The sequence below is a fragment of the Klebsiella quasivariicola genome, from assembly GCF_002269255.1.
GTDB classification, from domain to species: Bacteria; Pseudomonadota; Gammaproteobacteria; order Enterobacterales; family Enterobacteriaceae; genus Klebsiella; species Klebsiella quasivariicola.
Genome location: NZ_CP022823.1, coordinates 1147178 through 1262520 on the forward strand (window position 1 = coordinate 1147178; position 115343 = coordinate 1262520).

The 115343-nt window shown below is 58.6% G+C and carries 106 protein-coding genes, 5 tRNA genes and 3 pseudogenes (2 of these 114 running past the window's edge); 53 read left to right on the plus strand and 61 right to left on the minus strand.

Translation table 11 applies throughout. From position 1 onward, the window contains the following. The 4 genes in view from B8P98_RS05770 to B8P98_RS05785 are tightly spaced (at most 50 nt apart) and all read right to left on the minus strand, a layout consistent with a single transcriptional unit that may run on beyond the window. Positions 1-560, minus strand: the 5' portion of a protein-coding gene (locus B8P98_RS05770) for an ROK family protein (protein ID WP_009308485.1). It extends 355 nt beyond the left edge of the window; 560 of the gene's 915 nt are visible here — the first part of the coding sequence; its start codon is at positions 558-560; the stop codon falls past the left edge of the window. A 50-nt stretch (positions 561-610) separates the two neighbouring features. Next, positions 611-925: a PTS lactose/cellobiose transporter subunit IIA gene (locus tag B8P98_RS05775; RefSeq protein ID WP_002914983.1), complete on the minus strand. Its 315-nt coding sequence runs from the start codon at positions 923-925 to the stop codon at positions 611-613. Between the two features lie 23 nt (positions 926-948). Beyond that, positions 949-2271, minus strand: a complete 1323-nt coding sequence (locus tag B8P98_RS05780) for a PTS sugar transporter subunit IIC (protein ID WP_025712798.1) — start codon at positions 2269-2271, stop codon at positions 949-951. A gap of 9 nt (positions 2272-2280) precedes the next feature. Continuing rightward, positions 2281-2595, minus strand: coding sequence for a PTS sugar transporter subunit IIB (locus B8P98_RS05785; protein WP_025712797.1), 315 nt, complete (start codon positions 2593-2595; stop codon positions 2281-2283). Positions 2596-2772: 177 nt separating this feature from the next. On the opposite strand from B8P98_RS05785, the gene B8P98_RS05790 reads away from it, so the two are divergent. From B8P98_RS05790 to B8P98_RS05810, 4 genes are all read left to right on the plus strand, one after another. Further along, positions 2773-4044, plus strand: coding sequence for a PTS sugar transporter subunit IIC (locus tag B8P98_RS05790; RefSeq protein ID WP_025712796.1), 1272 nt, complete (start codon positions 2773-2775; stop codon positions 4042-4044). Between the two features lie 262 nt (positions 4045-4306). After that, positions 4307-5644, plus strand: a complete 1338-nt coding sequence (locus B8P98_RS05800) for a maltoporin (RefSeq protein ID WP_025712795.1) — start codon at positions 4307-4309, stop codon at positions 5642-5644. 12 nt (positions 5645-5656) lie between these two features. Then, positions 5657-7849, plus strand: a complete 2193-nt coding sequence (locus B8P98_RS05805; RefSeq protein ID WP_025712794.1) for a CBM35 domain-containing protein — start codon at positions 5657-5659, stop codon at positions 7847-7849. Between the two features lie 50 nt (positions 7850-7899). Continuing rightward, the gene (locus B8P98_RS05810) at positions 7900-9300 is read left to right on the plus strand and encodes a glycoside hydrolase family 1 protein (protein WP_025712793.1); all 1401 of its coding nucleotides are present in this window, start codon (positions 7900-7902) and stop codon (positions 9298-9300) included. A gap of 53 nt (positions 9301-9353) precedes the next feature. Here B8P98_RS05810 and flhA read toward each other — a convergent pair whose 3' ends face one another. The 6 genes from flhA to hypA form a co-directional block, all read right to left on the minus strand. After that, entirely contained in the window at positions 9354-11426 is a 2073-nt protein-coding gene (gene flhA / locus B8P98_RS05815; RefSeq protein ID WP_025712792.1) for a formate hydrogenlyase transcriptional activator FlhA, read from the minus strand. A gap of 186 nt (positions 11427-11612) precedes the next feature. Beyond that, positions 11613-12623, minus strand: coding sequence for a hydrogenase expression/formation protein HypE (gene hypE / locus B8P98_RS05820; protein ID WP_025712791.1), 1011 nt, complete (start codon positions 12621-12623; stop codon positions 11613-11615). Continuing rightward, on the minus strand, positions 12620-13741 hold the full coding sequence (gene hypD / locus B8P98_RS05825) for a hydrogenase formation protein HypD (protein WP_095032815.1): 1122 nt from the start codon (positions 13739-13741) through the stop codon (positions 12620-12622). The genes hypE and hypD overlap by 4 nt, the downstream gene beginning before the upstream one ends. After that, entirely contained in the window at positions 13741-14013 is a 273-nt protein-coding gene (locus tag B8P98_RS05830) for a HypC/HybG/HupF family hydrogenase formation chaperone (RefSeq protein WP_025712789.1), read from the minus strand. The genes hypD and B8P98_RS05830 overlap by 1 nt, the downstream gene beginning before the upstream one ends. After that, positions 14004-14876 (minus strand): hydrogenase nickel incorporation protein HypB, encoded by an 873-nt coding sequence (gene hypB, locus B8P98_RS05835; RefSeq protein WP_025712788.1) that lies wholly within the window; start codon positions 14874-14876, stop codon positions 14004-14006. The genes B8P98_RS05830 and hypB overlap by 10 nt, the downstream gene beginning before the upstream one ends. Before the next feature lie 3 nt (positions 14877-14879). Further along, entirely contained in the window at positions 14880-15224 is a 345-nt protein-coding gene (gene hypA, locus B8P98_RS05840; protein WP_004205644.1) for a hydrogenase maturation nickel metallochaperone HypA, read from the minus strand. A 210-nt stretch (positions 15225-15434) separates the two neighbouring features. On the opposite strand from hypA, the gene hycA reads away from it, so the two are divergent. From hycA to hycI, 9 genes are all read left to right on the plus strand, one after another. Then, positions 15435-15884 carry a formate hydrogenlyase regulator HycA gene (gene hycA, locus B8P98_RS05845; RefSeq protein ID WP_025712787.1) on the plus strand — a complete coding sequence of 150 codons (450 nt, stop codon included), beginning with the start codon at positions 15435-15437 and terminating at the stop codon, positions 15882-15884. Positions 15885-15966: 82 nt separating this feature from the next. Beyond that, positions 15967-16575, plus strand: a complete 609-nt coding sequence (locus B8P98_RS05855) for a 4Fe-4S dicluster domain-containing protein (RefSeq protein ID WP_012540764.1) — start codon at positions 15967-15969, stop codon at positions 16573-16575. Then, positions 16572-18398 (plus strand): formate hydrogenlyase subunit 3, encoded by a 1827-nt coding sequence (gene hycC, locus B8P98_RS05860; RefSeq protein ID WP_095032816.1) that lies wholly within the window; start codon positions 16572-16574, stop codon positions 18396-18398. Before B8P98_RS05855 ends, hycC begins: the two co-directional genes overlap by 4 nt. A 2-nt stretch (positions 18399-18400) precedes the next feature. After that, positions 18401-19324 (plus strand): respiratory chain complex I subunit 1 family protein, encoded by a 924-nt coding sequence (locus B8P98_RS05865; protein ID WP_087804562.1) that lies wholly within the window; start codon positions 18401-18403, stop codon positions 19322-19324. A 16-nt stretch (positions 19325-19340) separates the two neighbouring features. Further along, on the plus strand, positions 19341-21050 hold the full coding sequence (gene hycE, locus B8P98_RS05870; RefSeq protein ID WP_004151044.1) for a formate hydrogenlyase subunit HycE: 1710 nt from the start codon (positions 19341-19343) through the stop codon (positions 21048-21050). A 232-nt stretch (positions 21051-21282) separates the two neighbouring features. Further along, on the plus strand, positions 21283-21825 hold the full coding sequence (locus B8P98_RS05875) for a formate hydrogenlyase complex iron-sulfur subunit (RefSeq protein WP_025712784.1): 543 nt from the start codon (positions 21283-21285) through the stop codon (positions 21823-21825). Next, positions 21825-22592, plus strand: coding sequence for an NADH-quinone oxidoreductase subunit B family protein (locus tag B8P98_RS05880; protein ID WP_002914891.1), 768 nt, complete (start codon positions 21825-21827; stop codon positions 22590-22592). The genes B8P98_RS05875 and B8P98_RS05880 overlap by 1 nt, the downstream gene beginning before the upstream one ends. After that, positions 22589-22999, plus strand: coding sequence for a formate hydrogenlyase maturation HycH family protein (locus tag B8P98_RS05885; protein WP_008806180.1), 411 nt, complete (start codon positions 22589-22591; stop codon positions 22997-22999). The genes B8P98_RS05880 and B8P98_RS05885 overlap by 4 nt, the downstream gene beginning before the upstream one ends. Beyond that, positions 22992-23462 (plus strand): hydrogenase maturation peptidase HycI, encoded by a 471-nt coding sequence (gene hycI / locus B8P98_RS05890; RefSeq protein ID WP_080924992.1) that lies wholly within the window; start codon positions 22992-22994, stop codon positions 23460-23462. The genes B8P98_RS05885 and hycI overlap by 8 nt, the downstream gene beginning before the upstream one ends. On the opposite strand, the gene B8P98_RS05895 is transcribed toward hycI, so the two are convergent. From B8P98_RS05895 to ascF, 3 genes are all read right to left on the minus strand, one after another. Further along, the gene (locus tag B8P98_RS05895) at positions 23459-23767 is read right to left on the minus strand and encodes a SymE family type I addiction module toxin (RefSeq protein WP_025712782.1); all 309 of its coding nucleotides are present in this window, start codon (positions 23765-23767) and stop codon (positions 23459-23461) included. The two genes, hycI and B8P98_RS05895, sit on opposite strands and share 4 nt — an antisense overlap. A gap of 180 nt (positions 23768-23947) precedes the next feature. After that, on the minus strand, positions 23948-25372 hold the full coding sequence (locus tag B8P98_RS05900; protein WP_025712781.1) for a 6-phospho-beta-glucosidase: 1425 nt from the start codon (positions 25370-25372) through the stop codon (positions 23948-23950). Positions 25373-25398: 26 nt separating this feature from the next. After that, positions 25399-26841 carry a PTS cellobiose/arbutin/salicin transporter subunit IIBC gene (ascF, locus tag B8P98_RS05905; protein WP_025712780.1) on the minus strand — a complete coding sequence of 481 codons (1443 nt, stop codon included), beginning with the start codon at positions 26839-26841 and terminating at the stop codon, positions 25399-25401. 266 nt (positions 26842-27107) lie between these two features. Here ascF and B8P98_RS05910 point away from each other — a divergent pair, with 266 nt between their 5' ends. From B8P98_RS05910 to B8P98_RS05925, 4 genes are all read left to right on the plus strand, one after another. Further along, a complete protein-coding gene (locus B8P98_RS05910; RefSeq protein WP_025712779.1) occupies positions 27108-28121 on the plus strand; it encodes a LacI family DNA-binding transcriptional regulator in 1014 nt (337 codons plus the stop codon). 136 nt (positions 28122-28257) lie between these two features. Beyond that, the gene (hydN, locus tag B8P98_RS05915; protein WP_025712778.1) at positions 28258-28785 is read left to right on the plus strand and encodes an electron transport protein HydN; all 528 of its coding nucleotides are present in this window, start codon (positions 28258-28260) and stop codon (positions 28783-28785) included. 8 nt (positions 28786-28793) lie between these two features. Further along, positions 28794-31028 carry a carbamoyltransferase HypF gene (hypF, locus tag B8P98_RS05920; protein ID WP_025712777.1) on the plus strand — a complete coding sequence of 745 codons (2235 nt, stop codon included), beginning with the start codon at positions 28794-28796 and terminating at the stop codon, positions 31026-31028. After that, positions 31025-32038: a HoxN/HupN/NixA family nickel/cobalt transporter gene (locus B8P98_RS05925; RefSeq protein WP_025712776.1), complete on the plus strand. Its 1014-nt coding sequence runs from the start codon at positions 31025-31027 to the stop codon at positions 32036-32038. Before hypF ends, B8P98_RS05925 begins: the two co-directional genes overlap by 4 nt. Before the next feature lie 96 nt (positions 32039-32134). Here the strand turns inward: B8P98_RS05925 and norW are convergent, their stop codons facing one another. Together norW and norV are read right to left on the minus strand one after the other, a co-directional pair. Beyond that, complete coding sequence (gene norW, locus B8P98_RS05930; RefSeq protein ID WP_025712775.1) at positions 32135-33268, minus strand: NADH:flavorubredoxin reductase NorW; 1134 nt, start codon at positions 33266-33268, stop codon at positions 32135-32137. Next, the gene (norV, locus tag B8P98_RS05935; RefSeq protein WP_095032817.1) at positions 33265-34713 is read right to left on the minus strand and encodes an anaerobic nitric oxide reductase flavorubredoxin; all 1449 of its coding nucleotides are present in this window, start codon (positions 34711-34713) and stop codon (positions 33265-33267) included. The genes norW and norV overlap by 4 nt, the downstream gene beginning before the upstream one ends. 187 nt (positions 34714-34900) lie before the next feature. Here norV and norR point away from each other — a divergent pair, with 187 nt between their 5' ends. Next, positions 34901-36451 (plus strand): nitric oxide reductase transcriptional regulator NorR, encoded by a 1551-nt coding sequence (gene norR, locus B8P98_RS05945; protein WP_095032818.1) that lies wholly within the window; start codon positions 34901-34903, stop codon positions 36449-36451. On the opposite strand, the gene gutQ is transcribed toward norR, so the two are convergent. The 7 genes from gutQ to srlA form a co-directional block, all read right to left on the minus strand. Beyond that, positions 36414-37379 (minus strand): arabinose-5-phosphate isomerase GutQ, encoded by a 966-nt coding sequence (gutQ, locus tag B8P98_RS05950; protein ID WP_020078109.1) that lies wholly within the window; start codon positions 37377-37379, stop codon positions 36414-36416. The two genes, norR and gutQ, sit on opposite strands and share 38 nt — an antisense overlap. Then, positions 37372-38145, minus strand: coding sequence for a glucitol operon DNA-binding transcriptional repressor SrlR (gene srlR, locus B8P98_RS05955; RefSeq protein WP_095032819.1), 774 nt, complete (start codon positions 38143-38145; stop codon positions 37372-37374). The genes gutQ and srlR overlap by 8 nt, the downstream gene beginning before the upstream one ends. A gap of 66 nt (positions 38146-38211) precedes the next feature. Next, positions 38212-38571 carry a transcriptional regulator GutM gene (gutM, locus tag B8P98_RS05960; RefSeq protein WP_025712770.1) on the minus strand — a complete coding sequence of 120 codons (360 nt, stop codon included), beginning with the start codon at positions 38569-38571 and terminating at the stop codon, positions 38212-38214. Positions 38572-38693: 122 nt separating this feature from the next. Continuing rightward, positions 38694-39473 (minus strand): sorbitol-6-phosphate dehydrogenase, encoded by a 780-nt coding sequence (srlD, locus tag B8P98_RS05965; RefSeq protein ID WP_095032820.1) that lies wholly within the window; start codon positions 39471-39473, stop codon positions 38694-38696. A gap of 12 nt (positions 39474-39485) precedes the next feature. Beyond that, entirely contained in the window at positions 39486-39848 is a 363-nt protein-coding gene (gene srlB, locus B8P98_RS05970; RefSeq protein WP_095032821.1) for a PTS glucitol/sorbitol transporter subunit IIA, read from the minus strand. A gap of 13 nt (positions 39849-39861) precedes the next feature. Further along, the gene (gene srlE / locus B8P98_RS05975) at positions 39862-40833 is read right to left on the minus strand and encodes a PTS glucitol/sorbitol transporter subunit IIB (RefSeq protein WP_087806346.1); all 972 of its coding nucleotides are present in this window, start codon (positions 40831-40833) and stop codon (positions 39862-39864) included. Continuing rightward, positions 40830-41393 carry a PTS glucitol/sorbitol transporter subunit IIC gene (srlA, locus tag B8P98_RS05980; RefSeq protein WP_002914812.1) on the minus strand — a complete coding sequence of 188 codons (564 nt, stop codon included), beginning with the start codon at positions 41391-41393 and terminating at the stop codon, positions 40830-40832. The genes srlE and srlA overlap by 4 nt, the downstream gene beginning before the upstream one ends. A 276-nt stretch (positions 41394-41669) precedes the next feature. On the opposite strand from srlA, the gene mltB reads away from it, so the two are divergent. From mltB to B8P98_RS06105, 21 genes are all read left to right on the plus strand, one after another. Further along, positions 41670-42749, plus strand: a complete 1080-nt coding sequence (gene mltB, locus B8P98_RS05985) for a lytic murein transglycosylase B (protein WP_080925063.1) — start codon at positions 41670-41672, stop codon at positions 42747-42749. 276 nt (positions 42750-43025) lie between these two features. Next, positions 43026-44048, plus strand: a complete 1023-nt coding sequence (locus B8P98_RS05995) for an IS110 family RNA-guided transposase (protein ID WP_095032646.1) — start codon at positions 43026-43028, stop codon at positions 44046-44048. A 700-nt stretch (positions 44049-44748) separates the two neighbouring features. Next, positions 44749-45459: a metal ABC transporter ATP-binding protein gene (locus tag B8P98_RS06005; protein WP_165931771.1), complete on the plus strand. Its 711-nt coding sequence runs from the start codon at positions 44749-44751 to the stop codon at positions 45457-45459. After that, complete coding sequence (locus tag B8P98_RS06010; protein WP_025712763.1) at positions 45456-46319, plus strand: metal ABC transporter permease; 864 nt, start codon at positions 45456-45458, stop codon at positions 46317-46319. The genes B8P98_RS06005 and B8P98_RS06010 overlap by 4 nt, the downstream gene beginning before the upstream one ends. A gap of 7 nt (positions 46320-46326) precedes the next feature. Next, positions 46327-47205, plus strand: a complete 879-nt coding sequence (locus B8P98_RS06015) for a metal ABC transporter substrate-binding protein (protein WP_095032822.1) — start codon at positions 46327-46329, stop codon at positions 47203-47205. Between the two features lie 139 nt (positions 47206-47344). Next, positions 47345-47842, plus strand: coding sequence for a nicotinamide-nucleotide amidase (gene pncC, locus B8P98_RS06020; RefSeq protein WP_025712761.1), 498 nt, complete (start codon positions 47345-47347; stop codon positions 47840-47842). A gap of 90 nt (positions 47843-47932) precedes the next feature. Beyond that, positions 47933-48991, plus strand: coding sequence for a recombinase RecA (gene recA, locus B8P98_RS06025; RefSeq protein WP_025712760.1), 1059 nt, complete (start codon positions 47933-47935; stop codon positions 48989-48991). Positions 48992-49058: 67 nt separating this feature from the next. Further along, positions 49059-49559 (plus strand): recombination regulator RecX, encoded by a 501-nt coding sequence (recX, locus tag B8P98_RS06030; protein WP_025712759.1) that lies wholly within the window; start codon positions 49059-49061, stop codon positions 49557-49559. A gap of 251 nt (positions 49560-49810) precedes the next feature. Further along, positions 49811-52438, plus strand: coding sequence for an alanine--tRNA ligase (alaS, locus tag B8P98_RS06040; RefSeq protein WP_080897697.1), 2628 nt, complete (start codon positions 49811-49813; stop codon positions 52436-52438). Positions 52439-52800: 362 nt separating this feature from the next. Beyond that, positions 52801-52986 (plus strand): carbon storage regulator CsrA, encoded by a 186-nt coding sequence (gene csrA, locus B8P98_RS06050; RefSeq protein WP_000906486.1) that lies wholly within the window; start codon positions 52801-52803, stop codon positions 52984-52986. Positions 52987-53312: 326 nt separating this feature from the next. Next, positions 53313-53405 (plus strand) — tRNA-Ser (locus tag B8P98_RS06055). Between the two features lie 4 nt (positions 53406-53409). Continuing rightward, positions 53410-53486, plus strand: a tRNA-Arg gene (locus B8P98_RS06060). A gap of 150 nt (positions 53487-53636) precedes the next feature. Then, positions 53637-53713 (plus strand) — tRNA-Arg (locus B8P98_RS06065). Positions 53714-53774: 61 nt separating this feature from the next. After that, a tRNA-Arg gene (locus B8P98_RS06070) sits at positions 53775-53851 on the plus strand. Between the two features lie 228 nt (positions 53852-54079). Next, positions 54080-54156, plus strand: a tRNA-Arg gene (locus B8P98_RS06075). Between the two features lie 354 nt (positions 54157-54510). Next, positions 54511-54825 (plus strand): BON domain-containing protein, encoded by a 315-nt coding sequence (locus B8P98_RS06080; protein WP_004205689.1) that lies wholly within the window; start codon positions 54511-54513, stop codon positions 54823-54825. A gap of 125 nt (positions 54826-54950) precedes the next feature. After that, positions 54951-55517, plus strand: coding sequence for a fructose-1-phosphate/6-phosphogluconate phosphatase (yqaB, locus tag B8P98_RS06085; protein WP_025712757.1), 567 nt, complete (start codon positions 54951-54953; stop codon positions 55515-55517). Next, a complete protein-coding gene (locus B8P98_RS06090; protein WP_025712756.1) occupies positions 55514-55942 on the plus strand; it encodes a YqaA family protein in 429 nt (142 codons plus the stop codon). Before yqaB ends, B8P98_RS06090 begins: the two co-directional genes overlap by 4 nt. Before the next feature lie 66 nt (positions 55943-56008). Beyond that, on the plus strand, positions 56009-57565 hold the full coding sequence (gene gshA, locus B8P98_RS06095; protein WP_025712755.1) for a glutamate--cysteine ligase: 1557 nt from the start codon (positions 56009-56011) through the stop codon (positions 57563-57565). 164 nt (positions 57566-57729) lie between these two features. After that, entirely contained in the window at positions 57730-58245 is a 516-nt protein-coding gene (luxS, locus tag B8P98_RS06100) for an S-ribosylhomocysteine lyase (RefSeq protein ID WP_002914351.1), read from the plus strand. A gap of 52 nt (positions 58246-58297) precedes the next feature. Beyond that, on the plus strand, positions 58298-59065 hold the full coding sequence (locus B8P98_RS06105; protein WP_095033611.1) for an AraC family transcriptional regulator: 768 nt from the start codon (positions 58298-58300) through the stop codon (positions 59063-59065). Here the strand turns inward: B8P98_RS06105 and leuA are convergent. From leuA to B8P98_RS06175, 14 genes are all read right to left on the minus strand, one after another. Continuing rightward, the gene (leuA, locus tag B8P98_RS06110) at positions 59044-60720 is read right to left on the minus strand and encodes a 2-isopropylmalate synthase (RefSeq protein WP_025712753.1); all 1677 of its coding nucleotides are present in this window, start codon (positions 60718-60720) and stop codon (positions 59044-59046) included. The two genes, B8P98_RS06105 and leuA, sit on opposite strands and share 22 nt — an antisense overlap. Positions 60721-60856: 136 nt before the next feature. Next, a complete protein-coding gene (gene emrB, locus B8P98_RS06115) occupies positions 60857-62395 on the minus strand; it encodes a multidrug efflux MFS transporter permease subunit EmrB (protein WP_080897699.1) in 1539 nt (512 codons plus the stop codon). Positions 62396-62410: 15 nt separating this feature from the next. Next, a complete protein-coding gene (gene emrA, locus B8P98_RS06120; protein WP_025712751.1) occupies positions 62411-63583 on the minus strand; it encodes a multidrug efflux MFS transporter periplasmic adaptor subunit EmrA in 1173 nt (390 codons plus the stop codon). 125 nt (positions 63584-63708) lie between these two features. After that, positions 63709-64239, minus strand: coding sequence for a transcriptional repressor MprA (mprA, locus tag B8P98_RS06125; protein WP_002914337.1), 531 nt, complete (start codon positions 64237-64239; stop codon positions 63709-63711). Positions 64240-64329: 90 nt separating this feature from the next. Then, entirely contained in the window at positions 64330-64665 is a 336-nt protein-coding gene (gene ygaH / locus B8P98_RS06130) for an L-valine transporter subunit YgaH (protein WP_080897700.1), read from the minus strand. Further along, entirely contained in the window at positions 64655-65401 is a 747-nt protein-coding gene (locus B8P98_RS06135) for an AzlC family ABC transporter permease (protein ID WP_080897701.1), read from the minus strand. Before B8P98_RS06135 ends, ygaH begins: the two co-directional genes overlap by 11 nt. A gap of 195 nt (positions 65402-65596) precedes the next feature. Beyond that, entirely contained in the window at positions 65597-66595 is a 999-nt protein-coding gene (gene proX, locus B8P98_RS06140; RefSeq protein WP_025712748.1) for a glycine betaine/L-proline ABC transporter substrate-binding protein ProX, read from the minus strand. Between the two features lie 77 nt (positions 66596-66672). Next, positions 66673-67740 (minus strand): glycine betaine/L-proline ABC transporter permease ProW, encoded by a 1068-nt coding sequence (gene proW / locus B8P98_RS06145; protein ID WP_080897702.1) that lies wholly within the window; start codon positions 67738-67740, stop codon positions 66673-66675. Further along, positions 67733-68935, minus strand: coding sequence for a glycine betaine/L-proline ABC transporter ATP-binding protein ProV (gene proV, locus B8P98_RS06150; protein WP_080897703.1), 1203 nt, complete (start codon positions 68933-68935; stop codon positions 67733-67735). Before proV ends, proW begins: the two co-directional genes overlap by 8 nt. 356 nt (positions 68936-69291) lie before the next feature. Then, a complete protein-coding gene (nrdF, locus tag B8P98_RS06155) occupies positions 69292-70254 on the minus strand; it encodes a class 1b ribonucleoside-diphosphate reductase subunit beta (protein WP_080897704.1) in 963 nt (320 codons plus the stop codon). A 10-nt stretch (positions 70255-70264) separates the two neighbouring features. Further along, positions 70265-72406 (minus strand): class 1b ribonucleoside-diphosphate reductase subunit alpha, encoded by a 2142-nt coding sequence (nrdE, locus tag B8P98_RS06160; RefSeq protein WP_080897705.1) that lies wholly within the window; start codon positions 72404-72406, stop codon positions 70265-70267. Beyond that, positions 72379-72789, minus strand: a complete 411-nt coding sequence (nrdI, locus tag B8P98_RS06165) for a class Ib ribonucleoside-diphosphate reductase assembly flavoprotein NrdI (protein WP_080897706.1) — start codon at positions 72787-72789, stop codon at positions 72379-72381. The genes nrdE and nrdI overlap by 28 nt, the downstream gene beginning before the upstream one ends. Continuing rightward, positions 72786-73031, minus strand: coding sequence for a glutaredoxin-like protein NrdH (gene nrdH, locus B8P98_RS06170; RefSeq protein WP_080897707.1), 246 nt, complete (start codon positions 73029-73031; stop codon positions 72786-72788). The genes nrdI and nrdH overlap by 4 nt, the downstream gene beginning before the upstream one ends. A gap of 182 nt (positions 73032-73213) precedes the next feature. After that, on the minus strand, positions 73214-73645 hold the full coding sequence (locus B8P98_RS06175; protein WP_080897708.1) for a carboxymuconolactone decarboxylase family protein: 432 nt from the start codon (positions 73643-73645) through the stop codon (positions 73214-73216). Between the two features lie 88 nt (positions 73646-73733). Here B8P98_RS06175 and pdxR point away from each other — a divergent pair, with 88 nt between their 5' ends. After that, on the plus strand, positions 73734-75095 hold the full coding sequence (pdxR, locus tag B8P98_RS06180) for a MocR-like pyridoxine biosynthesis transcription factor PdxR (RefSeq protein WP_080897709.1): 1362 nt from the start codon (positions 73734-73736) through the stop codon (positions 75093-75095). A gap of 119 nt (positions 75096-75214) precedes the next feature. On the opposite strand, the gene B8P98_RS06185 is transcribed toward pdxR, so the two are convergent. Then, positions 75215-75562, minus strand: coding sequence for a DUF883 domain-containing protein (locus B8P98_RS06185; RefSeq protein ID WP_002914293.1), 348 nt, complete (start codon positions 75560-75562; stop codon positions 75215-75217). A gap of 149 nt (positions 75563-75711) precedes the next feature. Between B8P98_RS06185 and B8P98_RS06190 the strand changes: the two genes are divergently transcribed. Then, on the plus strand, positions 75712-76074 hold the full coding sequence (locus B8P98_RS06190; RefSeq protein WP_002914291.1) for a DUF2002 family protein: 363 nt from the start codon (positions 75712-75714) through the stop codon (positions 76072-76074). A gap of 78 nt (positions 76075-76152) precedes the next feature. Here the strand turns inward: B8P98_RS06190 and alaE are convergent, their stop codons facing one another. Beyond that, the gene (alaE, locus tag B8P98_RS06195; RefSeq protein ID WP_025714848.1) at positions 76153-76602 is read right to left on the minus strand and encodes an L-alanine exporter AlaE; all 450 of its coding nucleotides are present in this window, start codon (positions 76600-76602) and stop codon (positions 76153-76155) included. Between the two features lie 727 nt (positions 76603-77329). On the opposite strand from alaE, the gene stpA reads away from it, so the two are divergent. Beyond that, on the plus strand, positions 77330-77731 hold the full coding sequence (gene stpA, locus B8P98_RS06210; protein WP_042930104.1) for a DNA-binding protein StpA: 402 nt from the start codon (positions 77330-77332) through the stop codon (positions 77729-77731). Positions 77732-77807: 76 nt separating this feature from the next. On the opposite strand, the gene B8P98_RS06215 is transcribed toward stpA, so the two are convergent. Next, complete coding sequence (locus B8P98_RS06215) at positions 77808-77987, minus strand: YodC family protein (protein ID WP_025714850.1); 180 nt, start codon at positions 77985-77987, stop codon at positions 77808-77810. 202 nt (positions 77988-78189) lie between these two features. Between B8P98_RS06215 and lpxO the strand changes: the two genes are divergently transcribed. Continuing rightward, entirely contained in the window at positions 78190-79092 is a 903-nt protein-coding gene (lpxO, locus tag B8P98_RS06220) for a lipid A hydroxylase LpxO (protein ID WP_025714851.1), read from the plus strand. Here lpxO and B8P98_RS06225 read toward each other — a convergent pair. The 3 genes and pseudogenes from B8P98_RS06225 to B8P98_RS06235 all read right to left on the minus strand — a co-directional run bounded on the left by B8P98_RS06225 (position 79073) and on the right by B8P98_RS06235 (position 80607). Continuing rightward, a pseudogene (locus tag B8P98_RS06225) lies at positions 79073-79619 on the minus strand (rhodanese family protein). The gene lpxO and the pseudogene B8P98_RS06225 overlap by 20 nt on opposite strands. A 7-nt stretch (positions 79620-79626) precedes the next feature. Continuing rightward, positions 79627-79926: an ArsR/SmtB family transcription factor gene (locus tag B8P98_RS06230; RefSeq protein WP_002914277.1), complete on the minus strand. Its 300-nt coding sequence runs from the start codon at positions 79924-79926 to the stop codon at positions 79627-79629. A 75-nt stretch (positions 79927-80001) separates the two neighbouring features. Next, positions 80002-80607 (minus strand): FMN-dependent NADH-azoreductase, encoded by a 606-nt coding sequence (locus B8P98_RS06235; protein WP_025714853.1) that lies wholly within the window; start codon positions 80605-80607, stop codon positions 80002-80004. Positions 80608-80710: 103 nt separating this feature from the next. Between B8P98_RS06235 and B8P98_RS06240 the strand changes: the two genes are divergently transcribed. Both B8P98_RS06240 and B8P98_RS06245 read left to right on the plus strand, forming a co-directional pair. Next, positions 80711-81628 carry a LysR family transcriptional regulator gene (locus tag B8P98_RS06240; protein WP_025714854.1) on the plus strand — a complete coding sequence of 306 codons (918 nt, stop codon included), beginning with the start codon at positions 80711-80713 and terminating at the stop codon, positions 81626-81628. A gap of 59 nt (positions 81629-81687) precedes the next feature. Then, positions 81688-82284: an undecaprenyl-diphosphatase gene (locus tag B8P98_RS06245; protein WP_025714855.1), complete on the plus strand. Its 597-nt coding sequence runs from the start codon at positions 81688-81690 to the stop codon at positions 82282-82284. A 2-nt stretch (positions 82285-82286) separates the two neighbouring features. Here B8P98_RS06245 and B8P98_RS06250 read toward each other — a convergent pair whose 3' ends face one another. Then, complete coding sequence (locus B8P98_RS06250; RefSeq protein WP_080897711.1) at positions 82287-84074, minus strand: sigma-54-dependent Fis family transcriptional regulator; 1788 nt, start codon at positions 84072-84074, stop codon at positions 82287-82289. Between the two features lie 263 nt (positions 84075-84337). Here B8P98_RS06250 and exaC point away from each other — a divergent pair, with 263 nt between their 5' ends. The 5 genes from exaC to B8P98_RS06275 all read left to right on the plus strand — a co-directional run bounded on the left by exaC (position 84338) and on the right by B8P98_RS06275 (position 91694). Further along, complete coding sequence (gene exaC / locus B8P98_RS06255; RefSeq protein WP_025713530.1) at positions 84338-85858, plus strand: acetaldehyde dehydrogenase ExaC; 1521 nt, start codon at positions 84338-84340, stop codon at positions 85856-85858. 700 nt (positions 85859-86558) lie between these two features. After that, positions 86559-87143: a fimbrial protein gene (locus B8P98_RS06260; RefSeq protein WP_025713531.1), complete on the plus strand. Its 585-nt coding sequence runs from the start codon at positions 86559-86561 to the stop codon at positions 87141-87143. Positions 87144-87337: 194 nt separating this feature from the next. Further along, positions 87338-88000, plus strand: a complete 663-nt coding sequence (locus tag B8P98_RS06265; RefSeq protein ID WP_080924754.1) for a fimbrial biogenesis chaperone — start codon at positions 87338-87340, stop codon at positions 87998-88000. A 78-nt stretch (positions 88001-88078) separates the two neighbouring features. Next, complete coding sequence (locus B8P98_RS06270; RefSeq protein ID WP_080924753.1) at positions 88079-90592, plus strand: fimbria/pilus outer membrane usher protein; 2514 nt, start codon at positions 88079-88081, stop codon at positions 90590-90592. Positions 90593-90599: 7 nt separating this feature from the next. Continuing rightward, positions 90600-91694, plus strand: a complete 1095-nt coding sequence (locus tag B8P98_RS06275; protein ID WP_025713533.1) for a fimbrial protein — start codon at positions 90600-90602, stop codon at positions 91692-91694. Positions 91695-91706: 12 nt separating this feature from the next. Here B8P98_RS06275 and B8P98_RS06280 read toward each other — a convergent pair whose 3' ends face one another. The 5 genes from B8P98_RS06280 to B8P98_RS06300 all read right to left on the minus strand — a co-directional run bounded on the left by B8P98_RS06280 (position 91707) and on the right by B8P98_RS06300 (position 97287). Further along, positions 91707-92735: a fimbrial protein gene (locus B8P98_RS06280; RefSeq protein ID WP_080897714.1), complete on the minus strand. Its 1029-nt coding sequence runs from the start codon at positions 92733-92735 to the stop codon at positions 91707-91709. 2 nt (positions 92736-92737) lie between these two features. Then, positions 92738-95275 carry a fimbria/pilus outer membrane usher protein gene (locus tag B8P98_RS06285; RefSeq protein WP_095032823.1) on the minus strand — a complete coding sequence of 846 codons (2538 nt, stop codon included), beginning with the start codon at positions 95273-95275 and terminating at the stop codon, positions 92738-92740. A 29-nt stretch (positions 95276-95304) separates the two neighbouring features. Continuing rightward, positions 95305-95973 (minus strand): fimbrial biogenesis chaperone, encoded by a 669-nt coding sequence (locus B8P98_RS06290; RefSeq protein ID WP_009486158.1) that lies wholly within the window; start codon positions 95971-95973, stop codon positions 95305-95307. A 41-nt stretch (positions 95974-96014) separates the two neighbouring features. Further along, the gene (locus B8P98_RS06295; RefSeq protein WP_025713536.1) at positions 96015-96566 is read right to left on the minus strand and encodes a fimbrial protein; all 552 of its coding nucleotides are present in this window, start codon (positions 96564-96566) and stop codon (positions 96015-96017) included. A gap of 103 nt (positions 96567-96669) precedes the next feature. Continuing rightward, the gene (locus B8P98_RS06300; protein ID WP_025713537.1) at positions 96670-97287 is read right to left on the minus strand and encodes a LuxR C-terminal-related transcriptional regulator; all 618 of its coding nucleotides are present in this window, start codon (positions 97285-97287) and stop codon (positions 96670-96672) included. A 353-nt stretch (positions 97288-97640) separates the two neighbouring features. Between B8P98_RS06300 and B8P98_RS06305 the strand changes: the two genes are divergently transcribed. Beyond that, positions 97641-98489 carry a transporter substrate-binding domain-containing protein gene (locus B8P98_RS06305; RefSeq protein WP_025713538.1) on the plus strand — a complete coding sequence of 283 codons (849 nt, stop codon included), beginning with the start codon at positions 97641-97643 and terminating at the stop codon, positions 98487-98489. Between the two features lie 55 nt (positions 98490-98544). Here the strand turns inward: B8P98_RS06305 and B8P98_RS06310 are convergent, their stop codons facing one another. The 8 genes from B8P98_RS06310 to speB all read right to left on the minus strand — a co-directional run bounded on the left by B8P98_RS06310 (position 98545) and on the right by speB (position 106293). Next, positions 98545-99165 (minus strand): transporter, encoded by a 621-nt coding sequence (locus B8P98_RS06310; protein ID WP_080897716.1) that lies wholly within the window; start codon positions 99163-99165, stop codon positions 98545-98547. A gap of 199 nt (positions 99166-99364) precedes the next feature. Next, positions 99365-100297, minus strand: coding sequence for a 2-hydroxyacid dehydrogenase (locus B8P98_RS06315; protein WP_080924750.1), 933 nt, complete (start codon positions 100295-100297; stop codon positions 99365-99367). 5 nt (positions 100298-100302) lie between these two features. Beyond that, positions 100303-101031 carry a class II aldolase/adducin family protein gene (locus tag B8P98_RS06320; protein WP_095032824.1) on the minus strand — a complete coding sequence of 243 codons (729 nt, stop codon included), beginning with the start codon at positions 101029-101031 and terminating at the stop codon, positions 100303-100305. Next, positions 101032-102552, minus strand: coding sequence for an amino acid ABC transporter permease/ATP-binding protein (locus B8P98_RS06325; protein ID WP_080924748.1), 1521 nt, complete (start codon positions 102550-102552; stop codon positions 101032-101034). 30 nt (positions 102553-102582) lie between these two features. Then, positions 102583-103386 carry an ABC transporter substrate-binding protein gene (locus tag B8P98_RS06330; protein ID WP_095032825.1) on the minus strand — a complete coding sequence of 268 codons (804 nt, stop codon included), beginning with the start codon at positions 103384-103386 and terminating at the stop codon, positions 102583-102585. A 9-nt stretch (positions 103387-103395) separates the two neighbouring features. Next, positions 103396-104472: an isopenicillin N synthase family dioxygenase gene (locus B8P98_RS06335; protein ID WP_025713544.1), complete on the minus strand. Its 1077-nt coding sequence runs from the start codon at positions 104470-104472 to the stop codon at positions 103396-103398. Continuing rightward, the gene (locus B8P98_RS06340; RefSeq protein WP_095032826.1) at positions 104469-105332 is read right to left on the minus strand and encodes a sugar phosphate isomerase/epimerase family protein; all 864 of its coding nucleotides are present in this window, start codon (positions 105330-105332) and stop codon (positions 104469-104471) included. Before B8P98_RS06340 ends, B8P98_RS06335 begins: the two co-directional genes overlap by 4 nt. 10 nt (positions 105333-105342) lie before the next feature. Then, positions 105343-106293 (minus strand): agmatinase, encoded by a 951-nt coding sequence (gene speB / locus B8P98_RS06345; RefSeq protein ID WP_004145693.1) that lies wholly within the window; start codon positions 106291-106293, stop codon positions 105343-105345. A 115-nt stretch (positions 106294-106408) separates the two neighbouring features. Here speB and B8P98_RS06350 point away from each other — a divergent pair, with 115 nt between their 5' ends. After that, positions 106409-107320 carry a LysR family transcriptional regulator gene (locus B8P98_RS06350; RefSeq protein ID WP_002914199.1) on the plus strand — a complete coding sequence of 304 codons (912 nt, stop codon included), beginning with the start codon at positions 106409-106411 and terminating at the stop codon, positions 107318-107320. A gap of 43 nt (positions 107321-107363) precedes the next feature. On the opposite strand, the gene B8P98_RS31870 is transcribed toward B8P98_RS06350, so the two are convergent. From B8P98_RS31870 to B8P98_RS06370, 4 genes and pseudogenes are all read right to left on the minus strand, one after another. Continuing rightward, positions 107364-107576 (minus strand): hypothetical protein, encoded by a 213-nt coding sequence (locus B8P98_RS31870; RefSeq protein WP_077254024.1) that lies wholly within the window; start codon positions 107574-107576, stop codon positions 107364-107366. A 44-nt stretch (positions 107577-107620) separates the two neighbouring features. Beyond that, positions 107621-107731: pseudogene (locus B8P98_RS31990) on the minus strand (DUF2345 domain-containing protein); the annotation flags it as partial. Positions 107732-108142: 411 nt separating this feature from the next. Further along, positions 108143-108727 (minus strand): hypothetical protein, encoded by a 585-nt coding sequence (locus tag B8P98_RS06365; protein WP_051459246.1) that lies wholly within the window; start codon positions 108725-108727, stop codon positions 108143-108145. A 222-nt stretch (positions 108728-108949) separates the two neighbouring features. After that, positions 108950-111360, minus strand: a pseudogene (locus B8P98_RS06370) (type VI secretion system Vgr family protein). Between the two features lie 366 nt (positions 111361-111726). Between B8P98_RS06370 and B8P98_RS06375 the strand changes: the two are divergent. Then, complete coding sequence (locus B8P98_RS06375) at positions 111727-112206, plus strand: RrF2 family transcriptional regulator (protein ID WP_000888203.1); 480 nt, start codon at positions 111727-111729, stop codon at positions 112204-112206. A 69-nt stretch (positions 112207-112275) separates the two neighbouring features. Here the strand turns inward: B8P98_RS06375 and oqxB are convergent, their stop codons facing one another. Continuing rightward, positions 112276-115343: the 3' portion of a multidrug efflux RND transporter permease subunit OqxB gene (gene oqxB, locus B8P98_RS06380; RefSeq protein WP_080924746.1), read on the minus strand. It continues 85 nt past the right edge of the window; only the last 3068 of its 3153 coding nucleotides appear in the window; the start codon falls outside the window, past its right edge; the stop codon is at positions 112276-112278.

A 115343-nucleotide genomic window follows, 5' to 3' on the forward strand; every position in this document is an offset into this window, starting at 1 on the left:
AGAAAGCTTTCGATGCAGTTTGTTTTGCCGCAGTAGCAGGGCTGCGGCGGGCCATCGCGCTCAGGAGTATAGCCCGGCAGCGGATTATGCCCCCATTCACCGGCGATAGCGTTGGGGCCGCTGAGCAGCTGTTGATGAACGGCAATCCCGCCGCCGCAGCCGGTACCGATAATCACCCCGAAGACGGTGGTGGCCCCGGCGCCGGCGCCATCCACCGCCTCCGAAAGGGTGAAGCAGTCGGCATCGTTTGCCATCCACACCGGCTGGCCAAGCTGCTGCATGATATCCCGGCGCAGATCGTGGCCGTTGAGCACCAGGCAGTTGCAGTTTTTAATACGCTCACTTTGCGGATCGATAGCCCCGGGCAGGCCGAGCCCCAGGGTGAACGGCTGCGGGCTGACCGCACGCATATCGGCAATAAGGGTTAGCAGCTGACGCATAAAGGCGTCATAGCTCTCTTTGTGGGTCGGCCGGCGCAGACGCTGAACGCATTCGCCCGCCGGATCCAGCAGTACGGCTTCCATTTTGGTGCCGCCAATATCTATTCCAAGATGTAACATAGTGACCTCGGGGAATCAGACCCGGCCAGCGCGCCTGGCCGGGGAACGCGCTAGGCGTGAAGCGGTTGCGCGCGGTAAATCGCTATCAGTTCGGCAATCAGCTCTTTCGCCAGAATGGAGGTCATCAGGTGATCCTGAGCATGGACCATCACCAGCGTCATTTTGGTTTTTCCCTCGCCTTCGTCAGCTTCGATAAGCTGGGTCTGCACAAGGTGCGCCTCACGGGAATAGTGGGCCGCTTCCTGCATTTTGGCGTCGGCGGTGGCGAAATCACCCGCTTTGGCGGCGTGCAGCGCTTCGTAGCACAGGCTGCGTGACTGACCGGCGTTGATGATGATCCCCATCACCTGTTCTTCTAATTCCATGATTATCCTCTGAATCGTTAGCGTTAAGCGGTTTGCGCCGCGTTGTCAGCCTGGCCGACGGCGTTTTCACGCTCCTGGGCCAGCAGCTGTTTTTCGTAAGCTTTGAGAAATGGCAGGTACATCACCATGGCGGTGGCCATACAGATGAGGCACAGGATCACCGGGCTAAAGCTCCAGTTCGCCGCCCATGAGGCGCCGATGGGGGCCGGCGTTGTCCACGGCGTCATCGACACTACGCGGCTGACCAGGTCCAGCTTCAGCGCAAAGTACGCCAGGGTTGCGTTGACCATCGGCACCAGCACGAACGGCAGGAAAAACAGCGGGTTCATGATGATCGGCGCGCCAAACAGAATTGGTTCGTTAATATTGAAGACCCCAGGCACGACCCCCATCCGGCCGATCGTCCGCAGATGCACGGCCTTGCTGCGCAACAGCATCAGCGCCAGCGGCAGGGTGGATCCGACGCCGCCGATCAGCAGATAGTGATCCCAGAAGCCCTGCACATAGATGTGCGGGATAGCAGTACCTGCCGCCATCGCCGCCTGATTGACCGACAGGTTGGCCATCCAGAACGGGTTCATGATCCCGGTGACGATCAGCGCGCCGTGGATCCCGGCGAACCACAGCACCTGACAGACCAGCACTGACAGCAGGATCGCCGGCAGCGTATCGGAGGCGGCGACCAGCGGTTTCACCAGCGACATGATCGCTTCCGGAATGATCATCCCCAGCTGAGCCTCGATAAACAGGTTCAGCGGATGCAGCGTCAGAATGATCGCCAGCACCGGGATCAGGATTTCAAACGAACGCGCCACCCCGGCGGGTACTTCCGGCGGCAGGCGAATGGTGATGTTATGCCGTTTGAGGAAGGCGTACAGCTCGGTGGAATAGATGGCCACCAGAATGGCGGTAAAGATCCCCTGGCCGGAGAAGTAGGCCGTAGAGATCTGGCCCTCTTTCAGCGGCGCGGCCACCAGCAGAAACGACATCAGCGACAGCATCCCGGCGGTCAGCGAGTCCAGGTGATGGTGCTTGGCGAGGCTGGCGGCGATCCCGACGGCAATGAACAGGGTCATCACCCCCATGCTGAAGTTGAACGGCAGCATCAGCGCATCGCGATGATCGAGCGAAAATTGCAGCCAGGCGCGGGCAAAGCCCCAGGTCGTATCCGGAGAAAACGGCGGAAAGATAAACACCAGCAAAAACGAGCCGACGATCATAAAGGGCAGGGCAGTGATAAAGCCGTCGCGGATCGAGGTCACGTATTTTTGCTGGCCGATCGCGCCGGCCAGCGGCGTGATCTGCCGTTCGATCACATCGATCAATTTAGCGTACAGAGAGCTCATGATCTTTCCTTAGTTTTTGTTTTCGATAAGGGAAAGGGCGAAATCGAGGACCGCGGCGCCTTTTTGCATGCCGTAGTCCATCATATTGATGGGTTCGACGCGGATACCGTATTTATCCGCCTGTTTTTGCAGATCCTGCTGCATGTATTTCACCTGCGGCCCCAGCAGCACCACCTGATAATGGCCGACCTGTTCGGCGAACTCCGCTACGCCATAGGCGTTGATCTCTACCGCCAGACCCCGCTGTTCGGCTTCCGCGATCATTTTTTTCATCAGCAGGCTGGTGGACATGCCTGCCGAACAACACAACATTATTTTTTTCATAACTACCGCTCCTGATGAGGTTGGATGTGCGGACTATAGTCAAAATGGATGCATTACGGAAAGCGCTTTCCGTTTGTGGATTTATTAATTGTGACCATGATCACCTATGGCAGGCTTTCACTTTCCGGTGTTGTGGGCGATCATCCCGGCGAGACAACCATTCGCAAAGGTAGGAGTATGAACATTCAGTTAATGAATGTGGCCGTGGACATCATCGAGCAGCGGCTGGCGCCGCTGGCGAATGTCCTGACGCGCAACAACCACATTACGGCGATGCGCGATAGCTTTGCGCTGGCAATGCCCTTTGTGATTGTTGGCAGCCTGTTGGTTCCCATTTTGTTTCCGCCCGTTTCCATCGACGGCGCCTCGCGTTTCGGCCAGGTCTATTTGCTGCTGCGGCCTATCCTGCTGCCGACCTTTCAGCTAACCATTGGCCTGGTGGCGCTGATTGTCGCCTTCGGCGCCAGCGCCAGCCTCGCCAAGCAGTACCGCCTGCCGGAACGGCTGTGCGGTTTAACCGGGTCTCTGGCGTTTTTGCTGTTTATCGGCTTTCGCGAGAGCGCGGTGAGCAACGTTTATCTCGGCGGCATGGGGATATTTACCGCCCTGATATCCAGCACCTATTCCATTGAGATAATTCGCTTTTTCTACAAAAAAGGCTGGTGTATTCGCTTGCCTGATGAAGTGCCGCTGATGACCCGCAACGGCTTTCAACTGCTGATCCCGCTGCTGGTGGTGATGCTGTCGATAAGCGTGATGAATGCCATACTGCTGCAGACCACCGGGCGCATCGTACCGGAGTTAATCAGTGAAGCGGTGCGGCCGCTGGTGCTGGCGTCCGACACGCTGATGGCGGTACTTATCTCTTTATTTATCTGTAACTTACTCTGGTTTATTGGTATCCACGGCGCGCTGATTATTACCGGGATCATGAACCCGTTCTGGATGACCTATCTGTTTGAAAATCAGCAGGCGCTGGCGGCGGGTTCGCCAACGCTGCCGCATATTTATCTGCAGGGGTTCTGGGATTTTTACCTGCTGATCGGTGGTATTGGCTCCACTTTGCCGCTGGTGCTGATGGCGATGCGCAGTCGCTCGCGGCAGCTGAAAAGCGTGGCCAAGATTGGCCTGCTGCCGTCGCTGTTTAATATCAACGAGCCGATACTGTTTGGTTTTCCGGTGATCATGAACCCGGTTTTTTTACTGCCGTTTCTCTTTGTTCCACTGATAAACGCCTGTATCGCATGGTATTTAACTCAGCTGGGTATTCTCGATCGCGCGGTGGCGATGCTGCCATGGTCGATGCCTTCCCCGCTGGGGGCGGCATGGTCGGCGAACGGCAGCTGGAAAAATCTGTGTATGAGCCTGTTCGCGATGTTTAACGCCTGGATGCTCTATCGTCCCTTCTTCAAAGTGTACGAACGTCAGCTCGCGGAAACCGAACGCTGATCCCCTTGCCGTCGGCGGCTTATCCCCCGGCGGCACCTGCTCATCTGCTCCTCCTTCCGCTCCACTGCCGGCTCCCGGCGGCATTCTTGTTATTTTATGTGATCAGTCTCACGAATATATTCGTCGCAGAGCGAATTTTGTGAACCAGATAGGCAATTATGGAAAGCGCTTTCCCTTAATGGATGTACATTTCCATTTTTGATCCGTAAATTTCCCCTCCGTTATCGGTTCGTGTTAACAAACATAACGTGGGAAAAAAATAATGATAAAGCTGAAACATTCAATACCTCTGGCTCTCCTCTCGCTGGCAGGGACCAGCAACATGGCCTGCGCCGATCCGAAGTATGATTTTGCGCTGCATGGCTATATCCGCTCCGGGATCCTGGCCAATTCCGATGGCAACCGCGCGGACTCTGTCGGCCTGATGCCGGACGGCAAATGGCGACTCGGCAACGAAGAAGACACCAAGATCGAACTGATCCCCACCGTGACGCTGACGGCGGACAGCGGCGTGGTGGCGAAAGTGCAGGCCAACCTCACTCACCAGTCGAAATGTACCTCCGACTGGAACTGTCAGGATGACGATGGCCATGACGTGCAGTTTCGTGAAGGGTTCGCCGAGCTGAGCAATCTGGATTTTGCGCCGGAGATGACTTTCTGGGCCGGTAAGCGCTACAGCAGCTCCAACACCTCCAGCCATCAGTTCGACTGGGAGTACATTCAGTACAACGGCACCGGCGGCGGCTTCGACAACATGGATCTCGGCTTCGCCCGCTTCGACGCCGGGGTCTACGCCTTTTCACCCACCGATGAAACCAAAGCCTACCCGGTGGATAAGGGAGATCAGGGCTACCCGGATGACTATTCCCTCAACCTGTGGCTGAAAAAGATCGCGGGGACAGGCTTCGATCTGGAGCTGATCGGCCACCACATGAACCGTAACGAAAACCATCCGACTTCCGCCGAGAAGGGCTATGGCGTGACCGGTATTTATAACTTTGACGGCTTCTACGGCCTGACTGGAGGCTACTCCCGCCTCGCATTGCAGTACGGCAAAGGGCTGGCGGCGGGCGACTCGCTGGGTAAAAACGGCTGGGGCTGGGCCAACCTGGAAAACACCCAGTCCTGGCGAGTGGTGCTGGATAGCGTGGCCTCGATGGGCGATCTGGAGATCTCCACCTTCGCTTTCTGGCAGAAAGATAAAAACTACCGCTGGTGGACGGAAGATGAAAATGGCTGGGGACGCTCGATGTGGGTCGCCGGTATCCGCCCTTATCATCAGATCACCCGCAACTTTGCCATGCAATATGAGCTGGGCTACGAATACCTTGATGACAAAAACTACAAAGGGGTGAACGGCAAAGGCAAAGGCGGCCTGACTAAAGTCACCGTTGCGCCAACGCTGACCTTTGACTCCGGCTTCTGGGCACGCCCGCAGCTGCGCTTCTTCGTCACCTATGCGAAGTGGGATAAAGGCGTATCCGATGCGCTGGACGGCAACTACAACTGGGATACCAATACCATCACCGCCGGCGGGTACTCCCGCAGTGGCTCAACCGACACCGTTAACTTCGGCGTACAGGCCGAAGTCTGGTTCTAAGGAGAGACAACGATGAAGCCGATGAAAAACCTGCTGCTGATGGGGCTGCTGTCCGCGCTGGGAGCCGGCGGGGCGCTGGCCGCCGAGCGCTCGCACTTTACGCACTTTATCACCCGCGATGGCGCTACTCTCAAGGACGGCGACAAGGTGTTTCGCTTCGCCGGGATCCACGCCCCGGAGCTACACCGTATTGAAGATGACGCCCGCGGCCCCTGCAAGGCAGATCCGCGCGGCTGGGGGCAATATTTTAAATGGCCGACGGCCCAGGAGCAGCAAAACTGGATCCAGGCGATGGTGCAAACCGGGGCGAAAGCTCAGCGCGTCTACGTGCTGTCGGTGCAGCAGGAATTTGATAAGGCCTGCGGCCGCGAGACCCATATTCTGGCGCCGGAAACGGCGGACGGCATGCCGCGGCTGAATGAAAAAGCCATGCGGGTGTATGACAACATGATTGCCGAAGCGGATAAACAAGGATTGCGACTGATCCTGCCGTTTATCGACCACTGGTGGTGGTGGGGCGGGCGCGAGCAGCTGGCGGCGTTCTATCATGAAAAAGCGGAAGACTTTTATCGGACCGATAGCAAGACCTTCAAAGCCTATCTGGATGTGATCCGCCAGGTCATCACCCGGAAAAATACCGTCACCGGCCGCGCCTATTATGATGAAAAGGCGATCATGGCCTGGGAAACCGGTAACGAGCTGGAGGATACCAACGCCGATTTCCTGCATCAGACCGCGGCGTGGATTAAAAAATGGGCCCCTCATCAGCTGGTGGTGGATGGCACCTATAAGAAAATCAATCCGTTTGCGTTGACCGACCCCAATGTGGATATCGTCAGCAATCACTATTACACCAATGCCGATAATAACCACCCCGGGCAGGTCACGCAGGATCTGCGCGCCGTCGGCGGGCAAAAAGTCTATCTCGTCGGCGAGTTTGGCCTGCTGCCGGCGGATCAACTGAACGCCATTATGCAGTCGATTGTTCACAGTGAGGTCAACGGGGCGCAAGCCGCCGGCGGGCTTATCTGGGGCTTCCGCGGCCATCGTCACGACGGCGGCTTCTACTGGCATAAGGAGTCGACCGGACACTACAGCTACCACCTGCCGGGGTTTGCCAAAGAAGGCGAAGCCAACCAGGAGCAGGCGGTGGTCGATCTGGTGCGCACCGCCGCGGCGCAGATGGCCGGGCAGCAGACGATGGCGCCGCTGCCGAAGCCGGACGCGCCTTTGCTGCGGGAGACCACCTCGCCCTTCGCGATCAACTGGATGGGCGCTGCGGTGGGGCGCAGTTACGATGTCGAACGCGCCGCCTCGCCGACCGGACCGTGGACGGTGGTGGGCCGGGATATCTCCGATGGCGTTAACGAATGGAACCCGGAAACCATGGTTCTGTTCCGCGACGATTATCGTCAGCTTCAGCTCGGGCACACGTACTACTACCGGGTGACGGCGAAAAACGAGAGCGGTCGTTCGGCCCCTTCCAATGTGATTAGCGTGCAGCATAGCGAGGAGAATCAGCCGCCGGTTATCACGCTGGAACCGGCCCTAACCACCACGCAGGACCGGGGCGTCGAGCTTACGGCCAGCTGGCAGGACGATGGCCTGCCGTCGCGAGAGGTTAAGGTGGGCTGGCAGCACGCCGGTGAGGGACAGGTGCATTTCTGCCATGCCGATCGGGCTCAAACCCGGGCCTGGTTTACGGCGCCAGGCACCTATGCGCTGACGTTCACGGCGGACGATGGGCTGCTGAAAAGCAGCAAAACCGTGACCGTGACGGTGAGCGAGGCGACGGGGAAAGCGCCGGCGGATTTCTGTCGTTATCACGGCGAAGTCTATGGCGTGGCTGAGGGGCGCCTGACGGTAATGAAGAGTGAAAAAGACGCGCTGACAGTTGGCGAGGACGGCTTCCTCGGCCCATTCGCCAGCGAGGGGGATAAGATCAGCTGGCAGGTGCAGGCGCCGTGGAGCGGTCAGTTCCTGCTCAACGTAACCTTCAACGGTAAATGGGGCGGTAAGCAGAACTCGTTTGTCGTCAACGGGGGCGCCCCGCAGGCCGTGGCCTTCCCGCAGACGGATGAGCAGGGCCAGCAGCTACGGATACCGGTGACGCTTAAGGCGGGGACCAATCAGGTTGACTTCGGCCGCTTCGCCGGCGACTGGGGCTACATGTTCATTAAATCGATCGAAGTGGTCGCGGAGTAGTACGTTCAGGCTGCGCCAGACGGGCGCAGCCTTTTTTCGAAGGAGAAGTTATGCAGCAGTATCAGTTTCCGCAAGGGTTTCTGTGGGGGGCGGCGGCGTCTGGCCCGCAAACGGAAGGGGTCGCCAATAAGCGCCATCGTTCCATCTGGGACAGCTGGTTTGCCGAACAGCCTGAGAGATTTTATCAACAGGTAGGGCCGCAAACCGTATGTGATACTTATCATCAGTATCCGCAGGATGTGGCGCTGATGAAACAGACCGGCTTCAACTCGTTTCGCACCTCAATTCAATGGTCACGACTGATCGCTGATTTGGAAACCGGCGCGCCGGACCCGGACGCGGTGCGTTTTTATCACGCTTATCTCGATGAAATGATCGCCAACGGCATTGAGCCGATGATCAATCTCTACCATTTTGATATGCCGGAAGCGCTGCAGAAGCAGTACGGCGGCTTTGAATCAGCGCACGTGGCCGAGCTGTTTGCCCGCTTTGCCCGCACCGCCTTTAGCCTGTTTGGCCATAAGGTTAAATACTGGATCACCTTCAACGAACCGATTGTACCCGTTGAGGGAGGCTACCTGTACGACTTCCACTATCCGTGTAAGAAAGATGGCCGGCTGGCGGCGAAGGTGGCGTTTAATATTATGCTGGCGCACGCCAAAGCGGTAACGGCTTATCGTGAACTGGCGCTGGCGGGCGAGATCGGCGTGGTGCTCAACCTGACCCCGAGCTATACCCTTACCGACAGCGAGGCGGATAAAAGAGCCGCCGGGTATGCCGACCTGCTTTTTAACCGCAGCTTCCTTGACCCGCTGGTAAAACATGAATTCCCCAAAGCGCTGTGCGAGATCCTCGCCGCCCACGACTGCCTGCCGACGACCAGCAAAGACGACGTGGCGTTGATCCTCAGCGCGGATATCGATTTTTTAGGGGTGAACTATTACGTGCCGCGGCGGGTAAAAGCGCGTGAGGGCAACTATGACCTCGATTATTTCACCCCGGAATACTATTTCGAAAACGCGGTAAACCCGCAGGGCCGCTTTAATCCCTATCGTGATAACAACGAGATCCTGCCGCAGGCGATCTATGATATTGCCGCCAATATTCGCGATAACTACGGCAATATTAAGTGGTATCTCGCAGAAATTGGTATTGCGATGGATCGGCAAGCAGAGGGTGAGCCGGGAGCGGATGGGGTGATAGACGATACTTTCCGCATCCAGCTGATGGAGGAGCATCTGGTGCAGCTGCATCGGGCGATAGCCGACGGCGCGAACTGCTTTGGCGTACACCAGTGGACGTTTATCGACAACTGGTCGTGGATCAATGCCTTTAAACGGCGCTACGGCTTCTGGCGACTGGATCTGGAGACCGGCGAGCGGCAGATAAAACGCAATGCGCTGTGGTTTGCGCAGCTGGCCGCCGCTAACGGATTCAGCTGCGATAAATAGCGCGCCGCGCCAGCGCTCTCTCTTACCGTCGCGGAAAGGGGGAGCGCGGGGGGTTACGCCAGTTCGTCTTTATTAATGCCCAGCCGCTTCATGCGCGACAGGAGCGTGGTGCGCTTCAGCCCCAGCCGCTGGGCGGCGCCTTTCGGCCCGGCCACCACGCCATTGCTTTCTTTCAGCACCCGGACAATCAGCTGATATTCATCCTCACCTTCCTCAGGCAGGACCTCCGGCGTCCGCGGGGCTTCCACGATATCCCGCTCCGGCAGGGAGAGCTGCAGCACGTTGCCGCGGGTCAGTAACACCGCCCGTTCGATGACGTTTTCCAGCTCGCGCACGTTGCCCGGCCACTCCATACGCGTCAGGGTGCGCAGGGTTTCCGCCGGGATGCTGTCGATATTGCGCCCCATGCGGCGGGCGATTTTGAAGGTAAAGGCCTTCACCAGCAGCGGGATATCGTCCGGCCGCTCGCGCAGCGGCGGCAGGTGGATCGGGAACACGTTGAGCCGATAGTAGAGATCGCTGCGGAATTCCCGGTCGATAACCATCTGCTTGAGATCGCGGTTGGTGGCGGCGATCAGCCGGACGTCGGTCTGGATCAGCTTATTGCTTCCCAGGCGTTCAAACTCCTGTTCCTGGAGAACGCGCAGCAGTTTGGGCTGTAGCTCCAGCGGCATATCGCCCACTTCATCAAGGAACAGGGAGCTTTTGTCCGCCAGCTCGAAGCGGCCGATACGCTGGGCGCTGGCTCCGGTGAAGGCGCCACGTTCGTGGCCGAACAGATCGCTCTCCAGCAGCCCGGCGGGCATCGCGGCGCAGTTCATCTTCACCATCCGCCGACCGTTGCGGCCGCTCAGGTTGTGGATAGCGCGGGCGATAAGCTCTTTGCCGGTGCCGGTTTCACCGAGGATCAGCACGGTGCTGTCGCTGTGGGCGACCATCTCGACCTGCTTGAGCACATTGTTCATCGCTTCGCTGCGGCCGATGATCTCCCCGAATTCGCTTTCGACATTATTCAGCTGCTCGGTGAGCGCGAGGTTCTCATCCACCAGCCGCTCTTTCAGGCGCTGAATTTCGCGATAGGCGAGGGCGTTATCGATAGCGATCGACACCCGCTCGGCGATCTGTCGCAGCAGCTTGAGATTGGTGGTGGTGAAGACCTGTTCGTCGCACTGCGCCAGCTTTAGTACCCCGAGCAGGGTGTTGCCGGACATCAGCGGCAGCAGGCACAGGGTCTGGATCTTATTGCCCCACATCTCGAAGAGCATTTTCTCGTATGGCGCGAGGGTGTCATGCTCATGCAGGTTGAGCAGCAGCATCTCTTTGCTTTTGAACACGCGCTCGGTGAGGGTGCCGGCTTCGTCCACCTCGCTCTGGTCGTGAACCGGGTGGCTGGCGTCGAGATAATGGGTGGAATAGATGTTGAGCTTCCCTTTGCGGTCGCTGCGCAGCACCACGCTGATGGCATCGATCCGGAAATAGCGATGGATCTCTTTCGCCACCTCGCTGACCAGCTCGTCGATGTCCAGTCGCGAGAGCACCGCGTTGGTGATGGCCACCAGGATGCGGAAGTTGTCGCGCTCGTGGCACAGTAGATCGTAATCGACGTTGTTGCTGACCCGGTTCTGAATCTGCTCGGTGACGACGGCGACAATCTGCGTAAAGGTGTGCAGCCGCTGGAATTCTTTCTCGCTCCACGGCCGGTTGTCGTGGCGGAGAAATTCGCAACCGCCGAAGATCCGCCCGTCCGCCGCCAGCGGCAGCAGACAGTAGTACCCGAACGGACGATACAGTCCGCTGCGGATAAGCTGCGGCCAGGTGTCGGCAAAGGTCTCATGATCGCAATGCAGCGCATCTGGCCGGGAGAGCAAGCGACGCACCGGGCCATGGGCCAGGACGGTTTCATCCTCGTAGCTTACCGGGTGGCCGGCCTCATCGCAGGCGTACCTGGCCGCGCGGTGATTACCCGCGTTCCACAGGATAATGGCCGCCTCGTCGGCCAGCGCGGACTGTTGCACCAGGCGGGTCAAGGTTTCGCTTAGCGCGGCCAGATCGGGCTGCTGTAATAAAAGCCGGGTGATATCGAACAGCCCCTGCTGGCCGAGATCGCTCATCGGTGTATACGACATTGCTTACGTCCAAAACGCGCCGACAACGTGGCGCATAAGAAAATGATGGTACAAATAATAGTATGTTAATAAAGCGGTTATTGCCGCTTTAACCCCGGCTCGCGCTGCGCTTAGCCGGGCTACATGTACGCGCAGTTTTGTAGCCCGGATAAGGCGCCAGCCGCTATCCGGGAGCCGACGCCGTCGTTAACAAATTCTCGGCAGCGGTTCGGCGTGGGGAAGATCGAGCGTACGCTTCACGCCGTATAGCCCGACGGAACGTACGCCCGGGCGGGCGACCACTTCGCCGATTATCGCCGCATCACGTCCTAACGCGTGAGACCGTAAATGCGCCAGCACGTTTTCCGCTTCGTCGCGGGCGACGGCGAGCACCAGCTTGCCTTCATTGGCGAAGTTCAGGGCGTCCAGCCCAAGCAGCTCGCAGACGCCGCGCACCGTGTCGTTGACCGGCAGCGCCGCTTCATGCAGCTCAATGCCGCAGCCGCTGGCGGCGGCGAACTCATGGGCGACCGCGTTAACCCCGCCGCGGGTGGCGTCGCGCAGGGCTTTCACCCCGCTCAGCGGCCGCAGGGTCTGGATAAGCGGCGTCAGCACCGCGCAATCGCTGGACAGCGCGCCGTCGAGTCCCATCTGCTCGCGCAGGTTAAGGATGGTGGCGCCATGATCCCCCAGCGTGCCGCTGACCAGCAGCATATCACCGGCGCTAATCTGCTGCGTCCCCCAGCGAACCTCTGCCGGGATGGCGCCGATGCCGGCGGTGTTAATAAACAGCTTATCCGCCGCGCCGCGCGGCACCACCTTGGTGTCGCCAGTGACGATGGCGATCCCCGCTTCGCGGGCGGTGGCGGCCATACTGCTGACCACCGCTTCCAGGGTGGCCATCTCCAGCCCCTCTTCGAGAATAAATCCACAGGAAAGGTAGCGGGGAATGGCGCCGCTGACCGCCACATCGTTGGCGGTACCGCAGACGGCCAGCTTGCCGATATTGCCGCCGGGAAAAAACAGCGGGTCAATCACGTAGCTGTCGGTGGAGAAGGCGAGGCGATCCCCCTGGGCGGCGAGCGCCGCCAGATCGAGGCGCGCCTGATCCTCCTGCTCCGCCAGCCAGGGGTTGGCGAAGGCCTGCATAAACAGGTCGCCGATCAGCTGCTGCATTGCCTGACCGCCGCTACCGTGGGCTAACTGGACGCTTTTCATGCTTCATTTTCCTGACTGCGATATTGATACCAGGCGGCGCAGGCCCCCTCAGAGGAGACCATCAGCGCGCCAAAGGCGCTTTGCGGATTGCAGGTGCTGGCGAAGAGCGGGCACTGATGCGGTTTACAGCGGCCGGTCAGCACCTCGCCGCAGCGGGCGCGCGGATCGTCGCACACGCGCTGTGGCGCCGGGCGGAAATGGGCCTCGGCATCGAAGCGCTGATAAGCCGGCGTGAGGTGCACGCCGGAGTCACTGATGACTCCCAGGCCGCGCCATTCGCTGTCGCCATCAAGGCAGAAGACGTCGGCCATCGCCGCCTGCGCCAGCGGGTTACCCTCATCCGGCACCACGCGACGGTACTGATTTTCCACGTCGCTGCGCTGCGCTATTGTCTGCTCAACCAGCATCACCGCGCCTTGCAGTAGATCAAGCGGTTCGAAACCGGCGACCACTAACGGCCGATGATAGTCGCTGGCGATGAAGCCATAGGCCTCGGTGCCGATCACCATACTGACGTGGCCGGGGGCGAGAAAGGCGTCGATACCGTTGTCCGGCTGATCCAGCAGGCTGCGCAGGGTCGGCAGCAGGGTGATGTGCTGGCAGAAAAAGTAGAAGTTATCGACGTTGCGCTCCCGCGCCTGGCGCAGGGTGAGGGCGGTGGCGGGCATGGTGGTTTCGAAACCAAGGCCGAAAAAGACCACCTCACGCTGCGGGTTTTGCTGTGCCAGCCGCAGAGCGTCCATCGGCGAGTAAACGATGCGGACGTCGGCGCCGCGAGATTTCGCCTGCAGCAGCGAGCCGTTTTTACCCGGCACGCGCATGGCGTCGCCGAAGGTGCAGAAGATCACCCCCGGACGACTGGCAATCTCAATGCAGGCATCGATGCGCCCCATCGGCAGGACGCACACCGGGCAGCCTGGCCCGTGAATAAATTCGATATTCTCCGGCAACAGCTGGTCGAGACCGAATTTAAAAATGGCATGGGTATGGCCGCCGCAGACCTCCATGATGCGCAGCGGACGCTCAGCGGTGTGCGGCAGCAGATGCGCACGCTGCTGAAGATGCGCCACCAGCTGCATGACCTGCTCGGGGGCGCGGTATTCATCTACGTAACGCATCATCGCTCCTCGCCGTACAGCAGCGCGCCGACGTCCGGCTCCACATCGAACATATTTTGCAGCGCGTCGAGGGTGTCGCGGGCTTCGGCTTCATTAATGACGCTCATGGCGAACCCCACGTGCACCAGCACCCACTGCCCGAGGCGCGACTGGCCCTGCTCGTCAACGGCGCCGACCAGCGTCAGGTCGACGTCGCGCTGAATGCCGCAGACTTCCACTTTCGCCAGCACGCCGTCGATGGCACATATTTGTCCCGGAATGCCTATGCACATCGTTGCGTCTCCAGCCAGGTGAGCCACTGGTCCATGCCTTCGCCGCTGGTGGCGGAGACAAGAATAATTTCAATATGCGGATTGACCTCGCGGGCGCAGGCCAGGCACTTCTCAACGTCGAAATTGAGATACGGCAGCAGATCAACTTTGTTGAGCAGCATCAGGCTGGCGGCGGCGAACATATGCGGATACTTCAGCGGCTTGTCTTCACCTTCGGTGACCGACAGCACCGCCACTTTATGGCGCTCGCCAAGGTCGAAGCTCGCCGGGCAGACCAGGTTGCCAACGTTTTCGATAAACAGGATGCCGCGATCGGCCAGCGGCAGGCGCGGGGCGGCGTCGGCGATCATCTGGGCGTCGAGATGGCAGCCTTTCCCGGTATTGACCTGAATCGCCGGGGTGCCGGTGGCGCGAATGCGGGCGGCGTCATTGACCGTTTGCTGATCGCCTTCAATCACCGCGCAGTCGGCGCGTCCTTTCAGTCGCGTGAGGGTTTCGGTCAGCAGGGTGGTTTTACCGGAGCCGGGGCTGGAAACCAGATTCAGCACCAATTGCTGTTTTGCCGCAAAGCGCGCGCGATTGCGTGCCGCCAGACGGTTATTTTTATCCAGCACATCGATCTCCACTTCCAGCATCCGCCGCTGGCTCTGCCCCGGGGCGTGAGTCCCAGCCTCGCCATGGCCATAATGCAGGTCGCCTTCTGCCGTGCGGGTAGGGGCGAAGTGGTCGGTTTTGACACCGGTAATGGTCATCGTCTGGCGTGGGGCGGGCGCGAAGGGGGCGCTGCGGAACGCGGAATGCGGGTTTCGTTCGTCTCCTTCTATATAGAGGTTGCCTTCTCCACAGCCGCATGTCGTACACATAATTTACTCCAATTCTAAACGCTGAATCTGTAAGCCGTCATCCGCCACGATCTGCAGCTGGTCGTTATTGCAGTGCGGGCAGCGGCGGACGTGCTGCGAGACAAGATGGACGTACTGCTGACAGCGTTCGCACCAGCATTCAGCCTGTTGTTCGGCGATATGCAGTTCGCACCCCTCCGCCAGCGTGCCGCGGCAGACCAGCTCAAAGCAGAAGGTGAGGGCGCTGGCTTCCACGCAGGAAAAAGCGCCGACTTTAAGCCACACGCCGGTGACCCGCCGCGCGCCGGCCTGCTGCGCCTGTTGTTCAATAATTTCCAGCGCCCGCTGGCTGAGGGTGATTTCGTGCATAGTCGCCTCCGTATCGCGATGCGCTGTATATGCAATAACGATGCCAGAACAGATATGGCGTGACAGGGAATGTCGATGACGACGCCGCCGGGCTGTCATCGACATGTCGCGTCGGCAGAGGGTGGATATGAAAATCAAATAAAATCAACAAAATAAAACCTGGCATGAAAAATGCTTAGACGGTGCATCTCATGCTACGGAGAAACCGATATGACTATTTGGGAAATAAGTGAAAAGGCGGATTACATCGCCGACCGTCACCGGCAGCAGCAGGAGCAGTGGCATATCTACTGTAACTCGCTGGTTCAGGGGATCACCTTGTCGAAAGCGCGTCTGCATCACGCGATGAGCTGTGCGCCGGATAAAGAGCTGTGCTTCGTGCTGTTTGGCCATTTTCAGGTATTCGTCGCCCTCGCGGAAGGCTTCAACAGCCACACCATCGAGTACTACGTCGAAAACAAAAATGGCGGCGATAAGCATCTGATTGCTCAGGCTACGCTGGCGATGGATGGCACGGTCGATGGCCGCATCAGCAACCGCTCTCGCGAGCAGGTGCTGGAGCACTATCTGGCGATTATCGCCACCGTCTATGACCGTCTGTATGAGGCCATGGAACAAGACCAACCGGTGGATTTAAGCCATCTGGCGCTGACCCACTGATCGTGAGGTGTCGACACGTGTCGAAAATGACACCTGCGCAACCTGATTTCGTCAAAAATGACTTTCACCCGAGGATGACCCGGTGAACCGTTTTGTAATCGCTGACTCCACTGTCTGTATCGGCTGCCGCACCTGCGAAGCCGCCTGCTCTGAGACGCATCGCCAGCACGGCCTGCAGGCTATGCCGCGGCTGCAGGTGATGCGTAATGAAAAAGAATCGGCACCGCAGATGTGCCACCACTGCGAAGATGCGCCTTGCGCCACCGTCTGCCCGGTTAACGCCATCCAGCGCGTCGATGGCGCGGTCCAGCTCAACGAGAGCCTGTGCGTAAGCTGCAAACTGTGCGGCATTGCCTGCCCGTTCGGCGCCATCGAATTTTCCGGCAGCCGCCCGCTGGATATTCCGGCGAATGCCAATACCCGGCTGGCCCCACCGGCGCCGCCAGCGCCGGCCCGCGTCAGCTCGCTGCTCGACTGGGTGCCGGGCGTACGCGCCATTGCCGTGAAATGCGACCTCTGCCACTTCGATGACCAGGGCCCGGCCTGCGTGCGGACCTGCCCGACCAACGCGCTGCTGTTGGTGGATAGCCGTGATATCGCCCAGGCCAGCAAGCGTAAACGCCAGCTGACCTTTAATACCGACCTTGGCGACTTGTCGCTGTTCCAGGCGCAACAGGGGGAGAGGGAATGAGTGTAATTGGATTAGTCAATCAGGCGGTGACGTGGTATGCCGTCAGCGCCGTGCTGGCCCTGGTGTTTGCCATGCGCAAACCGCTCAGCGGCGCCATTGCCGGGATCGGCGGCGCGGTGGCCAGCGCTATGCTGGTGGTCGCCGGCGGCGCCGCGCTGCTGATGCCGGATCGGATCCACGGCGGCATGCTGCAGTTTTTGCATCTGACGATGCGGGTGGGGGGCGTCAACGCTCTGTGGCTGCTGGCCATCGGCCTGTCGGCGCTGCCGGTATCGCTGTTTAATATTAGCTGGCATCGCCATCCGCAGGTGAAGGTCAACGGTCTGTTAGTCAACCTGCTGCTGGCCGCCGCGACCTGCGCGGTGGTGGTGACTAACATCGGTTCGCTGGTGGTAATGGCGGAGATCATGGCGCTCTGTGCGGCGTTTCTCACCGGCTGTGCCGCCTCCGGCAAACTGTGGTTTGCGCTGGGCCGGCTCGGCACGTTGCTGATGGCCTGGACCTGCTGGCTGGTGTGGTCGAACTACGGCACGCTTGAGCTGGCGCAGATCAATCTCCAGGCAGTGGATATGATGCAGAACCCGCTGCTGTGGCTGCCGGGTCTGGTGGGGTTCGCCCTGCTGGCCGGAGCGATCCCGCTGCACGGCTGGGCGCCGCAGGCTCACGCCGGGGCCAGCGCGCCGGCCGCCGCGCTGTTTTCCACCGTGGTGATGAAAGTCGGTCTGTACGGCATGTTGACCGTTTCGCTGGCCGGCGGCGTGCCGCCGCTGTGGTGGGGCGTTATGCTGCTGGTGCTGGGGATGATCACCGCCTTTATCGGCGGACTGTATGCGCTGATGGAGCATAACATTCAGCGCCTGCTCGCCTATCACACCCTGGAGAATATCGGCATTATCCTGCTGGGTCTGGGCGCCTTCGTCACCGGCGTGGCGACCAGCAACACCACGCTGATGGTGCTGGGTTTTATCGGCGGTATGTATCACCTGATCAACCACAGCCTGTTCAAAACCACGCTATTTCTTGGCGCCGGGGCGGTGTGGTTCCGTACCGGCCATCGTGATATCGAGAAGCTGGGCGGCATCGGTAAAAAAATGCCGCTGATCTCCCTCGCCATGCTGGTGGGGCTGATGGCGATGGCGGCTCTGCCGCCGCTGAACGGCTTCGCCGGCGAGTGGGTTATCTATCAATCCTTCTTCAAAATGAGCACCGGCGACCTGTTTATTGGCCGTCTGCTGGGCCCGCTGCTGGCCGTCGGCCTGGCGATCACTGGCGCACTGGCGGTGATGTGTATGGCGAAAGTCTACGGGGTCACCTTCCTCGGCGCGCCGCGGACGAAAGAGGCGGAAAACGCCACCTGCGCTCCCTGGCTGATGACCCTGAGCGTGGTGCTGGCGGCGGTTTTCTGCCTCGTTGGCGGTATTGCCGCGCCGTGGCTGCTGCCGCTGGTAAGCGGCGCCTTCCCGGTACAGGCTCAGGTATCGAGCGTGGTGTCGCAGCCGATGATTGCCCTGCTGCTTATCGCCTGCCCGCTGCTGCCGTTCCTGCTGATGATCTTCTTTAAAGGCGATCGCCTGGCGGCGCGCTCGCGCGGCGCGGCCTGGGTCTGCGGTTACGACCACGAACAGTCGATGGTGGTGACCGCCCACGGCTTTGCCATGCCGGTGAAAGAGGCCTTTGCGCCGCTGCTGAAACTGCGCCACTGGCTGAACCCGGTGCGTCTGGTTCCGGGCTGGCAATCGACCTCGGCACCGGCGCTGCTGCGCGGTATCGCGCTGGTTGAGCTGGCGGTGCTGGTGGTGATTGTCATTTCGCGAGGAGCCTGAGAATGAATCTGTTAATTGCATTGCTACAGGCGCTGGTGCTGTTTGCCGTCGCGCCGCTGTTGTCCGGGATCGTTCGCGTCGCCCGCGCGCGGTTGCATAACCGCCGCGGACCGGGGGTACTGCAGGAGTATCGCGATATCCTGAAACTGCTGGGCCGCCAGAGCGTTGGCCCTGATGCCTCGGGCTGGGTCTTCCGCCTGACGCCGTATGTCATGGTGGGCGTGATGCTGACCATCGCCACCGCGCTGCCGGTGGTGACGGTGTATTCCCCACTGCCGGTGCTTGGGGATCTCATCACCCTGATCTACCTGTTTGCCATCGCCCGCTTCTTCTTCGCGATTTCCGGTCTGGACACCGGCAGCCCGTTTACCGCGCTGGGCAGCAGCCGTGAAGCGATGCTCGGCGTGCTGGTGGAGCCGATCCTGCTGCTGGGCCTGTGGGTGGCGGCGCAGGTCGCCGGCTCGACCCATATCAGCACCATCACCGATACCCTCTACCACTGGCCGACCGCGCGCAGCATTCCGCTGATCCTTGCGCTGTGCGCCTGCGCCTTCGCCACCTTTATCGAGATGGGCAAACTGCCGTTCGATCTGGCGGAAGCGGAGCAGGAGCTGCAGGAAGGGCCGCTGTCGGAATACAGCGGCAGCGGCTTTGGCATCCTGAAGTGGGGCATCAGCCTCAAACAGCTGGTGGTGCTACAGATGTTTGTCGGGGTCTTTTTCCCGTGGGGGCAGATGACCAGCTTCAGCGTCGGCGGCCTGCTGCTGGCGCTGGTGGTGGCTATCGTCAAGCTGGTGGTGGGGGTGCTGATTATCGCCCTGTTCGAAAACAGCATGGCGCGTCTGCGCTTTTGTGCCACCTCCCGCGTCACCTGGGCCGGGTTTGGTTTCGCCTTTTTAGCTTTCGTCTCCTTGCTGGTGGCGTGATTAAGAGAGTTTGAGCATGTCTGAAGAAAAAATCGGTCAACACTATCTTGCGGCGCTGCACCAGGCCTTTCCGGGCGTGGTGCTGGACGAAGCCTGGCAGACCAAAGACCAGTTAACCATCACCGTGAAGGTCAACTACCTGCCGGAAGTGGTGGAGTTTCTCTACTACCAGCAGGGTGGCTGGCTGTCGGTGCTGTTCGGCAACGATGAACGCAAGCTGAACGGCCACTACGCCGTCTACTACGTGCTGTCGATGGAGCAGGGCACCAAATGCTGGATCACCGTGCGCGTTGAAGTGGACGCCAACAAACCGGAATACCCGTCGGTGACGCCGCGCGTCCCGGCGGCGGTATGGGGCGAGCGCGAAGTGCGCGATATGTACGGCCTGGTGCCGGTCGGCCTGCCGGACGAGCGCCGTCTGGTGCTGCCGGACGACTGGCCGGACGAACTCTATCCGCTGCGTAAAGACAGCATGGACTACCGCCAGCGCCCGGCGCCGACCACCGACGCCGAAACCTACGAGTTCATCAACGAGCTGGGCAGCAAGAAAAATAATGTGGTGCCGATTGGCCCGCTGCACGTCACCTCCGATGAACCGGGCCACTTCCGCCTGTTCGTTGACGGCGAAAATATTATCGATGCCGACTACCGCCTGTTCTACGTCCATCGCGGGATGGAAAAGCTGGCGGAAACCCGCATGGGCTATAACGAAGTGACCTTCCTGTCGGACCGGGTGTGCGGCATCTGCGGCTTCGCCCACAGTACCGCTTACACCACCTCGGTGGAGAACGCGATGGGCATCGTGGTGCCGGAGCGGGCGCAGATGATCCGCGCCATTCTGCTGGAGGTGGAACGCCTGCACTCGCACCTGCTGAACCTCGGTCTGGCCTGCCACTTTACCGGCTTTGACTCCGGCTTTATGCAGTTCTTCCGCGTGCGCGAAACCTCAATGAAGATGGCGGAAATTCTCACCGGCGCGCGTAAAACCTACGGCCTGAACCTGATCGGCGGGATCCGCCGCGACCTGCTGAAAGAGGACATGATCCAGACCCGTCAGCTGGCGCAGCAGATGCGCCGCGACGTGCAGGAGCTGGTGGATATGCTGCTCAGCACCCCGAACATGGAACAGCGTACCGTCGGTATTGGCCGTCTGGATCCGGAAATCGCCCGCGACTTTAGTAACGTCGGCCCGATGGTGCGCGCCAGCGGCCACGCCCGCGACACCCGCGCCGACCACCCGTTTGTCGGCTACGGCCTGCTGCCGATGGAAGTCCACAGCGAGCAGGGTTGCGACGTAATATCTCGCCTCAAGGTGCGGATCAACGAGGTTTATACCGCGCTGAATATGATTGATTTCGGTCTCGATAACCTGCCGGGCGGCCCGCTGATGGTGGAAGGGTTCACCTATATTCCGCACCGCTTCGCACTGGGCTTCTCCGAGGCGCCGCGCGGCGACGATATCCACTGGAGCATGACCGGCGACAACCAGAAACTGTACCGCTGGCGCTGCCGGGCGGCGACCTATGCCAACTGGCCGACCCTGCGCTATATGCTGCGCGGCAACACCGTTTCCGATGCGCCGCTGATCATCGGCAGCCTCGACCCGTGCTACTCCTGTACCGACCGCATGACCGTTGTCGATGTACGCAAGAAGAAGAGCAAAGTGGTGCCGTACAAAGAGCTGGAGCGCTACAGCATCGAGCGTAAAAACTCGCCGCTGAAATAATTGAGCCATTGCGTGGGGCCCCTCACCCCGACCCTCTCCCCACAGGGGAGAGGGGGAAGGGCAGATCGAGTGCGAATTCACTGACCGTGCAGAACTGCCCCCTCTCCCCACAGGGGAGAGGGGGAAAGGCAGAGCGAGTGCGAATTCACTGACCGTGCAGAACTGTCCCCTCTCCCTTTCAGGGAGAGGGCTAGGGTGAGGGTAAAAGGCCGCACACAACCTGGGAGCAACGATGTTTACCTTTATTAAAAAAGTCATTAAGACCGGCACCGCGACACATTCATACCCGCTGGAGCCGATGCCGGTGGATAAAAATTTCCGCGGCAAGCCGGAGCATACGCCGCAGCAGTGTATCGGCTGCGCGGCCTGCGTGAACGCCTGTCCGTCGAACGCCCTGACGGTAGAGACCGATCTGGCCACTAACCAGCTGGCGTGGCAGTTCAACCTCGGGCGCTGCATCTTCTGCGGCCGCTGTGAAGAGGTCTGCCCGACGGCAGCGATTAAGCTGTCGCCGGAGTATGAGCTGGCGGTGTGGAAGAAAGAGGATTTCCTTCAGCAGTCGCGCTTCGCTATCTGCCATTGCCGGGAGTGCCAGCGTCCGTTCGCGGTGCAGAAGGAGATCGACTACGCCATCGCGCTGCTCAAGCATAACGGCGATACCCGCGCCGAGCTGCACCGCGAAAGCTTCGAAACCTGCCCGGAATGCAAGCGCCAGAAATGTCTGGTGCCATCCGATCGTATTGAACTGACCCGCCATATGAGGGAGGCCAGCTGATGAGTACTTTACTTGGCCCACGCGATGAAAACGGCATTCCCGTGCCGATGACGGTGGATGAATCCATCGCCAGCATGAAGGCCTCGCTGCTGAAGAAAATTAAACGTTCGGCCTACGTCTACCGCGTCGACTGCGGCGGCTGCAACGGCTGTGAAATCGAGATCTTCGCCACCCTTTCGCCGCTGTTCGACGCTGAACGCTTTGGTATTAAAGTGGTACCGTCGCCGCGTCATGCCGATATCCTGCTGTTTACCGGCGCGGTAACCCGCGCGATGCGCTCCCCGGCGCTGCGCGCCTGGCAGTCGGCGCCGGATCCGAAGATCTGTATCTCCTACGGCGCCTGCGGCAACAGCGGCGGTATCTTCCACGATCTGTACTGTGTCTGGGGCGGCACCGACAAAATCGTTCCGGTCGACGTCTATATTCCTGGCTGCCCACCGACGCCAGCCGCCACGCTGTACGGCTTCGCCATGGCGCTTGGCCTGCTGGAGCAGAAAATTCATGCCCGCCTGCCGGGCGAGCTTGACGAACAGCCAACCGAGCTGCTGCATGCCGATATGGTGCAACCTCTACGGGTACGCATCGATCGCGAAGCGCGCCGTCTGGCAGGCTATCGCTATGGCCGGCAAATTGCCGATGACTATATGCGCCTGCTCGGTCAGGGCGACAGCCAGGTACTGCGCTGGCTGGAGGCGGAGAAAGATCCGCGCCTGACCGAGATCGTTACCCATCTCAACCAGGTGGTCGAGGGGGCGCGTATCCGATGAGCGAGACGGTGGTGTTCAGTCAGCTGAGCCGTAAATTTATTGATGAGAACGATGCCACGCCGGATCAGGCGCAGCAGGTGGTCTATTACAGCCTGGCGATTGGCCACCACCTCGGCGTCATCGACTGTCTGGAGGCGGCGCTAAGCTGCCCATGGGACGCGTATCTGGCATGGATCGCCACCCTTGAGGCCGGAAGCGCCGCACGGCGCAAAATGGAGGGCGTGCCGAAGTATGGCGAAATCGTCATCGACAGCAGCCATGTGGCAATGCTGGCCAACGCCTTTGATAAAGCGCAGTCCGCGCAGACCCCGCAGCAGCAGGCGTGGAGCAAAACAATGCTCAGCATGCTGCATGATATTCACCAGGAGAGCGCCATCTACCTGATGGTGAGGAGATTACGTGACTGACGTTTTACTCTGTGTCGGCAACAGTATGATGGGCGACGACGGCGCCGGCCCGCTGCTGGCGGAGATGTGCGCGGCGAACCCGGCCGGCCAGTGGGTGGTCATCGACGGCGGCAGCGCGCCGGAAAACGACATCGTGGCGATCCGCGAATTACGCCCCGAACGCCTGCTAATTGTCGATGCCACCGATATGGGCCTAAACCCCGGTGACATTCGCGTCATCGATCCCGATGATATTGCCGAGATGTTTATGATGACCACCCATAACATGCCGCTCAACTATCTGGTCGATCAGCTGAAAGAGGACGTCGGCGAGGTGATCTTCCTCGGCATTCAGCCGGATATCGTCGGTTTTTATTATCCGATGACCCCGCCGGTGAAAGAGGCCGTGGCCCGGGTGTACCAGCAGCTGGCAGGCTGGCAGGGCAACGGCGGCTTTGCTCTGCTGGAAGCTGAAGACGACTAACCCAGCGGCGAATCAGGCTCCCCGGCGGCGCTCGCCTGGCCGGACGGGAGCCCCGTTCCCGGCGGCACCAGCTCAAGATTCTCTATCACTAATTTACCGGGCGACACCGAGACTCTGACCTGCGTGCCGACCGGAAATCCCGCCTGCTCCAGCCAGTTGCCGTTTAAGCTTAATGCCGCGTGGCGGGTGTAGCGCCGCGTCTCTCGCGTTTTGCGGTCCTCATGGCGTTTTCTGATATAGCCCACGGTTAACTGACGACTTGCCCTGGCAATGCCTCTGGTAGCGGTGGTGTGCTGTGCGGTCATGATGTGCTCCTTGCTGAAGATACCCCGGTGAAAGTACTGGATAAAATACCAGTCATTGTGAGCTGGAGGCAAATCAGAGACTGGAATCAGGCTCGAGAAAAAAGCATGTAATGGATGCAACAGAAAGCAGACGCCCGCCCCCGGTTATCGCGGGGAACGGGCGCGCGTGGGCGAGGGCGTTTAGTCGAGGTCGGCGCCGTTGCTGGCTATGACTTTCTGGTACCAGAAGAACGACTTTTTACGCTTACGCGCCAGCGTGCCGTTACCGGCATCGTCGCGATCGACATAGACAAAGCCGTAGCGCTTGCTCATCTCGCCGGTTGACGCTGAGACCAGATCGATACAGCCCCAGCTGGTGTAGCCCATCACCGGAATGCCGTCGCCGATGGCGTCGCGCATCGCTTTGATGTGTTCGCGCAGGTAGCTGATGCGATAGTCGTCATTGATGTCGCCATTGGCATCGATCTCATCGCGGGCGCCAAGCCCGTTTTCCACCAGGAACAGTGGTTTCTGATAGCGGTCGTACATCATGTTCATGGTGATGCGCAGGCCGAGCGGATCGATGCCCCAGCCCCATTCGCTGGCCGGAATGTGCGGGTTCTTCATCGACTTGACGATGTTGGCGGCATTGGTGTTGCTGGCGTTCATCTCCGCTGACGCGCAGCGCGAGGCGTAGTAGCTAAAGGAGATGAAGTCGACGGTATTTTTGAGGATCTCGTCATCGCCCGGCTGCGTTGTAATCGTAACCCCTTTTTCCCGGAACACCCGCGTGGCCCACACCGGATAGGCGCCGCGGGCCTGGACATCGATAAAGAACAGGTTTTCGCGGTCCTTCTCCAGCGCCATCCACACATCTTCCGGCTTACAGGAGTAAGGATAGAAATTGCCACCCGCCAGCATGCAGCCGACCTGGTTCTGCGGGTTGACCTCATGGGCGATTTTTGTTGCCAGCGCGCTGGCCACCAGCTCGTGATGCGCGGCCTGATACTTCACCTGCTCCTGATTTTCTCCCTCTTCAAACACCAGACCGGCGCCGGAGTAAGGGCTGTGCAGCATAATATTGATTTCATTGAAGGTCAGCCAGTACTTCACCAGCCCGTCAAAGGCCTCAAAGCAGGTGCGGGCGTAGTGGCTGAAAAAATCCACCATTTTGCGGCTGCGCCAGGAGCCGTACTCCATTACCAGGTGCATCGGCACGTCGAAATGACACAGCGTGACCAGCGGCTCAATGCCGTGCTTTTTGCACTCCTCGAACAGCGAGCGATAGAAGGCGATGCCCTGCGGGTTCGGCTGCTGCTCGTCGCCGCGCGGGAACAGGCGGCTCCAGGCGATGGAGGTGCGAAAGACGCTGAACCCCATCTCGGCCATCAGGGCAATATCTTCTTTATAGCGATGGTAGAAATCGATCGCCTCGTGGCTGGGGTAAAATTCGTCTTCGCGAAGCGTAAAGCGCTTCTCCAGGCCTAATTTTACCGGCAGACGGTGGGCGCCGTGGGGGAGGGTATCCACGGTGGTCAGCCCCTTACCGCCTTCAAGATAAGCGCCTTCAGACTGGTTGGCGGCCAGTGCACCGCCCCATAAAAATCCCTGTGGGAAACTCGCCATGCATTACCTCATTATCAATTGTGTGTTCAGGCGTGGGATGCCTGGGCCCGGGCCTGGCGCGCTCTGGCGTCGGCAGCGGCCTGTTCAACGGGAATATCTTCAAAGCCGAGGATCAGCGTCAGGGCAAACGACAGCACCACCGACAGCGCCATCACGCCAAATACCCAGACGATAGTCATCGGATTGGCTGGATCGAAAAACTGCACGCTGGTAAACAGCCCTGGCGCCGCCATCGAATGGCTGGCCAGACCGACGATTCCCGCCACCGCGCCGCAAATAAAGCCGCTGATTAAGCTGGCGACCAGCGGGCGCTTCAGGCGCACCGCCACGCCGTACAGCGCCGGTTCGGAAATGCCGGCCAGAATTGCTGATGCGGCGGCGGCCAGCGCCGTCTGGCGTAATTCCGGGTTTTTGGTTTTCCATGCCACCGCCAGCGAAGAGCCGCCGAGCGACAGGTTGGCGCCGATCTCCGACGGCATCACCATCCCCTCTTTGCCGGTTTCGGCGATGGTCTGAATGATGGTCGGCGTAAAGACGCGGTGCATGCCGGTCATCACCAGCAGCGGCCACAGTCCGCCCATGATGGCCACCGACAGCCAGCCGAGATAGCTGTGAACCGTATACACCAGCGCGGAAATGGCGCTGCCGATCCAGATACCCAGCGGGCCAATCAGCAGGATCGCCAGCGGGGCGGCGATCAGCACGATCAGCATCGGCTTGAGGAAGTTTTTCGTCACCGCCGGCGTAATGCGATCCACCCAGCGCTCGATATATGACAGGCACCAGGTCATCACCAGGGCCGGGATCACCGTGTAGGTGTATTTCACCGCGGTAACCGGAATAAAGGCGAATTCAACATGCTCGCCCTGGGCGGCTTTGGCCATCAATTCGATAAACCCGGGATGCACCAGCACCCCGGCGATGGCGATAGCCAGCGACATATTGGTTTTGAATTTCACCGCCGCGGAGGCGGCCACCATCAGCGGCAGGAAGAAAAACGCGCCGTCGCCGATAAGCGTCAGGAGGGTCAGTGTCGGTGAGCCTTTCGGCAACGCGCCGCTCATCTCGAGGATCATCGCCAGCAGCTTGACCATCGATCCGCCGATAATCGCCGGGATCAGCGGCGACATGGTGCCGATCAGCGCGTCAAGGATCCCGGCGCCGATGCGTTTCAGGGTCAGTGGCGCTTTGCCCTGCGGCTCAGCCGGGCGCAGGTCGCCGGGCAGCAGATTCACCACCTCGCGATAGGCCTGGGAGACAGTATTGCCGATGATCACCTGGCACTGGTTATCGCTGCGCACAACGCCGAGCACCCCGGTCAGGCCTTTCAGGGTAGGACTATCGACCTTTTCGTCGTCTTTAACCACGAAGCGCAGACGGGTCATGCAGTGGGTAACGGCGGCGACGTTATCGACACCGCCGATTGCCGCGATTATCTGTTGCGCCAGGGCTGCATAATTTTTCGACATCGGATTTTATCCTGTTTATCAATAGGGTACTGATCTGTTACCGCGCCGCATCGCCGGGCGATACCATGTTTATATAGGAAACCGGTTCCACAAAATCATGGTGAGTTTTATTCGATTGCACAAGAAATAAAAAAACAGGATCTCAATTTTGTGATTTTGATCGCTAAGAGCCGCTGTGCGCCGGATCGCGGTGATAGCAGGGGAGGGCTGTAAAAGCGGGAAACGTGCAGTACACTGCCTGCAACTTTTGCAACAGGAAGAATCACATGGCAACGATGCTGGAGGTCGCAAAGCGCGCGGGGGTATCGAAGGCGACCGTTTCGCGGGTGCTGTCGGGCAACGGTTATGTTAGCCAGGAGACCAAAGACCGGGTGTTTAAGGCGGTGGCGGAGAGCGGCTACCGGCCCAATCTGCTGGCGCGCAACCTGGCGACCAAAACCACGCAAACCCTCGGCCTGGTGGTGACCAATACCCTGTACCACGGCGTCTATTTTAGCGAGCTGCTGTATCACGTGGCGCGGATGACGGAGGACAAAGGACGACAGCTGATCCTGGCCGACGGCAAGCACAGCGCGCAAGAGGAGCGGGAGGCGATCCAGTACCTGTTGGATCTGCGCTGCGATGCGATCATCATCTATCCGCGCTTTCTTACCGTCGATGAGATGGATGAGATCGTTGAGAACCACTCGCAGCCGATCATGGTGCTCAACCGCCGCCTGCGCCGCCACGCCAGCCACTGCGTCTGGTCCGATCAAAAAGCCTCGGCGACGCGGGTGGTGGAGCGGTTGATTGCGCTTGGCCATCGCGATATCGCCTTTATTACCGGCTCTCTTGATTCGCCCACCGGCGTCGAACGTCTTGCCGGCTACAAAGACGCGCTGGCTGGCCACGGTATCGCCCTGAACGAGGCGCTTATCGCCGAGGGGCGCTGGACGCCGGAAACCGGCGCCGCGGCGGTGGAGAGCCTGCGTCAGCGCGGGGTTGCCTACAGCGCGCTGGTGGCGAGCAATGACGATATGGCCATCGGGGCGATGAAGCAGCTTCACCAGCTGGGCGTTAAGGTACCGGATCAGGTGTCGGTGGTGGGGTTTGACGATATTGTACTGGCGCCGTACATGGTGCCGTCGCTCGCCAGTGTCCGGGTACCGGTAACCGAAATGATTAAAGAGAGCATCAATCGGCTGATATTTATGCTGGATGGTGGGGAATTCAACTTTCAGCAGAGCTTCCCCGGGGCGCTGATTGAACGCGAGTCGCTGGTGGCCGGTCCCTGCGCCTGACGTCGTCAGCTGTCATCGTCACTACTGACGATGACAGCAAAGCGCGACTACAATAATGTTTTAAATCAATATATTAAAAACTTGGAACGTATTATGCATACTCCGGCGCGTAACCTTCTTACTGCTGGAGAAATGGATGAACCGTTTCATTATCGCCGATGCGAGCAAATGTATCGGCTGTCGCACTTGCGAAGTGGCCTGCGTGGTATCCCATCAGGAACATCAGGACTGCGCCTCCCTGACGCCCAACACCTTTCTGCCGCGTATTCACGTGATCAAAGGGGTTAATGTCTCGACGGCAACCGCCTGCCGTCAGTGTGAAGACGCCCCTTGCGCCAACGTCTGCCCAAACGGCGCCATCAGCCGTGATAAAGGCTTTGTTCATGTGATGCAGGAGCGCTGCATCGGCTGCAAAACCTGCGTCGTCGCCTGCCCGTACGGGGCGATGGAGGTAGTGGTGCGCCCGGTGATCCGCCATAGCGGCGCCGGACTGAACGTCGTGGCGGAAAAAGCCGAAGCCAACAAGTGCGATCTCTGCTTCCACCGCGAGAGCGGCCCGGCCTGCATGGAAGTCTGCCCGACGCACGCCCTGGTGTGCGTTGACCGTAACAAACTCGAGCAGATGAATATCGAGAAACGTCGTCGTACGGCGCTGGCCTGGTAACACCGGGTATGAACGGGGTGCAAATCCGCATTCGCGGCAAAGTGCAGGGGGTCGGTTTCCGCCCCTTTGTCTGGCAGCTGGCCCGGGCTCAGGCGCGCTGTGGCGATGTCTGTAATGACGGCGATGGCGTACTGGTGCGGCTGGTTGGGGGCGACGATGGTTTTACTGCCGCCCTGGCTGACCACTGCCCGCCGCTGGCGCGTATCGACAGTACCGACTGCACCCCCTATCGCTGGGCGGCTCTGCCGCAGGATTTCACCATTCGCGAAAGCGGGACGGGACGGATGCGCACTCAGATCGTGCCTGATGCCGCGACCTGCCCGTCGTGCCTCGCGGAGATGAACGATCCCCGGGCGCGCCGCTACCGCTATCCCTTTATCAACTGCACTCACTGCGGGCCGCGGCTGACCATTATTCGCGCCATGCCCTACGACCGGCCCTTCACCGCAATGGCGCCGTTCCCGCTCTGTTCCCCTTGTGAGGCGGAATTCCGCGATCCTGCCGATCGCCGTTTTCACGCCCAGCCGGTGGCCTGTCCCGACTGCGGGCCGCAGCTGCAATGGCAGGCAGAAGGGGAAACGCTGGACGGTGAGGCGGCGCTGCAGGCAGCTATCGCGCGGCTGGCGGCGGGCGACATTGTGGCGATAAAAGGCATCGGCGGCTTTCATCTGGCCTGCGACGCCGGTAATTCCACAGCCGTTGCCACGCTGCGGGCGCGAAAACACCGTCCGGCGAAACCGCTGGCGGTGATGTTGCCGTCAGCGGCGGGCTTACCCGCCGACGCCGCGGCGCTGATGGGCTCCCCGGCGGCGCCCATCGTACTGATTGCTAAAGCGCAGGTCTCCGGCCTGTGCGACGAGATTGCGCCAGGGCTTGCGGAAGTTGGGGTGATGCTGCCGTCTAATCCGCTGCAGCATTTGCTTCTGCAGGCCCTGGCGCGCCCCATCGTGATGACCTCCGGCAACCTTAGCGGCCGCCCGCCGGCCCTCGATAATACCGAAGCGCTTAACGATTTGGCCGACATCGCCGACGGCTTTCTCCTGCATAACCGCGATATCGTACAGCGGATGGATGATTCGCTGGTGCGGTCGAGCGGAGAAATGCTGCGCCGCGCCCGGGGCTACGTCCCGGATGCGCTGCCGCTACCGCCGGGGCTACAAGACATCCCGCCGCTGCTGGCTCTTGGCGCGGATATGAAAAATACCTTCTGCCTGGCGCGTGGCAGCGAGGCGGTGCTGAGCCAGCACTTTGGCGACCTTGGCGAGGAGGGCGTTGAACAGCAGTGGCGCCGCGCCCTGCAGCTGATGCAAAGCATTTACGCGTTTGTGCCACAGCGGGTGGTGGTTGATGCCCATCCCGGCTATCGCTCAACGCAGTGGGCGGCGTCCCTGTCGCGGCCGGTGGAGACGGTGCTGCATCACCATGCTCATGCCGCGGCGTGCCTGGCCGAGCACCGCTGGCCGCTCGACGGCGGCGATGTGATTGCCCTGACCCTCGATGGTATTGGCATGGGCGAAAACGGTGCGCTGTGGGGTGGGGAGTGCCTGCGGGTGAACTATCGCCAGTGCGAACATCTTGGCGGACTGCCGGCCGTGGCGCTGCCGGGCGGTGACCTGGCGGCGCGCCAGCCATGGCGTAATCTGCTGGCCCACTGTCTGGCATTCGTCCCCGACTGGCAGGATTATCCGCAAACCGCCGCGCTGGGGCAGCGAAACTGGCCGCTGCTGGCGCAGGCCATCGAACGCGGCATTAATTCGCCGCGCGCCTCTTCCTGCGGACGGCTGTTTGACGCCGTTGCCTGCGCGCTGGATTGCGCGCCGGAGAGCCTGAGCTATGAAGGCGAAGCGGCCTGTCGGCTGGAAGCGCTGGCCGCCAGCTGCCCCGGCGTCAGCCACCCGGTTACGCTGCCGTGGCGCGACGACACGCTGGACATGGCGACCTTCTGGCGACAATGGCTGAGCTGGCAGGCGACCCCGGCGCAGAAAGCCTGGGCATTCCATGACGCCCTGGCCTGTGGGCTGGCGGCGATGGCCCGCGGCTGCGCCACCGCCCGCGGTATCGAGACGATGGTCTGCAGCGGCGGGGTGCTGCATAACCGCTTGCTGGCGGCGCGATTGACCTTTTATCTGGCGGATTTTACTCTGCTGTTTGCGCAGCAGTTGCCGGCCGGCGACGGCGCAATCGCATATGGTCAGGCGGTGATCGCCGCCGCCCGCGGGCAGGCTCAAGGAACACAATCATGATAATGACAGTTTTACGCCAGCAGCCGCGCGCCGCGGGTCTGGTGCTGGGGTTGATCGCGGCGAATTTACTGGCCTGGTGCTGGGCGCTGCAGGCCTTTGGCGACAGCGGCGCGCTGATGGCCGCCAGCCTGCTGGCCTGGGGCTACGGCCTGCGCCACGCGGTGGACGCTGACCATATCGCGGCGATTGATAACGTGACCCGCAAGATGATGCAGCAGGGGCGGCGGCCTTTCGCCGTCGGGGCCTGGTTCTCGCTGGGCCACTCATCGATTGTGGTGCTGGCCTCGGCGGCGATTGCCGCGACCGCCACGGCCTTCAGCGCGCAGATGAGCTGGCTGCACGACACCGGCAGCGTCATCGGCACTGCCGTGTCGGCGCTGTTTTTGCTGGCGATGGCCTTTATCAATCTGGTGATTTTACGCAGCGTCTGGCGCAGCTTTCGGGCGTGGAAGCGCGGCGAGCCGGTGAGCGACGAGATCGTCAGCGGCGGCGGGGTGATGAGCTGGCTGTTTGGTAAAACCTTTCGTCTGGTCAGCCGCAGCTGGCAGATGTACCTGGTCGGCTTCCTGTTTGGTCTCGGCTTTGATACTGCCACCGAAATCGGCGTACTGGGTATCTCCGCCGCCGGCGCGTCGAGCGGGATTTCTGTTTGGTCGATTATGGTCTTCCCGGCGCTGTTCGCCAGCGGTATGGCGCTGGTGGATACCCTCGATAACGTGCTGATGGTCGGGGCCTACGGCTGGGCGTTCAGCAAACCGCAGCGCAAGCTCTATTACAACATGACCATTACCGGTACCTCGGTGGTGGTGGCGCTGTTTATCGGCGGTCTGGAAGCGCTGGGCCTGCTGATGGATAAGTTTGCGCTCAGCGGCGGAATATGGCGCTGGGTGGGGGCGTTAAACGATAACCTCGGCGATGCCGGATTTGTGGTGGTCGGGCTGTTTGTCGCCTGCTGGGCGCTGTCGGTGCTCAACTACCGCTGGCGCGGCTACGACAATCTGGCGCGCTAGGCTGGATATTTTCCCGGCTTGCGCTGCGCTTAGCCGGGCTACCAGGACAATACTGTAGCCCGGCTAAGGCGTTTACGCCGCGAGCCGGGAAAACCATCAGCTTACCAGCTGCTTGAGCAGCGCAAAGGCCTCTTTCATTTTGTCTTCGCTGACCACGAAGGCGCGCAGTTGATTTTCCGCATCCAGCCCTTTCGCCACCAGCCCCTCTTTAGCGGCCACGATGTTCCACGTCAGATCGTCGCGGCGAGTGTCGCCGGCCAGATGCAGCGGCAGATCCGGGGTTTTCACCTTCACCAGCATTGGCGGCAGCTTGAGTTCCCCCGCCTGCGCCAGCAGGTTCTTACTCAGACACATCGCGCTGAGTAAAATCGGCTGCAGGAACGGCAGCACCATACCGTTGATCTCCGCACAGTCGCCGAGCGCATAAATCGCCGGGTCGCTGGTTTGCAGTTGATTATTGACCACCACGCCGCGGTTAATCTGCAATCCGGCATGGCGCGCCAGCGACGTTTCCGGGCGCAGGCCCGCGGCGGCGACTACTGCATCGACGGTTATGGCGCGCTGGCGGTCGAGGCTGACGCGAATGCCGTCGGCGGTTTGTTCCAGCGCTTCCAGCTGCGTTTTCAGCATCAGGTGTACGCCCATTTCAGTGAGCCGATGCTGCAGGCGGCTGCTGGCCTCCGGCGGCATTAGCGCCGCCAGCACGCTGGCGGAGTTATCGACCACCGTTACCGCTTTGCCGGCGCGGCAGAAATCCATCGCCAGTTCGCAGCCAATCAGGCCGCCGCCGACGATCAGCACCCGCCTGGCGTCGCGGAGCTGGCTCTGCGCCGCGCCATATTCGCGCTGGCTGTTCAGCGTCAGCATCAGCTCGCGCCCCGGCACCGGGGGGATAAACGGCGTCGCCCCGGTGGCCAGCACCAGTTTGTCATAGCGCCACTGCCGATCCTGACTCTTGACCTGATGATTTTCGGCGTCGATATCGCTCACCCAGGTGTGCGGATACAGGCGCAGATTGTACTGTTCGGCGAACTCGCCCGCGCTTTGCAGGGTCAGGTCGTCGGCGTTCTGCCCGCGGCTGATGACATGGCTGAGATCCGGTTTGTTGTACTCATCCATGCTATCGGCGGCGATTAAGGTCAGCGGGATTTGCGCATCCTGCTTACGAATATTTTTCACCAGCTGGCGGGCCGCGAAGCCCGAGCCGATGATGACGATGCCATCACTCATTTTGCCTCCGTTGCCAGTACGTCAAAGACATCTTTGCCAAGAGAACACTCAGGGCAGAGGAAATTGTCCGGCACTTCACTCCACGGCGTACCCGGCTGTACATCCTGGTTGGGTTCGCCCTTCGCCGGGTCATAGATCCACTGGCACACGCTGCACTGCATCATGGGACCGAGGTCAGCGGCCGCGGCGGCGGCGCAGGCGCAGTCCTGTGGTTCCGGCGTTGTCGCTGCTTCAGCAACCGGCAGCGGGGAGAGGGCCCACTGGCGGGCGATGTCGCGACCGTGTTGGCGGCACAGTTCCAGCGCGTCGATATCCGGACGCCATTTGGCTTTCAGGCTCAGCGACATTTCAAAGCCGGCATCCTGCAGACGGGTGGAGAGGCGGTCTACTGCGCCGCCGCTCCAGCCGTGGGAGCCAAAGGCGCTGGCGCGTTTATTGCGAAAACGCAGCCCGGTCATCTCTTCCACCAGCCCGGCGATTTTCGGCATCATCACGTTGTTCATGGTGGAGGTGCCCACCAGTACGCCTTTCGAGCGGAAAACGTTGGTCAGAATGTCGTTTTTGTCGCTGCGGGCGACGTTAAAGATTTTCACCGCCACCCGTGGGTCAACTTCGGTGATCCCCTGGGCAATGGCGTCCGCCATCATGCGGGTATTGTTGGACATGGTGTCGTAGAAGAGAGTGATGCGATCTTCCTGGTAATCCGCCGCCCACTCGAGGTATTTCTCGACGATTTGCGTCGGGTTATCGCGCCACACCACGCCGTGGGAGGTGGCAATCATATCCACCGGCAGGTTGAAGCCGAGGATCTCGGTAATTTTCGGCGTCACCAGGCGGCTGAACGGCGTCAGGATGTTGGCGTAGTAGCGCTGGCACTGTTCGTACAGTTCAATCTGGTCTACTTCATCGTTGAACAGGTGTTCGTCGCAGTAGTGCTGGCCGAAGGCGTCGTTGCTGAACAGCACCGCGTCGCCGGTCAGGTAGGTCATCATGCTGTCAGGCCAGTGCAGCATCGGTGTTTCCACGAAGATCAGCTGCTTACCGTTACCGATATCGAGAGTATCGCCGGTTTTCACCACGTGGAAGTTCCACTCCGGATGATGATGGTGGCCGTTGATCGAGTCGATGGCGTTGGCCGTGCAGTAAATCGGCGTATCCGGGATCTGCATCATCAGTTCGGTCAGCGCGCCGGCATGGTCCTCTTCGGCGTGGTTAATGACGATATAGTCGAGGTCAGCCAGATCGATTTCGCTGCGCAGGTTCTGCACGAACTCGCGGCTGAATTTATGATCGACGGTATCGATCAGCACGTTTTTCTCCTCGCGAATGAGATAGCTGTTGTAGCTGCTGCCGCGCAGCGTTTTATATTCGGTGCCATGGAAATCACGCACTTCCCAGTCACGTTGGCCAACCCAAAGAATGTTATTTTTAACCGCAATAGACATAGCAACCTCAATCAATACAGTGTGTTTAAACTCAGTTGACTGGCTTATATCAAGTTGCATGCCAACTTTTTAATTCATTGATAATTAGCTATTTTTAATTTTTACTGATTTTGGTTGCTGTCAAAATGACAATGGCTAAAATAGTCGATATGACAATACGTGTTGTCAAAATGACAATGGAGCGGCAATGAGTTTTTCCGTCGACGAGTTGGCGAGAATCGCCATTGATTTACAAAGCGATATTGGTCACACCGACCGCTTTTCGCGCCTGATTACTACCCTGCGGCAGATCCTCGGCTGCGATGCCTCGGCGCTGCTGCGCTATGAGGCGCATCAGTTTGTGCCGTTGGCGATCGATGGCCTGGCGCAGGATGTGCTCGGTCGCCGCTTTGCCCTGGAAGGGCACCCGCGGCTGGAGGCGATTGCCCGCGCCGGGGATGTGGTGCGCTTCCCGGCGGATAGCGATCTGCCTGACCCCTATGACGGGCTGATCCCCGGTCAGGAGAGCCTGAAAGTTCACGCCTGCGTGGGTCTTCCGCTGTTTGCCGGGCAGACGTTGATTGGCGCGCTGACCCTTGACGGCATGGATGCCGACCGTTTCGATAGCTTCAGCGATGAAGAGCTGCGGCTGATTGCCGCGCTGGTGGCTGGCGCCTTAAATAACGCGCTGCTTATTGCCCGTCTTGAAGCGCAAAACGTGCTGCCGGAGCAGTCGGTGAATTACCCACAGCCGGAACGTCAGGAGATTATCGGTCTGTCGACACCGATGCTGCAGCTGAAAAAAGAGATTGAGATTGTTGCCGCCTCGGACTTAAACGTGCTGATCAGCGGCGAAACCGGCACCGGCAAAGAGCTGGTGGCGAAGGCGGTGCATCAGGGGTCGCCGCGAGCGGCTAATCCGCTGGTGTACCTCAACTGCGCGGCGCTGCCGGAAAGCGTGGCGGAGAGCGAGCTGTTCGGCCACGTGAAAGGGGCGTTTACCGGGGCTATCAGCAACCGCAGCGGTAAATTTGAGATGGCTGATAACGGCACCCTGTTCCTTGATGAAATCGGCGAACTGTCGCTGGCGTTGCAGGCGAAGCTGCTGCGCGTGTTGCAGTATGGCGATATTCAGCGCGTCGGCGATGACCGCAGCCTGCGGGTCGATGTGCGGGTGCTGGCGGCGACTAACCGCGATCTGCGCCAGGAGGTGGTGGCAGGGCGCTTTCGCGCCGATCTCTATCACCGCCTGAGCGTCTTTCCGCTGTCGGTCCCGGCGCTGCGCGAGCGGGAGAATGATGTGGTGCTGCTGGCAGGCTATTTTTGCGAGCAGTGTCGATTGCGGATGGGACTGGCGCGGGTGGTATTGAGCGCGTCAGCGCGCGCCAGGCTGCAGCAATGGTCGTGGCCGGGCAACGTGCGCGAACTGGAGCATGCCATACATCGGGCGGTGGTGCTGGCGCGGGCCACCCAGGCCGGCAATGACGTGATGCTGGAGCCGCAGCATTTTCAGTTGGCGGTCGAAGCGCCAGCGTTGCCAACTGAGGCGGCGCCCGAGGTACCGGCTGCGGCGACGTTTAATCTGCGCGAGGCGACCGACGCTTTCCAGCGCGAAGCGATTGCCCGCGCGCTGGCGGCCCACCAGGGTAACTGGGCGGCGACCGCCCGTGCGCTGGAACTGGACGTCGCCAACCTGCATCGGCTGGCGAAACGACTGGGGCTTAAAGGATCCCTGCCTGGTAAAAGTTCTGCAGGTTGATGGCGCCGACCAGTTGGCCGTTTTCATCCACGACCGGCGCGGCGCTGATTTTGTGTTTCATTAGCCGCTCTTTGGCTTCCACCGCGCGGCTTTCCGCTTGCAGCGTTACGCCGTTGCGGGTCATCGCCCGAGTGACGCTATCGTTGAGCGTACCGCCAGCAACCAGCCAGCGGCGCAGGTCGCCGTCGGTGAAAACGCCCTGCACGCGGTTGGTTTCATCACATACCGCCACCAGGCCGAGCCCGGTTCGGCTTAGTTCAAGCATGGCGTCCATGACGTTGGCCTCGGCATTGACCCGCGGCACTTCTTCGTCGCGGCGCATCAGGTGATGCACTTTGTTCAGCAGCCGCGCGCCGAGGGCGCCCGCCGGGTGGGAACGGGCGAAATCTTCTTCATTGAAACCGCGCGCCTGCATCACCGCCATCGCCAGCGCGTCGCCGAGCATCAGGGTGTTGACGGTGCTGGAGGTGGGGGCCAGATGCATCGGGCAGGCTTCGCGCTCGACGGCGATATCCAGCACCGCTTTCGCCGCCAGCGCCAGCGGCGAGGTGGATTTGCCGGTCATTGCCAGCAGCGGAATAGATTTTTCTTCCAGTCGCGGGACGATCAGATCCAGCTCTTTCGCGCTACCGGAGTAGGAGATAAACAGCATCACGTCGCGGCTGTCGAGCATGCCGAGATCGCCATGCAAGGCTTCCGCCGGATGGACGAAAAAGGCCGGGGTGCCGGTGCTGGCGAAGGTGGCCGCCAGCTTTTTCCCGATGTGGCCGGATTTACCGATACCGGAGACAATCAGTTTGCCCTCGCAGTGGATAATGGTTTCCGCCGCGCGGATGAAGTCGTCGCCCAGGCGTTCCGGCAGGCGGCTCGCCTCCTGCAGCTCAAGCATCAGGGTCTGGCGTCCGGCCTCTAACAAAAAGTTACTCATGATGTTCTCCAGTAATAATGACTTCAATACCTTTGGCTTCCAGCGCCTGCTGGAATTCAGGGTCAATATCGGCATCGGTAATCAATTTATCCACGCGCTCCAGGCCGCAGACAACATTGGGGCTTTTACGGCCAAACTTCGATGAGTCGGCCATCAGGATCACTTCGCGGGCGGCGTTGCACATCGCTTTGCTGACGGTATACACCTCATTGAAGGTGGTCACGCCGGCGTTCAGATCGATGCCGTCGGTGCCCATAAACAGCTTGTCGAAGCTGAACTGTTCGAAGGCATTTTCCGCCAGCTGGCCATGGAACGAGGCCGATTTTTTGCGAAAGGTGCCGCCGGGCATCAGGATAGTCTGTTCATTATCCAGTTCGGCAAGGGCGTTGACGATATGCAGACTGTTGGTCATCACCGTGATGTTATTGAAGCGGCTGAGCAGGGGGACCATCTGCAGCACCGTGCTGCCGGCGTCGAGAATAAGGGAGTCGCCGTCGTGAATAAAACGTACGGCGGCTTCGGCGATGCGCGCTTTTTTATGAGTGTTGATCAGCGTCTTATGATCGATCGGCGGATCGGCTTCATCCTTGTTAAGCACCACGCCACCATAGGTGCGAATGACGGTGCCAGCATTTTCCAGCGTGACCAGATCCTTGCGGATGGTGGTGCCGGTGGTATCGAAGTGTTGCGCCAGCTCTTCGACCGAGCATTTTCCCTGCGACTGCAGGAACTCGAGAATGGCTGCCTGGCGCTGACGGGGTTTCATAGGCGTCTATCCTGCGTTTAAGTTTCAAAGTGATAATTTCGCAAGATATTTACTTTTACAACGAAATTACCCATGTTTCGGATTAAGCGCTAATGATAGTGCATTCTGACAGCGCGGATCATGGGGAAAGATCACATCAGGCTGCAATTCCGCGATATGTTTGCCGGTAAGCGTGGGGATTTTTTGCGGGCGAGCGAAAATCGTGAAGCCTTTCATTAGCAACGTATCGCAAATACGGTTGTCATCATCGACGGCGATGGCGACAATGGCGCGCGGTTTAAAACGCCCGGCAGAGCGGCCGACGCCGACCCGGCCCTGCTGGCACAAACTGTCGAAGGCGCGATTGAAGCGGCGGATCTGCCAGCCGCCAAACGCCAGCTGGGTAAGCCAGGCGATGGCGGCGACGGTAATGAGTGCGGTAACCATAATGTCTCCTGAAGGTGTGATGCCGGGAACAACCCGGGTACCCATTTGTCGGGTGGCGGCTAACGCCTTACCCGACCGACAGTTTTGTAGCCCGGATAAGCGCAGCGCTATCCGGGAACCTGTTAAAACATCACCTGGCCGCCGGTAACGTTGATCGACTGCCCGGTGCAGTACGACGCCTGCGGGCTGGCGTAAAACATCAACACGTTCAGCACATCCTGATATTCGCAGCCGCGCTTCAGCGGCACTTTGTCGATGTAGTACTGCTCGACTTCGCTCTCATCGATGCCGAGCTTGGTGGCGTACTGTGGCAGCAGCGACTGGAACATCGGCGATTTCAGCAGATTGCCGAGCATCAGCGAATGCACGGTAATGCCATATTCCGCCAGATCCAGCGCCAGCGACTGGGTCAGCCCGACGCCGCCGAACTTCGCCGCGCTGTAGCCGGAGTTGTGCTTGCTGCCCACTTTGCCGGATTTCGAGTTGATCTGAATGATGCGTCCTTTAATACCGTCGCGGATCATCAGCCGGGAGAACTCGCGGGCGCAGAGGAAATAGCCCACCAGATTGACCTGCAGCGAGCGGTCAAAATCGCCCAGCGCGAAGTCGCTAATAAACGCCGCTTTGGCGATCCCGGCGCTGTACACCAGCAGATCGACGCGCGAGAAAATCTCGTCCACCCCGTGGGCCAGCGCCGTGACGCTGGCCTCGCTGGTGGCATCGGCGCCGAAGCCGTATGCCGTGCCTTCGCCATACTCGGCGTTAATCTCCTGGGCGACGCGGCTGGCTTTTTCGCTTTGAATATCAACCACCGCCACGCGGTAGCCCTCGGCGGCCAGCCCGCGGCACAGAAACTCTCCTAAGGTTTGTCCGCCACCAATGACAACAGCAACCTGATTCATCTTTCTCTCCTTCTAAGCAACAAATTTCAGTACGCAGCCGGGCGCGATGGCGTCCGGCACCGGGCCCGCCACGTGGACGGTACCCGGGAACTCCGCTTCACGATGGCCGTCAAAGCGCAGGGTGATGTGGCCCAGCTCGCGCAGGTTTTGCTCGGCGACCTCGCCGACGGCGGTCACCGGGTAGCGCTGTTCGCCAAGCTGCAGCTCTGCCCCCGGCTGCAGCGCGCCGGCAAGCTCGCCGTGGTTGTGAATAAAGCAGTACTCTTCGATATCCGCCGGGGCGCCCTCGCGGAAGGTGATCAGCAATTGCTCTTCCAGCGCCATCGTTGCGCAGGCGCCGATGTGCGTAATAGTGGTCTGGTAAATCACAGTCATCTTCAGGAACCTCTTACTGGTAAATAAATCCGGAAACGAACCACGCGATCAGCACGGTTGGCGCGCCGGTCAGGAAGCGACTGACCAGCACCGACGGCACCCCGACGCGCACGGTATCCTGACGGGCTTCGGCCAGCGACAGGCCTACCGGAATAAAATCGCAGGCGGCCTGGGCGTTGATGGCAAACAGCGCGGGCAGGGCGAGGTGTGGCGGAATGTTGCCGAGACCAATTTGAACGCCGATCAGCACGCCGATCACCTGGGCTATCACCGCGCCGGGGCCGAGAAACGGCGACAGCAGCGGAAAGGAGCAAATCAGCGCCAGCGTCACCAGCCCCAGCGGATGGCTGGCGAGCGGCGCCAGGCCGTGGGCGATCCAGTCGCCGATGCCGGAGGCCATGATGATGCCGATCAGCGCCGAGACGAAGGCCATAAACGGCAGAATGGTTTTCAGCACCGTATCAATGGTGTCGCGCCCGGCCTGGAACAGCACTGCCACCACCGATCCCATCCCCATCCCGACCTTCGCCAGCAGGCCATCGCTCTGTTCGGTGATCTTCTTGCTGGTGTCATACTCGCGGCCCGCGGCAGGGAGGGGTTGCGCAGCCGTCTCGCCGCTATCTTCCAGCAGTTTGATGTTCTCTTCTTTCACCCCGGAGACGTAAATATCCTCGACGATATACTGCGCCAGCGGCCCTGATTTGCCGGTGGCATGGATATTCACCGTCGGGATGCGGCGTTTAGGATAGAGCCCGCAGCGCAGGGTGCCCCCGCAGTCGATAATCGCCACGCCGATCTCGCTTTCCGCTGGTTCTCCCTCTTTAAACCCGTCCACCGGCTGCCAGCCGGTCAGGCTGGCGATGCGGTCAACGATCGCCGGGCGGGTGCCGGCGGTGATATAGACGATCTTTTTGCCTTCGACGACGTCGAGCTCAAGCGGGCCGCCCCAGCCGCCGGTACCTTTCTCAATACGAATCCGGGTCATGATGTCGCTCCTGACAGATGCACTTTCTGGGAAAGCTGAATCGCCATTTTTCTCTCGAAAATTGAGGTGGTCAGGTCGGTGACCCAGCCGCGGAAGAAGTTAGTCACCAGCCCGACCAGCAGGTAGCTCACCGCCAGCGGACCGAGCGGCAGGCCGAGGGTGGTGAGGCCGTTGGCGATGCCGAGATAGACAAACAGCTCACCGGGGTTGATATGTGGAAAGAGACCGTTCATTGAGTGGCAGCTATACGACGCCGCCGCGTAATAGCTGGGCTTGTACTTCTCTGGCATAAAGCGGCCGAGACTCAGGGTCATGGGGTTACAAAACACGAAGGTGCCGATGCAGGGCAACAGCAAATAGCGGGAGATCGGGTTCCCGGCGCAGCGCTGCGCCAGCTTCTCGATCCGCTGCTGTCCGATAAAGTTGATCAGCGCGTTCATGATCACCAGCAGGCTGATCAGTAAGGGGAGGATCCCGGTCACCATGCCGGTAAATACCTCGCCGCCTTTCTGAAACAGGCCGATAAACCACTCCGCGCCGTGGGTAACGACGTCAATCATTGTTCTCTCCTTCAGCGTGTTATTTTTCTTGCTAACTGCAGGCTGATTTTAATCACTTTGAAAGGTTTTAAAGTGTTAAATAGATCGCAAAATGAAAGATAAATATTTTATTTTGAAAGTTTGAAAGCAAGGGATGAAATGTTGCAGGACATGAATGCACGCAGGAGAGGTGCCGTTGAAGGACTATTTTGTCTACAAACGGATTGTCGCTTTCTTGTTGGTCGTCGCATGCTTTACCATAATTATCCCTTGCTGAATTTGTTAAACGGAATTCCCATGTTGAAGCGTCGCTATCTGGCTTTACTTCCCCTTTGTGTGCTCCTCGCTGCCTGCAGCAGCAAACCCAAGACCCCCGCGGAAACGGAGATGGCGAGTGGAACCGGCGGCTTTTTGCTGGAACCGCAGCATAACGTGATGCAGATGGGCGGCGACTTCGCCAACAACCCGGCGGCGGCGCAGTTCATCGATAAGATGGTGGCGAAGCACGGCTTTGACCGGCAGCAGCTGCAGGAGATCCTGTCGCAGGCTAAGCGCCTGGATTACGTCCTGCGGCTGATGGATCGTCAGGCGCCGACCGGCCTGCCGCCGACCGGGCCGACCGGCGCCTGGTTACGCTATAAGAAACAATTTATTACCCCAGATAATGTGCAGAACGGCGTGGTGTTCTGGAACCAGTATCAGGATGCGCTGAACCGCGCTTATCAGGTTTACGGCGTGCCGCCGGAAATCATCGTCGGTATTATCGGCGTGGAGACTCGCTGGGGCCGGGTGATGGGCAAAACCCGCATCCTTGATGCGCTGGCGACCCTGTCGTTTAGCTACCCGCGCCGCGCTGAATACTTCTCGTCGGAGCTGGAAACCTTCCTGTTAATGGCGCGCAGTGAAAGCGACGACCCGCTGGATCTGAAAGGCTCTTTCGCCGGGGCGATGGGTTACGGCCAGTTTATGCCGTCGTCCTATAAGCAGTATGCGGTCGATTTTAACGGCGACGGACATATCAACCTGTGGGACCCGGTGGATGCTATCGGCAGCGTGGCTAATTACTTCAAACAGCATGGCTGGGTGAGCGGCGATCTGGTGGCGGTGCAGGCGCTGGGCCAGGCGCCGGGGCTGGAGAATGGTTTCAAGACCAAATACAGCGTTTCACAGCTGGCGGCGGCGGGGCTGACCCCAACCCAGCCGCTGGGCAACCATCAGCAGGCCAGCCTGCTGCGGCTGGATATCGGCACCGGCTATCAGTACTGGTACGGGTTGCCTAACTTCTACACCATCACCCGTTACAACCACAGCACCCACTATGCAATGGCCGTCTGGCAGCTGGGGCTGGCGGTGTCGCAGGCCCGCGGCGGGTATTGATCCTTTTATCCGGCCGACATATTTCAAACCTCTTTTTGTCGGGTAGCGGCTAACGCCTTACCCGATCTACGGTTTGTGCGGCCTGCCTTTAATTTATTCACCATGCTGGCTGAAACTGCCGGTATTGGCGATCTCAAAACCCCCGGTGGCGCTGGGCTTACCGGGGCTACAGCGCTGTGCGATTTGGTAGCCCGATGTGATGGACACCTCCCACCTTACGGCATCAAAGTGCCAGACTGAGGTGTTAACCCCAGATCCCCGGAGGAGGTGTCCATCATGAATATTAAACGTATTGGTCTCGACCTGGCTAAAAATATCTTCCAGATACATGCCGTGGATCACCATGAACATGTTGTCCTGCGTAAAACCCTGCGCCGGGACCGCATGACCGCCTTTTTCTCTCAACTCTCTCCCTGCCTTATCGGGATTGAAGCCTGCGGCGCCGCCCACTACTGGGCCCGCGAGCTGACCCGTATGGGGCATACCGTACGCATTATCCCGCCTCAGCGGGTCAAGTCCTATCTTAAAGGGCAGAAGAATGACGCCAACGACGCGGAAGCTATCTGCGAGGCTATCAGCCGTCCCGGAATGCGCTTTGTGGCCATGAAGACAGAGCGGCAGCAGACGCTGCAGGCAGAGCACCGCGTCCGGGCCCGGCTCGTCCGCGCCCGGACAGCCCTGAGTAATGAGATGCGGGGACTGCTGGGTGAGTTTGGTCTGGTACTGCCGGTGGGAATAAGGCAGCTACGTAAGGCATTGCCGGAGATACTGTCGCAACAAGAGCTGTGGGATGACCGCTTTATCCGCCTGCTGAGCGAACTGGCGGAAGAGCTGCAGATGCTGGATGAGCGGGTCGCCCGCCATGACAGGCGGCTTGAGCAGTCAGCACGGGATGATATCCGGATAAAAAGGCTGCTGGCGATAGAGGGTATGGGGCCGGTGGTGGCCAGTGCGCTGGTGGCGGCGGTCGGCGATGGCAGACAGTTCAAAAGTGGTCGGGAGATGGCGGCGTATCTGGGTCTGGTCCCGCGGCAGCACTCCAGTGGCGGGAAAGCGCGGCTGGGGTCTATCAGCAAACGGGGAGACAGTTACCTGCGGACGCTGATAATCCACGGTGCGCGTGCGGTGCTGAACGCGTGTCAGAATAAAACCGACAGACGCAGCCAGTGGCTGAAGGCGTTATCGGAAAGGCGAAACCGGAATATCGCGACGGTGGCGCTGGCGAACAAGAATGCGCGAATAGCATGGGCGATACTGAGCCGCGAAGAAGATTACCATGGGTTACAGGCCGCCGGTTAACCGGCGGCCTGTAACCCATGCAGTAAAAGAGCAATAACCTGCCGTGAGAGTGCAGTCAGCAAAGTGTGATGAGTAACAGGTAAGACCGGCATCTGTCATTCCGACTTATCCGAAGGCTCCCTGGAAAACAAAGCCGCTAGCCCGAATGGAAACAGATGCGCAGATAACATCATGGCCCGGATACGACGGTATCGTAAGAGAGGCCGGATATACGAACGCACCTTACCCCGTTACACAAAATGCAGAGATGACTTGCATAACGGGAGGTGTCCATATACGGACAAGGCGCAGCGCGCCGCCTCCGGGAAAACACCTGCGCCATGAGAGACATAACGCAGAAGAAATATCGGGAGCGCAATCTGCTCTGAAATAATAAAAACAACTGTTTTTCCCGGACCAAAACAGTTGCAAATCGATAACAGTATCTACGGTCTGGTATCCGGTTGATAGCCCCGGTAAGCGCAGCGCGACCGGGGTCACCTCCCCGGGGACGCCGCGCTTATCCATCCGTTTTTTCCCCTCTGCATGCCTCTTGTTGACCTTTGTTACATTTCCGCTGACTGACGCTGATTTACATTCTTTTCTCGCTTCTGTATTGTTATGTTATAACATTAAGTTGAGGCGAAAATATGTTCACATCGATTTTTATGGCTTCCGGCGCGGCGCGCGTGGCCACCGCAGGCGTGCTGCTGGTGGCGCTATGGCTGGCGACCTGGTGGGCGGTGACGCTGCCATGATTGAACTGGAGCAACTGGTAACCGGCTATGGCGGAGTCGCAGTCACCCCGCCGCTGAGCGGGATGATTTGCCCCGGCAGCCTGACGGCAATTGTTGGCCTCAATGGCTGCGGAAAATCGACCCTGCTGAAAACCCTTGCCGGGTTTCTGCCGCCGGTCAGTGGCCGCCTGCGCTGGCAAGGGAAACGGCCGGTGATTGGCTGGCTGGCGCAGCGCCATGCCCTCGAGTCGCAGTTTCCTCTCAACGTGCAGGATGTGGTAAGCCAGGGCGCATGGCCCGGCGTGTCGCTGTTGCGCGGTCTGGGGGGCGACACCCGGCGACGCATCGGCGCGGTGCTGGAGCGGGTCGGGCTGGCGGGCCTGGCGAAAACGCCGATCGAAGCGCTCTCCGGCGGCCAGTTTCAGCGCATGCTGTTTGCCCGGGTGATGGTGCAGCAGGCGCCGCTGGTGATGCTCGACGAGCCCTTCACCGGCATCGACGAAGCGACCAGTCGTGAACTGATGGATTTGATCCTCGACATGCACCGGCAGGGACAGACCATCCTGGCGGTGCTGCATGATAACCAGCGGGTAGCCAACTTCTTCCCGGAGACATTGCTGCTGACCCCTCAGCGCGCCTGCTGGGGCATTACCCGGGCGGTACTTCCGGCTTTCAGCCATGCGAGGTCAGCATGATCTGGCACACCTTCTTTCAGCCCTTTATTGAATTTGGTTTTATGCGCCGGGCGCTGGTGGTCTGTCTGGCGCTGTCGCTGAGCACTACCATGCTGGGCGTCTTCCTGCTGCTGCGGCGCATGAGCCTGATGGGGGATGCGCTGTCGCACGCCATTCTCCCCGGTGTGGCGGTGGGCTACCTGCTGAGCGGCATGTCGCTGCTGGCCATGACTCTGGGCGGCTTCGTTGCCGGCATCGTGGTCGCGCTGGTGGCCGGATGGGTCAGCCGGCGGACGCCGTTAAAAGAGGACGCCAGCTTTGCCGGATTCTATCTGGGATCGCTGGCCCTGGGCGTCACCCTGGTGTCGCTGCGCGGCTCCAGCGTCGACCTGCTGCATCTGCTGTTTGGCTCTATTCTGGCGGTGGATCGTGATGCGGCGCTGTTTGTCAGCGGCGTCGCCAGCCTGACGCTGCTGTGCATCGCGCTGTGCTACCGCGGTCTGGTTAGCGAGGCGTTCGACAGCGCCTGGCTGCAGGTGAATAACCGGCGGCTGCCCGCGCTGCTGCATGGGCTTTTTCTGGCGCTGTTGGTGCTTAACCTGGTGGCCGGGTTTCAGGTGCTCGGCACGCTGATGGCGGTGGGGGTGATGATGCTCCCGGCGGTCGCCGCGCGCTGCTGGGCGCGCACGCTGCCGGGCATTCTGCTGCTGGCGGCGGGAATGGGCGCACTCTGCGCCTGGCTGGGGTTGAGTCTCTCCTGGGCGGTCAGTCTTCCCGCCGGGCCCGCTATTGTCCTGACCGCCAGCGCGCTGTTTTTTGTTTCGCTGTTTTTTGGCACACGCAGCCGGCTGCTGGTTGGCTGGCGCACATTGATGGGGTAAGGAAATGATGAAACGTAGTGCAATAGTCGTCGCGCTGGCCCTCGGCCTGATGGCGCAGGGGGCCATGGCGAAAACGCTGCATGTGGTCAGCAGCTTTTCGGTGCTGGGCGATATGGTGCAGCAGGTTGGTGGGGAGCATGTCCATGTGGATACCCTGGTCGGCCCGGACGGCGATCCGCATACCTTCGAGCCCTCGCCGAAGGATAGCGCGCTGCTCAGCAAGGCCGACGTGGTGGTAGTCAACGGCCTGGGTCTGGAAGGGTGGCTGGATCGCCTGATTAAGGCCTCCGGTTTTAAGGGCGAGCTGGTGGTGGCGTCGATGGGCGTCAAGACCCATACCCTCGATGAAGACGGCAAAACGGTGACCGATCCCCACGCCTGGAACAGCGCGGCGAACGGCGCGTTGTATGCGCAGAATATCCTCGATGGTCTGGTGAAAGCCGACCCGGAAGATGAAGCGGCGCTGACCAATAGCGGCAAGCGCTATATCGACCAGCTGACGGCCCTCGACGGCTGGGCGAAAGGGCAGTTCAGCGCCATTCCGCAGGCAAAGCGCAAGGTCCTCACCAGCCATGACGCTTTCGGCTATTTTGGCCGCGCTTACAACGTGACATTCCTTGCGCCGCAGGGGCTTTCGTCCGAGAGCGAGGCCAGCGCGGCGCAGGTGGCGGCGCTGATTCAGCAAATCAAAACCGATGGCGTGCATACCTGGTTTATGGAGAACCAGCTGGACCCGCGGCTGGTGAAGCAGATTGCCAGCGCCACCGGCGCGCAGCCCGGCGGCGAACTCTATCCGGAAGCGCTGTCTAAGCCGGGCGGCGTGGCCGATAGCTACGTCAAAATGATGCGTCACAACGTTGAGCTTATCGCTAACAGCATGAAGTAACCGGTTGTCTGGTCGTCCTGGTTATCACAGGACGACCCATTTCTGGATCCCCCCTCGTAAAATCGCCACCTCGTCCCCATATCTCTGCCGAAAGTGCTATCTTTGATGGCCTCTTTATCCGGAGCAAAGCGGGGCGATAATGACCGATTCAGAATTAATGCAGCTAAGCGAGAAAGTTGGCGGGGCGCTGAAGGCGCGCGGCGCGACGGTGACCACCGCGGAGTCCTGTACCGGCGGATGGATAGCGAAAGCCATCACCGATATTGCCGGCAGCTCGGCGTGGTTTGAACGCGGTTTTGTGACTTATAGCAACGAAGCAAAATCGCAAATGATCGGCGTCAGCGAAGCGACGCTGCGCGACAACGGCGCGGTAAGCGAACCGGTGGTGGTGGAGATGGCGATTGGCGCGCTGCGCGCGGCGCGTGCGGATTATGCCATCTCCGTCAGCGGCGTTGCCGGGCCGGACGGCGGCAGCGAAGAAAAGCCGGTTGGGACGGTGTGGTTCGGCGTCGCCAGCGTGAGTGGGCAAGGGGTGACGCGGCGGGAATGCTTTGCCGGAGACCGCGAAGCGGTGCGTCGTCAGGCGACGGCCTATGCGCTCAATCTGCTCTGGCAACAATTTCTACAAAATACTTGATACTGTATGACTATACAGTATAATTGCCTCAACTGAACAAATATTAACGGCAAAGCGAACACGCTTTACCCTGCATGATTAGGAGTAACAATGGCGATCGACGAAAACAAACAGAAAGCGTTGGCGGCTGCACTGGGCCAGATCGAAAAGCAATTCGGTAAAGGCTCCATCATGCGCCTGGGTGAAGACCGCACCATGGATGTGGAAACCATCTCCACCGGTTCGCTTTCTCTGGATATTGCGCTGGGCGCTGGCGGTCTGCCAATGGGCCGTATCGTGGAAATCTACGGTCCGGAATCCTCCGGTAAAACCACCCTGACGCTGCAGGTTATCGCCGCAGCGCAGCGCGAAGGTAAAACCTGTGCGTTCATCGATGCCGAGCACGCGCTGGATCCAGTCTATGCACGCAAACTGGGCGTTGATATCGACAACCTGCTGTGTTCTCAGCCGGACACCGGGGAGCAGGCGCTGGAAATCTGTGACGCGCTGGCGCGCTCTGGCGCGGTTGACGTTATCGTTGTCGACTCCGTCGCGGCGCTGACGCCGAAAGCGGAAATCGAAGGCGAAATCGGTGACTCTCACATGGGCCTCGCGGCGCGTATGATGAGCCAGGCGATGCGTAAGCTGGCGGGTAACCTGAAGCAGTCCAACACGCTGCTGATCTTTATCAACCAGATCCGTATGAAAATCGGCGTGATGTTCGGTAACCCGGAAACCACTACCGGTGGTAACGCCCTGAAGTTCTACGCCTCTGTACGTCTGGACATTCGCCGCATCGGCGCGGTGAAAGAGGGTGACAACGTCGTCGGCAGCGAAACCCGCGTCAAAGTGGTGAAAAACAAGATCGCAGCACCGTTTAAACAGGCCGAATTCCAGATCCTCTACGGTGAAGGCATCAACTTCTACGGCGAGCTGGTTGACCTCGGCGTGAAAGAGAAGCTGATTGAGAAAGCGGGCGCCTGGTATAGCTACAACGGCGACAAAATCGGCCAGGGTAAAGCGAACGCAATCACCTGGCTGAAAGAGAACCCGGCGGCGGCGAAAGAGATTGAGAAGAAAGTGCGCGAGCTGTTGCTCAACAATCAGGATGCGAAGCCAGACTTCGTCGTTGACGACAACAGTGCAGAAGAAACCGAACAGGATTTCTGATATCGTCTGCAAGACTGACAGGGCTGCTTAGGCAGCCCTTTTGCTTTGTGAGATTATCGAGGTGCCTGTGACTGAACCTTCATCACGCCGCTCCGGCTATGCCCGTCTTCTGGACCGTGCTATCCGCATTCTGGCGATGCGCGACCACAGCGAGCAGGAGCTGCGACGCAAGCTGGTGGCCCCGGTGATGAGCAAAAACGGTCCCGAGGCGCTGGACGTCACCCCCGAAGAGCTGGAGCAGGTCGTCGCCTGGTGTATCGAAAACCGCTACCTCGACGATAACCGATTCGTCGGCCAGTTTATCGCCAGCCGGAGCCGCAAAGGCTATGGGCCGGCACGTATTCGCCAGGAGCTCAGCCAGAAAGGCATTGCGCGCCAGGCCATTGAACAGGCGATGCGTGACTGCGATATCGACTGGGTGAGCCTTGCCAGAGCGCAGGCGCAGCGTAAATATGGCGAACCGCTCCCCAGCGCGTTTACCGAAAAAGTCAAAATCCAGCGATTCCTGCTCTACCGCGGCTACCTGATGGAAGATATCCAGGAAATCTGGCGAAATTTTGCAGATTGACCCATCGGGGATTTTACTTCGCCGTAAAGAAAACTTATCTTATTCCCACTTTATTCCGTCGGGCCGCTGGTTGTGACCGTGCAGGCAGCGTCCAGGGCGATTATTCCTTTACACAAAATCATTCAAGCTGCATCAGGGCGGCAAGAGAGTGGATCCTCAGGAGCGGACTTCAGTTCGTGAGCGGGGGGAGCAAGCAGAGCCAGGACAGAGGCGGCTTGAAGGATGACGTGTAGCTTGATTTCAGGATAATTATGAGCAAGAGCACCGCTGAGATCCGTCAGGCGTTTCTCGACTTTTTCCATAGCAAGGGACATCAGGTAGTTGCCAGCAGCTCCCTGGTGCCGCACAACGACCCGACCCTGCTGTTTACCAACGCCGGGATGAACCAGTTCAAGGATGTTTTCCTTGGCCTCGATAAACGTAATTATTCGCGCGCGACTACCGCGCAGCGTTGCGTGCGTGCGGGTGGTAAGCACAACGATCTGGAAAACGTCGGCTATACCGCGCGCCACCACACCTTCTTCGAAATGCTGGGCAACTTTAGCTTTGGCGATTACTTCAAGCAGGATGCCATCAAATACGCATGGGAACTGCTGACCGGCGAAAACTGGTTTGCCCTGCCGAAAGAAAAACTGTGGGTTACCGTTTACGAGTCCGATGACGAAGCCTTCGACATCTGGGCCAATGAAGTGGGCGTCCCGCGTGAGCGCATTATTCGCATCGGTGACAACAAAGGTGCGCCGTTTGCTTCCGATAACTTCTGGCAGATGGGCGACACCGGTCCGTGCGGTCCGTGCACCGAAATCTTCTTCGACCATGGCGACCATATCTGGGGTGGCCCTCCGGGAAGCCCGGAAGAAGACGGCGACCGTTACATCGAGATCTGGAACATCGTCTTCATGCAGTTCAACCGTCAGGCTGACGGTACCATGGAGCCGCTGCCGAAGCCGTCCGTTGATACCGGTATGGGGCTGGAACGTATTGCCGCCGTGCTGCAGCACGTTAACTCCAACTATGAAATCGATCTATTCCGCGATCTGATTGCCAGCGTGGCGAAAGTCACCGGCGCGACCGACCTGAGCAACAAGTCGTTGCGCGTGATTGCCGACCATATTCGCTCCTGTGCGTTCCTGATTGCCGACGGTGTCATCCCGTCCAATGAAAACCGTGGCTACGTGCTGCGCCGTATCATTCGTCGCGCGATCCGTCACGGCAATATGCTGGGCGCGAAGGACACCTTCTTCTGGAAACTGGTTGCCCCGCTGATCGACGTGATGGGCTCCGCCGGTGAAGAACTGAAGCAGCAGCAGGCTCAGGTTGAGCAGGTGCTGAAAACCGAAGAAGAGCAGTTTGCCCGCACGCTGGAGCGTGGTCTGGCGCTGCTGGATGAAGAGCTGGACAAGCTGAAAGGCGACACTCTGGATGGCGAAACCGCTTTCCGTCTGTACGACACCTATGGCTTCCCGGTGGATCTGACCGCGGATGTGTGCCGCGAGCGCAACATCAAGGTTGACGAAGCTGGTTTTGAGGCCGCCATGGAAGAGCAGCGCCGCCGCGCGCGCGAGTCCAGCGGTTTCGGCGCTGACTATAACGCGATGATCCGCGTTGATGGCGCCTCTGAATTTAAAGGCTACGATCATCTGGAGCTGAATGGCAACGTCACGGCGCTGTTTGTCGACGGCAAAGCCGTGGATAGCGTCAGCGCCGGCCAGGAAGCGGTAGTGATCCTCGACCAAACCCCATTCTATGCGGAGTCCGGCGGTCAGGTAGGCGATAAAGGCGAACTGAAAGGCGCCGGCTTCTCCTTCGCGGTCAGCGACACGCAGAAATACGGCCAGGCGATTGGTCATATCGGTAAAGTCGCCAGCGGCACTCTGAAAGTGGGTGACGCGGTGCAGGCCGATGTCGATGAGGCGCGCCGTCAGCGTATTCGTCTGAACCACTCCGCGACGCACCTGATGCACGCGGCGCTGCGCCAGGTGCTCGGCACCCATGTGGCGCAGAAAGGCTCGCTGGTTAATGATAAAGCGCTGCGCTTTGACTTCTCGCATTTCGAAGCGATGAAGCCGGAAGAAATTCGTGCAGTGGAAGATCTGGTCAACGCGCAGATCCGTCGTAACCTGGCGATCGAAACCAATATTATGGATATCGATGCCGCGCGTGCCTCCGGCGCCATGGCGCTGTTCGGCGAAAAATACGACGACCGCGTCCGCGTGCTGCAAATGGGCGATTTCTCTACCGAGCTGTGCGGTGGGACGCACGCGGCGCGTACGGGTGATATCGGCCTGTTCCGCATTACCTCTGAATCGGGTACCGCTGCTGGCGTTCGTCGTATTGAAGCGGTAACCGGCGAAGGCGCGATGGCTATCCTGCATGCGCAGAGCGATCAGCTCAGCGATATTGCACAGTTGTTGAAGGGTGACAGCCACAATCTCGGCGAGAAAGTTCGCGCCGCGCTGGAGCGTACCCGTCAGCTGGAAAAAGAGCTGCAGCAGCTGAAAGAGCAGGCTGCGGCGCAGGAGAGTGCAAACCTCTCCAGCAAAGCGGAAGAGATTAACGGCGTTAAGCTGCTGGTCAGCGAGCTGGCTGGCGTTGAGCCGAAGATGCTGCGTACTATGGTCGACGATCTGAAGAACCAGTTGGGTTCGACGATTGTGGTGTTGGCTACGGTCGCAGACGGTAAGGTTTCTCTGATTGCCGGTGTGTCTAAGGATGTGACAGACCGCGTGAAAGCAGGGGAGCTGGTTGGTATGGTCGCTCAGCAGGTGGGCGGTAAAGGGGGCGGTCGTCCGGATATGGCGCAGGCCGGTGGTACCGATGCGTCTGCTCTCCCTGCAGCGTTAGCCAGTGTGAAAGGCTGGGTCAGCGCAAAACTGTAATAACTATAAACGCATATACCCTAAATAATTCGGGTTGCAGGAAGGCGGCGACGCAGCGAAGCCCAGGCGCTTACTCAAGTAAGTGGCTGGGGGGCGCGAGGAAAGCCAACACACATGCAACTTGAAATATGAGGGGTATAGGTGCCTAAGCCTCTGGTTACGGCACCTTGCGCAAGAGACACCGATAACGATAAAGTCGGGTTGAAATTGTGTATATCGGCTAAACTTAGGTTTAACAGAATGTGATGCCATGACTGCCTTATACCGCAAGGTATTTGTCATCGCTTACTTTTTGGCGTTATATGATGGATAATGCCGGGATACGAGAGACCCGACTCTTTTAATCTTTCAAGGAGCAAAGAATGCTGATTCTGACTCGTCGAGTTGGTGAGACCCTCATGATTGGAGATGAGGTCACTGTGACAGTTTTAGGGGTGAAGGGTAACCAGGTTCGTATTGGCGTAAACGCCCCTAAAGAAGTATCGGTTCACCGTGAAGAGATCTACCAGCGTATTCAGGCTGAAAAATCCCAGCAGTCCAGTTACTAAGGTTTCCGCGCCTCGCTGCTCAGTGAGGCGCATCCCTATCTGCCCTTTTTCTCGCTTTTTCTGTTTTTACTCCCTGCACCCTCTCACTTTTCATCATCCACTACTGTGTTGTCCCTCTGGCGTTATGCCAGTGCCAGAGCTTATTTCCTGTTGATAAATTGCCCTTTTTGCCGTTTTTGCATGCGAATTGCGTGCGAAGTGTGCAAACGAAAAAAGGTCTCGAAAAAGTGTTTGACTTATAAGTACCAGAAAGTAATATGTGCGCCATCGCAGCGACGAAGAGCAGAAACAAGTTCTTCGAAGCACTCGAAAGAGGCGTGTTGTGTGGTGAGGTGGCCGAGAGGCTGAAGGCGCTCCCCTGCTAAGGGAGTATGCGGTCAAAAGCTGCATCCGGGGTTCGAATCCCCGCCTCACCGCCATTTTGCATCCGTAGCTCAGCTGGATAGAGTACTCGGCTACGAACCGAGCGGTCGGAGGTTCGAATCCTCCCGGATGCACCATCTTCTTTCTGAATTAAGAGAGAAGAGCGCTGTGAAAGCAGCGGCCCGCAGTGCGAGGCATAATCGAGTTACTCTACCGATTAGGCCATCATACTCAGTGTGGCATGTGTTAGTTGTGACACTGACGCGTAGTAAAGCAAGTTTCCCGATGCATCCGTAGCTCAGCTGGATAGAGTACTCGGCTACGAACCGAGCGGTCGGAGGTTCGAATCCTCCCGGATGCACCATTCTTTGATAAGAATGGCAAATCGCGAAATTTAATATCAGAATTACAGCAGTAATCCCGATGCATCCGTAGCTCAGCTGGATAGAGTACTCGGCTACGAACCGAGCGGTCGGAGGTTCGAATCCTCCCGGATGCACCATATTCTCCTTAGCAACAGCGACAAAGTTGTTTTATGGTCTGCGAAATCATCGCCAGCACCAGGGAGGATAACGTTGCGTAAGCAACGGCCCGTAGGGCGAGGCGCAGCCGAGTAATCCTCCCGGATGCACCATATTCTCCTTAGTAACAGCAACATTGTTGTTATCTGGTTTGCGAAACCATCGCAAGTGCCAGGAGAGTAACCCCGCAGTAAAATAGCTTTCCCGATGCATCCGTAGCTCAGCTGGATAGAGTACTCGGCTACGAACCGAGCGGTCGGAGGTTCGAATCCTCCCGGATGCACCATATTCTCCTTAATAACAGCGATGACGCTGTTTTATGGTCTGCGAAATTATCGCCAGCACCAGGGAGGATAACGTTGCGTAAGCAACGGCCCGGAGGGCGAGGCGCAGCCGAGTCATCCTCCCGGATGCACCATATTCTCCTCAGTAACAGCCACAATGTTGTTGCCTGTCTGCGAAATTATCGCAGCACCCGTTCTGAATGCCCAATCTTCACTCTTCTCTCACCATCCCGATTACCTCGTTTTCCATCACTGGTTTCATCCTGACTTTTTTATTGGCAAGCCGCGCTTTCCACTATAATTTATCCTTGTATATCAGCGTTATCAGGCTGAGAAAAATGCAAGGAGAGAAATCCATGAAATGGTTCAAAGCAATACCTGCTTTTTGCGCGACGCTGCTGGTGGCGACTGCCCTCGCTGGCTGTGCGGGATCGGCGACAAAGGAGAGTACGGGCGGCTATATTGACGATACCGTGGTGACCACCAAGGTGAAAACGGCGCTCTTTAACGATAAAGACATCAAGTCCTCAGAAATTAGCGTCCAGACCTTTAAAGGCCGCGTGCAGCTGAGCGGGTTTGTTTCCTCCGCGGAAAGCGCTAAACGAGCCGTAGAAGTCACCCGCCGGGTGCAGGGCGTGCGAATGGTCGAGAACGATCTGCGTATTAAATAAGGTTGGTTATCCGGCCTTATGCCTGAAGGCGCCTGAGGGCGCCTTTGTCGTCTGCGCCGCTGGCCGCGACAACGGCGGGCTTTTGCGTTACAGTAACCATTCCCAAACTGGTTGGTGAGAAGACGATGTACGAAGGTTACGCAGGACTGATCTTTGATATGGATGGCACCATTCTCGATACCGAGCCGACCCATCGGCAGGCATGGAACGAGGTGTTGGGTCGCTACGGTATGCGTTTCGACGAACAGGCGATGGTCGCGCTCAATGGCTCACCAACCTGGCGAATTGCCCAGGCGATTATTGAACTCAATCAGGCCGATCTCGATCCACATCGTCTGGCGCAGGAAAAAACCCAGGCCGTCAAAGCGATGCTGCTGGACAGCGTACGCCCCTTGCCGCTGATTGAGGTAGTTAAGGCCTGGCATGGCCGCCGACCGATGTCGGTGGGTACCGGCAGCGAGAGCGCCGTCGCCGAAGCGCTGCTGGCGCATCTGGGCCTACGTCATTACTTCTCCGCGGTGGTGGCGGCCGATCATGTGGCCAACCATAAACCCGCGCCAGATACCTTCCTGCTGTGCGCCGAGCGCATGGGCGTCGCGCCGGAAAAATGCGTGGTCTTCGAAGATGCCGACTTTGGTCTGCAGGCGGCGAAGCGCGCGGGAATGGACGCTGTTGACGTGCGTTTGCTGTGAGCGACGCCCTGTCACTTACCTCTCTGTTTGCCAGTAGCTTTTTAAGTGCCACGCTGCTTCCCGGCAATTCGGAGGTTGTGCTGGTGGCTATGCTACTGACAGGGGTTAGTCATCCGTGGTGGTTAGTATTAATAGCAACAATCGGCAATAGCCTTGGAGGGGTAACTAACGTTATTCTGGGGCGCTTGTTTCCGCTGCGCAAAACCTCGCGCTGGCAGGAGCGGGCGGCCGGCTGGCTTAAGCGCTACGGTGCGGTCACGCTCTTATTGAGCTGGGCGCCGGTTGTCGGCGATTTACTGTGTTTGCTGGCGGGATGGATGCGCATTTCCTGGGGACCGGTACTCTTTTTCTTATGCCTTGGTAAGGCGCTGCGCTATATCGCTATTGCGGCAGTGACGCTTCAGGGCATGACGTGGTGGCACTAATTGGACTGATAGTTCATCCATTACAATTATGCTTATTCAAACGATTTCGACAGGCGGGAGGTCAAATTGATCCCGGACGTATCACAGGCGCTGGCCTGGCTGGAAAAACATCCGCAGGCCCTGCAGGGTATTCAACGTGGTCTGGAGCGGGAGACGCTGCGCGTGAACGCAGACGGCACCCTCGCGACGACCGGTCACCCTCTGGCGTTAGGCTCAGCGCTGACGCATAAATGGATTACCACCGATTTTGCCGAAGCGTTACTCGAGTTCATTACGCCGGTAGATGGCGATATTGATCATATGCTGACCTTTATGCGCGATGTCCATCGCTATACGGCGCGTCAGCTGGGTGACGAGCGGATGTGGCCGCTGAGTATGCCATGCTATATCGCTCCCGGTCAGGATATTGAGCTGGCGCAGTACGGCACCTCCAACGTAGGTCGTCTGAAAACGCTGTATCGTGAGGGGCTGAAGAACCGCTATGGCGCCCTGATGCAGACTATCTCCGGCGTACATTATAACTTCTCGCTGCCGATGGCTTTCTGGCAGGCAAAATGTGGCGTGGAAGATGCCGAGAGCGGTAAAGAGGCTATTTCGGCGGGCTATTTCCGCTCAATTCGTAACTACTATCGCTTTGGCTGGGTGATCCCGTATCTGTTCGGTGCTTCGCCGGCGATTTGCTCTTCGTTCCTGCAAGGCAAACCGACGACGTTACCCTTTGAGGAGACGGGCAACGGCATGTACTACCTGCCGTATGCCACCTCGCTGCGCCTCAGCGACCTCGGTTATACCAATAAATCGCAAAGCAATCTCGGAATTACGTTTAACGATCTGCATGAGTATGTGGCAGGATTGAAGCGGGCGATTAAAACACCGTCGGAAGAGTACGCCAAAATCGGGCTGGAGAAAGACGGGAAATATCTGCAGATCAACAGCAATATCCTGCAGATTGAAAACGAACTCTATGCGCCAATCCGCCCGAAACGCGTGACCCGCCGGGGCGAAACCCCGTCCGATGCGCTGCTGCGCGGCGGTATCGAGTACATTGAAGTGCGTTCGCTGGATATTAATCCGTTCTCGCCGATCGGCGTTGACGCACAGCAGGTGCGTTTCCTCGATCTGTTTATGGTCTGGTGTGCCCTGGCCGATGCGCCGGAGATGAGCAGCGATGAGCTGCTGTGTACGCGCACCAACTGGAATCGGGTGATTCTGGAAGGGCGTAAGCCGGGCTTAACGCTGGGCATCGGTTGCGAAAGCGCGCAGTTCCCGCTGGCTCAGGTGGGGAAAGATCTGTTCCGCGATTTACGCCGCGTGGCGCAGACGCTGGACAGCATTCATGGCGGCGAGGCCTATCAACAGGTCTGCGACGAGCTGCTGGCCTGCTTTGACGATCCGGAATTGACCTTCTCAGCCCGCATTCTGCGTTCTATGATTGAAGAAGGGATTGGTGGCACGGGCCGTGCGTTGGCCGATTGCTATCGGACACAGCTGCGTGAAGAGCCGCTGGAGATCCTGAGCGAAGCCGATTTCATCGCCGAGCGCGATGCGTCGGTGGCGCGGCAGAAGAAAGTGGAAGCCGAAGACAGTGAGCCGTTTGAGGCGCTGCTGGCGCGACACGCGTAGCGTATTGACGATACAAAAGAAAAAGGCCACATCACTGTGGCCAAACTTTCATCTCTGATTCAGGGATGATGATGATAATAAATGCGCGTCTTTCATATACTGAGACTCGCGGTTGAACAAAGAGTTCATTTTATTTTAAAAAAATTCACTCGCGGAGGTGAAGAATGCCGTTGTTAGATAGTTTCACAGTCGACCATACCCGAATGGAAGCCCCGGCGGTGCGTGTCGCGAAGAAAATGAACACGCCGCATGGCGATGAAATCACCGTTTTCGACCTGCGTTTCTGCGTGCCGAACCAGGAAGTGATGCCGGAGCGCGGGATCCACACCCTGGAACACCTGTTTGCCGGCTTTATGCGCGATCACCTGAACGGGAATGGCGTGGAAATTATCGACATTTCGCCGATGGGCTGCCGCACCGGGTTCTACATGAGCCTGATTGGTACGCCGGACGAGCAGCGCGTCGCTGACGCCTGGAAAGCGGCGATGGCCGACGTGCTGAAGGTGAAAGATCAGAACCAGATCCCGGAGCTGAACGTCTACCAGTGCGGCACTTACACCATGCACTCGCTGGAAGAGGCCCAGGACATCGCTCGTCATATCATTGAGCGTGATGTGCGCATCAACAGCAACGACGAACTGGCGTTGCCGAAAGAAAAACTGCAGGAACTGCACATCTAGTGCTTCCGCTATGGCCCGACGCTTGTCGCCGGGCCGCTCTCCTGACGCCGTAATGACGACGACCCTTTCCTTTTCCTTTCAGCACCGCCCGCTGGTGCCCTTTGCCCATGATTATGCGCACGGTGACCGGGAAGACTGGCATCAGCATGATTGCGCCCAGCTGCTGCATATTTTAAGCGGCGTGGTGCGGGTCGCGACGCCGGCAGGTTACTGGGTGGTACCACCCGGGCGTGGCGTCTGGCTACCGGCGGGAACGCCGCACGCGCTGCGTATGACTGGCAACGTGGCGGCGCGCACGCTGTTTATCGATCCGCTGGCACGCGCCGATCTTCCGGCGGGCTGCCAGATCGTACAGATCACGCCGCTGCTGCGGGAACTGATCGTCTCATCCCTGGAACTGGCCGAGCGCTATGCCCCCGCCAGCCGCGACGAACGAATTTATGAGCTGATCCTTGATGAGATCCGCGGGATGGCGATCCTGCCGTTTGGCCTGCCGGAGCCGCAAAGCGACACGCTGCGTCGGCTATGTCAGCAGGTGCGCGAGGCGCCGGGCGAGGCCTGGAGCAGCGGCCAGGCGGCAAAGGCGTGCAACATGAGCGAGCGAACCCTGAACCGCCATTTTCAGCAGCAGACCAGCCTGACGTGGAGCGAGTGGGTGCGTCGGGCGAAGCTAATGGAAGCGCTGATTCGCCTGGCGCAGGGCCACTCTGTGCTGCGGGTGGCGCTGGAGCTGGGCTACGGCAGCCACAGTGCCTTCAGCGCCATGTTCCGCCGGGTGATGGGCGTCGCTCCCAGCGACTATTTTCGTCCCCCGGGCTGATCGGCGGCGCTGAGCGCATTGCATAATGCCTGCAGCGAGGCGCGCGCCACGTCATTATCGATACCCACCCCCCAACAGCTTTCACCTTGCGGAAAAACGCAGCGAATATAGGCGACCGATCGACTGTCGCTGCGCGCGCCAAGGGTATGCTCATGATAGTCCTTGATCATAAACGGCTGTCTGAGCAGCGCGCTGAGACCGCTGGCGGCGGCAGAGAGCAGGCCGTTGCCCTGGCCCTGCAGGCGTCGGGTTTCGCCATGGTGTCGCAGCGTTGCCTGCAGCGAAAGCTGGCCATCCGGTTGGCTGGCGCTCTGATAATCGAGCAGCGTCAGCGCAGGCTGCGCCAGCAGGCCGTAGCGCATGCGAAACAGCTGCCACAGCGCATGGTGGGTCATCTCTTTGCCGTCACTATCGGTGGCCTGCTGAACGTGCTGGCTGAAGTCCTGCTGCAGCCCGCGGGGCAGCTTCAGACCATGATTTTGTTCGATAAGCCAGGCGCTGCCGCTTTTCCCCGACTGACTGTTAACGCGGATCACCGCCTCATAGCTACAGCCAATATCCTGTGGGTCAACGGGCAGGTAGGGCATCCGCCATGGATCGCCAGGCTGACGGGCATCAAACCCTTTTTTGATCGCATCCTGATGGGAGCCGGAGAAGGCGGTGTAAGCCAGACTTCCCGCCCACGGATGGCGCGGATGAACCGGGATCTGATTGCAGTTTTCCACCACCTCCACCACCCGGTTCATCTGCTCGAAGCGAAGCTGGGGGTCGACGCCCTGGCTGTAGAGATTCATGGCCAGCGTCACCAGGCAGACGTTGCCGGTGCGTTCGCCATTGCCAAACAGACAGCCTTCCACCCGATCGGCGCCAGCCATGACAGCCAGCTCGGCGCTGGCAACGCCGGTGCCGCGGTCGTTATGTGGGTGCACGCTGATGCAAACCTCGCCACGGCGGGAGAAGTGGCGGCAAAAATACTCGATTTGATCGGCATACACGTTGGGGGTGTTGACTTCCACCGTCGCCGGCAGATTGACGATCATCGGCCGTCCAGCGCAGGGCTGCCAGACATCCGCCACCGCCTCGCAAATCTCAAGCGCAAACTCGGGTTCGGTGAAGCAGAAGGTCTCTGGTGAATATTCGTATTGCCAGCGGGTCTCCGGCTGCTGTTCACACTGCTGGCGGATAAGCCGGGTGGCGCGGGTCGCGAGGGCGATCACCTCGGCTTTATCCATGCCGAAGACCAGCTCGCGAAACAGCGGCGCGGTGGCATTGTAGAGGTGGACGGTGGCCCGACGGGCACCGCGCAGTGCCTCAAAGGTGCGCAGGATCAGCGGATCCCGCGCCTGGGTCAGCACCTGGATGGTGACATCTTCCGGGATGCGCTGCTCGTCGATCAGCTGGCGGACGAAGTTGAAATCGGTTTGCGAAGCGGAAGGGAAGGCGACCTCAATCTCTTTAAAGCCGCACTCCAGCAGCAGATCCCAGAATTGCAGTTTGCGGGCGCTGTCCATGGGTTCGGCCAATGCCTGATTGCCGTCGCGCAGGTCGGTCGACAGCCAGCGCGGGGCGTGGCTGATTTGCCGATCGGGCCAGCGGCGGTCGGGCAGGGCAATCGGCGGATAGGGGCGGTATTTTTCAGCAGGATGGCTCAGCATAGTGTTCTCCTTATTGGTCAGCCTTTATCCTGCCCGAGCGCAGGGTGACGGGCTTTCGCAAACGAGACAGAAACTAGCGAGAACTGGACAACCTGACGCCGTAAAAAAGGGACCCGCAGGTCCCTTTATGTGAGGCTTAGTGCGCGCCGCCGCCGCCGCCGCCGGCGCTGAACGGTGGTCTGGCGAACCACACCAGTCCCAACAGCAGGATGAAAATGGCCGCAGAAATCCAGAAGATTTCGTTGGCGGAGATAATCAGCCCCTGGTTGGTTATCTGCTGTGCTATCCAGCCGGACGCCTGCTGCTGCGTCATTCCCATGCCCTGCAGCTGATCGTAGAGCTGTTGCGCGTTCGGGTTGTAGGGAGTGACCGATTCGGTAAGCTGCGCATGGTGCAGCGCCTCACGGTTGGTCCACAGGGTGGTGGTGATTGAGGTCCCGATAGAGCCGGCGAGAGTACGGGTGAAGTTCGACAAGCTCGACGCCGCCGCCAGCCGCTCCGGCGGCAGGCCGGAAAGGGTGATAGTGGTCAACGGCATGAAGAAGCAGGCCACCGCGAAGCCCTGGATAAACTGTGGCCACGCCGAGGCGCCAAAGTCCATCCCCGGTTCGAAGGTCCAGGCGCGCCAGTAGAAGCAGACGGCGTACATGATAAAGCTGAAGGTGACCAGCCGCCGCATGTCGAGCTTATGCGCGAAGCGGCCAATAATGGGCGACAGAATGACCGGGATCACCCCCACAGGCGCCGAAGCCAGACCGGCCCAGGTTGCGGTGTAGCCGTATACCTCCTGCAACAGCTGCGGCAGCAGCACGATGGCGCCGAAGTAGAGCATATAGGCCAGACTGATACAGAGGCAGCCGATGGTGAAGTTGCGCGACTTAAATAGCGACAGATCGACAATCGGGTTATCGTCGGTCAGCTCCCAGACGATCAGGAAGCTTATCGCCACCACCGCCACGATGGTCAGAATGATAATCTCATTGGAGGAGAACCAGTCGAGCTCTTTGCCGCGGTCGAGCATCACCTGCAGGCTACCGATACCGATGATCAGCAGCGCCAGACCGACGCCGTCGATCCGCCGCTGTTCGGTTTTAGTTTCCCGGTTGCGCAGGGTTTGCATGGTCATCAGCACCACCGCCACGCCAATGGGCACGTTGATAAAGAAGATCCATCCCCAGTGGTAGTTATCGCTGATATAGCCGCCGAGGATCGGGCCGCAGATGGGGGCGACGATCACCGTCATCGACCACAGCGCCAGGGCGATAGAGCGCTTCGCCGGCGGGTAGTTGCTGAGCAGCAGACTTTGCGACAGCGGGATCAGCGGCCCGGCGACAATCCCCTGAATGACACGGAAGAAAATCAGCATCGACAGGCTGTTGGAGACGCCGCAGGCCCAGGAGGCAATGGCGAAGGCGGTGGTTGACCACAGGAACAGCTTCACCTCGCCCACGCGCTTGGCCAGCCAGCCGGTGATGGGGATGGAAATGGCGTTGGCGACCCCGAACGAGGTGATGACCCAGGTCCCCTGGCTCAACGAGGAGCCAAGGTTACCAGCAATGGTTGGGATCGCCACGTTGGCGATAGTGGAATCCAGCACCTGCATGAACGTCGCGAGCGACAGCGCAATGGTCATAATGACCAGCTGCGCGCCTTCCAGCGGTTTTTGCTGTTGCATTACACTCACCCCGAATTATCCGGCGTTGGCCCGAATGATGTCGTCTATCAGTTTATTAACCGGATCGAGAGCGATTTCACGGGCATTACTCTCGTAAACCGGGGAGCTCCGTACCTGGCTGGCCAGCATTTCACCATCGCGGTTGGTGGTATTGACCTCCACCAGCGTTGAGAGACCGATGCGCAGCGGGTGTTCCGCCAGCTGTTTTTCATCCAGCTCGATACGGACTGGCAGACGCTGTACCACTTTGATCCAGTTGCCGGTGGCGTTCTGCGCCGGCAGCAGGGAGAAGGCGCTGCCGGTGCCCATATCCAGACCAACCACTTTGCCGGTGTATTTCACGTCATCACCATAGATGTCGCTGATCACGGTGGCCGGCTGGCCGATACGCATGTGCGCCAGCTGTGTCTCTTTAAAGTTGGCGTCGATCCACAGGTTGGTTGCCGGGACCACCGCCATCAGCGGCGTGGTGGTGCCGATCTGCGCGCCAGGCTGTACTGAGCGACGGGAAACGTAGCCGCTAATCGGGCTGACGATTTGCGTACGCTGCAGAGCCAGCCAGGCGTTACGCACTTCGGTAGCCGCCTGGAGCACCGCCGGTTGTTGTTCCAGTTTAGTACCCAGCACGATCGCCTGGTTGGCGTTGTACTGCTGGATTGCCACGTCGAGCTCGGCCTGCGCGCTGGCGACGGTGTCGCGGGCGTGCTGCAGCTCTTCGCGGCCGATGAGGTTCGCGGCACCCAGCGGGATACGGCGATTCAGGTCCGCCTGCGCCTGGGCGAGGGCGGTTTTTTTGACGTCGATATTCGCCTGCAGTTGCTTGCTGTTGATCATCTGCTGGCGGGTCTGACGGACGCTGGCGGCCAGCTGAGTCTTGGCCTTTTCAAACGCCTGCTGGGCATCGGTCTGATCGAGGGTGACCAGCGGATCGCCTTTCTGCACGTAGTCCGTGTTGTCGGCCCAGACTTTGGTCACGCTGCCCGAGACCTGGGCCATAATTTGTACCTGGTTCCCTGCTACGTAGGCATCATCGGTCTCTTCGTAGTGACGCAGTACCAGAAACCAGTAAATCCCATATGCCACGGCAATAATAATAAAGAGCAATGTCAGCAACAGAAGGGCGCCTTTACGCTTCCCTTTTTTGCTGCCTGGTTGCTGCGGGGTTTGGCTCTCCGCATTTGCGCTCATGTTATTCTCCACCATCTTATTATTTCACATCGGCTGAGCCGACCTGTTTATCAGAAAGGCCAGCAGAGATCTGCTGGCCTGGCTGTTTTCCTTGCAACGTAAAAATGGGCTGAGCGACGCCGCCCTTAGCGTAGAGAGTCCGCCAGCACGCCTTCTTCTTCCATCTGGTCGAGGCGGCTCAGGAGTTTGCGGGTGATATGTTCGAGCTGATCTTTTTCGCTGGTGCTGAGTGAAGACCACAGCTGATGCAGACAGTTATGCTGCGGCGGCAGAACCTCGCGCAGAAACTGATGGCCTTTTTCAGTCAGCTGCAGATGCAGACAGCGACGATCGTTATCGCTCTCGCGGCGCTCAATCCAGCCGCGTTTTTCCAGTTCATCAGCGATACGGGTGGCGTTAGTACGCGACGAGCCCAGCGCGCAGCTCAGCTCGGACGGCTGGATGCTGTGGTTTTCCTGTGACTCCAGCGTAATCAGCGCCATAAATAATGTCTCGTTAATTCCCTGCGCTTTGAGCATTTTATTGCGATTTTCCAGCAGCTTACCTTGCATATGCATGCAAAGACGAGTTAACAGGATCTCCTGGAAAGGGAAATCTTCGTGGCGGCTGGCGCGGAATTTGAGCATTTGCTCAATGGGAGTAAACGAACTATCCATTTGGGTATGACCTCATTAATTACAGCCGATATAATAACTATTGTGACAAATAAATCAAATGAATTATTGACTAAAACTGATACGTAAGGCTTAGAGCCCGCTGGCGATTTTCCAGGCCAGACCATAGGCAAATGCCGACAGCAGGGTCGGGACAATAATGCTGCGGGTTTTCCAGAAGGCGGCCCCCAGCACCAGAAAGCCGATCAGTGTCGGCACCAGGCGATGGGCGTCGGCGAGGATCTCCGGCACGCTGGAGACCACCAGCAGCGCGCAAATCGAGGCGATGCCAATGGTGTCGAGCAACACGCTGACCGGGCCACGGCGGGCAGGACGGGCATGGCCGGCGTGCAGACGCAGGGGAAGATAGCGAAACAGATAGTTGACGCCGCCGACAATCACGCCGAGCAGAAGGACCTCACTGTTCATCAGGCATCCCCTTAAGCATGGCCTGAATCAGCGCCGTCAGACACCCGCAGACAATCCCGGCGAGGATCGCCGCTGGAATAGAAAATAAGAGAATGCCGCCCAGCGCGCCTGCCAGCGCCGCTGTGACGCAGAGAGACTGCTGACGCTGGAAAGAGGCCAGCAGGAAGCTCATAAACAGCGCCGGCAGCATAAAGCCGAGGGCGGCTTCTACTGCCGGATAATCCACCAGCAGGCCGTTGCCGGACCAGGCGCCGGCCAGCGTGCCGCACACCCACGACGCCCACGAGGTAAACGCGAGACCGATCATCCAGTTTTCGCTCCAGCGGCGATTGTCGCGGACCAGCCTGGCGGTGGCGGCGGCGAAAACCTCATCGGTCAGGCCGAAGGCCCAGAGGGCGGTTTTCTTTTTATCGAGCGCGGAAGCTATACGGCTGCGCAGCGAGGGGCCATACAGCACGTGGCGCACGTCCATCGCCATCACCGTCAGGGCCGCGACCCACAGCGAACTGCCGGCGGCCAGCATGGCGGTGATCACAAACTGGCTGGCGCCGGCGTAAATAATGCAGGAGAAAAACAGGCTTTCCAGTGGCGTAAAGCCCAGCCGGGTGGCGTTTAGTCCGAAGGCGAATGCCACCGGAAGGTAGCTGATGACGATGGGGAGGCTATCTTTGATGCCTTCGCCGACGGTGGCGACACGTTCAGGTAAGGCACAGGTTAAGGGCGCGGGGTTTTCCATATGAATAACTTATCGCTGGATCCATGTGAAGGTGGCAAATTGACCGATGTCTCCACCTTAACAGAGGGCGACGCCCCTTAACACTATGGAAATTCCTGGAATCCGCTTTTCCATGACCTTAACCGTCACTTTGCCCGGCCTTGGCAGGGGAGACGTTCGCCCGGATAAGAGCCAGCGCCTTATCCGGGCGCAGAGTTACTGCTGCGCGGCGAGCGCGGTTTTCACCCAGCTGTCGAACAGCGGCTGGTGGGCTTTGATCCAGCCGTCAACATGACCATTGATGTCGGCTTCGGAAGCATGACCCTCATGCATCATCGCATTTTCGGCGTTAATGTCGGCGATCGGCAGCTTCATCACGCTAAACAGGGTGGCGGCGGCCGGGTTTTTCTCCGCCCAGGCTTTGTTGGCGACAATGTGCATGGTGTTCACCGGGAAGCCATAGTTAGCGCCATTGGCCAGTTTGGTATCAATGTTTTTCTGCTCACCCGGCAGAGAAGAAAACGGCACCTGCAGCCAGACGACGTCTTTACCAGGCTTCAGCACATCGCTAACCCAGTACGGTGTCCAGGTATAGTAGAGCACCGGTTTACCCTCTTTATAGCGGGTGATGGTGTCGGCCATCATCGCCGCGTAGTTGCCCTGGTTATGGGTGACGGTGTTGCTCAGGCCATAGGCGTCAATCTGATGGTTAATTACCGCTTCGCAGCCCCAGCCTGGGGTGCAGCCGGTGAGATCCGCTTTACCGTCATTGTTGGTATCAAACAGTTTGGCGATCTGCGGGTCTTTGAGCTGATCGATGGAGGTGATGTGGTACTGCTCGGCGGTTTTCTTATCGATCAGATAGCCCTGGGCGGCGCCAGAGACAAACACCCCTTTGCGATAAAATTTGTTATCACCGCCCGCCGCGGCGTACATGTCATCGTGCAGCGGCTGCCAGTTGGTGGCGATAAAGGTGGTATCGCCGGCGGCAATGGACGTATAGGCGACGTTATAGTCCACTTCGCTGGGCTTCTCGACGGTGTAGCCAAGTTTCTCCAGCGCGCGGCTGACCAGCAGGGTCTGGAAGGTCTCTTCGGAGATGGTGCTCTGGGCAGGCTTCACGGTAATCCCTTTGCCCGGCAGGTCGGCGGCGAAGGCGCTGGTGGCGAGCAGGGTGGCAAAGGCGGCGGTGGCCATCATCGTGCTATGTCGCATGGTGGTTCCTCTTCTTGTTTAACGGGAAGGGCGGCCCCCCGGCATCGGCTGCTGCCGGGGAGCGGCGCTGTATCGGCTTATCGACAGAAAGGGCGAGTGATAAGCCCCAGCGGGCCGGTGGTGTACCAGCGGCGGTTGCCGCGACTGCGGGCGTCGCGGCCGACAGCCTGAGTGAGGCGGTCAAGAATAATCGCCAGGATCACAATCCCGACCCCGCCGACGGTGGCCAGACCCATATCCAGGCGGCCAATGCCGCGCAGCACCATCTGGCCGAGACCGCCGACGGCGATCATCGAGGCGATCACCACCATCGACAGAGCCAGCATCAGGGTCTGGTTAACCCCGGCCATGATGGTGGGCATCGCCAGCGGCAGCTGAACCTTAAACAGTAGCTGGCGCGGGCTGGCGCCAAACGAGCGCGACGCTTCGATCAGATCCGCGGGCACCTGGTTTATCCCAAGGATGGTCAGACGGACGATCGGCGGCAGAGCGAAGATAATTGTCACCACCACGCCAGGCACGTTGCCGATGCCGAACAGCATCACGATCGGCACCAGGTAGACGAAGGCCGGCGTGGTCTGCATGGCATCGAGCAGCGGGCGGATAATTTTCGCTGCCCGCGGGCTGCGCGCCAGCCAAATACCCAGCGGCAGGCCGATAACCATGCAGAACAGCAGGGCGGTGAGGACCAGCGCCAGGGTGACCATCGCCTGCGACCAGGCACCGATGGCGCCGATGGCAATCAGCGAAACCAGAGTGGCGACCCCCATGCCGAGGCTGGAGATCTGCCAGGCGATCAGCGCGAAGAGAATAATCGCCACCGGCGCCGGCATCCCCAACAGCAGCTGCTGGAAGGCGCTGAGGATATAGTCGATCGGCACGCGGATCCCCTGGAACAGCGGGCGGAAGTGCAGCACGATCCAGTCGATGGCGTGGGTGACCCAGCTGTCGAGCGGGATCAGCGTTTTATGGAACGGGTCCATGATGTTGAACTGTTCCGGCTGCGGCGCGGGCGCGCTGTGCAGCCAGTCGGCGCCGCCGCCGTCAGCCGGCGCGGCAGTGGACGCGCCACCCCAGGCGTCAGCGGACTGCGCGGCGCTGTCGGTTGCCGGGGCGCTATCCCACGGATTAGTTTGATCAGCCATGATTCACCCCCTCGCGATCTAAAGCCTGGAGCAGCATTCGTTTGGAAATGATGCCAATGTATTGTTGTTCTTCATCCACCACCGGGACGGCGCACGGCGCCTGACCGACGTGGGAGAGCAGATCGCTGAGCGGCGTTTGCGCCTCTACTGCCAGCGGGGCCTCAATCAGCGCCGCCTCGATCCCCTGGCCGGTGCTGAGCGCCGTCTTCAGAGAATCAATTGAGACAATCCCGACAAAGCGATTTCCGCGCTCGATGACATAGCCGTATTCCCGGTCTTCATCCTGTAATAATTTCAGTGCCGAACGGGGGCCAAAACCAGGCGTTTTACGAATCAGACCGACCGGGCTACGACGGGCAATATCTTTCGCGCTGAAGACCTGGCTAATATCGACGCCGCGGAAGAAGGTGCGGACATAATCATTGGCCGGATTATTTAATATTTCATCCGGAGTGCCGACCTGAACCACTTCGCCATTTTGCATAATGGCGATGCGATCGCCAATGCGCATGGCTTCATCAAGGTCATGGGAAATAAAAACGATAGTACGTTGATGCTTAGCCTGTAATTTGATGAGCTCATCCTGCATTTCGGTGCGAATGAGCGGATCGAGCGCGGAGAAGGCTTCATCCATCAGCAGAATATCGGGATTAATTGCCAGCGCGCGGGCTAAACCGACGCGCTGACGCATCCCGCCGGAGAGCTCATCCGGCCAGGCGTGGGCATAATTCTCCAGCCCGACCTGACGCAGCGCTTCCCGCGCTTTTTGCTCTCGTTCGGCGGCCGGGACGCCGGCCAGCGCCATGCCAAACGCCGTGTTGTCGAGCACGCTCATGTGCGGCATCAGCGCAAAGGACTGAAAAACCATCGCAATTTTCTTGCGGCGCACCTCGCGCAGCTCGGCATCCGACATTTTGGCGATATCGACCCCGTCAATCAGCACCTGGCCGCGGGTGGGTTCAATCAGGCGATTGAGAAGGCGAACCATGGTGGATTTCCCCGAGCCGGAGAGCCCCATGATGACGAATATCTCGCCTTCTTCAATGGCCAGACTGGCGTCTTTGACGCCAAGCGACAGCCCCGTTTTTTCCAGTATTTGCGCTTTGTTGAGTCCTTTCTCAATATATTTGAAAGCCCGGTGGGGGTGCTCGCCAAATATCTTATAAAGATTTTTAATTTCTAATTTAATTGCCATGCAATAGAGAAGTTCCTGTTATTTGTTTATTGCGATATGGTACCCGATGGTGATTATGATCTTTTTACACCCTAACATACTCAGATTCTGTGACAACCCTCAATGGCAAACTCTCGGCAAAATGAGAAGACGGGATTTACGGTTCAGCCCCCGTGATATAAGGGCTGAGAGGCAATTTATTGCAGGTGATATTTTTTGATTATCTTTGGATAATTCGCCTGGAATGGCATGGTTTTCTGCTAAATATGACGCAGTGATGACGGTTAAGCGATGGAGAGAATATTTGGCAGAGAAACCGTTATTCTGAGAAATAGAACACCAGGAATCCGTCCGTGATATTCCTGGTGAAAGTACGGTTAAAAGTCCCAGTCGTCGTCGGCGGTTTCTTCCGTTTTACCTATCACGTAGGAGGAGCCGGAGCCGGAGAAAAAGTCGTGGTTTTCATCGGCGTTAGGTGACAGCGCGGCGAGGATCGCCGGGTTAACCGTTGCCATCTCCGCCGGGAACAGCGCCTCATAGCCGAGGTTCATCAGCGCTTTATTGGCGTTGTAGCACAGGAAAGCGCTGACGTCGTCGAACCAGCCGCTCTCGCCGTACAGTTCCCGGCTGTAGGCCAGCTCGTTGTCGTAAAGATCCATCAGCAGATCGAGGGCGAAATTTTTCAACTCTTCGCGCTTGCCGGGGCTGACGATCTCCAGTCCTTTCTGATACTTGTAGCCAATGTAATAGCCATGCACCGCTTCATCGCGAATGATCAGACGGATCAGATCCGCGGTATTGGTCAGTTTTCCCCGGCTGGAGAAGTGCATGGGCAGCCAGAAGCCGGAATAGAAGAGAAAGGATTCGAGGAACACGCTGGCGATTTTTTTCTTCAGCGGCTCATCGGCCTGATAGTAGCCCAGCATCAGTTGCGCTTTACGTTGCAGGGGTTCGCAGCTTTCACTCCAGGCAAAGGCGGCATCCACCTCTTTGCTGTGGCACAGCGTGGAAAAAATGGAGCTGTAAGAGCGAGCATGAACCGCTTCCATAAAGCTGATGTTCGACAGTACCGCCTCCTCATGTGGGGTCAGGGCGTCCGCCATCAGCGCCGGGGCGCCGACGGTGTTCTGAATGGTGTCGAGCAGGGTCAGCCCGGTGAAGACGCGAATGGTCAACTGCTGCTCCGCCGCGCTGAGGGTTTGCCAGGCGGGAATGTCGTTCGACAGCGGCACTTTCTCCGGTAGCCAGAAGTTGCTGGTGAGACGATTCCAGACCTCAAGATCTTTGTCGTCATCAATGCGGTTCCAGTTGATAGCGCTGATACGCGTTAAATGAGTCATCCTGTTCTCCTTACAGCGCGCAGGACACGCAGCCTTCAATTTCAGTGCCTTCCAGCGCCAGCTGGCGCAGACGGATGTAGTAGAGGGTCTTGATACCTTTCTTCCAGGCGTAGATTTGCGCCTTGTTGATATCGCGAGTGGTGGCGGTATCCGGGAAGAACAGCGTCAACGACAGCCCCTGATCGACGTGGCGCGTCGCTTCGGCGTAGGTATCAATGATCTTCTGGGGCCCTATCTCGTACGCATCCTGATAGAGGGCCAGATTGTCGTTATTCATAAACGGCGCGGGGTAGTACACCCGCCCGGTTTTCCCCTCTTTGCGGATCTCAATCTTCGAGACGATCGGGTGAATACTGGAGGTGGCATGGTTGATGTACGAGATTGACCCGGTGGGCGGCACCGCCTGCAGATAGCGGTTATAGATGCCATAGCGCATGACATCGTCGCGCAGCTGGCGCCAGCTTTCCCGATCGGGCAGGGGAATGCCGGCGCGAGCGAACAGCGCGCGCACCCGCTCGGTTTTCGGCTGCCACTCCTCCTGCAGATATTTGTCGAAGTACGCCCCGCTGGCGTAGCGTGACTGTTCGAAGCCGGCGAAGCGCTGGCCGCGCTCGCGGGCCAGCAGCATCGAAGTGTGCAGGGCATGCCAGGTTACGGTGTAGAAATAGATATTGGTAAAGTCCAGCCCCTCCGGGCTGCCGTAGGCAATCCCTTCCCGCGCCAGGTAGCCGTGAAGATTCATCTGCCCCAGGCCGATAGCGTGGGAGGCCGCATTGCCGGCCGCCACCGAGGGGACCGACTGAATGTGGCTCATATCAGACACCGCGGTGAGGGCGCGCACCGCGGTGGCGATAGTACGGGCAAAGTCCGGCGAGTCCATAGTATGGGCGATATTCAGCGAGCCGAGGTTGCAGGAGATATCCTCCCCGATATGGGCGTAACTGAGGTTCTCATCATAGGTGGACGGCGTACTGACCTGCAGGATCTCCGAACACAGATTGCTCATGGTGATCCGCCCGGCCACCGGACTGGCGCGGTTAACGGTGTCTTCAAACATGATGTACGGATAGCCGGACTCGAACTGGATCTCCGCCAGGCGCTGGAACAGATCGCGGGCGCGGATCCAGCGCTTGCGCACTCGTTCATCAGCCACCAGCTGCGGATAAAGATCGCCGATGGCGCAGTCGGCGAAGGGTTTGCCGTACAGCCGTTCGACGTCATACGGTGAGAACAGGGCCATCTGCGCGTCTTCTTTCGCCAGCTGGAAGGTGATATCAGGGATCACCACCCCCAGCGACAAGGTTTTGATGCGGATTTTCTCATCGGCATTCTCACGCCGGGTATCGAGAAAGCGCAAAATATCGGGATGGTGAACATGCAGCCAGACCGCTCCCGCCCCCTGGCGGGCGCCAAGCTGATTGGCATAGGAGAAGGCGTCCTCCAGCATCTTCATCACTGGCACCACCCCGGAGGACTGGTTTTCGATGCGCTTGATCGGCGCTCCGGCCTCGCGCAGGTTGGAGAGTAAAAAAGCCACCCCGCCGCCGCGTTTCGACAGCTGCAGCGCCGAGTTAACCGCCCGGCCGATGGACTCCATATTATCTTCAATGCGCAGCAGGAAGCAGGAGATCAGCTCCCCGCGCTGCTGTTTGCCGGCGTTGAGGAAGGTGGGGGTGGCGGGCTGGAAGCGGCCGCTGAGCATCTCTTCCGTTAGCTGCCGCGCCTGCTGCTCATCCCCCTGGGCCAGCGTCAGCGCCACCATTACGCAGCGATCGGCAAAATCCTCGAGGTAATGCTTGCCGTCAAAGGTCTTCAGCGCGTAGCTGGTATAGAACTTCCACGCGCCGAGGAAGGTCTGGAAGCGAAATGCGGCGCGTCGGGCCTGGGCGAACAACGCCAGCACAAACCCGCGATCGTAGCCGGCCAGCACCTGCGGATCGTAATAGCCCTCGTGAACGAGCCAGGCGAGCTTGTCGTCCTGGCTGGCGAAGGTGAGGGTGTTGGGCCGTACCTGGGTCGCCATAAAGGCCTCGACCGCCTGGCTATCTTTCTCAAACGGGATGCGGCCCTCGCTGTCGTACAAATTCAGCATCGCGTTGAGGGCATGAAAATCCGCGGCGGCGGTTACAGGTTCTGCGGTTGTCGTTGCCAAAATTCGCTGACTCCTTTACGCACAGTGTTGATATCGTCAGGGGTTCCCATCAGCTCGAAGCGGTAGAGATAGGGCACGGCGCATTTTTGCGCGATGACATCCCCGGCGCGCCCCCAGGCGTCGCCAAAGTTGCGATTGCCAGCGGCAATCACCCCGCGGATCAGCTGGCGGTTATGCACGTCGTTTAAAAAGCGGATCGCCTGACGCGGCACCGCGCCGGCCGTGCCGCCGCCGCCATAGCTGGGAACGATGAGAATATAGGGGGCGTCTACCTGCAGATGTTCGCGCTCGTTCAGCGGGATGCGCACCGCCGGCAGCCCCAGGCGCTGCACAAAGCGATGGGTATTCTCCGAACGGCTGGAGAAGTAGACGATGAGGCTCATGCGCTGGCCGCCGTGGCGGAGGGGCGCAGGCGATTGATCATGTCCGGGCGGAAGCCGCTCCAGCGCAGATCGCCGGCGATCACCACCGGCAGCTGGCGAAATCCCTGTTCGCGCAGGGTGTCGATGGTGTCCGGCTGCTGGTCGATGTTTACCATTTCAAAAGGCAGTCCCCGGCTCTCCATGGCTCGCCGGGTGGCATGGCACTGCACGCAGTCATTTCGAGTGTAAATAATAATGCGCATGATTCGTATTTCCATTTAAGATAACGGCACGGCGCTAAACGCAGCGTCGAACGTTGTGGGTCATTCGATAAGGAATACTAGATGTAGTTATTTAAAACTTCAACCGCTCAATATATAGCGTTTTTAGCAAGGAGTTCCCCCGCCGGGATAGTTCGGCGGAGGAGGGGGGAGGCTGTGCGGAACTACAGGCGCATAGCGACGGCGAGGCGGTTAAACGCGTTCATCAGGCTGATGGCTAAGGTCAGGTCGCTTATCTGACGTGGGGTAAAATGCTCCCGCAGCGGCAGGTAGACGTCATCTTCCGCATGGCTGACGGCAATGTCGGTGACCGACTCGGCCCACGCCAGCGCTGCGCGTTCGGCCGGTGTGAAGTGAGCGCTTACCCGCCAGCCCGCCAGGGCATCCAGCTTGCTTTGCGCCATACCGCCCTTGCGCAGCGCCTGGCTGTGCTTCTCAAGGCAGAAGGCGCAGCCGTTGATCTGCGAGACGCGTAAATAAACCAGCTCCACCAGGGCGCTGCCCAGCTCGCTTTTCTCCAGCGCGATGCTGGCCTGTACCAGCCCTTTATAAACTTCCGGGCTCAGTTCACTGAATGGCTGACGTAATTGGCTCATGGTGTTCTCCTCTCTAAGACGGCAGCCAAAATAGCACTATAATGGACTGCAAAAGATAGCCATATTGTGATGAAAAAAGCAGACCATAATGGAAGCTCATGACCTCCCGCTTTATCAGCGTATTGCCCGCCAGCTAAAATCCGCCATTGAACGGGGCGAACTGGCCCCGGGCAGCCGTCTCCCCGCCAGCCGGGTGTTTGCTCAGGAGCAGGGTGTCTCCCGGGCGACTATCGAAAACGCCTGGGGCGAACTGGTCGCCCAGGGCTGGCTTGAGCGGCGCGGGCAGGCAGGAACTTTTGTCAGCGAGCGGCTCAGTCCGCGCCAGCTGGCGCCGGTAACGCCAGCGCAACCTGCCGCATCGGCGGAGCCGCTGCCGTTTCAGATGGGGCTGCCGGCGCTGGATCTCTTTCCGCGCGGGCTGTGGGCGCGAGTGATGGGGCGCCGACTGCGCACGCAGTCGCGCTTCGACCTTGCTCCCGGCGATCCCGGCGGCGACCCGCTTCTGCGCCAGGCGATCGTGGACTATCTGCGCCTGTCGCGCAGTATTGACTGCCAGCCAGAGCAGGTGCTGATTACCGGCAACTATGCTACCGCCATGGATCTTATCCTGCGGACGCTGGCGCAGCCGGGGGAGCATATGTGGATGGAGGATCCGGGGTATCCCTTTATCCGCCCGGTCGTTGAGGCCAGGCAGCTGGTGGTGGATGCCATCCCGGTGGACGACGAAGGAATGGATGTTGGCTGGGGCTTGCGCCATCAGCCTCAAGCGCGGTTTGCCCTGCTCACCCCGGCCCACCAGAGCCCGCTGGGGGTCGCGCTGTCGCTGCCCCGACGTCGCCAGCTGCTGGCGTGGGCTGCGGAGCGCGACGCGTGGATTATTGAGGACGATTACGATAGTGAGTTTCGCTATCGCGGCAAACCGCTGCCGCCATTGAAAAGTCTCGATGCGCCGCAGCGGGTTATCTACGCGGGCACCTTTAGTAAATCGCTGTTTCCGGCGCTGCGCACCGCCTGGCTGGTGGTGCCGACCCCGCTGGTGGCGCGTTTTCACCAGACGGCGGAGCGTCAGCCCTGCACTGTTCCCACCCTGTGGCAGCAGACGCTGGCGGATTTTATCCAGCAGGGCCATTTCTGGCGTCATCTGAAGAAAATGCGCGCCAGCTACAGCCAGCGCCGACAGTGGCTGGAGTCGGCTCTGCAGGCGCAGGGCTTTCAGGTCACGCCGCAGCAGGGAGGTATTCAGCTGGTCATGCCGGTCAGCGGCGACGATCGCCTGCTGGCGCGACGGGCGATAGCGGCCGGGCTGGCGGTGCAGGCGCTGAGCGACTGGCGGATACGCCAGGCTGGCGAAGGGGGATTACTGATGAGTTTTACTAATATTCGCTCGGCGGCGATGGCCGATGCGCTGGCCCGGCGGCTGAGGGAGGCGATCCGGGGCGATGGCGCATAAAAAAACCCTGCGGCCAGAGGCGCGCAGGGGCTGACGCGTATTTGTTATCTTCATTTCTATCCGTGAAACTGGCGGGCTCCCGCTCGCTCGTAGAACAGCAGAAGCTGACGCTGTAGCTATTATCGACGTAAATTGAGCAATACGCCAATAAATACCCCGACGGCGGCGGCGGCACCCACGCTGTGCCACGGTTTATTGCGTACATAGGTGTCGGCACAACCCAGCGCATCGCATGCTGCCTGGCGCGCATCCAGCGCCGCCTGCTGCACCCGGTTGTGGCCGTTAAGGCGGGCGCGGGTCTCTTTTAACAGCGACTGTGCTTTGACACGCGCCGCTTCCGCTTCCTCTTTCGCATCACTGCCCCACGATTTCAGGACCTCTTCCAGCGTATCCGCTAATTGGCTGACATCGTTATGAATATCTTCGGCGTTCTCGTCAAAATTGTTGCGGTTCACATGGTTAGCCATCGTTATCTCCCTTAATTCCATCGAGTGAGTAAGTGTAGGACAAGATTTTGAATTATGCTTACTGCTGTGGTTTCTGGAATTTTCCGAAAGCACTGCGCTTAACGAATAAGGTAAGGTCAATGTGCGGTAAAAGATAACGAGGAATCAGTATGTATTTAAGACCCGATGAGGTGGCGCGTGTTCTTGAAAAAGCCGGCTTCACCATGGATGTTGTGACGCAAAAAGCGTACGGCTATCGCCGCGGCGATAATTATGTTTATGTGAACCGCGAAGCGCGCATGGGGCGAACAGCGTTAGTTATTCATCCGGCGTTAAAAGAGCGTAGCAATATGTTGGCCGAACCGGCCTCCGATATCAAAACTTGCGACCATTATGAACAATTTCCGCTGTATTTAGCCGGAGACGCGCAGCAGCATTATGGTATTCCGCATGGGTTTAGCTCACGTATGGCGCTTGAGCGTTTTCTGAATGGACTATTTGGCGAAGCCCAGCCGGCCATGTCGACGAATTAATTAGGCAAGGGATGAGTCAGGCGGAGCGGACTGAGAGGAAAAAGCGACTGGCAGCGCCAGTCGCTGATAATGCGTCGGTCAGGCTTTCGCCTGCTGGTAGGGAGCCACGCGGAACAGGCGGCGGCAATAGTCGAGGAAGTAGCCGTAAGCGGCGCCCATCATCATCGAAACCGCCAGGTTTGAGCTCACCGCAGCGACAATCTGGTGGCTGTCTGCCCCCACGCCCCACAAAATAGCCACATACACCGGTGACTGAAAGGTGACGTAGGCCAGCACGTCGGCCATATTTTTCATCCAGCCAGCCGGGCTGATACGCCGGGCCTGACGCATGGCAAAATCGCGATACATCCCGTAGGGTACGGCAATAATAATGTTGACCGGGATCGCCACCAGGCGCGACGATAAAGACTGCTCAAACGTCATACCAGAGAGAAAAATTTCGATCATCATGTTGACGACGGTGCAGTAAACCACCATCGCAAAGGTGTCTGCAACCGCGTGCCGCAAGCGGGAGTGCGCAGAGAACATCGGAGTGCTCCTCGAAAATGAAGTCAATAACGCCGAAAAATGCGCGTTGGTATAGCGTTTTTGGGCTGCCTGTTTTGATGTGCGTAGAGTATATCTCTGCATTAAAAGTGGCAACTAGCTATAAATTTTTATTTATCGCCTTTTTGTCGATAAAATACTCTGCAGTAGTTCGTTTTTTGTTCGTTACGCTACTTTTATTCCCTTCTTTGTTAAATTAATTGTTTTTCAAATAGTTATATTTGTTTTCTCTCAAGGGGCTGGCCGACGACTCGGCGCCTGCCTGCCCGCTGCGGCGCAAAATCACGTTAGCGTGTGACTGAGGTCATATTTAGAATTTTTTATGCCATCGCACGCATTTTTATGGTGAAAAACTCTGAACTGGTGCGTGTTGTTTTATTCCGAATGACTGATTAACTATTCAGTGTGTCGGGAGGGGGGGATCGGCTAGACCACCGACGATGAGCTGGTAACCTGCTGACCGCAAAGGTAATATCCTCGGCGGGTTATATTTTATTGCGCGTCCGGGATCCGGTTTTATCTATTCATTATCGCTTTTTGCCAGATTTATGAAAAAGCAAAGCAATGTCCCAATATAGTCCCGATAGATAAAGGACATTACCCCGGTAATATATTTTTCTGGATAACCGAAGGCTGGAAATAAATAAGCGTTTCTATTACACTTGCCGCGTCGTATCTTTTAATTTTTTATCTGGGATTTTTTAATTTTATGTCTTTAATGTTACACAAACTGAATAATATCCGTTCACTGCGTTCCCTGTCCCGTGAATTCTCCATTGACGTGCTTGAAGAGATGCTGGAAAAACTCAGGATCGTCACTGAAGAAAAACGGACGCAACAGCAGCTGGCAGCGCAGCAGCAGGCTGAATATCAGGAAAAAGTAAATACCTGGCTTGAACTAATGCGCGCCGACGGTATTTCTCCTGACGAGCTGGTGGCGGATATTCAGCCACCGAAGACGGGCGGTAAAAAGCGCCAACCGCGTCCGGCGAAATATCGTTATATCGATCATACTGGTGCTGAGAAAACCTGGACCGGCCAGGGAAGAATGCCGAAGCCGATTGCCCAGGCGGTCGCCCAGGGTAAATCGCTGGAGAGCTTTTTAATTTAACGCTTACGGGCCAGCGCCAGTCCGGCGGGGGAGTCCCCCCGCCGGACTGGCCTGATAGCCTTAAGTGAGGGGGGCTTCAGCAGACGCCGAAGTCTCCCTCTTCCTGATAGGGCGTCACCTCGTCTGACTTCAGCGTATAGCGTTCTCCCTGCTCCTGTGCGGCCTGGACCACTACCAGCTGCTCCCCATTCACTTCCACCACTTTCAGTTTTGGCCCACCCGCGCGCGGTTGTACCAGATCGCCGACAGCAAACATCATTCACTCCTCACGATTAACATCCTGGATGAACCTAAACCATAGCTCAACGCCCGGGCACTGAACACCGGTGTGTTGTTTTTTGTTAAAACAATTTGGAGGTATATGTATTAATGTTGTTAATGTTTCGCTGACGCCATACCGCTGCTGACAAGGGGGACGGCGAGGGTAGGGTTACCACTAACAGGTCAGGAAAGACACCATGAAGTATATCATTCTGTTGATCATTGTTATTGCTGTGCTGTATGTGCATTACCGCGGACGCGTGCGCTATCGTTTCTGGCGGCAACTCTCCGACCATTCCACATTTACCGCACCGCTGAATGGATTTATGTATTTATTTTCCCGCGTGCCGAATACGCCATATCTGCGTCCGGAGATGTTTCCCGAGCTGGCGATATTGCAGCAGAACTGGCAGGTTATTCGCGACGAAGGGATCCATCTCCAGCAACTGGAGCAGATCAAAGCGGCCGATAAATATAACGATGCCGGATTTAACTCATTTTTTAAAACCGGCTGGAAGCGCTTTTATCTGAAATGGTATGAGGATGCCCATCCTTCCGCCAGCCAGCTTTGCCCACACACCACCGCGCTGTTGCGGGACATTCCGTCGATAAAAGCAGCCATGTTTGCCACCCTGCCGGACGGCAGTCGTCTGCCGCGCCACCGCGATCCCTACGCCGGCTCGCTGCGCTTCCATCTTGGCCTGGCGACGCCGAACGATGACCGCTGTTTTATCGAGGTGGACGGTCAGCGCTACAGCTGGCGCGATGGGGAAGGGGTCCTGTTTGATGAGACCTATATCCACTATGCGGAAAATACCAGTGGTGAGAATCGCCTGATTCTGTTCTGCGATATTGAACGGCCGATGCGCTACCGCTGGGCGCAGAAGGTGAACTACTGGCTGGGACGTCATCTGATGAGCGCCGCCTCGGCGCCCAATGATACCGGCGATCGTACCGGCGGGATTAACCGGGCGTTTCGCTATATCTATCAGATCCGCATTGTCGGCAAACGGCTGAAAAAATGGAATAAAACCGTCTATTACATCGTCAAATGGCTGCTGTTCGGCGGTATTGCCTGGCTTATCTGGAGCGCGTTTTAACGCCCCTGGCGCCGGTTCCAGGGCATGACTGCCAGCAAGCGCGCCATACCGCAAAAGCCGGTCACCCCGGCGAAGGTGAGCCCGGCACCGACCGCGCCGCTGAGCAGGAAGAAGCCGCTGCTCACGGTATAGCCCAGCAGCACACCGAGTAAAATCAGGGCGCCAGCGGCAATTTGTACCTGGCGCATCAGCGGCAGCGGCTGGGATTTATCTTCTGCTACCGGGAGCCCTGCGGCTTTCCATGCCTGAATTCCTCCCGCCAGCAGGCAGGCCTGCGCCGGCGCGGCGGCCGCGGCCAGGCGAATCGCATTATTCTGCGTCCGGGAACCCGCCTGGCAGTGAAAGATGACCGTCTCTCCGGCCCGGGCATTGAGGGACGTACCGCTGGTCAGGGCGGCGAGCGGCACCAGCTCGGCATCGGGGATACGTTCGCGCGCGTATTCATCCGCATCACGGATATCAATCAGTCTGGCGCCCTGGGCAATCAGCGCCCGGGCTTCGGCAGGGGTTACGGTGGCGATAGTCATAGGATCCTCACGGGCAATAGAGCGTTTTCAGCGTGTTGATCACCTGCTGTACCGCAGGGTGGGTGATGAAATAGTGGATACGCTGGGCGTCGCGCTCGCTGTCGATCAGCCCCTCGTCACGCATTCGCGCGAGATGCTGCGAGGTGGCGGAGGGGCTCAGGCCGGTAGCCCGCGCCAGCTCACCAGCGCTGGCTCGCGGCGCGTCGCAGAGCATGCACAGGATCAGCAATCGGTGAGGATTGCTCATCGCTTTCATCAGCGCGGCGGCTTCTCCGGCGCGGGCCTGCAGGTCTTCAGGTGTGGTCATATATTTTAGCTTTTTCTAAATTTAGATAACTCTAAAATAAAAAGGCCGCTAGCGCCAGCACATTCTCTCCACGACTCAGGCCGGAACGGCGAGCTGGGCAATCTGCGCCCGGGCGCGGGCGATCCCGGCGTCGCGACCCTGCGGACGATTGTCCAGCCCTTCGGCATAGATAAATTCCACCTCATGGATCCCCATCAGCCCCAGTACCGCGCGCAGATAGGGGGTGATGGCGTCGGTGGTTTCTCCGAGATGAATCCCGCCGCGGCTGCTGACGACCACCGCCCGAACGCCCTCGACCAGCCCCTGCGGCCAGCTGTCGGTGTAGCGAAAGGTTTCCCGCGCCCGCGCCACGAGGTCGAACCATTTTTTCAGATCGGTCGGGACGTTGAGGTTATACATCGGGGCACCGATCACCAGCAGGTCGCTGGCCTTTAACTCGGCGATAAGCTGGTCGGAGAGCGCGACCGCCTCGCGGATGGCCGGCTGCGGATCCGCCGCTCCGCGCAGGGCGGCGAACAGGGAGCGATCCAGCGTTGGCAGCGTCATGGCGCTGAGATCGTGTTCGGTGAGCCGATCGCGGTGTCCCGCCGCCTGACGCGCCGCGAGAAATTCGTTAATCAGCTGATTGGTCAGGGATACTTCGCCGTTAATGCTGGATTTTAATACCAGTACGTTCGCCATGATGAGTGCCTCAAATGAAGGATGGAGGCAGAGACTACCACTGTCTTTTTGGTCTCAGGAGTGACATTATTTTCCACTATTGTATCCCCTAAGGAACCAATCTGTGCGCGACGATCTGAATGCGATCCCGGTATTTGTCACCGTGGTCGAGAGCGGCAACTTTGCCAGCGCGGCGGCGATCCTCCATGTGACGCGTTCGGCAGTGGGAAAAACCATTGCCCGGCTGGAGGCGCGCCTCGGCGTGGCGTTATTCCAGCGCACCACCCGCAGGCAACTGCTGACGGAAGAGGGAGAACAATTTTACCACCAGTGCCGGGAGGCGCTGGGGCGGATCCGCGAGGCTGAAGAGGCGCTGCAGCGCGGCAAAGGTGAGGTGCAGGGGCGGCTGCGGGTGTCGTTGCCGGTGCTGTTTGGCCAGCGCTGCGTTGCACCGCTGCTGTTCCTCCTCAGTCAGCGCTATCCGTTACTGAAGCTCGAGCTCCACTATAGCGACCGGCAGGTTAATCTGCTGGAAGAGGGGTTTGATCTCGCGGTGCGTATCGGGAGCCTGGCCGATACCGGGTCGCTACGGGCGCGGGCGCTGGGGGAGCATGGCATGGTGCTGTGTGCGGCGGCGGAATACCTGCGCCAGCAGCCGGCGCCGCAGACCATTGCCGGGCTGAGCGAGCACCGTACTCTCGGCTATCTGCACAACGGCCAGCTGCAAAAATGGCAACTGTATGACCCGCAGCAGGGCGAAGTGCGCTTCAGTCCGCAGACGTGGCTGATACAGGATGATTTTGCCGCCATCGCGGCGGCGGTGCAGCAGGGAATGGGCATCGCCTGGCTGCCGGACTGGCTGGTGGCGCAGGCGCTTGCCGACGGAACGTTGCAGCAGGTGTTGGCGCCCAGCGCTCAGGTGCGTTTCGCCATCCACGCGGTGTGGCCGGAGGGGCCGTGGCTGCCGCAAAAAACGCGGGCGGCGATCGACGCCCTGCGGGAAGGGCTGCCTCTTGCGGCCAATTTACCCTCCCGCGGTTAAGGGTGTCTTAAGGCGTCCGGGCGATAATGACAGAAAGATGACGACTGAGAGCTCTCGCTATGAACGCCCTGGAAACCCTGAATCAATCTGTTTTTCTCGCCCTGAATGCGCAGCCTGGCGCCGCGGAAGGCTTACTGTCGCTGGCCCGTTTTTGCGCCACTGGCATCGTGTTTATGATGCCGGCGATCGCGCTCGGCCTGTGGTTCCTCGGTGGCCGTGAGGGGCATCGCCAGGCGCTGTTTATGACCCTGGCCGTGGTGATTTCCCTCGGGCTGGGGATGGTGTGCGGAACGCTCTGGTTCCATCCGCGGCCGTTTATGATCCCCCTCGGCCATACCTGGATAAGCCATCCGGCGGATAACAGCTTCCCCAGCGATCACGGGACGGTGATGTTCAGCGCCGCGTTTGCGCTGCTGTCGCTGCGCCTGCGGGTGCCTGGCCTGCTGATGCTGCTGGCCGCGCTGCCGGTGGCCTGGTCGCGCATCTATCTTGGGGTACATTTTCCGCTCGATATGGTGGGGGCGGCCCTGGTCGCCGTCGGTGGGGTCATCGTGGCAAAACGGATCTGGCAGGTGGCCGGCTCACGTCTGGTGCTGCTGTGCGAGGCCGTCAGCCGGCGCATGTTCTCCTGGCTGCCGGCGCGCTTTACGCCGTAGCCTCAGCGACGGGGCCGTCCGGCCCGGGCGGCGCGGCGGTACAGCGTGCTGCGGGCGATGCCCAGCATCTGTGCCGCCCGGCTGACGTTGCCGTTGACGCTGGCCAGGGTATCGACAATCAACTGCTCGTCATGGGCCTGCAATCCCCCGCGCGGCAGCGGCGCAGGCGCGGTGCGATACGCTTCCGGCAGGGCATCGGGCGTTAATGTGTCGCCCTCATCGGCGAGGGCCAGCATCACCTTCAGGACGCTCTGCAGCTGGCGCACGTTTCCCGGCCACGGCAACTGGCTGAGGTGAGTCAGCAGCGCGTTTGAAAGCGTCACCCGGCGCGAAGCGCCGCCCAGGTCACGCCACAGCGTGGCGATAAAGGTTTCCAGCGCTGGCCACTCGCGTAGCGGAGGCAGCGCCAGGGCATACTCCCGCAGGCGCCACAGCAAATCTTCGCGGAATTCGCCGGCGCTGACCCGCTGGGGCAAACTGCGGTGGGTGGCGCAGATCACCGCGAAGTTCACCGGCACGCTGCGGCTGGCGCCCAGCGGAGCGACCTCTTTCTCCTGCAGTACCCGCAGGAGGCGGGTCTGCAGCGCCAGCGGCATATCGCCGATCTCATCCAGAAACAGCACCCCGCCCTCGGCCTCGCGAATTTTACCGATATAGCCGTTTTTGCTGGCGCCGGTAAATGCCCCCGGCTGGTAGCCGAAGAGCTCGGATTCGATCAGCGATTCCGGGATGGCCGCGCAGTTAATGGCGACAAATTTACCGCTGCGCCAGCGGCTGTGCTGGTGCAGCGTGCGGCTGACATACTCTTTGCCGCTGCCGGTTTCCCCCTCAATGCATAGCGCAATGCCGGCGTTGAGCAGCCGCAGCAGCTTTTCACCTTCGCTCGGGCTGGTAAAGGGGAGCTGCATGGCCGGCGGGGCGCTTACCGCCACCCGGCGGCGGGTGGGCTCCCGCAGACGATAGTGATAGCGGCCCTGCGGCATGGTTAGCGGCAGCGGGACGCTGACCGCCGTTTGCGCCAGCGTCGGAAAAAGCGACGCAAAGGTGAGCTGGCCAAACTGCGCCGCGCTCAGGCCGAACTCGCGCATCGCCAGCCGGTTGCCGGCGGTGAGGACGTTGTCGGAAAAGACCAGCAGCAGCTCCTCGACGCTGTCGAGCTTGTCCACCTGCCGGTGCAGGCTCATCAGCCACTGCTCAGGATGCAGGCTCTGTTTCACCCACAGATATTCAATCTGCTTTGCCGCCGCTTTCACCCAGCCGAAGGTGTGATGGTGGGGAAAATCCGCCGGGCCGGAGATATCCAGCACCCCGGCAATACTTCCGTCCGGTCGCTGGAGCGGCATTGCCGCGCAGTACAGATTCTGATTGCGGGTGAGAAAGTGCTGGCGTCCATCGATCTCGCAGCCGTCGTCAATGACCAGCGCGGTGCCAATGGCGTTGGTCCCGCGCCCGCTTTCGCTCCACAGATTGCCAGGGGCCAGCGCCACGCGCTGGGCCTTCTGCAACGCCTGGGTATCGCCGACGGTGTGTAGCACCAGGCCGCCGGGATCGGAGAGGATCACCACCGACTGCAGGTCCGCCACCTGACGCGACAGCGCCTCCACCACCGGCTGCGCCAGCTGCTGCAGGCTGCGGTGGCTGGCGAGCCGGTCTGCCAGCTCGCCGGCGCCGAGACGGGGAAAATCCTCGGTAGCGGGATCCAGACCATAGCGCCGGCAGCGAGACCACGAGTCGCTCAGCAAGGGGTTAGTACGTACCTCTGGGGCAAGAAGAACGGGATTAGCTGGCACAGGGCACCTCAGGGTCGATGTTGCTGTGTTGCGATATTGTAGCCATTTGGTTTAATTGGTGTTGCGATTTGCAACACATAAGTGGAAAACTGCGCGACAGCGTTCGATAGTCTGACAAAAGATTATTTATAACCGTTTGATAATTAATATTATTACAAGGAGTCAAAAAACTGGCATAACCCCTGCAAAGTGAGAAGCGTTCGGCGGCAAGTTTAAAAAATCAATATGCCGCTGCGTCTCAACCCTACAGAAGGAGATTTGCGATGCGTTATGCACACCCTGGCCAGCCCGGCGCTCTGGTTTCATTCAAATCCGCTTACGGCAACTTCATTGACGGTAAATTTATCGAGCCGCTGAGCGGTGAATTCTTTATGAATACCTCCCCGGTTGACGGCAGCAACATTGCGCAGTTTCCCCGGTCGGATGCCAGAGACATCGACTTCGCCCTCGATGCCGCCCACCGTGCAGCGCCGGCCTGGGGCAAAACTTCAGTGCAGCAGCGCTCCAGGCTGCTGCTGCAGGTCGCCGATCGTATTGAACAACATCTGGAATATCTGGCGGTGGCGGAGAGTTGGGACAACGGGAAACCGATCCGCGAAACCCTGAATGCCGATCTGCCGCTGGCGGTGGACCATTTTCGCTACTTCGCCGGCTGCCTGCGCGCCCAGGAGGGCAGCACCGCAGAAATAGATGAAACCACGGTGGCCTACCATTTCCATGAACCGCTGGGGGTGGTCGGACAGATTATCCCGTGGAACTTCCCGCTGCTGATGGCCGCGTGGAAGCTGGCCCCGGCCCTGGCGGCGGGTAACTGCGTGGTGCTCAAGCCGGCTGAGCAGACGCCGCTGAGCATTACCCTGCTGCTGGAGCTGATCGGCGATCTGTTCCCGGCCGGGGTGCTTAACGTGGTACAGGGATTCGGCAAAGAGGCGGGCGAGGCGCTGGCCACCAGCAAACGTATCGCCAAGCTGGCGTTCACCGGCTCCACGCCGGTCGGGCGGCATATTCTCGCCTGCGCGGCGGAGAATATTATCCCGTGCACTGTCGAGCTGGGAGGAAAATCGCCCAACATCTACTTTGCCGACGTGATGGACGGAGAAGAGGAGTTTATTGAGAAGGCGGTGGAGGGACTGGTGCTCGGCTTCTTTAACCAGGGGGAAGTCTGTACCTGCCCGTCGCGGGCGTTGATCCATGAATCCATCTATGAGCCGTTTATGGCGCGGGTCATGGAGAAGGTGGCGCAGATCCGCCGCGGTGACCCGCTCGATACCGACACCATGATCGGCGCCCAGGCTTCCCGCCAGCAGTTCGATAAGATCCTCTCCTACATTCAGATTGCCCGGGAAGAGGGCGGGCAAATTCTGACCGGTGGCGAACGGGCCGTTATCGCGCCGGCGCTGGATAACGGCTTTTATATTCAGCCCACGCTGATTAAAGGTCGCAACGATATGCGCTCCTTCCAGGAGGAGATCTTTGGGCCGGTGATCGGGGTGACCACCTTTAAGGACGAGGCGGAAGCGCTGGCCATCGCCAATGAGACCCAGTTTGGCCTCGGCGCCGGGGTATGGACGCGGGATACCAACCTCGCCTATCGCATGGGCCGCGGTATCAAAGCCGGTCGCGTATGGACCAACTGCTATCATGTTTACCCGGCTCATGCCGCGTTCGGCGGCTATAAACAGTCTGGCGTTGGCCGGGAAACACATAAAATGGCGCTGGATGCTTACCAGCAAACCAAAAACCTGCTGGTGAGCTACGGCACCGCGCCGCTGGGCCTGTTCTAAATCCAATCCCGCGCTTCTGTTCCATCCTCTGTCCGCAATCCATTCGGGTTGCGGATTTTTTTTAACCGTAAAATAACCCTGCCATAATGTTGGTTTTTTCAGCTGAGGGCGTCGATACATTTACATCTCTGATGTAACAGCTTTCACTTGAAAATTAAAAAGCTTCCACAACAAGAAATTACCCCCTGGCCGATGGGCGCTTTTGCTTCATTTATGTAGAAATGATGAATATTAATACCAGGAAAATTCCTAATTTTCTTGTACCACCGTTCGGAAGCACGATAAAACAAGACGCCTTTATTCGCTATTTTCTTTAAATTTGTTAATTAATGTGATTCGTTGTTGGTCGTGCGTGTTTAAATTCGGTTTGTATAGATATGTAAATTAACATTGAAAAGCTATTTCAAAAATAATTATCAGGCAGGTGGTAGTTCTTAACGTGTCTTTAACATTTTGCTGTATTGCCTTTTTTAGGGTCCGGTAATATATTTATTTTGCACACCGAAATAACTTTTTTAGCTTCTGTTTTTTACTGATATTCACCTTTTGATCGAATAAAACAGAGTGAGAGGGCGTGTGCCTAATATCCTGCGGAAGGAACGCAATGAACATTTACAGGGAGGAACTGATGAGCAGCTTCGCGATAGCCATGCGCTATTCCGATGACTGTGCGATATATTCGTTAACGATGAGATAAATAATGAAAACCCAACTTCGTATTATGGCAATTCTCATGGGCGCGCTGGTTTCGGGCGTAACCTTCCAGGCGACTGCGGCAAACACGATTAATCCAAACTCAGGAACCAGTGCGCAAGGCGCCGGGGGGCAGGTTATCTTCAATGGATCAATCACCGACAGCTCCTGCAACGTCGACAGCGGTTCAACCGGCCAGACGGTGGATTTGGGCAAATGGGCCAGCACCTATTTTACCAGCACAGGCTCCGAAACCACCAAAACTCCCTTTCATATCAAAGTCAAAGATTGCCCGGCCAGCGTGAAGACGGTCGCTGTGCTGTTTGATGGTACGCGCGAACAGACGAATACCTCCCTGTTGGCCATCAACAGCGGCGGCGCCAGCGGCGTAGCGATTAAGCTGTATGAGCAAGATCAGACGACGGCGGTTAGCCTCGGTAAAACGACCGCCAAACAAGCGGTCACTCCGGGTTCCAGCGGCAGCACCGGTTCTGCCGACCTCGAGTTTTACGCCGATTATGTCTCTACCGGGGCGACCGTGACGGCAGGTGACGCCAACGGTACGGCTAATTTCAATATGATTTATAACTAAGCATATTGCGCGTTATTCAGAGCCAGTCCATTGCGTCTGGATCCCTAGCAGTCTGTTGAAAAATTAATGGCGAAGCCGTCGCGATATATATTCGTGACGATATTGTTGTTCCTGCTAATTATCTCAATGGTGACTGGCTCTGTTATTCACAGCTTTATTTTATTGTCTGTTCAACCTTTACCTGATGGTTATTAATGATGAAGAAAATAATTGCCGTTGCGGCTTTTCTGCTGTGCTCCACGGCAGCGCAGGCCGGTATTGTCATGGGTGGAACCCGTGTGATTTATCAGGAAGGGAAGCGTGAAGCCGCTATTTCAGTCACCAATGCCGATACCCATACGCCCTATCTGGTGCAGTCGTGGGTGGAAAATTACGCGGAAAACGATAAGGCCAAGGTGCCCTTTATTGTCACGCCGCCCTTGTTCCGTCTCGATCCGGAGCAAAATAACGTTCTGCGCATTAACTTTATTGGCGCCTCACTGCCCAGCGACCGCGAGTCGGTGTTCTGGCTGAACGTCAAAAGTATCGCCCCAACGCCCCAGGGTGAGGTGAACAAGCTGCAGGTCAATATTAAGTCGAAATTCAAAATCTTCTATCGGCCCAACGGCCTGGCGGGCGACCCGGCAAAAGCCTGGCAGCAGCTGAAGTTTACCCAGTCCGGCGGTCATCTGACGGTGGCAAACCCCACCCCTTATTTTGTCTCATTTTACTCCGTCGCGGTGGGTGGGCAGAGCATCGACGAGCCTGGCATGGTGGCCCCTTTCGGCCAGAAAACGTGGCCGGTGAGCGGGCACGGCGCCGTCAAATGGCGGGCGATTAACGACTACGGCGGCGTCAGCGACTTCGCCCAGCAGTAATTCCCTTGTGTGATGACATGACCGGACGGCGCCAGCATGAAAAGAACAACAACAGCGAAGGTGCGGGAGTATGCCGCAATGCCATTGACCGCAGGACGGGCGCTGGCGCTGGCGACGGTGCCGACGATGATGTTTTGTCTCAGTCCGCCGAACCGGGCGCTGGCCGACGACTATTTTGACCCGGCGGCGCTGGAGTTTGCCGACCCGCAGCAGCAAACCTCCGACCTGCACTATTTCGCCAAACCCGGCGGGCAGCAGCCGGGCACTTACTCTGTCACCGTGGTGGTTAACGATCAGGAGCTGGGTCAGGCCGATATTACGTTTGTTGACGATGGCGGGAAGCTGCAGCCGGTGCTAACGCCCGCTCAACTGGCGGATTATGGGGTCAACGTCAGCGCCTTTCCCGCCTTTCAAACGCTGCATGAAGGAGAGACCTTCACCCGGATCGAGAAGTTTATTCCCGACGCCAGCAGCCGGTTCACCTTTGCTAACCAGCGCCTGACGCTGAGTATTCCCCAGGCGGCGATGAACGTGCAAAGTCGCGGCTATGTCGATCCCTCGCGCTGGGACGATGGCGTGCCCGCCGCGTTTGTTGATTACTATTTTTCTGGCGCGCAGATCAAGAGTGCCGATGATGGGGAGAGCAGCCGCTCAAACTATCTCAATTTACGCAGCGGCATGAACCTGGGTGCCTGGCGTCTGCGCAACGTCTCCTCGATGCAGTACGACCAGCAGCGTCGGCACTGGGATTCACAGAGTACCTGGCTGCAGCGCGACGTCCGCTCGCTGAAGAGTCTGCTGCGGATCGGCGATACCTATACCATCGGCGATGTCTTTGACAGCATCCCCTTTCGCGGCGTCCAGCTGATGTCTGACGATGAGATGCTCCCGGACAGCCAGCGCGGTTTTGCCCCCACCATCCGCGGCGTGGCGCACAGCAATGCCAAAGTGACCGTCTCTCAGCACGGGTATGTGATCTATGAGACCTTCGTGTCGCCGGGGGCGTTTGCCATCAGCGATCTCTATCCCACCTCGCAGAGCGGCGATCTGGAGGTGAAGGTGACCGAGAGCAATGGCGCGGTGCGCACCTTTACCCAGCCTTTTTCCGCGGTACCGTTCATGCTGCGTGAAGGGCGCGGCAAATTTAGCCTCAGCGCCGGGCGCTACCATGCCGGATCGGATTCGGTACGCTCCCCGGAATTCCTGCAGGGGACCCTGTTCTACGGCCTGTCGGCGGGATTTACCCTCTACGGCGGCACGCAGCTGGCCCAGGACTATCAGTCGTGGGCGCTCGGTCTGGGCCGCGGCTTTGGCGAGTTCGGATCGCTGGGAGGGGATGTCACCCAGGCGGTCACTCGTACGCCGTCGGGCAAGCGCTACGCGGGTCATTCACTGCGCGCCCAGTATCAGAAAGATTTCGTCAGCTCGGGCACCTCGTTCAGCCTTGCCAGCTATCGCTACTCCTCCAGCGGCTACTACGATTTTGCCGAAGCCAGCGCGCTGGAAAGCGAACAGGGACTGGTGGACAACCGGCGTCGTCGGGAAGAGATCTCAGTGTCACAAAGCCTTGGCGGCCTCGGCAGTCTGGCGATCTCCGCCTGGTCGCAAGAGTACTGGCACCGGCAGAGTCGGGATGAAACCGTGCACCTCGGGTTCTACAGCGCCTGGAAAGGGATCTCCTGGGGCGTGGGCTATTACTATACCCGCGCCAGCGGACAGGAAAAAAACGACCGCTCCTGGTCATTCAATATCAACATTCCGCTGGGCGGCCCGCTGTCGGACAGCGCGGTGAGTTACAACACCACCTCGGACAGCAATGGCTATACCTCGCAGCAGGTGTCGCTGTATGGCGCGATGCCGACGCGGACAAATCTGTTCTATTCAGTTCAGCAGGGCTACGGCAACCAGGGGCGAGGCAGCAACAGCAGCGTCGCGCTGGACTACCACGGCGGCTTCGGCAACGCCCAGCTTGGCTATCGTCATGATGCCGCCAGCAACCAGCTGACCTGGGGAGGCGCCGGCTCGGTGGTCGCCCATCCGCACGGTATTACCTTTGGCCAGACGGTGGGCGAAAGCTTTGCCATCGTCCGGGCGCCAGGCGCCGCCGGTGTGGCGGTGCAAAATGGCAACAATGTCCGCACCGACTGGCGCGGCTATGCCGTGGTGCCGTCCCTGACCGCCTACCGGAAAAACGTGATCACCCTCGACACAGAGTCGATGGCCGATGACACCGACGTCGACCAGGAAGGGCAGACCGTGATCCCCGGCGGTGGCGCGGTAGTGATGGCCAACTACCGAACCCACATTGGCAACCGGGTGCTGTTTACCCTGCGCAATGCCCAGGGGCCGTTGCCGTTTGGCGCCAGCGCGCGGCTGGTCGAAGAGGAGGAGAGCGGCAATGCGCCAGGCGGCATGGTAGCCGATGGCGGCCAGGTGTATCTCAGCGGTGTGCCGCAGAAGGGAACCCTGGCGGTGAGCTGGGTCGTAAACAACCAGTCGCAGAGCTGCACGCTGCATTTTCAACTTCCGGATAACCCACAACAGAGTCTGAATACGGTGAAAACCGTCTCCGGGCTGTGCCAGACACGCTGAGGCAGCTATGAAATCTGTTTTTCGTCTTCTTCCTTTTCTTTTTCTGCTGGCGCTGGGCGGCTATCTCCCTGGCGTGCGGGCTGAAACCTGCCGGGCGAATATCGGCCAGACCACGGTCAATATCCCTAATATCAAATATTTGCCCACGCTACCGGTTAATACCCAGATGACCAGCGCGATGGCCGATAACGGCAGCGGGATCCCCTTTTCCTGCGATCTGCAGCTGCCGACGGCGAGCGCCAAACGTATCGTTTATAAACAGCTGAAAACCGGCGGCTCGCCGGTGGTGATTAACGGGCAGCACGTCTATCCCAGCGCCATCGACGGCATCGGCTACGCGCTCAGTTTCCAGTGCGCGGGGGGCCCGATGCGCGCCATCGATGGCAGCCACGCCGTCGGCGGCGAGACGGTGGTGGTCTGCGACAGCGCGATGCTCCCGGCGCTGATGACGCAGCAGCAAACGACGGTCAGGATCGCGGTCACCTTCTATAAAACCGGCACGGTACAGCTGGCGGACGGGACACATACCAACTCGCCGTCGCTGCCGCAGGTGGGTGAGATGACCATTGAGCAGCAGGCCAGCGGAAGCGCCAGCTACGTTGCCAGCACGCCGGTGAGTATTGATATGGCCGCCCTGAACGTAGACATCGGCAGCAGCGGCAGCTGTCAGGTGGCGACATCGACGATCCACGTCAGTCTGGGCGCGGTTAACCGGGCGGAATTTCATGGCAAAGGGACCACCGGCGGCCAGGCGAAGCGCTTTTCGATCCCGGTGTTCTGTCCGTCGCCGACCGATGTGCGCATCGGTTTTTTCGGCGTCACGGTGGAGAGCGATACCCTGGCGCTGAGCCAGGCCAGCAACAGCGCCAGCGGCGTCGGTGTGAAGCTGACCTACGGCAATAACGCCGGCGCGGCGGTCTCTGATGGCACCAGCGTCAAGATCAATGAGGCCAGCAACTTGCCGATCCTGAAAAGGGTGACCGGCGCCAACGCCGGTACCGCCGAAGCGATCAATTTTAACGCCCAGTATGTGCAGACTGACGCCACGGTGGCGGCGGGCACGGCCAACAGCATGGTGACCTTCGCTCTGGAGTATAACTAGCCCGGTGCGGCGTTATTCAAAGGTCACGGTGATTTTGGCGGTCGCGGAAAAAGGCCCCAGCTTCGGCGTTCTCGACAACCAGAGCAGCCCCGCCGTATAGGTACTCGCAAGGGTCGCGCCCGTTGCCAGCGTAAAGTGAATCGGAGCATTCATCTCAATACGTGGAAGCATACTGGCGTTTGGCGAGATGACAATGCCGAAGCCGCTGTCCGGCTGCGGCAAAATAATCGCGCTCTCCTGTATCGTATTGGTGGTGCTAAACGTAGCAAGCATAGGTTCGGTCCCGCAATCACTGCCGTTACCCTGCTTGACCAGACCATAGGTGACGGTAAAGGGGCGTGTTTTTTCATAGTAGCCCGGTCGGGCGTTACCGGCAGGAATATCGCCAAAGTTAATTTCGCTTGGCGAAATAGATACCGTGGGGACGCAGGCCATTGTTCTGATACGGTTCAGGCCGGTAATGAAAAGATTATAGTTGGCGCCAGCGGTGCCGTTACGTAGACCGCCTTGGCCATCTACCTGAAAAAGCGACAATTTTAGGTTATCGTCTATTTTACCATCCCCGGTCACGCTGCGGCCCGTCGAGATGATATAGACCTGGTAAACCAGGCTGAATGTCTGCCCAATGGCCGGGGACTTACAGGTATTCCCGCTTTTATCACATAGCGTCGCCGGGCCAATCTCCACCGATTTTTTATTTTGTAGCAGATAGTCGATGCCGTTGTAAGTAATGCCTACCTGGATAAAGTTGGGCAAGCTGCTGGCTTTATTTTCCGGATCCAGCCAGAAATAGGCGCTTTCACCGTTCGGAAAATTATCGGTATCTTCGCAACTGAAGGTGGCGGTAATAGGACTGGAGACCCATATCTTTTTATTGGCAATAAGCTCGCTGCTGGAGACTTTAATGATGCTCTCGATATTCACGACTTCGCTGATCGTGGACGAGGTGGTCTTGCAGGTCAGCGCCTGCGCCGGGAAGGCGCTCAGCGTGAACAGAACGGAAAGCCATGTCAGAAATAACGTATCGCTAAGTCGGCGCATAATTACCTCGAGGGGGTTACTGTGCAGATTAAGGATAATTCACGCCAGGCCGTCGCCTGCTGAGGCTCCTGGCGCAGTTCGGGCAGGGTGATTTCGCAGCTTTGCTGGTGCGTTTCGCCCCATTTTATCTGCAGTTTTTCGCCTGAATCGACGCCGCTGACATAGACATCTCCTCCCGGGCCGACCAGACCATTGCTGATCCCACTGGCGCGATAGAGCTCGGCGCCCAATGGTGGATAGCTGCCGTCGGCGAGGGTGGTGTGGATCAGCACGCTATATCCCCGGAACGTATCAAAGCGCACCCGGGTAATTGCCCCGCGGGTAGGCACGGTATCCGCCACTGCGTTAGGGACATCAAGAAAGGCATCGAAGTCCTGAGGGTTGAGCGCGACAGAATTGACCCGATAGGGAACGCTTTGTGGTACGACCGCGTAGCCGAATGGATCGATGCGCACGCCGGTCTGATTCTCTATCCCTACCCCCTGAGCGTCTTTGGCTTCCACCAGCGCAAAGGTTGAGCCCAGCGGTTGCGAGAGGGTAACGCCGCCGCGGTGTGCCACCACGCCGCCGCTCAGATTCAGACTCGCCTGACGATGGCTTTTGCTGTAGGCGTAGCCGGTATACAGGTTACCGTACTGGCCGAGATAACCCAGGCTGGCGCTGTTGGTGGTATGGCTGGTGTCATCATAGGCGCTGGTGACGGCCCAGCTCAGGCGACCATCATCGAGCAGAGTGCCGTTTACCCCAGCCTGCCCGGACGTGCCAGACGATTTACTGTGGGCGAGGGTAAATGCGGTATTGATCCGGCGATCTTCTTGCAGAGTAAAAGGGATGGAAACGCGCAGTGTGATGCTATTGTCATCATGCGTGAAGTGGCTACGCGTATTCTGATAGTACAGACCATAGTTCACGTTATGGATAGTGCTGTTAAAGCCCGCCTGCAGAGAGATATCGCTTCCTGAGCTATTCCAGTAATTTTGCTGGCTGAAGTTAAGGAAGAAAGCGCTGTTCTTACCGAGAGTTTGCCGGGCAGAAATATCAAAGCGATGCTTTTTATTATAAAACCAGGACGTGTAATAGTGTTGGGGAGCGCTTGCCTGCCAGCTTTCGTCTTCGTCAGAGGGCCAGTAATCATTTTCGTACAGGCCATTGTGCCAGCGTCGACGCTCGTTAACCGCATCGCTGAGGCTATAATAACCTGCGGTTGAGTAACGGTAGCCCGCGATTTGAAAGTCGGTCTTGCTTGATAAAAAGGATTTAGCATACAGAAAACGCACGCTCCCTCCCTGCTTGCGCTGGCCATTCGCCAGCGTCGTTCCCGCCAGCGTATAGTCGGCTGAGAGGGCGCCAATCTCCCCCAGATTGCTACCGACGCCAAAGGCGCCGGCGCGATAGTTCTCCGCTGCAAGGGCGCCACCGTATAGTGTGAAGGTATTATTCAGACCATAAGAGAGCGAGCTTTGCATCAGGGCGGGGGCATAGCCGTCAGCACCGTCATGATACTTACCCGCCGACAGCTGATAATTCCATTGGCCTGCCCGCACCAGCTGTGGCAGGGTGGTGTAGGCGACAGTAAAGGTCGTCTGGCTACCGTCGGCTTCAATGACGGTCACGTAGAAATCACCGCTGCGGTTAACGGCGCTGATATCATTTAGCTCAAAGGGACCGGCTGGGACGTTCTCGCTGTAAATCAGATAGTTGTTCTGCCGAACTTCCACCCGGGCGTTGCTGTTGGCCACACCGCGAATGACCGGCGCGAAGCCGGTCTGGCTGCTGGGGCGCATTTCGACATCGGTGCCAAGCTGTACGCCGCGAAACTGGACGCTATCGAAGACGCTGTTGTCGGTACTGGTCTGGCCGACGACAAGCCGGCTGCGCCAGGGAATGATGTTCGTTTCCGCCCAACTGGCGATGCTTTGCCACTTATCCGCCTGCCCGCTGAACTTATTCCAGTAGGCATTATTGCGAAATCGCCACGATGCAATATTGATCCCGCTGTTTAGCGAAAGATATTGATACTGGTGGCTGCCCCCATCGCCATTATTGGCATCGGTAGAATAGCTGTAGTTGACGAAAGCAGCGTTAATACCTTCATCAAAGCGCATGGGGGAAACATAGTCGCGAGGATAGTGCTCGATATATTGCTGAGGGATATGAATGATCAGCTGATGATTAGCGATATCCAGCTGTTGCTCTGCCTGGCCGATCGTCTGCGACAGCGCGAAACAGGGCTGGTGGTCATCGTCAATCTTGACGCCATAGCGGATATATTCCGCCGCGCTCAGGCAGGGGGCCAACCCGCCATGTGCGCTATCCTCTGAGAAGCGAACGGGGCGACTGTCCACCAGCAGATCGTTAATGTAAATATTAACGTCATAGGTGCCCGGCATGACGTCGCCATCGCTGGCGACAAACTGATTAAAAGCCAGCGGGTCGATGCCGTTCACAAACTGGGCATTATAGCGTTCCGCACTGTCTGCCGGTAACGTGATGGAGATTAACCATGCGCTGGCAAAATAGCGTAATTTACTATCGTCCATCACTCTATCTCCCTAAAGAGGTGCGACGTTTATTTTTTTATTGGAATATCAACAACGGCGCCGTAATCATTAATATATTTCATTTTATGCAAGCGCTGCATGCTGGCGATATTGACAGCGTGATGACTGTACGGCAGCAACATAAAGTTTTTCAGAGGATAGATTTTGCCTTTGTTGTCGATCGCCTCGGCATTAATAACCGTAATATGCAGTGGACTGTTGTTAGTAAAAGATAACGTGTTAGCGCTTTGCTGCCACTGCAGATTTTCAACGGCTTTGGGCAGCGATGTGGCAATCCCTTGCGGGCGATAAAATAGTTTTAATCGGGTGCGAATCGCGAACTGCAGGATATTATTTTCTTCAGGCGCAGGAGGGACCTCCTGAATATTCACCCAAAACAGACTTTCCCTGTCGGCAGGAAGACCGGTTCCTGAGTAAATAAAGCGCAGTTGTGCCGATTGCTCGGGGCGTAATTTGACCAGGGGCGGCGTTGCCACAATGGGTAAGCCGCTGCTGGGGGTCTCCGGACCCGTATCAAGCCAGGTCTGGACGATATAGTTTTTGCTGCTTCGGTTGTTAATTTTCAGACTGGCCGATTTATCTTTGCCCGAATAAATAACCCGTGAGGCATCGATGGTAATGGCCGCCTGGGTCTGAAAAGCCAAAGCGCCTATGATCACTGCCAGCAGCGTTTTCATATCTTACCCCTTATCCGCGTCGTGCCGTCCCTGGCCAGGTGTTATTCCTGCATAATGGTAAACCGGGCGGTCGCATTGCCGGCGCCAGCGTCGACTTCGTCTGTATCCCAGGTGTAGTAATAGGCTTTCAGGTAGAAGGTACCAGAGCCGCCATCGGCATCGATCGTAATACTCGGGTCGACGGTGGGATCGAAAGGTTTATCGAGTGTGACCGGGGTATTATTGCGGTCGGTTAGCTTAATGCCGACTTTTTTAGCCGAATTCGGATCCGTATCGAGAGCCAGTACGTTAGTGATAGGCGCCTCGGTGGCTGAAGGTCCGTCGAGCACAATATAGTACGTGCCCTTTTCACAATCGCTGACGCTAATATTGACCCCAACTTCTGGCCCGGTGCCATTGGTACCATTTTTTAATTTAGACAGCGGAACAGAGCCCATCGTAACTTCAATGACACCGTTCTTATCGGCACCTTCCAGTTTGCAACTTGAGTTGACAATTTTACCGATAAAATTCAGCGTACCGTCCGCCGCGGCGGCATAGTGTGAGGTCAAGCCGACGAGTGCCATTGCCAGGCAAAGTGATTTCATTTTCATAGCCAATTCCTTCTGTTGTGACCCAGGGAAGCTAATAGCCAGGCATACTCATTGACGCTGCATAAGCCGTTAGCTCTGTTGTTGTGATAGCCATAAAGCGAACTTATCCCCCCTCCAGGGAGTGCAGGAAATGATACAGGCCTGCAATATTGCGGACATTGAGTTTCTGGTAGATGTTTCTCCGATAGTGACTGATCATCATATTGCTAAGGTCGGTGGCCTGAGCAATTTTCTTATTATTTAAACCTGAGATGATATAGGGGAGAAGAGAGTCCTCCTGTTTCGTAAGTTTAATATTGACACAACTGTCCAGCGAGCTAATTGATTTTCTGAACACTTTAATACAGCGATGATCAGACGCATTCTGTAAGTATTTCTGCAGCCGTTGGGTAACATCTATATAATCAAGCACGATCGTCGAAATAGAGTTTATGATAATGTTTTCGACTGGATCGGCAAGAATCTCACTTTTAACGACAAAAACGATATCGCCATGAATGATCTTTTTTTTACGATAGAGCAGTGCGGCTAATTGTTGAATGTCCGGGTGGCTATAGTCCACGATAATGGTTCTGGCTATGGTTAGACTTTTATCATTCACGTCAGAAATATTATCCAGAAACAATGTTTGACTATACCGACGTTGAGCACTCATGGTCATGTTAACCAGAGACCGGACGCCGTTAATAAAAAATTTATTGGCGGAAATGATAATAATCATAATGTATTTCCTTATACACTGCTTCTGTAACCAAGTATTACTGCTGGAGAAGAGGGGAGTAAATAAGATGATAAGCGCGATCATTAGAAAAATCCTAACGGAAGTTGTTGCATGAGGTGTTTTTACTTATTAATCAGAAGGTTATAATTTAATATTCAACTATTAACGCATAAGAGGAAGGTGAAATAAACGACAATAAATAATATATTAAACGTATAGCCAGGAATAAAATATGAATGCGCTGCGGGGCATTTTACTGAAAGTCAAAACAACCAGCAAGCTCACAGCGAGAAAGAGGATTAATTAACGTTTTGCCCCACGTCGGGTTGTATGTCCCGGTGTTTAAAAATAGGATGAATGCCCTGGCTCGCGCTGCGGATACTGTGACTGATGCGGCCGGTCACTCTGGCATGCAAAACGATAACTTTAAGGATGGCGAAATGAGACTGACGGTGGGGCTGGCGCTGACGCTGGCGATTATGACCTGCGGCGCCCAGGCGCGCGATATGCAATCTATCGAGCACAGCGGTGAACTGAAGGTGGGCGTGCCGGGCGATTACGCGCCGCTGGCGTTTCGCAATGCCGCCGGCGAACTGCAGGGCTATGACGTGGACATGGCCCGCGATCTCGGGCGCACGCTCGGCCTCAAGGTGAGCTTCGCCTACACCAGCTGGCCCGCGCTCGCCGCCGATCTGCAGGCGGACAAGTTTGATATTGCGATGGGTGGGGTTACCGAGACACCGGCGCGGGCGCAAGCCTTCGCCCTCAGCCATCCGGTGGTGGCGAACGGAAAAATCGCCTTAGCCAACTGCCAGGCCGCCCCGCGGCTCGGTTCGCTGGAAAAAATTGACCGTCCGGACGTGAAAGTGATCGTCAACCCTGGCGGCACAAACCAGAGTTTTGTCGATGAACACATCAAGCAGGCGCAAATTATTCGCGTGCAGAACAATGTCGATAACCTGCAGGCGCTGCGGCAGAAAACGGCCGATATGATGGTGACCGATCTGATTGAAGGCGACTATTACCAGAGCAAAGAGCCCGGCGTGTTCTGCGTTGCTAACGAAACACCGTTCGCCGGTACCGCCAGCAACAAGGTGTATATGATGAGTAAAGATAACCCGGCGCTGCTGGAGAAAGTGAACCAGTGGCTGGATAGCCAGGACAAAGAGGTTCTCAAACGGAAGTGGAAAATTCGCGGTTAACCGCGGCGGCGCGCCACCGCCGGCAGATATGTCCGGCGGTAGCTATCGTCCACGGTTAGCGCTGCGGCGACAGCGCCTGTCGCGCCAGGCCGCGGAAGTAGCAGGCGTAGCCGAGGGTGGCGGTCAGGCACAGCATATAGCCAAACGACTCGCTGCCTTCCTCCACCGTATTTTTCACCACCCGGGCGTAGTTCTCATCCAGCACGGCATACCACAGGCCGTGCATGCCAAACAGCCGCGAGAAGACCAGAATCGCCAGCAGACCGCTGATCATCATGCCGTAATACGGGGTACGGGTATAATCCGTCAGCTGCGACAGGGTCTGACGACAATGGCGCAGCGGCAACAGCAGCGCCCCTGCGGTGGCCAGCAGCGCAAACCACACCCAGCTGCCGTGGGCGAGTAAATCAAACAGGCCATCCAGTTCGCGGATCAGCATGGCGAGAAAGAAGCCGCCGATAAGGATATTGCTATAGCGTAAGTGGGCATATTTCCGCGCCAGCAGAAGATGAACCAGCACGATAACGGCCAGTATGCTCTCCTGCACCACTTCGGTCAGCGACACCTCCGGGATGTCGTTACCAAATACCCGAATATCCACCCACAGACAGAGTACCGCGAGGGCGGCCGCGACCGCTGCGCCGAGAAAGAAAAGCAAGCTTCGTAACAGAGACATTAACACCACAACTTATACTTAAAGCAAATATCATAAGTTTTGAGAATGCATGTTCCTGTTCACTTTGTGCGACTTTGCCGCTGTTTTTTAACATTTTGCGCTGTTTAGCACCGGGGAAGGCGGTAAGGGCGCTCAGGCAGCGCCTCTACCTTGCAGGTGCGCCCTCCGGACGGATACGCCTGGGCGCCTCCGGACGCAATCAGTAACCGGCGTGCTTATTGACCAGATTTTTCAGCGGCAGCCCGCGGCGCTGGCGCTGAATGTTTTCCAGCAGCTGGCGGGCGATCACCTCGGCAGGGGCCGCAGAGGCCATATGCGGGGTGATCACCACCTGCGGATGGCGCCACAGCGGATCGTCCGCCGGCAAAGGCTCCTGCGGGAAGACGTCGAGCACCGCCCCGGCAAGCTGGCCGCTCTCCAGCGCCGCCAGCACATCCTCATTGACCATATGCTCCCCGCGGCCGCAGTTGATCAACACCGCCCCGGCGGGTAGCCGGTTGAACAGTGGCGCGGCGAGGATACCGCGAGTCTGCGCGGTGAGCGGCAGGAGGTTAATCAGCCCGTCAAGCGACCCAAGGAAGTTATCGAGCGCCTCCTCGCCGCGATAGCAGGTGACGCCAGCCAGCTGCTTTTCACTGCGCGACCAGCCGGAGACCCGATAGCCGAGGCGCGCCAGCTGGTCAGCGATATAGCCGCCAATTTCGCCCAGACCCATAATGCCGATATGGAAGTCGGCGGCGGCGCGCTGGGGATAGAGCTTCCAGGTTTGGGTTCGCTGGTGGGCCAGCGCCCGGTCGAAATGGCGCTGAAACCACAGGACGCTCCACAGGGCATATTCGAACATGCCGTGGCGAAAATCCTCATCGATCACCCGGCACAGTGGGATCTCGCTGGCGAACAGCGCGGGCGGCAGATGATCGACCCCGGCGGACGCGGCCTGGATCAGCTTCAGCCCCGGCGAGCGGCTCAGCAGCTGTGGGTCCGGGAACCAGCAGCTGGCGTACTGGGCGTCGCGCGCCGCCTGGTGATGGGGCAGAAGCGCGGTGACGTCGGGAAACTGCTGCAGGGCGGCGCAAATATCGCGGGCGAAATCCGCGTCGTTACAATCCACAACGATAGTGATATCAGACATAGGCGTTAGTCTTTGTAAGAGGTATCGAGACGGTCAAGTCGGCGCAGCCACGCCTGCCAGACCTGTTGACGTTCATGCTCCACCCCCATCAGCTGCTCGCAGGCGTGCTGGCTGAGGGGCGGGGCGATGGTGTGGATCGGGCTGAGGGCCGCCAGCTGGGCGGCGGCCATCTGGATCTCGCAGGCGCGGTTCAGGTAGTACATGATATAAAACGCGTCGGCCACGGTGCGGCCCACCGACAGCAGGCCGTGGCTCTGCAGGATCATGGCGATATTATTCCCCAGCGAGCGCTGGATGCGCTCTCGTTCGTCAAGGTCAAAGGCCACCCCTTCATAGGGATGGTAGCCGACGCGCTGGTAAAACTCGGTGCTGATCTGGTTAAGCTGCAGCAGGCCGTCCTCGCAGGCGGCCACCGCCATTCCCGGCAGCGTATGGGTGTGGATCACGCAGTGGGCGTCTTCCCGGGCCATATGCACCGCGCTGTGGATGGTAAAGCCCGCCGAGTTAGCCGGTGCGTCGCCCTCTACGACCTTACCCTGCATATCCACCACGATCAGGTTGCTGGCGGAGACTTCGTCAAACATCATGCCGAAGGGGTTAATTAAAAAACGCGGCTCGCCGTCGCCGGGTAGGCGCACGGAGAAGTGGGTGTAGAGGGTATCCTCCCAGCCGAACAGCGCCGCCAGCCGGTAGGCGGCGGCCAACTGCTGGCGCAGGTGTTGCTCAGTTGCCATTTAGCGTACTCCCATAAATTCACGGATTCGTTGCAGAGAAGGGGCCTCCAGCGGGCTGCGGATCACCTGCGGGGCGATATCGGCCTGCACCACGCCGTTCTCCATCAGCACGACGCGGTCGGAAATCGACAGGGCGAAGTCCATCTCGTGAGTGACAATCAGCATTGTCATGCCTTCGCGGGCCAGCGACTGAATGACCTTCAGTACTTCGCCCACCAGCTCGGGATCCAGCGCCGAGGTTGGCTCGTCAAACAGCATAATGTCCGGTTTCAGCGCCAGCGCCCGGGCGATCGCCACGCGCTGCTGCTGGCCGCCGGAGAGCTGCCAGGGGTATTTGTGGGCATGGGCCAGCAGGCCGACGCGGTCGAGCAATATCAGGGCCTGTTCTCGGGCGACCGGCTGGTCCAGCAGCTGGTGATAGCGCGGGGCCAGCATCACGTTGTCGAGCACCGTGCGGTGGGGGAACAGGTTGAAGCTCTGGAAGACCATGCCGATGCGCCGCACCCCGGCGCGCATCTGGCGCTTATCAACGATGGCTCCGCCTTTCAGATAGTCTTCGCCGTAGAGAATGATCTCCCCGCCATCAATGCTTTCGAGGGCGTTGATGGTGCGGATCAGGGTGGTTTTGCCGGAGCCGGACGGGCCGATGATGCTGATCACCTCCCCGTTCTCCACCTGCAGATCGATGCCTTTCAGCACCTCATGCTGACCCCAGGATTTGCGGATGCCCCGCAGATCGAGCGCTGGCGGCGCGCCGTTGACGGCCGGCGTTTTGATCTCCTCCGTCAGCGCCGGCAGGCTCTGGCGCAGCGCCTGGCATTCCGCCTCGCTGAGGGTTTGCGGACGCTTACGCTGAATATCGAGACGATTTTCCAGCGCCCGGAACAGCCAGGTGAAGACGGTAACCACCATCACGTAGTACACCGCCACCGCCAGCAGGGTCTCCATCACGAGAAAATTCTGCGCATATAAGCGCTGGCCGGTGAGCAGCAGCTCGGGTAAGGAGACCACCGACAAAATCGAGCTCAGCTTAATGATGGTGATGTATTCATTGATAAGCGTCGGCAGCGAGATGCGAAACGCCTGAGGGATCACAATCAGCCGCTGGATGCCGATAAAGCTGAAGCTCAGCGCATGGCCCGCCTCGCTTTGCCCTTTGGCCACCGACAGCAGTCCGCCGCGGTGGATCTCCGCCATATAGGCCGCTTCGGTGACGGTCATCGACACCAGCCCGGCGATAAACGGCACCCCGAGCAGCGGCTGGGTCACCGGAAACAGCTGCGGCAGGTTGTAGACAAACACCAGCAGCACCATCAGCGGCACGCTGCGAAAAAACCAGATATAGAGTTCGACGGGGATCTTGATCCAGCGCGGCGCGGAGAGCTTCGCGCAGGCTAACAGAAAACCGACCACCAGGCCGATCCCCCAGGACAAGGTGCTGACCACGATGACGGTCACGCACGCCTGCCAGAATGCTCCAATGCTAAACAATGAAAAAAAGTATCCCCAATCGAACGCCATACCGACTCCTGTTGCGCAGTGCTTATTGTCTTAATCGATGCTTTCTAAGTTGTATTTTTTGATCAGCGCGGCATATTGGCCGTTGGCTTTCAGCGTGGCCAGGGTAGCCTTGATCGCCTCCGCCAGCGCGGTGTTGCCTTTAGCGACGTAGATCCCCAGCGGCGGCGGGTAGACCAGGCGCGTAGAGCTTATCCCCAAGCGGCCGCGGCTCTTGTCGACGATGATCTGCGCCGCCGGGGCAATCTCAAGCTGGGCGCCGATGTTCTTCGACAGCAGCGCCTGCGAGGCTTCCGGCGCCGTTGGGAACTCCTGAATGGTGATGGCCGGTTTGCCGTTTTTCAGGCACCACTCATCGGAGTGTTTTTTCAGGCTGGTCACCCAGGTGGTGCCTGCCTGCAGACCGACCTTCACACCGCACAGCTCATCTTCGGTTTTCGGCTGCACCGCGCCGCCCTTCAGGGCGATGATCGACGCGCCGGAGAGGGCGTAAGGGATGGCGTCGGCCTGTTTCTGGCGCTCCGGCGTCACGTACATCCCGGAGATCACCGCATCATATTTCTTGCCGATGCCGAGGATCAGGCTGGTGAACTTGGTGTCGATGAGCTGCGGTTTGGCCTGCAGATGTTGGGCGATCAGCGCGGCAAACTCCGGGTCGAGACCGACGATGTTGTTATTGCTGTCATAGGACTCAAACGGCGGGTAGGTGACCTCCATCCCCACCTTAAAGACGCCCTCGGTCAGCAGTTCCGCCGCCTGGGTGACAGGGGAAAAACAGGCGCTGACGGCGAGGGTAAGCGCGACACGGCGCGAGATTTTTTTCAGGGTGCTAGTCATCATGGATCCTCACGGGTGGTTAGGGGTTTTTTGCTGTGCCTGTTTTTTCAAATGGCCAAACGTATTGGTGCCGCGCGCGCGCTCCGGTAGCTGAAGTTCACCGCGATTGACCTTCTCGCGCAGGTAGCGATAGGTTTGCAGCGCCTGGCTCCACATATGCTCCCCGATGCTCAGCTCCTGATATTCACCGGCTTCGCCGGCGGCGAGAAAGGTCGGCAGCGGGCGGATCAGCGTGTGGTAATCGCAGGCGAAAAACAGCGGGAAGGAGTACCGCTCCTGCGGCACTTTGCGCACCCGGTGGGCTGTAGCAACAAATGTGCCAGCGCTGAGTACTTCCAGCATGTCGCCGATATTGATCACGAACGCCTCTTCTCCGGCGGCGTTCTTGACGGGAGGTGCATCGATCCACACGCTTTCTTCATTGAGGACTTCAAGGCCGGGCTGGTCGGCGAGCAGCAGGGTGAAGCACTCATAGTCGGTGTGTGCACCAATTCCGGGAACATCTTCGACGCTGGCGTCGAATGGGTAATGGATCAGCCGCAGCTTGGCCGGCGGGCAGGTCACCATCGGTTTGAAATACCCTTCCGGCAGGCCGAGCGCGAGGGCGAAAGCATCGAACAGGCGGTGGCCGAGGGCGAAAACCGCGTCGTAGTAGGCCAGCACCCGCGCGCGGAAATCCGGCAGATCGGGCCACTCGTTGGCGCCGATCAGCGGCGTACCGGCGAGCACCAGCGGATGGTCATCCGCTGCCTGGAAGCCGATATCGAAGGCCTCTTTATGGTCCGGCTTGCCGGCGCCGTAGATCTCTTCTCCTTCCGGAACATAACCCTTATGGCTTTTGGAGTGGCCGATGTAATAGTTCATCTTCTCCTCCATCGGCAGGGCGAAGATCTGCTTCGCCGCCTCGCGGACGCCGGCGATCAGCGCCGGGTCGATGCCGTGGCCGGTGATATAGAAAAAGCCCACCTCGCGCGCCGCGCGGCCGATGGCGTCGGCCACCGCCTGGCGCCTGGCGAGGTCGTCGCCGGCCAGATCGCGGATATCGATGGTCGGGAGTTCAGTAAAAGCGTGCTTCACGGCGGTCATGGCTGCGGTTCCTGTTCAGTGAGCGATAAAAACTGCTGAAAGTGGGCCTGCTGGCGCGCGGCCATCCAGGCGTTGAGCGACCAGAGATCGGCCACCGGAACATTGGTGAACGGCAGATGGTGCAGATAGCCGTCGGCGCCAAACTCCGGGGTCAGGGTGGTCTGCGGGTAGCCGCGCTGGCGCTGTGAATGCCAAACCTGCTGCCAGAAGCGCTCGGCAAAGGCCAGCGCCGGCTGATACTCCGGCGCCGCCGGGTGCGGCACCTGCGGCCCCTGGTCGTAGCCCACCCGGGCCTGCACGTGATGCACGCGGTCGATAAAGGCGCTGAAGTCATCGCAGGGGTCATCCAGCAGCCGCTCGCTGACCACCACCCAGTGGCTGATGTCGGCGGTAAAGCGCAACTGGGGGAGCTGCTGAACGATCTCCAGCGTGAGCCACGGGCTGTACAGCGAGGTGGCGCGATGGGTTTCAAAGCTGCAGGTCAACCCAAACCCGGCGGCCAGCTCGTGCGCCTTGCCGAGAAAATCGACCTGCTGCGCCAGCGGCCAGCGATCGTTGCCCGCCAGCAGATTGACAAAGCGCGGGTTGAGGCTGCTGGCCTCGGCGAAGCGGGTCTGCAGGCGTGCCAGATGCTGCTCCGGCGTTTCATGCTGGGCGGGGAGCACTCCGCCGCCGCTGAAAAGAATGGCGATATACTCCAGCCCTGACGCCTGCAGGCGGTCGGCGAGCTGCCGCCGCTCGGCCACCGTTAACGGCACGCGGGCTTCGATACCGCAGCAGCCGACGCGCTGCAGTTCATCCAGCGTTTGCGACCAGGGGGTGGTGACTCCCCAGAGGGTGCGAAAGCATTTCAGCTCCATGGCGGCTTCCTCAGGCGTACTTCACGCCGGGCAGGACGCAGAGCATCTCGTACAGCAGGTTGGCCGCCAGCTGGGAGGTATTGCCGCTCACGTCATAGGGGGGCGAGACCTCGACCAGATCGGCGCCAATCAGGTTCAGGCCGCGGCAGCCGCGGACGATCTCCAGCGCCTGAATGGAGGTCAGGCCGCCGACTTCCGGCGTCCCGGTTCCCGGAGCCCAGATGGGATCGAGGCTGTCGATATCAAAGCTGAGATACACCGGCCCGTCGCCCATCTGCTGACGGACTTCGGCCATCAGCGGCGCCAGCGAGGTATGCCAGCACTGCTCCGCCTGCACTAGGCGAAAGCCCTGGTCAACGCCCCACTGGAAGTCGCCGGCGGCATAGCCCTGGGCACGCTGGCCAATCTGCACCACCCGTTTGAGGTCGAGCAGTCCTTCCTCAACGGCGCGACGAAAGGTGGTGCCGTGGGCGATTTTCTCTCCGAACATCTCATCATTGGTATCGGTATGGGCGTCGACGTGGATGAGGCCCACCGGACCATGTTTTTTGGTCAGCGCCCGCAGGATCGGCAGGGTAATGGTGTGGTCCCCGCCGAGGGTCAGCGGGATCAGCGGATAACTATTCAAACCGGTGTAGTAATCTTCGATAATTTGCACCGATTTGAGCAGGCTGTAGGTATTGATCGGCACATCGCCGATGTCGGCCACCGACAGCGAGTCGAACGGCGCGGCGCCGGTTGCCATATTGTACGGACGGATCATCACCGATTCGGCGCGAATATAGCGCGGACCGTAGCGCGTACCTGAGCGCTGCGAGGTGCCGATATCCAGCGGAATGCCGACAAATGCCGCGTCAAGTCCCTGTAAATCTTCGATAAAAGGCAGGCGCATCATTGTGGCGCGGCCGGCGAAGCGTGGCATCTCATTGCCACCCTGCGGTTGGTGAAAGAGGTTATCCATGTCTGCTCCTGAATCTGACGGATGAAACGTAACAGGAGAGATAGTGCGCAACCCGCGCTGGACTTTACATCGTCTGACGTAAATACTCAGTTCATTTATTGGTGAACTAAATACGATGCATCACGACGCCAGCCTTAATATTCGCCAGCTGCAGGTTTTCGAGGCGGTGGCCCGCCTGGAGAGCTATAGCCGGGCCCAGCAGGAGCTGGGCATTTCGGTCTCCGCCATCAGCAATGCGATGTCGCAGCTGGAGGGACAGCTTGGCTTCACCCTCTGCCAGCGCGGGCGCGGCGGCTTTTCCCTGACCGAGAAAGGCCAGCAGTTTTTACAGCAGGCGATCCGCGTGCTGAGCGAACTCAATGAGCTGGAGCGGCAGTCGGCGCTGCTCAAAGGGGAGCACAGCGGCACCCTGTGCATCTCGACGCTCGACTCCATCGAGACCGAAACGGCGCTTTCGCTGCCGGTGGTTCTGCGCAGCTTCAGCGACAAATTTCCCCATGTGCATATCAAACTGATTATTCGCACCCCGGCGGAGCAACTTAACGGCGTGCTGAACAACCATATCGACCTGGCCATCGGCAGCTACAACTCGCAGGTGCATAACATCATCAGCGAGCCGCTGTACCGCGAACAGCACTGGCTCTACTGCAGCGATCTGCACCCGATGTTCTTCAGCCGTCAGCTGGATAAAGAGCAGATCAGCCAGTGCCCGCTGGTGACCCGCAGCTACTGGAACACCAGCGACCTGCGCCGCCGGGGCTTCAGCAAAGGCAGCGCCACCGTCGAGACCGTCGACGCCCAGCTGCTGCTGATCCTCTCGGGGAAATATATTGGCTATCTGCCGGAGCATTACGCCTGGCCGTGGATCAAAGAGAACCGCCTGCGGGTGCTGCTGCCCAACGAGTTTGGCTTTCAGTCGCCGTTCTCGGCTATCTGTAAGCGCGGGCGCAGCAATGAGCCCTATCTGAAAGCGTTCCGTGACCTGCTGAAGAAAAACACAGTGGCGCGGCCGAAGTGGAATTATTAAGCGGGGCGGGCGCTTCCCTGCGCCGGGGTGGTGATTTTCGCGCTTAGCGCGCTGCCCGGCGGGGACGCTTTTCCTGTTCAAAAAATGAACGGTAGCCGGTAGCCCGCCCGGGCTGCGGCTGCCAGGCAACTGCCTCCAGGTTATCCACAGGGTTAGGCGCCGCTGGTGTGGACAGGTCATCCACATTAATGAGCACGTTGCCCTGTGCTTTGGCCTGCGCATCCGTACTGACAAATAGTCCCTTGCCCGCATGGATAACGCCACGTTCGTCGGTACGACGTTCCGTGCCCTGAGCGCGCGATTACCCATTACACCTGTACTGATATCTCCTCCAACGTTGATGGCGACGTTTTTCGTAGCCGTCATTGGTATATGCTCACCGCTGGTCAGCGCTATCCCTTCCGGGGCAGAACCTTGATCAGCGGCTGAAGCCGCTGATCAAGCATCTATATCTGGCCGTCGATATTTATCTACTTCTCTAAATACTTCTTTTTCATAACACCGCAAATGACCACTACGGCATATCCGATCGAGCACGAGAAAAGCATCAAAATAACTCGAAGTGGATTTGTACCATACCATGAAAAGATCATATAGATAATAACCACACAAATAGCCAACAAAGAGTGCTTTACCTTTATAAAAGCAGAGAGAAACACCACAGGGATAACAATAAACCTCATATATAATATTACAAAACCTAGTGTAACCCCTCTGCTTCGCGGGCTAAAATGAGCCATATACCATTCGTATCCCAATTTATGTACCAAAAGGACAAAAAAACAGCCTAGAAATGCTATTGCTGTATTTATGACAATGTTTTTATTTTTTCCAGATACCATATTGCATCAACTCATTATTATTAATTGGATCACCAAGAACCTGTGGGTTTACTGGATGATGAGTCTCTTCTACAACGATGGCAGGATATGTTTGCTCAGAAGATTTGGATTTATATGTAAAGCTTTTGCTTGCAAACAAAGCCCCTCTCAAAACAAAATAATTATCGTATTCATTAGAGTAATCCACATTCCCAGTTAGCGTCCCGGTACCCCATTGAATTCCGGTCTGTACTGTCTTAGTTATGCTCTGTTTACTACGGTAGGTATCGACAGCAAAGGGAATCTGGCCTACGGCATCGGTCCAGTAAGGTATGCCAGAGATCAAGACTAAAAGATAACCTGCTCCACCTTTTGGATTTTGTTTCCAGTCACCTTCCATATTTTTGTAAAAACTATAAGATGGTCTATCCACCAAGGAAAACTTTGCTATGTCAGCCCAAGAGAATATTTTGTAAGCCTCTTTAGCATAGTCCGCCTCGTTTACATAAAGCAACTCACGGTAGTTGTCAGCTAATGGTTCAAACCATTGATATCTAAATTTATCATACAATTCTTGAGCCGTCATAATTTTAAAAGAATCCTTTTCACCTCCTCTCAAAACGAACAAAACATCTGCATTTTTTCTTGTGATTATTAAAATGTTAGGTACGTCGACCTCATGGGCTTCTTCGTCTTTTTCAGGAGTAGTATTTCCTTTTATACCTAATTCTGTCTTTCCATCTTTTGTAACGACTAGATAGGGTTTGCCATCGATTTCAATATTTATTTTTTTTCATTAAAACATCACTCAACTTATAAAGACCCAGTACTCAGATTCACTATCACTCTTGGTGATATAACCACTCGTACCTGAACCGGAAAGTAATTCTGCTCCTTCAACAGTTTCAACCCTAAAGTTGATATCAGAGGAAAAATGAAGTTTTCTATCGAAGTATTGGGTTATCATTTGCATCTGCTTCAATGAGTCAAGTGGCTGAGTGCTTGCCCCCGCTGCCATCGTCCTTTTCACCCGGCGCAGATACGTCGCCGTCGTGCCGTACTCGATTTTACCTGCCTCCAGCCGCAGATAGCTCCCGCCGCCAATCAGCGTGATGCGTTTCTTTCCGGCAAACGTGATATCGCTCTCCGAGGTCAGGGTCAGCTTTTTCTCCGCAAACATCCGCATATTTCCGCTCTGCGCCTGCATCTCCACCGGGCCTTCGCTGTTTTTCACGCTCAGTTGGCCGGCCCGGGCGAACAGCCCCAGTTTCTCTCCGGCCAGCGCCGTCATATTGCCTATGACGCCGACGCTGATATCGCCTCCGGCATTGATGGCGACATTCTTCGTGGCCGCCAGCTGCAGATGCTCCCCGCTGCTGAAGGCCATCCCCTCCGGAGCGGAAAAGAGGAGTGCCTCATTCAGCGGCTTCAGCCGCTGCTCAAACATCCGTATCTGGCTGTCGATATCCGCCTTCAGCGCCTGCGCCTGCTCCGCCGCCATCTCCAGCTGTTGCAGCTGCTGGTTAAGCCGGTTGATTTCCTTCAGCGCGGCGTGCATATCCAGCACGTCACCTTCTGCTTTTGGTTGTGCGTCGGCGCTGACACACAGCCCTTTCCCGGCACGGATGACGCCATATTCATCGGTGCGCAGTTCGGCGCCGGTACCGCGGGGCTGCTCCTGGTTGTCCACCAGATGTCCGGTGTTCAGCTGGGTTCTGCCGTACTCTGTGGCGAGTTTGATGTGCTCTTCGCCGCGCCGGTCCTCCATCCGCAGCTTGTTGTTCGCCGGAGTGCGCAGCACATTGCGGGTGTGGTTGTCGCGGGTGACGGGGTCAGGGTGTTCAGAGTCATGCAGGGCATAAGCGATGTACGGCAGGTCGATATCGCCGTTGCTGCAGGCAATCGCCACTTCGGTGCCGTCAGTGAGTGGGGTATGCCAGCCATATGTTTCGCCTGCATACGGCTTCGCCATCCGCAGCCACAGGTACGCAAATCCCGGCTCTGTCGTTTCCCGGTCAAAGTCCAGCTTCACCCGGTAGCGGCCCTGGTCATCCAGGTGCGCGTAAATATCGTCCTTCTCCCGGCTCTCGATGCGGGCAGGCAGCGTGCCGTGGATTTCCGGGCGCGGAACCTCAGCAGGACGGTAACAGTAACGTTCGCTGTAGGGCATGCCTTCGACAGTAACGTGCAGGCGGGTGTCACGGGCGGCATGGTAGTTCACCGTTGTAATGATGACGCCTTCCTGTAGCGCCCGGATGACATTCCCCTGCGGCTCCAGCACCTGGCCCGGCGTCAGGCAGGCGCGTTACTCTCAAGACTGACGCGGGCCCATGCGTTCAGCTTGCGCTCATGATGGATACGCGCGTAAAACGCGCCGGATTCGGTTTCCGGCTCCGGAGTGGTGTCGTCTCCCGCCTCCCGGTACGGCTCTGCATAGCGGTAGTGCTCCCCGGCGGTTGTCGCCTCACTGCGCACGGAGACGGAGGCATCCATCGGCATCGTGGCTGTCCGGTAGTTGTAGTCCCGGGTGCTGACCCTGCCCGGCACCACCTGATAACGGGTGCGCACGCCCCACACCGACTCCTCTGCACCGTCATACAGTCCCGAGGGTTCGCAGTACGGCAGGCGCACGTCAAACCGGTAGTTCAGCTGGCTGTCGGCAAAAATATACATATCCAGACCGCGCTCGTCGTCCATCTCCGTGCGCCAGTAAATCCCCACTTCGGAGAGAATACGCTGAATGAACTGCAAGTCGGTTTCCCGCCACTGGGTCATCAGCTCACGCGGCGGATAGGTGCGCTCCAGGCGGAAATCAAAATCGGGGCCTTCCAGCCCGTGGCCGCGCAGCACCTGCTCAACCACCTCCGGAACCGAAAGGTTCTGATACACGCGGCACTGGCGGGTACGCTGCAGTAGCGTCAGACGTGCACTCAGCACCACCTGATAGTGAGACTGATCGGCAGTGGTGGAGAGCCATTTCAGGTGGGTGATGATGCCGTGCACCGCTTTGCCGCTGCGCATGCGCAGGGTGGCGTATTTCAGCAGTATATGTTCCGGGGCGATACGGGCCTGCGGGGTGGTGAATTCAATATCCCAGCTAAACGGTGCGCTGAGCGCTTCCCGGCCGGTGAAGTTCAGTACATCTGGTTTCACCGCGCTGTCGTTAATCTCCAGAAGATAGCGCGGCTGCCCGTCAAACAGCGCCAGCCAGTTATCCATAACAAGGCCCCTGTTACCTCAGTGATAGTTAGGCTGGTTATAGTTTCATCGGGGTGATAGCCTGTAAATACCTGATACGGCCAAAAGTGCAGAATAAGAAATTGTTTAAAGGAGAGGGGCTCTTTCTTTAGGAAACCCTCAATTGCAGGGCGGTAAGAAAGAGATGCAAGCCGAGGAAAGCGTACTGCGATGGTGACTACTTCGATTTATAGTCCTCATGTTGGCGCTGGTTTTCCGGAAGTTGATCGTTTACTTAACCGCAGATTGCTTCAAAAAAATTCCCGTATTTGTTATATTGTTGTTCATTGATTATTCACCTCTGCGGTGCCAAAAAGAACAAGATTCACCGCAACCCAGGACAATACCATGTTAGATTACCGCTTCCCGACAGCTTTGCAGATGGTTCTCAGCGTAGCAATGGCGGAGCAGATGGGTGAACGTTCGACGAGCGCGATTCTGGCCTATGGTCTGGAAGCCAATCCGAGCTTTATCCGTAAACTAATGGTTCCGCTAACTCGTGACGGCATTATCGTCTCCACGCTTGGCCGCAACGGCTCAATTCATCTTGGCCGTCCGGCGGACAAGATCACCCTGCGTGATATCTATCTTTCGGTTATCGAAGATAAAAAACTGTGGGCGTCGCGTCCTGACGTCCCGGCCCGCTGCGTGGTCAGCGCCAACGCCTGCTGGTACTTCAAATCGGTTGCCGATGAAGCAGAGCAGGCTTCGTTAAACGTCCTCGCTCGCCATACCGTGGCCAGCGCGCTGGAGGCGGTCAAAAACGCCGATACCAGCGGCTGCGACCCGGTGCCGGAAATGATCGCCCGCTTTAAAAAAGCGCATTAATCATTTTCTGGTGACGAAAAAAAACCGCCTTCAAATTGTGAAGGCGGTTTTTTTGTTATCTGCTGCAGGCTAGGCGGGCAGATCCTCCTGGACCGGCTTCCTGCGGGTCACCAGTTTCCGCAGCGTCACGTAAAACACCGGCGTCAGGAACAGACCGAAGAGCGTCACGCCCAGCATCCCGGAGAATACCGTGATCCCGGTGACGCCGCGGACTTCCGCCCCCGCGCCGTGGCCGAGGATCAGCGGAATGGTCCCGGCGATAAAGGCGATGGAGGTCATCACGATCGGGCGCAGACGCAGGCGGCATGCCTCCAGCGCGGCTTCCATGATCCCTTTCCCCTGGATCTCCAGCTCGCGGGCAAACTCGACGATCAGAATGGCGTTTTTACAGGCCAGGCCCATCAGGACCACCAGACCCACCTGCACGAAGACGTTGTTATCGCCCCCGGTCAGCCAGACGCCAAACAGCGCGGAGAGCATCGTCATCGGTACGATAAGGATCACCGCCAGCGGCAGGGTCCAGCTTTCATACAGCGCGGCCAGCACGAGGAACGCCAGCAGCACCGCCACCGGGAAGACGATCAGCGCCGTGTTGCCCTGGGTGGCCTGCTGGAAGCTGAGATCCGTCCACTCAATATTCATCCCATTCGGCAGGATCTGCTTCGACAGCTCCTCCAGATGCGTCATCGCCTGTGAAGAAGAGAGGACCCGCGGATCGGCATCGCCAATCAGGTCCGCCGCCGGATAACCGTTGTAGCGGATCACCGGATCCGGCCCGTAGGTGGTACTGATATTCACCATACTGCCGATCGGCACCATTTCGCCCTGATTATTGCGGGTGCGCAGATTGGCGATATTTTCCACGCTCTCGCGGTATGGTCCGTCAGCCTGGGCCATCACGCGCCAGGTACGCCCGAACTGGTTAAAGTCATTGACATAAGACGAGCCGAGATAGGTCTGCAGCGTACCGAATAGCTCGGTTAGCGATACCCCCTGCGCTTTCGCCTTATCGCGATCGACCTGCACGTCCAGCTGCGGCACGTTAGCCTGGTAAGTCGAGATCGGGAAGTGCATCCCCGGCGTCTGCATAATCGCCCCGGACATCGCATTCACCGCGCTTTGCAGCGCGCCATAGCCCAGCCCTCCGCGATCCTGGATGTACAGGGAGTAGCCGGAACCCTGACCCAGACCTAAAATCGGCGGCGGCAGGATGGAAAAGCCAAAGCCCTGCTGGATTTGCGCGATTTTGGCGTTGATCTCCGCGTTAATTTCCGCCGCCGTGTGTTTGCGCTGGTCGAACGGTTTCAGGCCAAAAAAGACCGTCCCGGTATTCGGCGTGTTGGTGAACTGCAGCGCGTTAAGCCCCGGGAAAGCGACCGCATAGTCGACCCCTTCGGTATTCATCCCGATCTCGCTCATTTTGCGGATCACCGCGTCGGTGCGCGCCAGCGACGACCCTTCCGGCATCTTCACGCCGCCAATGAGATACAGCTTATCCTGGGTGGGAATAAACCCGCCGGGGACGACTTTAAACATTACCCCAGCGGCGCAGAGCAGCAGCAGATACACCGCAAACACCGCGCCACGGCGTCCGAGGGTTTTGCTCACCAGCCCCTGATAGCCGTTCGAGCTGCGCAGGAAAAAGCGGTTAAACGGACGGAAAATCCAGCCAAACAGGCGATCGATCAGCCGGGTAGGGAGGTCTTTCTTCGCGCCGTGAGGCTTTAACAGCAGGGCCGCCAGCGCCGGGGAGAGCGTCAGCGAGTTGATGGCCGAGATCACCGTCGAGATGGCGATGGTCACCGCGAACTGTTTGTAGAACTGTCCGGTGACCCCGGAGAGAAACGCCATCGGCACGAACACCGCACACAGCACCAGCGCAATGGCGATAATCGGCCCGGAGACCTCACGCATCGCCTGATGCGCCGCGGCAAGCGGCGCAAGCCCCTCTTCGATATTACGCTCGACGTTCTCCACCACCACGATGGCGTCGTCCACCACGATACCGATAGCCAGTACCAGCCCGAACAGGCTCAGGGTATTCAGCGAGAAGCCCAGCAGATAGAGAATGCTGAAGGTACCCACCACCGATACCGGCACCGCGATCAGCGGGATAATCGACGCGCGCCAGGTCTGCAGGAACAGGATCACTACCAGCACCACCAGCACTACCGCCTCCAGCAGCGTCTGCACCACCGCGCGGATGGAGTCGCGCACGAAAACCGTCGGGTCGTACGGCGCCGCCCATTGCATATCTTCCGGGAAGCGGGTGGCCAGCTCGGCCATTTTGGCGCGTACCGCGTTCGACAGATCGATGGCGTTCGCCCCCGGCGACTGGAAGATACCGATCCCGACCGCATCCTTATTGTTGAGCTGGGAGCGCAGCGCATAGCTGCCGGAACCCATCTCGATGCGCGCCACGTCGCGCAGGCGGACCAGCGAGCCGTCCTGCGCCGTTTTCAGAATGATATTGCCAAATTCTTCTTCGGTATGTAGACGGCCCTGAGCGTTAATGGAGATCAGGAAATCGCTCTCCTGCGGCAGCGGCTCGGCGCCAAGCTGTCCGGCGGAGACCTGGACGTTTTGCTCCTGCATCGCCGTCACCACATCCGAGGCCGTCAGGCCGCGGGCGGCCACCTTATTCGGATCCAGCCAGACGCGCATCGCGTATTCACCGGAGCCAAAAATCTGGATCTGGCCGACGCCGGGCAGGCGCGCCAGCTCATCCTTCACTTTCAGCGTGGCGTAGTTGCGCATATATAGCGAATCGTACTTCCCGCCGGGGGAGAACAGATGCACCACCAGGGTCAGCGTCGGGGACTGTTTCTGGGTGGTGATGCCCAGACGGCGTACATCCTCCGGCAGACGCGCTTCCGCCTGCGCGACCCGGTTCTGCACCTGAACCTGCGCCTGATCCGGGTCGGTACCCGGGCGGAAGGTGACGGTGGTGACCAGCACGCCGTCGGAGCCGGCGACCGATTTCATGTACATCATGTTTTCAACACCGTTGATCGCTTCCTCCAGCGGCGTCGCCACGGTCTCGGCAATCACTTTCGGGTTGGCGCCGGGATACTCCGCGCGCACCTGGACGCTGGGCGGGACGACGTCCGGATATTCGCTCACCGGCAGCAGCGGGA

Coding starts and splice junctions, on each gene's coding strand:
- B8P98_RS05775 (WP_002914983.1), bottom strand. CDS start 925: ATGGAATTAGAAGAACAGGTGATGGGGATCATCATCAACGCCGGTCAG.
- B8P98_RS05780 (WP_025712798.1), bottom strand. CDS start 2,271: ATGAGCTCTCTGTACGCTAAATTGATCGATGTGATCGAACGGCAGATC.
- B8P98_RS05785 (WP_025712797.1), bottom strand. CDS start 2,595: ATGAAAAAAATAATGTTGTGTTGTTCGGCAGGCATGTCCACCAGCCTG.
- B8P98_RS05790 (WP_025712796.1), top strand. CDS start 2,773: ATGAACATTCAGTTAATGAATGTGGCCGTGGACATCATCGAGCAGCGG.
- B8P98_RS05800 (WP_025712795.1), top strand. CDS start 4,307: ATGATAAAGCTGAAACATTCAATACCTCTGGCTCTCCTCTCGCTGGCA.
- B8P98_RS05805 (WP_025712794.1), top strand. CDS start 5,657: ATGAAGCCGATGAAAAACCTGCTGCTGATGGGGCTGCTGTCCGCGCTG.
- B8P98_RS05810 (WP_025712793.1), top strand. CDS start 7,900: ATGCAGCAGTATCAGTTTCCGCAAGGGTTTCTGTGGGGGGCGGCGGCG.
- flhA (WP_025712792.1), bottom strand. CDS start 11,426: ATGTCGTATACACCGATGAGCGATCTCGGCCAGCAGGGGCTGTTCGAT.
- hypE (WP_025712791.1), bottom strand. CDS start 12,623: ATGAAAAGCGTCCAGTTAGCCCACGGTAGCGGCGGTCAGGCAATGCAG.
- hypD (WP_095032815.1), bottom strand. CDS start 13,741: ATGCGTTACGTAGATGAATACCGCGCCCCCGAGCAGGTCATGCAGCTG.
- B8P98_RS05830 (WP_025712789.1), bottom strand. CDS start 14,013: ATGTGCATAGGCATTCCGGGACAAATATGTGCCATCGACGGCGTGCTG.
- hypB (WP_025712788.1), bottom strand. CDS start 14,876: ATGTGTACGACATGCGGCTGTGGAGAAGGCAACCTCTATATAGAAGGA.
- hypA (WP_004205644.1), bottom strand. CDS start 15,224: ATGCACGAAATCACCCTCAGCCAGCGGGCGCTGGAAATTATTGAACAA.
- hycA (WP_025712787.1), top strand. CDS start 15,435: ATGACTATTTGGGAAATAAGTGAAAAGGCGGATTACATCGCCGACCGT.
- hycC (WP_095032816.1), top strand. CDS start 16,572: ATGAGTGTAATTGGATTAGTCAATCAGGCGGTGACGTGGTATGCCGTC.
- B8P98_RS05865 (WP_087804562.1), top strand. CDS start 18,401: ATGAATCTGTTAATTGCATTGCTACAGGCGCTGGTGCTGTTTGCCGTC.
- hycE (WP_004151044.1), top strand. CDS start 19,341: ATGTCTGAAGAAAAAATCGGTCAACACTATCTTGCGGCGCTGCACCAG.
- B8P98_RS05875 (WP_025712784.1), top strand. CDS start 21,283: ATGTTTACCTTTATTAAAAAAGTCATTAAGACCGGCACCGCGACACAT.
- B8P98_RS05880 (WP_002914891.1), top strand. CDS start 21,825: ATGAGTACTTTACTTGGCCCACGCGATGAAAACGGCATTCCCGTGCCG.
- B8P98_RS05885 (WP_008806180.1), top strand. CDS start 22,589: ATGAGCGAGACGGTGGTGTTCAGTCAGCTGAGCCGTAAATTTATTGAT.
- B8P98_RS05895 (WP_025712782.1), bottom strand. CDS start 23,767: ATGACCGCACAGCACACCACCGCTACCAGAGGCATTGCCAGGGCAAGT.
- B8P98_RS05900 (WP_025712781.1), bottom strand. CDS start 25,372: ATGGCGAGTTTCCCACAGGGATTTTTATGGGGCGGTGCACTGGCCGCC.
- ascF (WP_025712780.1), bottom strand. CDS start 26,841: ATGTCGAAAAATTATGCAGCCCTGGCGCAACAGATAATCGCGGCAATC.
- B8P98_RS05910 (WP_025712779.1), top strand. CDS start 27,108: ATGGCAACGATGCTGGAGGTCGCAAAGCGCGCGGGGGTATCGAAGGCG.
- hydN (WP_025712778.1), top strand. CDS start 28,258: ATGAACCGTTTCATTATCGCCGATGCGAGCAAATGTATCGGCTGTCGC.
- hypF (WP_025712777.1), top strand. CDS start 28,794: ATGAACGGGGTGCAAATCCGCATTCGCGGCAAAGTGCAGGGGGTCGGT.
- B8P98_RS05925 (WP_025712776.1), top strand. CDS start 31,025: ATGATAATGACAGTTTTACGCCAGCAGCCGCGCGCCGCGGGTCTGGTG.
- norW (WP_025712775.1), bottom strand. CDS start 33,268: ATGAGTGATGGCATCGTCATCATCGGCTCGGGCTTCGCGGCCCGCCAG.
- norV (WP_095032817.1), bottom strand. CDS start 34,713: ATGTCTATTGCGGTTAAAAATAACATTCTTTGGGTTGGCCAACGTGAC.
- norR (WP_095032818.1), top strand. CDS start 34,901: ATGAGTTTTTCCGTCGACGAGTTGGCGAGAATCGCCATTGATTTACAA.
- gutQ (WP_020078109.1), bottom strand. CDS start 37,379: ATGAGTAACTTTTTGTTAGAGGCCGGACGCCAGACCCTGATGCTTGAG.
- srlR (WP_095032819.1), bottom strand. CDS start 38,145: ATGAAACCCCGTCAGCGCCAGGCAGCCATTCTCGAGTTCCTGCAGTCG.
- gutM (WP_025712770.1), bottom strand. CDS start 38,571: ATGGTTACCGCACTCATTACCGTCGCCGCCATCGCCTGGCTTACCCAG.
- srlD (WP_095032820.1), bottom strand. CDS start 39,473: ATGAATCAGGTTGCTGTTGTCATTGGTGGCGGACAAACCTTAGGAGAG.
- srlB (WP_095032821.1), bottom strand. CDS start 39,848: ATGACTGTGATTTACCAGACCACTATTACGCACATCGGCGCCTGCGCA.
- srlE (WP_087806346.1), bottom strand. CDS start 40,833: ATGACCCGGATTCGTATTGAGAAAGGTACCGGCGGCTGGGGCGGCCCG.
- srlA (WP_002914812.1), bottom strand. CDS start 41,393: ATGATTGACGTCGTTACCCACGGCGCGGAGTGGTTTATCGGCCTGTTT.
- mltB (WP_080925063.1), top strand. CDS start 41,670: ATGTTGAAGCGTCGCTATCTGGCTTTACTTCCCCTTTGTGTGCTCCTC.
- B8P98_RS05995 (WP_095032646.1), top strand. CDS start 43,026: ATGAATATTAAACGTATTGGTCTCGACCTGGCTAAAAATATCTTCCAG.
- B8P98_RS06005 (WP_165931771.1), top strand. CDS start 44,749: ATGGCTGGCGACCTGGTGGGCGGTGACGCTGCCATGATTGAACTGGAG.
- B8P98_RS06010 (WP_025712763.1), top strand. CDS start 45,456: ATGATCTGGCACACCTTCTTTCAGCCCTTTATTGAATTTGGTTTTATG.
- B8P98_RS06015 (WP_095032822.1), top strand. CDS start 46,327: ATGAAACGTAGTGCAATAGTCGTCGCGCTGGCCCTCGGCCTGATGGCG.
- pncC (WP_025712761.1), top strand. CDS start 47,345: ATGACCGATTCAGAATTAATGCAGCTAAGCGAGAAAGTTGGCGGGGCG.
- recA (WP_025712760.1), top strand. CDS start 47,933: ATGGCGATCGACGAAAACAAACAGAAAGCGTTGGCGGCTGCACTGGGC.
- alaS (WP_080897697.1), top strand. CDS start 49,811: ATGAGCAAGAGCACCGCTGAGATCCGTCAGGCGTTTCTCGACTTTTTC.
- csrA (WP_000906486.1), top strand. CDS start 52,801: ATGCTGATTCTGACTCGTCGAGTTGGTGAGACCCTCATGATTGGAGAT.
- B8P98_RS06080 (WP_004205689.1), top strand. CDS start 54,511: ATGAAATGGTTCAAAGCAATACCTGCTTTTTGCGCGACGCTGCTGGTG.
- yqaB (WP_025712757.1), top strand. CDS start 54,951: ATGTACGAAGGTTACGCAGGACTGATCTTTGATATGGATGGCACCATT.
- luxS (WP_002914351.1), top strand. CDS start 57,730: ATGCCGTTGTTAGATAGTTTCACAGTCGACCATACCCGAATGGAAGCC.
- B8P98_RS06105 (WP_095033611.1), top strand. CDS start 58,298: ATGACGACGACCCTTTCCTTTTCCTTTCAGCACCGCCCGCTGGTGCCC.
- leuA (WP_025712753.1), bottom strand. CDS start 60,720: ATGCTGAGCCATCCTGCTGAAAAATACCGCCCCTATCCGCCGATTGCC.
- emrB (WP_080897699.1), bottom strand. CDS start 62,395: ATGCAACAGCAAAAACCGCTGGAAGGCGCGCAGCTGGTCATTATGACC.
- emrA (WP_025712751.1), bottom strand. CDS start 63,583: ATGAGCGCAAATGCGGAGAGCCAAACCCCGCAGCAACCAGGCAGCAAA.
- mprA (WP_002914337.1), bottom strand. CDS start 64,239: ATGGATAGTTCGTTTACTCCCATTGAGCAAATGCTCAAATTCCGCGCC.
- ygaH (WP_080897700.1), bottom strand. CDS start 64,665: ATGAACAGTGAGGTCCTTCTGCTCGGCGTGATTGTCGGCGGCGTCAAC.
- B8P98_RS06135 (WP_080897701.1), bottom strand. CDS start 65,401: ATGGAAAACCCCGCGCCCTTAACCTGTGCCTTACCTGAACGTGTCGCC.
- proX (WP_025712748.1), bottom strand. CDS start 66,595: ATGCGACATAGCACGATGATGGCCACCGCCGCCTTTGCCACCCTGCTC.
- proW (WP_080897702.1), bottom strand. CDS start 67,740: ATGGCTGATCAAACTAATCCGTGGGATAGCGCCCCGGCAACCGACAGC.
- proV (WP_080897703.1), bottom strand. CDS start 68,935: ATGGCAATTAAATTAGAAATTAAAAATCTTTATAAGATATTTGGCGAG.
- nrdF (WP_080897704.1), bottom strand. CDS start 70,254: ATGACTCATTTAACGCGTATCAGCGCTATCAACTGGAACCGCATTGAT.
- nrdI (WP_080897706.1), bottom strand. CDS start 72,789: ATGAGCCTCATCGTCTACTTCTCCAGCCGTTCGGAGAATACCCATCGC.
- nrdH (WP_080897707.1), bottom strand. CDS start 73,031: ATGCGCATTATTATTTACACTCGAAATGACTGCGTGCAGTGCCATGCC.
- B8P98_RS06175 (WP_080897708.1), bottom strand. CDS start 73,645: ATGAGCCAATTACGTCAGCCATTCAGTGAACTGAGCCCGGAAGTTTAT.
- pdxR (WP_080897709.1), top strand. CDS start 73,734: ATGGAAGCTCATGACCTCCCGCTTTATCAGCGTATTGCCCGCCAGCTA.
- B8P98_RS06185 (WP_002914293.1), bottom strand. CDS start 75,562: ATGGCTAACCATGTGAACCGCAACAATTTTGACGAGAACGCCGAAGAT.
- B8P98_RS06190 (WP_002914291.1), top strand. CDS start 75,712: ATGTATTTAAGACCCGATGAGGTGGCGCGTGTTCTTGAAAAAGCCGGC.
- alaE (WP_025714848.1), bottom strand. CDS start 76,602: ATGTTCTCTGCGCACTCCCGCTTGCGGCACGCGGTTGCAGACACCTTT.
- stpA (WP_042930104.1), top strand. CDS start 77,330: ATGTCTTTAATGTTACACAAACTGAATAATATCCGTTCACTGCGTTCC.
- B8P98_RS06215 (WP_025714850.1), bottom strand. CDS start 77,987: ATGTTTGCTGTCGGCGATCTGGTACAACCGCGCGCGGGTGGGCCAAAA.
- lpxO (WP_025714851.1), top strand. CDS start 78,190: ATGAAGTATATCATTCTGTTGATCATTGTTATTGCTGTGCTGTATGTG.
- B8P98_RS06230 (WP_002914277.1), bottom strand. CDS start 79,926: ATGACCACACCTGAAGACCTGCAGGCCCGCGCCGGAGAAGCCGCCGCG.
- B8P98_RS06235 (WP_025714853.1), bottom strand. CDS start 80,607: ATGGCGAACGTACTGGTATTAAAATCCAGCATTAACGGCGAAGTATCC.
- B8P98_RS06245 (WP_025714855.1), top strand. CDS start 81,688: ATGAACGCCCTGGAAACCCTGAATCAATCTGTTTTTCTCGCCCTGAAT.
- exaC (WP_025713530.1), top strand. CDS start 84,338: ATGCGTTATGCACACCCTGGCCAGCCCGGCGCTCTGGTTTCATTCAAA.
- B8P98_RS06260 (WP_025713531.1), top strand. CDS start 86,559: ATGAAAACCCAACTTCGTATTATGGCAATTCTCATGGGCGCGCTGGTT.
- B8P98_RS06265 (WP_080924754.1), top strand. CDS start 87,338: ATGATGAAGAAAATAATTGCCGTTGCGGCTTTTCTGCTGTGCTCCACG.
- B8P98_RS06270 (WP_080924753.1), top strand. CDS start 88,079: ATGCCATTGACCGCAGGACGGGCGCTGGCGCTGGCGACGGTGCCGACG.
- B8P98_RS06275 (WP_025713533.1), top strand. CDS start 90,600: ATGAAATCTGTTTTTCGTCTTCTTCCTTTTCTTTTTCTGCTGGCGCTG.
- B8P98_RS06280 (WP_080897714.1), bottom strand. CDS start 92,735: ATGCGCCGACTTAGCGATACGTTATTTCTGACATGGCTTTCCGTTCTG.
- B8P98_RS06285 (WP_095032823.1), bottom strand. CDS start 95,275: ATGGACGATAGTAAATTACGCTATTTTGCCAGCGCATGGTTAATCTCC.
- B8P98_RS06290 (WP_009486158.1), bottom strand. CDS start 95,973: ATGAAAACGCTGCTGGCAGTGATCATAGGCGCTTTGGCTTTTCAGACC.
- B8P98_RS06295 (WP_025713536.1), bottom strand. CDS start 96,566: ATGAAAATGAAATCACTTTGCCTGGCAATGGCACTCGTCGGCTTGACC.
- B8P98_RS06300 (WP_025713537.1), bottom strand. CDS start 97,287: ATGATTATTATCATTTCCGCCAATAAATTTTTTATTAACGGCGTCCGG.
- B8P98_RS06305 (WP_025713538.1), top strand. CDS start 97,641: ATGAATGCCCTGGCTCGCGCTGCGGATACTGTGACTGATGCGGCCGGT.
- B8P98_RS06310 (WP_080897716.1), bottom strand. CDS start 99,165: ATGTCTCTGTTACGAAGCTTGCTTTTCTTTCTCGGCGCAGCGGTCGCG.
- B8P98_RS06315 (WP_080924750.1), bottom strand. CDS start 100,297: ATGTCTGATATCACTATCGTTGTGGATTGTAACGACGCGGATTTCGCC.
- B8P98_RS06320 (WP_095032824.1), bottom strand. CDS start 101,031: ATGGCAACTGAGCAACACCTGCGCCAGCAGTTGGCCGCCGCCTACCGG.
- B8P98_RS06325 (WP_080924748.1), bottom strand. CDS start 102,552: ATGGCGTTCGATTGGGGATACTTTTTTTCATTGTTTAGCATTGGAGCA.
- B8P98_RS06330 (WP_095032825.1), bottom strand. CDS start 103,386: ATGACTAGCACCCTGAAAAAAATCTCGCGCCGTGTCGCGCTTACCCTC.
- B8P98_RS06335 (WP_025713544.1), bottom strand. CDS start 104,472: ATGACCGCCGTGAAGCACGCTTTTACTGAACTCCCGACCATCGATATC.
- B8P98_RS06340 (WP_095032826.1), bottom strand. CDS start 105,332: ATGGAGCTGAAATGCTTTCGCACCCTCTGGGGAGTCACCACCCCCTGG.
- speB (WP_004145693.1), bottom strand. CDS start 106,293: ATGGATAACCTCTTTCACCAACCGCAGGGTGGCAATGAGATGCCACGC.
- B8P98_RS06350 (WP_002914199.1), top strand. CDS start 106,409: ATGCATCACGACGCCAGCCTTAATATTCGCCAGCTGCAGGTTTTCGAG.
- B8P98_RS06365 (WP_051459246.1), bottom strand. CDS start 108,727: ATGACGGCTCAAGAATTGTATGATAAATTTAGATATCAATGGTTTGAA.
- B8P98_RS06375 (WP_000888203.1), top strand. CDS start 111,727: ATGTTAGATTACCGCTTCCCGACAGCTTTGCAGATGGTTCTCAGCGTA.